Raw genomic sequence first — 109,985 nt, 5'->3', positions numbered from 1 at the left:
CCGCCTATGTCGGCCAGGACCGCCGCCGGCACCCCTGCTTCTGAGGAGCGCAGGCGCGTCCTCTGCGGGGGCCGCTATTTGGTCGTCCGTGAACAAGGCTCTAAGCGATTGAGCAGGAGTCAGTTTTCCGGTTGCGGCGGCATTTGACATTGCAGGGATTGGGGGCTTGAGGCCCCCAAACCTTGCAATTTTCGTTTGTGGATTCCCTTTCGCTGCGGACCATGATTCTGTGGTGCATCGGAGGGGTCGATGCGACCGAAGAAGCACAGGACGACGGGATCGAACGATCTGTTCCGGGCGCGGCTGGACCAGATCACCAACATGAAGCACGAGCTGGCCGGCCGCTCTAGAGCGAGAATGGCCGGCCCGGGATCGAGACCCGGTTCATGATCGGGCTGCTGTTGCTCAAGCACACTTACGGGGCTGTCCGACGAGGGCGCTTGCGAGCGCTGGGTTCACGACCCGTATTTCCAGTTCTTCACCGGGCAAGAGTTCTTTCAGCATGCCTTCCCGCACGAGCGCTCGGACCTGAGCCATTGGCGCAAGCGGCTCGGCGCTGCTGCTGGCGGAGGGCCTGCGGGTGGCGCACGAGGCCGGCGCGTTACGCGGCCAGGACCTCAAGCGCGTCACCGTCGACACCACGGTGCAGCCGAAGGCCATCACCTTTCCGACCGATGCCAAGCTGCTCCATGCGGCTATCAAGGGGCTCAACCGCCTGGCGAGAAGGCACGCCGTCAGGCTGCGGCAATCCTATTCTCGTGTGGCCAAGACCGCCGCGATGATGGCGGGCCGCTACGCCCATGCCAAACAGTTCAGCCGGCATCAGCGGCAGTTGCGCATTCTGCGCAGCCGGCTCGGCCGCATCATCCGCGACATCCGCCGCAAGATCGAGGGCCAGCCGGCATTGGAGGAGGCATTCGCCCTCCCGCTTGGCCGGGCCGTGCAAATCCGCTCGCAGCAGCAGCGCCAACGCGGCTGGAAGCTTTATTCCTTCCATGCCCCGGAGGTGGAATGCATCGGCAAAGGCAAGGCCGCCGCGCCTTACGAGTTCGGCGTGAAGGCCTCCATCGTCACCAACAACCGCCGGGCGCCCGGTGGCCTGTTCGTACTGCACGCCAGGTCGCTGCCCGATAATCCCTACGACGGTCATACCCTGCGGGACGTCATCGACCGCACCGAGGCGCTCACTGGCTGTCCGATCGAGCGGGCCTATGTCGACAAGGGATATCGCGGCCACGACACGCAAAATCCCCGTCGCGTCTTCATTTCGGGCCAGAAGCGCGGCGTGTTCGGCGCCATCAAGCGCGAGCTCCGGCGCCGCTCCGCCATCGAGCCCATCATCGGACATCTGAAGGCCGAAGGTCACCTTGGCCGCTGCTATCTCAAAGGCCGCGCCGGCGACGCCGCCAACGTCGTGCTCTCAGCAGTCGGCCACAACTTCCGCCGTATCCTCGCCTGGCTCAGAGAACTCTTGTGCCTCTTCCTGATCCAGCTATCGCATACGCTTGCCTGTCCGCTCCCGCTCAATTCGGCTTCTTAACGGACGACTATTTGGCGGCGCCCGACAGCAGCAATTGCTTCTCGATCTCGTAGACCGGCAGTTTGACGAGGTCCTTGCCGACCTCGCCCTGGAGAGCCTTGCGCACCACGTCCGAATAATCGGCGCGGATCATCCCAAGCGCACGCGGCGAGGCCACCAGGGTCAAGGCCGAGGTCTCGCCTGAGCTAACGGCGGCATCGAGCCGTCCGGCCAGGCCGCGCAGGAAGGCGCGCTCGGCCTCGTCGTGCCAATCAGTCTGCTCTACCGAGCTGCGCGCGCTGCCGGCCGCGCCATGGAGCCTGCCCGGCGCGTCGGTCCCTTGCGCACCGGTCGAGGGATTGGGCTGTTCGTGCACCTCCCTGGTGTGGAGGTTCGGAAACATCTCGTCGCCGAGGTTTTCCAGAATGAGCGCCTTGCGCCCGTCGCACACGACCAGCCAGTCACCCTTGTCGATTCTCATTTTGTCCATTGCACAGCTCCAAAGCGACCTCGCGAGCCGGCTCTTCGAAATGCTCGAAAGGCTGGCCACGACGCCAAGCTTAGGGGCGAAGCTGCACAGTTGGATTGCGCGGGATCAAGGATGGCGGCGATTTCCCGCGGAGCGCAACGCAAGCGCAGCATTGGTCAAGAGCACGAACCTGGGATAGTCTGGCGGAGCTGTCAGGCCTGCGGCGGGCTGGCTGAAGACCTGTTCATCAGCATTACATTTCGCTCCCGCCACAATTTGATCAGAACAAACTTCGATATCCCTGTATTGCGTAAGCGGAGAAAGACATCATGAAGCTTAGAATTGGCCTCGTCGCCGCGTCCCTGTTGGGTGCCTTGGCCGCATCGCCGGCGGCGTCTGCCATGCCCATCGCGCCAGCTCCTGCGACGCCGCGGGTCTCGGACGTCGAGCAGGTCCGCATGGTCTGTGACGCCTGGGGACGTTGTTTCTGGCGCCCGAACTACTATGGATACTACGGTGCCCCGGCCCCCTATTACGGTCCCCGATATGCGCCGCGCTATTATGGTGGCCCGCGCTACTACGGACCACGTTATCGCCGCTGGTGATTCTAAAGGGGCCCTCCGGGGCCCCTTCGCTTTTGCGAGATCAAGGATGTTGGTCTGGAGTCATTCCAAAACTGATCTAGATCAAAGACGAAATCCGCCACGCCGTCATTCTCCGACGATGGTCGATTTGATCGTTTTTCGATGTCCCCAGACGGGCATGAATGTGCAGACACATCTTGAGAAGCAACAGAGACAGGAGGCACAGAGCTTCGCCTCCTTTGCCTGTCCCGCCTGCACGCGGCTGCATTTCATCGACCTCGCCTCCGGCCAGCCGATGACGCGAGACCGTTGACGACGACATCGATCCGCCGGGCTGCATGCCATGATGTCCGCAATACTACGGCCCGGAATCCGGTTTACTGAAACGCGATGTTTCGCCATTGATGGCGATGTTCTGACGTTCATTTGATTGTCATATGCGGCAGCCGGCCACACGCATGTTGTTCGACGCCCTCGCCCCATCATCCGCGCTTCGATTGATCGGCTTTGCCGACGTCGATGCGTTTCGGCCGATCGAGTCGATGGAGGATGCGAGAAGCATTCCGCTCGACGTCCGGAATTTCGCGGCGGCTCGCGCTGTCGTCTCCCTGCCCGGCTGCCGCATCGTCATGATGCGCTCGTTCGCACGCATCCTCGACGCCACCTATCGGATGCCCGGCGGGATGGTGATCCTGCCCATGACGGACGACCTTCAGGTCAATTCCAAGGGCATGGATCTGGACGCGCGTTTCTTCATCGCGCTCCGCGGCAGCGATGAATGCCATTTCGTCGAGCGTCGGACCAATCATCATGCGATGATCATCTTCTCACCCGGCCTGAGTGACCGGGGCTGGTTCGATCAGGCGGACGATTTGCGGGCCCACGGCGCGAACCGCCCCGCTTTGCTCCACGCACGGCAACTCCTTCTCGACATTCTGCGAACCGCGTCGGTGCAGCCGGCCTTGTTCGAAACGACTGAGGTCGCCGCCCATCTCCAGGAAGGCTTGCTGCTCGCGCTCGACGATCTGTTTCGCATCGATCCACTCTCAGACCGGAGTGCCTCCGTCCAGGGCGAGCGGTCGATCAAACTCGTGCAGCGGATCGACGATTACGTCGCTGCACATCAGACTGCTCCGATCTATACCGCCGATCTCGCCGGCGAGTTTGGCGTCTCGATCCGGACGCTCGGCGGCGCCGTCAGCAAGGTGTGTGGCATGAGCCTGCACCAGTACATTCGCCTCAAAAAATTGTGGGCGACGCGGTCTCGCCTTCTCAAGGGCGGCGGCGCCACCGTCGCCACATGCGCGCGCGCCCAGGGCTTTCACCATTTGGGCGAGTTTTCCGCAGCTTACCGCGCAACCTTCCACGAAACCCCGTCCGACACGCTGGCACGAGGCCGGCAAGCAGGTCCGACGGCAGGCTGACGGGCCAGGCCGCTGCGACGGTCGTTGTTGTCAACGCCTCTTCGGAACATATCCGGAATTGGCGCGCTCGGAGAGATTCGAACTCCCGACCCTCGGAATCGAAATCCGATGCTCTATCCAGCTGAGCTACGAGCGCCCTGGCCCAGATCTTGGGCCGTAACCGAGACGCCCCAGATCGCTGCTGGCGAGCCAGCAGGCCGGACGACGTTCGGATGGGTTCGAATTAGCAGAGAGGCCGGCCAATAAAAAGCCCTTCCCGCCGGATTCGAGAAGGGTCGGACCCGCTCTTACCAAGTGCTGTTGAAGAAGCCGAAATGCGGCTGCTGCGCCATCACCATCATCGGCCCACCTTGCTGCGGCATCGGACGCGTTCTGGCGACCTTGCGCTTGGGCTGCTGCGCCGGGGTCCGAGGGGGCTGGGCCTGAGGAAGCTGGGCCTGCGCCTGAACTTGCGGCTGAATTTGCGTCTTGGCTTCGGTCCTCTTGGCGGCAGCGGTATTGGCCTTCGCGGCCGGCGTGAATTGGGCGAACGTCTCGCGGACCCGTGCCTTGGCTGAAATCTCGGCCAAAGCCGGAGACATGCTCTCCACGGGCGGCTGGGGAGCCGCGACGGCGGCGATCTTCACCGCAGGGGCGGCAAGCGTCGGCTGACTGGTGTCGAGAACGACGCGCTCCGGCAGGTGGCGATCGGACCGGATCCGGATCAAAGGCTGTTCGTTGCTTGCGGTTGCGACAGCCTGCGTCACAGGCGAAGTCGGCAGAACGGAGTTCGCCGCGAACAGCAGTGCGAGCAAGGCTCCACCGACAAAGAAGAAATACCGAAAAATGGGCATTTGGCCACGCTCCGCCCGTCGCATCCCCGCGTGGGCTCTCCGCCTTAACGGGCGATCATTTAATTGGTTCCTGGCCCAGCCGTTCGGTTCAAATGGCGACGCCAAGTTTTTTGCCCAAGCCCCCAGGACAGTAACTTTTCCGCTACCGGAAAATGCCGGCCTTAGGTCCGGCGTGCTGCCACAAGCGAACACTTCGCCTGATCGGCATTCACGTTGACGAAGCCGACAGGAATGCGCGCAAAAGTCTTGCGGCTCTTCATGCCGACCGTATCAGCCAGAACGCGGCTGCGGTCGGTGAGATGACTGCCATCGCGCCGCGCAAAAGCGCAGACGATCTCGACATCCTTTACGGCATAGTCATTGTCGTTGCGGAGCGTGAGCGTCACCAGCGCCTTCGAGCCAAGGCCGCCGCGGCGCCAGGTCTGAGATGAAATCCTGATCCGACCGAGTTCTGCCATTGTCGGAATCTGAGCTTCGGAAGGCGACGACGGGGCGGCCGCATCGCCCAAAGGCGCCGTCTCGACCGCTGCCACGTCAGACCTCACCGGTTCGGCACTGTTGCCTCTGGAAACAGGGAGCAGCATCCAGACGCCGCAACCGACGATGATGGCCGCCAACAGCCATAGCAGGCCTCGCCCAACTGAAACGCTCGCGATCGTCACCGCCCGCGCCAGTCGTTCGCCGGGCCCGGCGAAACGCCCTAACCCGATGCGGTCAAACCCAGCGTTCATGGTTGCCTCACCGATCGCGGCGGAAGCACGTTCGACAACGGATTCCGCCACTGCTTACCTTAATCCGGAAGACGAACTAAGGTTCCCGCGCACTGGCGAGTCGGCAAGAGCGGTGGCGGTCACCGGCCGAGGCCGCTAACATGCGCTGCAACGTCAAGACCCGTCGGGAGAACATGAAATGCCAGTCGTCACTTGGGATCACGTCCATCTGCGCAGCCCCGATCCGGAGGCCACGGCGGCCTGGCTGCGGGACATCCTTGGTGGCGAGATCGTGCAAGCTCCCGGACGGATCGACGTGAATCTTGGAGGCGCAAGGATCTTCATTGCGCCACTCGAGGGCGACAACGCGGTCAACCCGCCGCCGCCCCACCCGCATCAGGGGCTCGACCATTTCGGTCTCACGGTGAAGGACATCGACGCCGTCGCCGCCGAGATCAAGGCCAAGGGCGTCACCTTCACGCGCGAACCGACCACGATCCGCCCCGGCGTGCGGATCTGCTTCATCCGCGGCCCCGAAGGCATCTCCATCGAGCTGCTCGAGCGCGACAAGAAATATACCTGACACGGCGCGCGCCGCATCGGCGCACCGGGCGACGTGGGGCCCCGCGCGCCTAAGTCATGCTGCCGGGCATGAAGCAGCGGATGGCCACGCCCATGTAGCCGTAGATCGGCCAGACCATGGTGCGTCCCACCCGGTTCGGCTCCGAGATCACAGCCTCCTCTGGCACATCGACCCAGACGAGCTCCTGCGGTCGGCCGTCGATCACGTAGCCATAGCGCGGGACGCGGACCCGATAGTGCCCGTCCTTGCTGTCCCAGTCGGTGTCCGAGAGTGCCGAGCCGTCTGCATCGGAGCAGCAAGGCCCCTTGCCGCTTCGCAGTCCGTCGAACCAGGCCTTCAATTCGGCATTGGTGTTGACGAACTGGCCGCGGTCGCGCGCGTGCCCGAAGGGGGCTGCGAGTGCGATCAGGGCCAGGGCGCAAGCGAGGCTCGCCACGGTTCGCCAGCGTACCGCGCCGCCAATCCGCCGTTGTCGTGTTTCGCAAATCGTGGGACGCACACTGTACAGACGCGGCTCCTCGCCGCCGGAATCGATCCAGTTGCTCACGTTTGTCTTGCTCCAGCACCCCGCGGCCAGTGCAACAATGGTTATGCATTTCGCGGGCCAACTTGATTCGCAACGACTGGCCTCGCTTCATGATCAGACCGTCATGGCGGTGTCATAGACAAGCCGGGACAACTACGGCTCACGGACAGGCTCGCAAGGCCGGCAGCCAAACTCCCGCGTTGCGTGGCCGCATGCCCTTTGGCATAAATGCCTACCGGTTACGCCATTGGGCGATGGCGGCCGGCCTCGGGACGTTATGAAGAACGGCCTCTATTCGATTCACGTGAACCTGCTCGATGGTCGGGTCGGCAAGGGCAGCGGCGTGATTCTTTTTCGCGACGGCAAGATTCTTGGCGGCGATGCCTACCTCTATTACACCGGCAGCTACACGGTGAAGGACAACACCTTCAAGGGTGAGGTGCTGGTCCAGCGTCACACCTCGCCGCGGGGCGACGACAATCCGCTGTTCGGCGGGCCTGCCGCGGTCGGCATCGGCGTCAGCGGCACCTTCACGGAGACGCGCGGGGACATGACGGGCACCGCGCTGGTCGGCAAGGCCAGCCAGATTTTCGGCGCAACGCTGCACAAGCTTGCGGAGGCCGACTAGAACTTCGGGTTTTAATTGAATCGACCGAAGCTCTGGATTGTTGTTTCGACGCGTTTTCTTCACGCGGACCGGCATCTACTTCGCTCGAAAACGTTCGAGCTATTCCGCGGCCTGCTCGAGCGGCGCCACGCGCGGCAGGATGATCTGGATACGTGTGCCGCTGCCCGGTTCGGAATCCAGATCGAGCCGTCCGCCGAGCCTGTTCGTGACAATGCTGTAGACGATGTGCAGCCCGAGACCGGTGCCGCCCTGGTCGCGCCGCGTCGTGAAGAACGGATCGAAGGCACGGCGGCGGACGTCGAGCGACATGCCGCAGCCATTGTCGGAGAAGATGATCTCGACATTGTCCTTGCCGGACTCGCGCACCTGGATGTCGATGGTCCCCGGCCGACCGTCCGGGAAGGCGTGCGCCACCGCGTTGAGAAACAGATTGGTCAGCACCTGGCCGTAGGGTCCGGGATAGCTGTTCATGGTCAGATCAGGCTGGCACTCGACGTTGAGCGTCAGATTGTGCTTACGCAGGCCCGGACGCAGACTCATCACCACCTGCTCGGTGAGGTCACCGAGATCGAAGCTGCGCTGGTCCGAATAGTTGCGGTCGGCGGCAACCTGCTTGAACGACTGGATCAGCTCGGCGGCGCGGTTGAGATTGGAGACGAGCTGCGAGGACGCGTCGCGGCTGGTATGGAGAAAGTCGTTGAGCGTGGAGCGGCGCAGCTCGCCACGCTCGACCTCGGCGGTGAACATCGCGGTCTTGCGCTCCAGCGCGGAGGCGACCGTGAGGCTGATGCCGACGGGATTGTTGACTTCGTGCGCGACGCCGGCGACGAGGCGCCCGAGCGCCGCCAGCTTCTCCGCCTCGATCAGCGAGGCCTGGGTCTCGCGCAGATTGCGCAGCGCGGTCTCGGCGGATTCCTTAGCCTTCCGCATCTCCTGCTCGCCGCGCTTGCGCTCGCCGATGTCGAGCGCCACGGTCACGATCCGCTCGATCTCGCCTTCGGCATCGAGCAGCGGCAGCTTGTTGACGAGCCATTGCCGCATGTGGCCGGAAGCATCGATGTACTCCTCTTCGTAGAAGCCGAGACCTTTTCGCAGCGTCAGCACGCGCTTGTCGCTCTCGTCGGACTTGGCAGCGCCATAGCGAGACATCAGGTCGGCCGTGGTGCGGCCGAGCGCATCGCCGGGCTCGATGCCGAAGATGCCGGCCATGTAGCGGTTCATCAGCACGTAGCGCAGGTCGCGGTCCTTGACGTTGATCACCGCGGGCACGGTGTCGATGACCTGCTGGAGCAGGCGCCGTCCTTCGGCGATGGCGTCTTCCGCGCGCTTCTGGTCGGTGATGTCGCGCAGCGTGCCCTCGTAGCGGACGATCTTGCCCGCCTCGTCGCGGACGCCGGTGGCACTGTCGGACAGCCACAGGATGTCGCCGCCGCGCTGGCGCACCTGGTACTCAAACTCGCGCACCATGCCGTCGCGTGCCATCAGCCGCTGATATTCGACGCGCGCCTCGGGATTGACGTAGATTGTGTGGGCGATGTCGTTGATGCTGTCGATCAGCTGCTGCGGGCTGTCGTAGCCCATCATCCGCGCCAGCGCCGGATTGGCATTGAGGAGGTCGCCGGCCGGCGTCGTGACATAGATGCCATCGACCGAGCCCTCGAACAGTTTCCGGTAGCTCTCTTCGGCGAGGCGCTGCTCGGTCAGTGCGCGCACCGCCGCCTCGCGCGCCGTGTCGGCCTCCTCCAGCGCGCGGCGGAACACTTCGGCCGCCCGCGCGATGTCGCCAATCTCATTGTCGAGATCGGCGGACGGGATCGAGGTGTTCTTCTCGCCGGCTGCGAGCGCGCGGATCGACCGCGCGATCTGGGCGAGCGGACGGACTGTCCGCCGCACCACGAAGCCGGCCGCGAGAATACCGATCAGCACACCGATGGTACCGAGCACGATGCTCTGCCAGCGCGCCTCCGTCAGCGTACGGGCAAAGTCGCGCGACAGCACGTGACCGCGCCGGGCGCTGACCTCGCGCAGCAATTCGGTGACGCGGCCGATCAGCCGGCCCTCGGTTCCCAGCACCTCGCGATCGATGTCGGCGATCTGCCGTTCACGGACAGCGACCGCGATGATCGCCTCGGCGTAGTCGTTGACCGCCGATCTGAGCTTGGGATCAGTGACGCCCATCGCTCGCATGCTCTGCGCCGCCTGCTCAGCCGCAGACGGGTTGCGCGCAAGCAACCCGAGCGCGATCCGGCTCTGCGCTTCCGACAAGCGGGACGCCAGCTCTCGGTCCGCAGTGCCAGAGACAGCCGCGTCGAACTGGTCACGGAGCGGCGGCAGGCCGGCAAGCAGCTGGGCGCGGCGGTCGATCAGCGTCGAGATCCGCTCCAGCCCGCTGCGATAGGTCGCAAGCCGCTCGCTGACGCCGTCGATCATGTCCTGCTGCTCGGGCACGAGCTCGATGCGGGTCTTCTTCAGGATGTCGCTGAGCGTCGAGGCCGCCTCGCCCACCTGCTTGAACTGGATGCCGGCGCCGGGATCGGTGACGAAGTCGCGCGCGGCGAGCCGCAGCTCGTTCATGCGGCGGTCGATGTCCTCGGCGAGGTCGCCGACGCTCTGCAGCCGCTGCAGCTCGGCAAAGGTCGTGTCGATGTGCCGGATCGCGATCACGCTCGCGGTCGAGGTGACGATGATCACCGCCAGCACCAGAAGGAAGCTGCCGAACGTGAGCTGGCCGATGGAGAGCGAGAATGTTCGCTTTTTCTCAGGGGTCGGCGTCAATTCGGCGGACATTGGTGATGTGAGGACCCGGCTATTGGAGCTCCAATATACGACGTATTGCGGTCCCGGGGGAACATGCGTCTCGCCGCCGAATATCCTTAATATTGCAGCCCTGCCGGACCCCCGCCGCCTCGGCTTTTATGACGTTTTGACGTCGGCCGGCCGCCGGGCCGGGATGGTCATGGCGGCGACGCCGAGAACAACGCAGGCAAGGCCGATCCAGGCGGTCCGGCTCAGGCTCTCGCCGAGGAAGGCGACGCTGATGGCAACCCCGATCGGCACGCGGAGATAAGCCTGCGCCGTGGTGCCGACCGAGCCCAGGATCTGGATCAGGCGGAAATAGATCACGAAGGCCGCGGCGGTCGAGAATGTCGCCAGCGCGAGCAGCGCCAGCACGGAACTCAGCGAGGGCGACAGTGTCCAGGGCTGCTCGACGATGAGCGAGGCCGGGACCAGCGCCGCCGCCCCCGCCAGCAGCGAGCCGGCCGCGGGCGCCATGGGATCGAGGCCCTTGAAGCTGCGGCCGAAGATCGCGGCGCAGGCGTAGCAGATGGTGGCGGCAACGATAGCGGCCTCCGCGACGAGGCCGCTTCCGACATCATGGACGGCGTCGACGCCGACGATCAGCAGGATGCCGGCCATACCGGCAACCACGCCAACCAGCTTTCGCGGTGTCGTCGCCTCGTGACGCGTCACTAGGGCCGTGAGCAGGAAGGTGAAGATCGGGCCGGCCGAGTTGAGGATGGTCGCGAGCGCGGCATCGACGTGCCGCTCGCCCCAGGCGATCAACGTCCAGGGGATCACGCTGTTGAGCACGGCCTGGAAGGCGAAGCGTTGCCAGGTCGCGGCATCCGTCGGCATCCTGATGCCTCGCGCCCACATGATCGCGAGCAGCAGGAGGCCCGCAATCGTGGTGCGCGCCGCGATCAGCGTGATCGGCGGAATGGTGGCGACGCCGAGCTTGATGAAGGTGTAGGAGCCGCCCCACAGCGTCGCCAGCGCGAGCAGCAACGCCAGCTCGACGGCAATGTTGTTGTCCTGTCGGTTGTCCATGTCGCGCGCTCGATCCCGTTGTCAGGGACGGAACCTAGCGCGTCTGCCCTCGCCGATACTTCGTTGTGTGTCGAAGTGTTCTAGCCGAGCGCCCCGACCTCGAACACCTCACCGTCATAGCCGGCCTCGCGGGGAATGCGGAGCTGACGGCCGGTTTCGGTCTTGGTCATGACAGGCATCACCGTCACGACGGACATGCCGCGGGCGTGCTCCAGCGCCGCGCTCACGCTTCCCTGCTTGGCGAGCCGGATCAGATTGCGCGTGGTCGGGAACGGCAGCTTGAAGCGGCCGCTCTCGCCTCCCTCCACCGCCTCGCGCGGCGAGACCCAGATCGAGTCGGTCGACTCCCGGCCATCATGCGCGCCGAGCTGGTCGGGCGGTGCCGCCGCAAGGAAGAACCAGGTATCGAAACGTTTTGGCATCCCCTCGGGCGTGATCCAGTGCGCGTAAGGCACCAGCGTATCGAGCGCGAGCTGGAGGCCGTTATCGGCCAGAATGCTCAGGAAGCTGATCTTGTGCTCGTTGAGCGCCACGCGATGCGCATCCGCGATTTCGCCGGCGCGCTTGGCGTCAACAGGCGTGCCCGAGTCCTTCGAGCGCGCCAGCAGGATGCCGCTTTCCTCAAAGGTCTCGCGGATCGCGGCGATCCGAAATCCGCGGTCCGCTTCACTCAGTCCCTCGCCGCCCGAATACAGATCGGAGCGGGCGACGATCTCCTGATCGCCGGCATCGACGCTGCCGCCGGGAAACACCAGCGCGCCCGAATTGAACTCGATCTGATGATGGCGGACCATCATGAAGACTTCAATTTCGTCGCGGCTCTTGCCGTCGACCTTCGCGCCGTCGCGCAGCAGGAGGATCGTCGACGCAGGGCGTGATGCTGATGCCTCGGCCATTCGATTAACCTGCCGCGCTGGATTGCGAGCCGAGATTTGCGCGCTTGTCGACGCGGGCGACTCGCGACAGCAGGTACTCGACCTCTGCCTTCGCCGTCGGCGTGATGGTGGCGCCGGGCTTGCGCTGGGCGCTGGAGGCGATGATGCCGCGTTTCTGCAGCACGTATTTGCGCACGGCAAGGCCCGCGCCGGGCTGCTGTTCATAGCGGATCAGCGGCAGATGCGCGTCGAACAGATCATGCGCGGCGTCGCGCTTGCCTTCCTTCGAAAGTCGCACGACGTCGATCAGAAGCTCGGGGAAGGCATAGCCGGTCATGGCGCCGTCGGCGCCGCGCTCCATCTCGAAGTCCAGAAAGAGCCCGCCATTGCCGCAGAGGATCGAGAGCGGCCGCAGCGAGCCGTCCTTCTGGAAATTGCGCAGCGTCGAGATCTTTTCCAGCCCCGGCCAGTCCTCGTGCTTGAGCATGACGCAGTTCGGATTGTCGGTGACGATCTTGCGGATCACGGCGGGGGTGAACACCACCGACAAGGTCAGCGGATAGTCCTGGAGCACCCAGGGCACGTCGGGGCCGATGGCATCGGCCGCCTGCTTGTAATAGCCGATGATCTGGTCGTCGGTCCGCAACGACGGCGGCGGCGCGATCATCACACCGGCTGCACCGGCCTCCATCGAGGCCTTCGCCAGCGAGCGCATGGTGGCAAAACCCGGCGCGGAGACGCCGACGATCACCTGCATCTTCTTGGCTCGCTTGACGAAGCGTACCGCCACCTGCTCGGCCTCGGCGGCATCGAGCTTCGGCGCCTCACCGAGGATCCCCAGCACCGTGACGCCGTCGCAGCCGACCTCCTCGTAGAAATCGGTCAGGCGGTCGATCGAGCGCTCGTCGATCCGGCCGTCATCGTGGAACGGCGTCGGCGCGATTGCGAAGGTGCCCTTGGCGTCGGCGGTGAGCTTCATCGTTGTCCTTGTTTCTCTCTGTCGATGCCTAAAACCGCCGCGCCCCCATCTTGATCTGCTCTTCGGAGAAGAAGATCTCCTTGGCATGATCGGCGATGTCCTGGGCGTTCCAGCCCGTGTGCGGCGGCTTCCAGCCGTCCATTTCCATCATCCGCATTTCGCGCACGCCGCGGGGCCCGGACACGCCCAGCACCTTGCCGGTCTGGTCGCCCGACAAATCGCTGACCATGTATAGCACGGCCGGCGCGATGCCGTCCGGCCCCAGCGCCGCACCGGGGTTCTCCTTATAGCGGGGCAGGTCTGCGGTCATGCGGGTCAGCGCGCCCGGCGCAAGCGTCCAGATCCGGATGTTGTATTTGCGCCCCTCGATCGCCAGCACGTTGGACAGGCCCCAGATGCCCCCTTTGGCCGCGCCGTAATTGCTCTGGCCGAAATTGCCGATCAGGCCCGAGGTCGAGGAGGTGTTGACGATGACACCACCGCCGTTTTCCCGCATCCAGCGAAACACCGGCATGGTGCAACAAAAGGTGCCCTTCAGATGCACCTTAATGACCTTGTCCCAGTCGGACTCAGAGGCCTTGGCGAAGGTCTGGTCGCGCAGAATGCCGGCATTGTTGACGAGGATGTCGGCGCGGCCGAAATGCTTGATGGCGTCGTCGAACACCGACTGGCCGCCTTCCATCGTGGAGATGTCGGCGCGATTGGCAACGGCCTTGCCGCCTTCGGCCTTGATCGCATCCACCACGAGCTGCGCCATCGATGTGTCGGCGCCGGAGCCGTCACGGGGCCCGCCGAGGTCGTTGACGACGACGGAGGCCCCTTCCCGCGCGAACAGCTTCGCGTAGGCCTCACCGAGCCCCCCGCCCGCGCCGGTGATCAGCGCAACCTTCCCGTCGAGTAGTCCCATGGTGGCTCTCCCTGGTTTTGTTTTTCTTACCTCGCCCGGCTTGCGGGGAGAGGTCGGATCGCCCTTGCGATCCGGGTGAGGGGGTACAGGTCTCAATACCGTCTCGGCTCGTGGTGAGAGCCCCTCACCCGCCCTCTCCCCGCAAGTGCGGGGCGAGGGAGACGACGGCCGTCGCGTGTTGCTAACCCAACACCGTCTTGCCGTTCTTGATCACGGTGACGCCGCGCGACTTCACCTTGGCTTCGAACGAGATCACGCTGCCGTCCTTCCAGAGGTCCATGGTCACGGTCTCACCGGGATAGACAGGCGAGGAGAACCGCGCGACGTGCTGGCGGAAGGCGGAGGCATCGTAGTCGGCATAGGTCTGGAGCACGCCGCGGCAGGTGATGCCGTAGGTGCACATGCCGTGCAGGATCGGACGCGGGAAGCCGGCTTTCTTCGCGAACTCAGGGTCGGAGTGCAGCGGGTTGCGGTCGCCGCAGAGACGATAGACCAGCGCCTGGTCGGGACGCGTGACGATGTCGATCGTCGTGTCGGGTGCGCGCGACGGGATCTTGTGCGGATCCGGCTGGGTCAGGTTCGGCCCGCCAAAGCCGCCGTCGCCGCGGGCGAAGCGCGAGGCGACCAGCGTTGCCAGCTTCTCGCCCTTCTCGTTCTTGAGCACGGTCTGGTGGCTGATGACGACGCCCTTGTCCTTGCCTTTATCGTAGACTTCGACAACGGAGGAATCGGCGGTGATGTGCGCGGCGACCGGCAGCGGCTGGTGGAAGGTGATGTCGCGCTCGCCGTCGACCACCATCACGCGGTTGAGGTTCATCTCGCCCGGACCCGCGCCCCACGCCGCAACGGACGCAAAGGTCGGCACCACCTTGAGCGGTCGCGGCGTCAGCGTGCCCTCGTTGACGAAGGCGAGCTCGTTTTCGTCCATCGGATCGGCGCCGAGGCCGATACCGTAGGCATAGAGCATCACTTCGCGGTCGGTGTAGGCATATTTCTGGCCGAGGTTCTTGAGGCCTTTGAGTTCGTCGTATCTGGCGGACATTTTTGTTGTTTCCTCCCGGCAGCTTCAGCTGAGCGGCGCCCATTGTTGCGCCCTCTCCCCTTGTGGGAGAGGGCTACAAGGTGCCCGCAACAAACTCGTTTGGGTGAGGGGTTCGCTCCTCATCGAACAATCTCTCTGTGGAGAGATACCCCTCATCCGGCGCTTCGCGCCACCTTCCCCCACAAGGGGAGAAGGGAAGAACTCGCCGCGCCTACTACGCCGGCGTGAAGAACGGCAGCGGCGCCCCGTCCGTCGGCTTGAACACCACCTTCACCTTCTGGCCGATCTTCAACGTCGTCAGATCGCAATCGACGAAATTGGTCTGGAGCGATGGTCCTTCCTTCAGCGTGACATAGCCGATCGCGTAAGGACCGGTCGGCGACTTCCGCATCAAGCTGTAAGTGTAGATCGTGCCTTCGCCCGAAGACTCCTCCCACACCGTCTTGTCGGAGTAGCAGAACGGGCAGATCGCGCGGGGGAAGTAATGCGCTTCGCCGCAGGCGGTGCAGCGCTTGATCATGAACTTGCCCTCTTTGGCCGCGTCCCAGAACGCCGCTGTCTCAGGGTTCGTCACCGGGGCCGGATATTTCTTGGCTTCGCTCATCACACGCGCTCCAGAATCGCAGTCGAGGCGGCGTGGCGGACACCGAGAAGCCCGCCGGTGCCGTGGGCGATGGCGAGATCGCAATTCTTGACCTGCACCTTCGGATGCGCCTCGCCGCGCAGCTGCCGCACGGCCTCGAGGATCTTGGTCATGCCGCCGCGGTTGACGGGATGGTTGCTGCAGAGGCCACCGCCGTCGGTGTTGAACGGCAGCTTGCCGACGCCCGAGATCAGATTGCCGTCGGCGACGAACTTGCCGCCCTCGCCTTTCTTGCAGAAGCCGAGGTCTTCGAGCTGCATCAAGACGGTGATGGTGAAGCTGTCGTAGATCGAGGCGTATTTGATGTCCTTCGGCGTGATGCCGGCTTCCTCGAAGGCACGCGGGCCGGACCAGATGCCGGCGGAGTAAGTGAGGTCGAGATCCTTGCCGCCGCGCGGGCCCTTCATCGCCTCGCCGTGGCCAATCAGTCTGACCAGCGGCTTCTTCAGACTTTTTGCGATCTCGGGCGTGGTCACGATCAGCGCGCCACCGCCGTCGGAGACGACGCAGCAATCCATGCGATGCAAGGGATCGGAGATCATCGGCGAGTTCAGGACGTCCTCGACGGTGACGACGTCCTTGAGCATCGCATGCGGATTGTATTGCGCGTGGTGCGAGGCCGCGACCTTGATCCAGGCGAGCTGCTCGCTGGTGGTGCCGTAGTCGTGCATGTGACGCATGGCACACATGCCGTAGGCATTGTGCGTGGTCGCGCCGTAAGCCGTCTCGAAATCGGCCTCGGCGCCGGCCGCGCGCGGCGGCATCGCGCCGGTACGCGGCTTGCCGGCCAGCGTGATCAGCGCGACCGAGCACTTGCCCGCGGCGATCGCTTCGGCGGCGTGGCCGAGATGGATGATGTAGGAGCAGCCGCCGGTCTCGGTGGAATCGACATGGCGGAGTTTCTTGGTGTTCAGGCCGAGATAATCGACCATCGGCCAGGCGCCGCCCGGGGCGTCGCCCGCGCAGAAATAGCCGTCGACATCGTCCTTGCTGAGCCCGGCATCCTCGATCGCGCCCTTGGCGACCTCGGCATGGAGCTGGGCGGTGGATTTGTCCGGCGCATGCCGGGTCGGGTGTTCGTAGATCCCGGCAATGTAGGCTTTGCCCTTGATGGTCAAATAAGGTCTCCGCTGGCGTTTCTCACTTCCAGTTTTTTCTGAACCGCTGCTGCCCTGTTGGCAAGCGCGGAAATATTCCGCCGGGCGAGAGAGCAGCGGGTTCGCGCAAATGGCCGAGGTGCGGTGGGAGGGCCTCTGCTTCCGGAATCGTCACGCGAGCGCAGCGAAGCAATCCAGGAATCTTTCCGCGGACGCATTTCTGGATTGCTTCGCTACGCTCGCAATGACGGGAACGACGGGCAGAACCCTAAAGGTGTTTTGCCCGACAGCACAAGCGGTTTCGTTTTATCGGAACACACTTTTCTGCGAAAACAACCCCATGCACAGTAGACCGGTGGTTGATTTAAAACAGGAATTTGGTGGGTGGATTAGCGAGTCCACCCACGAAAATTCTACTCCGCCGCGATCTGCCGCGGAGCCGGCGGCGGGTTCGCGAGGTCGGCGGCGAGCTGGGCGTAGCGGGCCTTGGCATCCGCTACGGCCTTCTCCTTCACCGGGCCGTAGCCGCGGATGCGGTCGGGCAACGACAGCAGCTCCACCGCGGTGTCGATCGTGAGCGGCGACAGCAGGCCGAGCACGGTGGCGACGTCCTTCTCGTAGCCGGTGATCAGATCGCGTTCGAGCTTGCGGTCGGCGCTGCGACCGAAGATGTCGAGCGGCGTACCGCGCAGGAACTTGAATTTTGCCAGCACACGAAACACCGGAAGCATCCACGGGCCGAAGGCGCGCTTTTTCGGGCGGCCGAGCGCATCGACGCCCCTGCTGAGAATAGGTGGTGCCAGGTTGAAGTTGAACTTGAAGTCGCCCTCGAACTGGTCGCGGAGCTGCTTTTCGAACGCGCCATCGGTGTAGAGGCGCGCAACCTCGTATTCGTCCTTGTAGGCCAGCAGTTTCGCGTAGTTGACCGCAACGGCGCGCGTCAGCGCCTCGTCATAGCCGCCCTGCCTGGCGGCGTCGCTGACCTGATCCACCAGCTTGCGGTAGCGCTTGGCCAGCCGGCCGTTCTGATAGGCGGTGAGATGCTTGGCGCGGTGCTCGACGAGTTCGTCGAGCGTCATGGCGTCCAGGGTCCTGGGCGCAACGGCCTCGTCCGTTCCCTTCAGCATATCGGCGAGGCGCTGGGGGTCGGCGACCGCGAGGCGGCCGAGGCGGAAGGCTTCCTTGTTCATCTTGATCGAGACGCCGTTGACCTCGATCGCCTGCTCGATCGACTCCGCCGACAACGGCAAGAGGCCCTTCTGATAGGCGTAGCCCATCATCATCATGTTGGTGGCGATGCTGTCGCCGAGCAGCTGTTCGGCCGGCTTGGTGAAGTCGAAGAATACCGAGTCCTTGTGCAGCGCAGTCTCCAGCAACCCGTTCAGCTTGCGGGTCTGGAAGTTGAAATCGCGGTTGAGAACGAAGTCCGCGGTCGGAATGACGTGGCTGTTGATGATGCCGCGGGTGCGGCTGCTATCGCAGAGCGAGATGGTGTCCTTGGCAACCGCGACCACCTCGTCGGCTGCGAGCACGACATCGGCCGTGCCGGTGACGATGCGCGAGCAGGTCACCTCGGCCGGATGATCAGACAGGCGGACGTGGCTCAGCACCGCCCCACCCTTTTGCGCAAGACCCGACATGTCGAGGATCATCGAGGCCTTGCCCTCGATATGGGCGGCCATGCCGAGCAGCGCGCCGATGGTCAGCACGCCGGTCCCGCCGACGCCGCCGACGGCGATGTTGTAGGGCTTGTCCAGGTTCGGGCGCGATGCCGGCTCGGGCAGCACGCCGATATCGCCGACGCCCGCCGGCGCGCGCTTGCGCATCTTGCCGCCGTCGACGGTGACGAAGGACGGGCAAAAGCCTTTGACGCAGGAATAATCCTTGTTGCAGGTCGACTGGTTGATCGCGCGCTTGCGGCCGAACTCGGTCTCCAGCGGCTCGACCGAAATGCAGTTCGATTGCACCGAGCAATCGCCGCAGCCTTCACACACCGCGGGATTGATGAGCACACGGCGCGCAGGATCCTCCATCGTGCCACGCTTGCGGCGGCGGCGCTTCTCGGCGGCGCAAGTCTGCACGAAGACGATGGCGGACGCGCCCTTGACCTTGCGCAGGGTTTTCTGGACCGCATCGAGCTCGTCACGATGCGCGGTCTTGACGCCGGGCGCGATCTCGTTCGCCGGATAGGCGTCGGGGTTTTCCGAGACCAGATAGATCTCGCGGATGCCTTCGCTGTGAAGCTGGAAGGTGATCTGCTGCGGCGACAATTCGCCGTCGACATGCTGGCCGCCGGTCATCGCGGTCGCGTCGTTATAGAGGATCTTGTAGGTGATGTTGGCGCCGGAGGCGATCGCCTGGCGGATCGCGAGGCTGCCGGAGTGGAAATACGTGCCGTCGCCGAGATTGGCGAACACGTGCTCTTCCTTGGTGAAGGGGGCAACGCCGACCCACGGCACACCCTCGCCGCCCATGTGTGTGAAGGTCTCGGTCGAGCGATCCATCCACAGGGCCATGAAGTGGCAACCGATGCCGGCAAAGGCGCGACTGCCTTCGGGCACCTTGGTCGATGTGTTGTGCGGGCAGCCGGAGCAGAAATACGGGGTGCGGGCGACAGGCGCGGTCGCCTGCATTTGCGACGCCTGGCGGCCGTTGAACCAATCGGCCTTGGCGCGCAGCATCGTTGCAATTTCGGGATTGAGATCAAGTCGAAGCAGACGCTCGGTGAGCGAGCTGGCCAGTGAGGCGACGCTGAGTTCTTCGGCAAAGGGGAGGAAGCGCTTGTCGTGGTCGTCCATCTTTCCGATGATCCGGGGACGGACGTCGTCGCGCCAGTTGAACAGCTCCTGCTTCACTTGATTTTCGACGATCTCGCGGCGCTCTTCGATGATGAAGATTTCCTCGAGGCCCACGGCGAATTGCCTGACGCCTTCCGGCTCCAGAGGCCAGGGCATGCCGATCTTGTACAATCGAAGTCCGATCTTGGCGGCGACCTCGGGCGTGATACCGAGCTCGCGCAGCGCCTGACGGATATCCTCGTAGCTCTTGCCGGACGCCATGATGCCGTAGCGGGCATTCGGCGAATCCATCGTGACACGATTGACCTTGTTGGCGCGCGCAAAGGCGATCGCGGCAAAGCCCTTGTAATCCTGCAGGCGGCGGTCCTGGGCGAAGCGGTCGTCGGGCCAGCGCAGATTGAGGCCGCCTTCGGGCATCTCGAAATCGGTCGGGATCACGAACGGCGTCATCTCGTCGGTGAGGTCGATCTCGGCGGTGGTCTCCACCGTCTCGGTGATCACCTTCATGCCGACCCAGCAGCCCGAATAGCGCGACATCGCGATACCGAGAAGGCCCATCTCGATCATCTCGTGGACGCTCGACGGGTAGAGATAGGGCATCAGCGCCGACATGAAGGCGTGGTCTGATTGATGCGGGACCGTCGAGGATTTTGCACCGTGGTCGTCGCCGGCGAGACACAAGACGCCACCGTTCTTGGCGGAGCCCGCGGCATTGCCGTGGCGGAAGACGTCGCCGCAGCGATCGACGCCGGGGCCCTTGCCGTACCAGATGCCGACCACGCCGTCATACTTGGCGCCGGGCGAGAGGTTGAGCTGCTGCGAGCCCCAGACCGCGGTCGCGGCCAGATCTTCGTTCACGCCGGGCTGGAACTTGATGTTGTACTGCTCGAGATGCTTGCGCGCGGCGAAGAGCTGCTGGTCGTAGCCGCCGAGCGGCGAGCCGCGATAGCCGGAGATGAAGCCCGCGGTGTTCAGCCCCGCGGCACGGTCGCGCCGGATCTGGGCCATCGGCAGGCGGACCAGGGCCTGAATGCCGGTCGTGAAAATATGTCCGGTGTCCTGGGTGTATTTCTGATCGAGACTGATCGGACCCTGGTTGATGCCCATTATGTCCTCTTCCGCCCTTTTGAGCGCTTGGCTGCTTAAGCCGTTGCCTGCCCGTTGTTTTTAGCTAGGGCGCGCCGACCATTTCCGCCACTCTATGTCGGATATTTCACGCTCCGCATCACAATTCTGGACCAAAGGCAGCGCCGGGTAAAAATCGCAATTTCGTGGCTGCATTGGCATCCGCGATTTTCATTTTGTGTCACCATACCCCCGCCGTCGCGCAACGAATTGACGCCCGGTCATCCGGGACGGCGTCGATGGGGCGCAGGAGAGGCTTTCGATGCGGACGATTCTGGCTGGCCTGGCTCTCGTGGGTCTGGCGTTGTGCAGTGCGGTTGCGAGCGCGGCCGTCGCTGCCGAGCCTTCACCGGAGCTGATCGCCACCGGCAAGGCGCTGGTGGAGGCCGGCGACTGTGCCGGCTGCCACACCGCCGATCCCGCCAAACCGTTCGCGGGCGGAAAGCGCATCGACACGCCGTTCGGCGCGATCTACGCGCCGAACCTGACGCCGGACCGCGACACCGGCATCGGCGCCTGGACCGACGCCGACTTTACCCGCGCCGTGCGCACCGGCGTCGCGCCCGATGGCTCCAACTATTACCCGGCGTTCCCCTACCCCTATTTCACGCGGATGACGAAGGACGACACACTAGCAATCCGCGCCTATCTCGGAACGCTCGCGGCTGTCACGAGCCGCAACAAGCCGCCGGAGCTACGCTGGCCGTTTAGCCATCGCGGCCTGATGCGGATCTGGAACATGGTGTATTTCAAGCCCGGGCTGTTCGAGCCGGACCAGAGCCAGAGCGCGGTGTGGAATCGGGGCGGCTATCTCGTCACCGGGCTCGGCCATTGCGGCGCCTGCCACACGCCGAAGAACTATTTTGGCGCGGACAAGCAGGCGCAGGCACTCGCGGGCAACGAGGTCGGCGGCTGGTACGCGCCACGGCTCGATGGCGCCGCCCGCACCGGGCTGAAATCGTGGAGCGTCGAGGACGTCACGGAATATCTTCAGAGCGGGCGCAACGCCAGGAGCCATGCCAGCGGGCTGATGGCAGAGGTGGTCGTCAACTCGACTTCGAAGATGAGCGATGCCGACGTGCGCGCGATCGCGGTTTACCTCAAGGACCTGCCGCCGGCGCGGCGTGAGACGATCGTGACGCCGCCTGACGATCCCGAGATGAAGGCCGGCCAAGCCGTCTACGCCAAGCTCTGCATCGCCTGCCATGAGGCCGACGGATCCGGCGCACCGCGCATCTATCCGCCGCTGCCTGCCAACGCGCTGCTGCAATCGGTCAATCCGTCCTCGACCTTGCGGATCATCCTCGACGGCGCCCACACCGTGACCACGCCGCGCGCGCCCAACACCGGGGAGATGCCGGCCTATTCCAACCAGCTCTCCGACCAAGAGGTCGCGGCGGTGACGAACTACATCCGCAACTCCTGGGGCAACGCCGCTCCGCTGGTGACGCCGGCGCAGGTCGCCAAGGCGCGGAAGCAGGAGCCGTAACGAACGAACCTCGCGCGGCCGCGACGGTACGCTCCCTCGCCCCGTTCTTGCGGGGAGAGGGTTGGGGTGAGGGGCTGCTTCGGCGACAATCGTGACACTTGGACTCGCGGAGAGCCCCCCTCACCCGCCACGCTTCGCGCGTCGACCTCTCCCCGCAAGCGGGGCGAGGTAAGAAAGAAGACCTACCGCTCCTCCTCTTCCGTGAACACGAATTTCGGCATTTCCCATTTGTAGCGCACCGCCAGCAGGCGAAAACTGATGCCGAGGACGAACGTCAAAATGGTCCAGAGCTCGGCGTTCAGCTTGAGGCCAAAGGCGGTCGCATAGAACAGTCCCGTCACCACCGAGACACTGGCATAGAGCTCGGAGCGGAACAGCAACGGCACGTCATTGCAGAGCACGTCCCGCAAGACGCCGCCGGCGCAACCGGTCACCATGCCGGAGACGATGACGATCGGCAGCGTGGCATCCATCTGCCAGGCGATGTCGCAGCCGGTCATGGTGAAGACGACGAGGCCGATAGCATCGAGCACGATGAAGGCCAGTTTCAGCCGGTGCACCAGCCGCGCCATCAGGATGGTGAGGAAGGCTGCGCCGCCGGCCAGCGCGAGGTAGATGGGATTTTGCACCCAGGCCAGCGGATAATGACCGAGAAAGAGATCGCGCAAGGTGCCGCCGCCGAGCGCCGTGATGCAGCCGAGGAAGCAGACGCCGAGCCAATCCATGCTGCGGCGGCCGGCAGCGAGCGCGGCCGTCATGCCTTGCGCCGCGACCGCGACCAGCGACAACAGATGCAGCACGCTATCGCTCGGCGGCAAGCTCCACATCGCTTTGTTCCCTTCCGTCAGCGGAGCTTACGCTTCAGGTTCCCCAGCGAACAGGTTCCCGATTCCCGCCGCGGGCGCAACATGCGACGAAAGCATTAAGGAGGGCGGAACAGAATCTCGCATCCACGGGTTGTCCCGCCGCAATAATCGAGGAGAACCAATCGATGGCTGACGACCGTTTTATCAACGATCCGTACCGCCCGAATCTCGCCGATGATGAGTATCGCAATGCGGCGCGACGGGATGCCCAGCTCCAGGTCGACCCGGAGCTTGGCGAAGGCCCCGCCTCCAGCGGCAAAGTAGCCCTGTTCGCCGTGGCCATCGCCTTGGTGCTGGGTGCCGTGTTCTACGGCCTGAACAACACCGGCACCAGCAACCAGGCGAGCACCACGCCGGCGACGCAGACCGCCCAGCAGGCGCCGGCTACCAATCCGGCTGCACCTCCCGGCATGCGCGACGTGACGCCGCGCACCAACACCGGGCCGGGCGTGACCACGGGCGCCGCGCCGAGCAAGCCGACCCCGGATACGCCCGCACCGGCCGACGGCGCGAAGTAACGATTTGCAACAATATGCGACAGCGGCGGGATTTCAGATCCTGCCGCTTTCGTTTGTCTTTAGCTGAACATCTTGTTGAGCTCGCCGCCGGGATAGCCGCTCGCGAGCTCCGCGAAGGTGCCCTTCTCCGCCATTTCTTTCGCGGCCCGCATGAAGCCGCCCCAGGCGGCGCGAGCGAGCGAACCGCCGACGCTGATCCGGCGCACGCCGAGATCGGCAGCTTCCTGCAGTGACAGCCCGGAGCCGCCGATCAGCAGGTTGAATGGTTTGGGTGCGACAGCCTTCACCACCGCGCGATGTCCTCGCGGCTCTTCAGGCCCGGCGCGTAGAGGCAATCGGCGCCGGCATCGGCGTAAGCGGTGAGCCGGTCGATGACGAGCTTGAGGTCGGTCACGCCCCACAGATAAGCCTCGCAGCGACCAACCAGCAGCGCGCCGCTATCGCCGATCGCCTTGCGCGACGCCTTGATGCGCTCGACTGCGAGCGCGCGCTCGTAGATCGGCTTGTCCTTGTCGCCGGTGGAATCCTCGATCGACAGGCCGGCAACGCCGGTGCGCACACAGCGCTCGACATTGTCCGCGACCTTGTCCGGCTCGACTGCAAAGCCGCCTTCGAAATCCGCGTTCACCGGGATGTCGACGGACGTGCTCAATGCCGCCAGATGCTGACATACGTCCTCGACGGAGACGTGGTTGTCGGCCTTGCCGATGGTCCAGGCAAAGCCCGCACTCGACGACGCGAGTGCCTTGAAACCGAGGTGCTGCAACGCTTTCGCGCTGCCGACGTCGACCGGATTGGGCAGGATGAAGCAGCCGCTCTCGTGCATCTTCCTGAAGGTCGCGCGCTTGTCAGCAGTTGTCACGTGCATGTTTCTCTCCCTTGTTGGCCGCGCAGAGATGGGGACGTGCCGCGGCGCGCGCTAGTGCGCATCGTGCACCGCGCGGCTATCCTTCGGCGCCTGCTCGCGATCATTCATGCTGTAGTCGCGGATGACGCTGGCGATACGCAAATGATAATCGGCGAAGATTTTCGCGCGGCCTTTGGCCTGGGTGCGGCGGTGCTCCATCGTGTTGCGCCAGGCTTGCACGGCCGCCTCGTCCCGCCAGAACGACACCGACAAGATTTTGCCCTTGTCGGTCAGGCTCTCGAAACGCTCGACCGAGATGAAGCCGTCGATGGTTTGCAGGATCGGCTTGAGGTCGGCCGCGAGGTCGAAATAATCCTGGCGGTGTTCCGGCTTCGGCCAGACCTCGAAGATCACGGCGATCATGGGCGTCTCTCCTGTCGTTGATGGCCTACAATATCACTTACAAGACCACTTGGCGCAGAAACGTGCGCTCTTCCGCGAGGATGAATTTGTGCTCCTCGGCGAAGTGGAAGTTCGCCATGCCTTCCGTATCCTGACGCAGCCGGGCGCGGTAGGCCTCATACGCAGCGAGACTCTCGAAGGTGATCAGCGCAAACGCGATGTTGTTGGTGCCCTCGTGCGGCATGAAATAACCGATCAGATCGCCGCCGCATTTCGGGATGATGGTGAGCCAGCGCTTCGAATACTCCTCGAACTGCGCACGCTTGAAGGGATCGAGCTGGTAGCGGATGAAGACGGTGACGGACATGATGGGCTCCTCTGGTTCCAAACCGTCATTGCGAGCGCAGCGAAGCAATCCAGGAATCCCTCTGCGGAGGCAGCCTGGATTGTTTCGTCGCCAGTGCAAAATTGCTTCGCAATTTTGTCACGGGCTCCTCGCAATGACGAGCAACCCCAAGCTACGCGCTTGCCCGACCGCGATGCTTCGGCTACCATCGAAGCATGAAATCAGGTCCAGACATCGCCATGATCGCCTCGCTCGTCGGCGATCCCGCACGCGCCAACATGCTGACGGCGCTGATGAACGGCCGCGCGCTCACCGCGAGCGAGCTGGCGCAGGAGGCCGGCATCACGCCGCAGACCGCGAGTTCGCATCTTTCCAAGCTCGAGGCCGGCGGCCTGATCGAGCCGGAGAAGCAAGGCCGCCACCGCTACTATCGCCTCACCGACGACGACGTCGCCGGCGTGCTGGAGGGCCTTGCGGGCCTTGCCGCGCGGACCGGCCACATGCGCGTGCGCACCGGGCCGAAGGATCCGGCGTTGCGGCGAGCGCGGATCTGCTACGACCATCTCGCCGGCGATCTCGGCGTGCAGATGCTCGACACCCTGCGCGCGAAAAACCTGGTCAAGCAGAGGAAGCAGGAGATCGAGCTGACGGCGGATGGCGAGCGCTTCCTGGCGAAGCATCTGCAGATCTCGCCCGACATGCTCACCCATCCCCGCCGCCCCGTGTGCAAGGCCTGTCTCGACTGGAGCGAGCGGCGCCACCATCTCGCCGGCACGCTGGGCGCCGCCATGATGCAGCGTTTTGCCGAGCTGAAATGGGCCGCGCGCGACGCTACGCCCGGCAGCCGCGTGGTGAATTTCACCCGAACCGGCGAGAAGCAGTTTGCCGCGTTGTTCGGTGACGGGCGGGACTGATCACGCGAAACGCGTGCGATAGCACAATCGCGTGTGAACGGGTGCCGTCGTCGGAGCCAGGCTTGACCCGGCCAACCAGGTCTTTATGCGAACGATCGTTCCGTAACGCTCAGAGACCCCCATGATCCGCTTCGCTTCGGCCGCGCTCGTCGCAGTCCTCATCGCCTCTCCGCTCACCTCCGCGCACGCCGCCGACACCGCGCCGCGCGAGCCTTACGGCGTCGCGCTCGAAGGCTTTGCCTATCCCTACCCCGTACACCTGCTGCCTCTGACCAATGACGGGGAGCAGCTCAGCATGGCCTATATGGACGTGCCGCCTGCGCAGCCGAACGGCCGCACTGTCGTGCTGCTGCACGGGCGCAACTTCCCGTCGAGCTACTGGGCGCCTGTTATCAAGATGCTGAGCGAGGCCGGCTTCCGCGTCGTGGTGCCGGACCAGATCGGCTTCGGCAAATCCTCCAAGCCGACGGGCGAGCTGCATTTCGACAATCTGGCGCGCAACACCATCGCGCTGCTCGATCACCTCAAGATCGACAAGGCCGAGATCGTCGCCCATTCGCTCGGCGGCATGCTGGGCGTCCGCATCGCCCGCGCCTATCCCGACCGCGTCGCTCACCTTGTTCTGACGGCCCCGATCGGGCTGGAAGACTACCGTCTCTATGTACCGCCGACGCCGACTGACAAGATCATCGAGACCGAAGACAAGCTCACGGCCGATGGCTATCGCAAGCAGCTCCAGACTAATTATGCCATCAAGCTGCCGCCGGAGGCGATCACGCCGTTCATCGACGCCCGCTTCAACATCAAGGGCAGCCCGGACTATTCGCGCTGGCTGCGCGCCTTCGTCAGTTCCGGCCAGATGATCTATCGCGAGCCGGTGGCGCACGAGATCGCACTGATCACCGAGCCGACGCTGTTCATCATGGGTGCCGACGACCACAACGCACCGGGCCGGCCGAACGCGCCGGAGTCGCTGCGCGCGAAAATGGGAGAGAACGCCGAGCTCGCGAAGGCACTCGCCGCGAAGATGCCCAATGCGCGAGCCGAGGTGATCCCGGACACCGGCCATCTCGTCTTCCTGGAATCACCGGAGAAGTACAAGGAGCTGGTCCTGGGCTTTCTCGGCCGCTAGCGACATTGCTGTCGTCCGGAGCCGCGTGCGGGGAATGTTCATGCCGCATTCAGGTCATGATTGGCAGATTTGGCTCGCGTCGTGTCGGCATGTTGCGAACTTTAACGTGTCGAATCGTGTCTTTTGATTCATGGTGCGCCGAAAGCGCCAAGCCCTCCTAGAAGCTGCCCCAATCCTGCCCGCAAAACCTCCCCAAGGACGAGAAGGAAGATCAAATGAAATACCTGTTTGCCGCCGTGATGCTCGCCAGCGCGGTCGTTGGTTTCAGCGAGGCGGCCAGCGCCGCCGGCGGTTGCGGCCCCGGCTGGTATCGCGGCGCCTATGGCGGCTGCCGCCCGATGCGTGGTCCGGTCGTTGTCCGTCCGGGTCCGATCGTGGTTGCGCCGGCCCCTGTCGTGGTCGTGCCGCGCGCGCGCGTGTGCCCCTACGGCTTCCGCTGGTACGCCGGCCGCTGCCGCCCGTTCTGATCTCGTTTTTTTCGCATAGCGAAATGGCCGCGCGGCGAAAGCCTGCGCGGCCATTTTCTTTTTGAGCGCCTGAAGTCGCAGCGGACGACTTCGAATCAAAACGGGGACCGCGATCGCGGTCCCCGGCTCAACCTCGCTCGCGCGAAGCTTACCAATGGCGGCGGTGCCAGCGCCGGCGATGCCAGCCCCAGTGACGGCGGCGCCAACCCCAATGACGGTGACGGCCGTGCCAGTGCACCTGCTCCGGCTTCAACTGCGCGGCCTCTTCGCTGCTGGTGACTGCGGGATGAGCGTCGGGATTACCTTGCGGCATCCTGCCATCACCGAGCGGCTGCGGCGCCAGCGGCGCGGCCTGTGCGGCAGTGGTGAACGCGGCAGCTCCGGCCGCGACACCGATTGCAAATTTTAAAAAGTTCCGGCGCTCCATGACTTCTTTCCTCTTGGATGGTCGTGCCAGTGATGCAGAGGAAGTGTCGCGGCGACGACATGAACCGAAGCTGAATCGCGCGTTCAGCTTCGTTGCGCAGGTGACAGAGAGGATTCGCAGCGCCGTAGCCCGGTGCTCTATTTCCCAAACTCCTGCGCCAGCACCAGCAACTCGCGCGTGCGCGTCACGTCGGGCCAATCGCGGTTGAAATCGGCCACCAGCTGCGTCAGCGCATCGCCCTTCAACATGGCGTGCAGCGCAGCCTCGCTCTCGAACTGAAACATCGCCTGATGCAGTGACGGATCGTCGAGGCTCCAGAACCGCCAGGCCTTAGCCACACCGAACACCTTCACCGCGTCGGGCAGATGTTCCGTCTCGTACCATCTATCGAAGGCGGCGCGCCTGCCGGCTTCGGTGACGGTGGCGCGAACGACGAAGAAGGCTGACGGCATCGGGTTTCCTCCTGTTGCTTGGGTGAGACTAGCCGGTCACGTCGGCGACGACAAAAAAGGACGGCACCGGTGTCGGAACGCGCATCTCTCGCCCGTCCTATGCCTGAACAGCAGACGGAGACACCACATGCCCGACCTCACCCTCACCACCTTCGACTGGGTTCCCCCGCCCCCGCGCGGTTTCGTGCGCGACCTACGGGTGCGCTGGGCGCTCGAGGAGGCCGCATTGCCCTATCGCGTCGCGAGCGCGCCGTTCGACGGGCGCGGCGCCGAGCATCTTGCGCACCAGCCGTTCGGGCAGGTGCCATGGCTGACCGACGGCGATCTCTCGATCTTCGAGAGCGGCGCGATCCTGCTACATCTCGGCGGCCTCAGCGCGAAGCTGATGCCATCAGATCCGCGCGGCCGCAACGAGGCCACGGAATGGCTGTTCGCCGCGCTCAATTCGGTGGAGATGGCGAGCCTGCCCTGGGGGATGTCGAAGTTCATGGGACATCCGACCGATACGGCGGCGTGGAAATTCATGGACGACTTCCTCAAACTCCGCCTCAAGCACATGGAGGCGGTGCTGGCCAACCGCGAATGGCTGGCAGGCACGTTCTCCGTCGCCGACATCCTGATGGCCGACGTGCTGCGCGTCGTCGATCAGTTCGGTGGGCTCGCGGACAGTCCCGCCTGCCGCGCCTATGTTGCACGCGCCACCAGCCGCCCAGCGTTCGCAAAAGCCCACGCGGACCAGATGGCGCATTTCGCGGCGGCGGACGCGGCGCGTTCGTAGTTCGTAGGGCGGATTAGCGAAGCGTAATCCGCCACTTCCCTATCCGATGAACCTTGGTGGATTACGCTGTCGCTAATCCACCCTACGCACCGAACGTGATGCTCCGCACATAACTAACCCGACGGCGGCCGTAGGCTCGGCCATCAAATCAACCCTGCGGAAGGTGACACATGGCCCGCATCGCATATCTCAGAGACCAGCTTGCCCGCGCCGAAAGACTGGCAAAAGCGATCCTCGACCGGCAAACCGCGGAGCAGCTTCAGGCGTTCGCAGCCGAATGCCGCGAGGAGCTGCAGGTGCTGTCGCGCAGGGTTGCGGCGTAAGGCTGCTCGGTTACACGAGCTTCATCGGCGCATCCGCGACCACGCGAAGGTCGATGCGGCTGATCAGTTGAGACCGAAGCGCCTCCGCATCACCGATCGCACCCTCCGTCTGCCGCAGCGTGCTGACGTTCGAACCGAGCGAGACGATCCCGCCGAGCACCAGAGCGATCGATCCGAGCGCGGCGGTCTGACCCATCCCGAACAAGCCGAGGATCGTGATCAGCAACAGCGCAGCCCCGCCACCGATCGCGAGCTTGGATACCAGGATGTACTTCCGGCATCGCTCGGCGACCTCGGCCAAAGCCTCGATACGCGCTTCGATGTCGGAAATGGCGTCGGTCGGATCGCTGTCGGTCATTGGATTTGGATCGAGGATGCCAACTCAGAAACAGAATCAGTAGCCCGCATGAGCGAAGCGACATGCGGGACTTGGATAGAAAACCCGGATGTCGCTACGCTCATCCGGGCTACAAGTGCGCTCTACAACGGCAAATTGTCGTGCTTCTTCGCCGGCGTTTCCACCTTCTTGTCCTTCAGCATCGACAGCGCCCTTGCGATCCGTTTCCGCGTCGAGTGCGGCATGATGACGTCGTCGATGTAGCCACGTTCTGCGGCAATGAACGGAGATAGGAAGCGGTCTTCGTATTCCTTGGTGCGCGCGGCGATCTTGTCGGGGTCGCCGATGTCGGCGCGGAAGATGATCTCGACCGCGCCCTTGGCGCCCATCACCGCGATCTGGGCGGTCGGCCAGGCATAGTTCATGTCGGCGCCGATCTCCTTGGAGGCCATGACGTCGAAGGCGCCGCCATAGGCCTTGCGGGTGATGATGGTGACCAGCGGCACGGTGCACTGCGAGTACGCGAACAAGAGCTTGGCGCCGTGCTTGATCAGGCCGCCATATTCCTGCGCGGTGCCCGGCAGGAAGCCCGGCACGTCGACGAAGGTGACGATCGGGATGTTGAAGGCATCGCAGAAGCGCACGAAGCGCGCCGCCTTGCGTGAGGCGTCAGAGTCGAGCACGCCGGCGAGCACCATCGGCTGGTTGGCGACGAAGCCTACCGTCCGGCCCGCGATGCGGCCGAAGCCGGTGACGATGTTCTTGGCAAAAGCGTCCGCGATCTCGAAGAAGTCGCCCTCGTCCACGACCTTCAGGATCAGCTCCTTCATGTCGTAGGGCTTGTTCGGATTGTCGGGGATCAGCGTGTCGAGCGACATGTCGACGCGGCCGATGTCGTCGAAGCTCGGCCATTCCGGCACGCCGTCGGTGTTGTTGGACGGCAGGAAGTCGATCAGGCGCCGCATCTGCAACAGCGTCTCGACGTCGTTCTCGAAGGCGCCGTCGGCTATCGAGGAGCGCGTGGCATGGACCGAGGCGCCGCCGAGCTCTTCCGCCGTGACGACCTCGTTGGTGACGGTCTTCACCACGTCCGGGCCGGTGACGAACATGTAGCTGGTGTTCTTCACCATGAAGATGAAGTCGGTCATCGCAGGCGAATAGACGTCGCCGCCGGCGCAGGGGCCCATGATGACGGAGATCTGCGGGATCACGCCGGAGGCGAGCACGTTGCGGCGGAACACGTAGGAATAGCCGGCGAGCGCTGCGACGCCTTCCTGGATGCGGGCGCCCCCCGCATCATAGAGGCCGATGATGGGCGCACGCGCCTTCATCGCCATGTCCTGGAGTTTCGTGATCTTCAGCGCGTGCGTTTCCGAGAGCGAGCCGCCGAACACCGTAAAGTCCTTGGCGAACACAAAAGTCTTGCGGCCGTTGACGGTGCCCCAGCCGGTGACCACGCCGTCGCCGGGCACCTTGTTCTTCTCCATGCCGAACTCGGTGGAGCGGTGCTCGACGAACATATCGAATTCCTCGAACGATCCCTTGTCGAGCAAGAGCTCGATACGCTCACGCGCGGTCAGCTTGCCGCGGGCGTGCTGCGCCTCGATGCGCTTCTCACCGCCGCCGAGCTTTGCGCCGGCGCGACGGTCTTCAAGGGCGTCCAGGATATTCTTCATTTGCTCCCGCCAGTTCTTAGCCTAAATGCGATTGCCGGGGTTCTAACACGGCATTTTGCGGGCCGGGAAGCGGCTTTCGGTCCCGCAGGGCTGCCTTGCCGCAGCGGGAAAGCGCAAGGAATTATAAAGTTTTGCCTGGGAGACGAGCATGACCGAAGGAACGGCTGAGACCGGCGCGGCGACGGGCGGCGTCAACATCCTGCTGCGGCTGGAGGGCCTGACCCTGTTTGTGGGGATGGTGATGCTCTACTGGGCCTGGGACGGCTCATGGCTGGTGTTCGCACTGCTGTTCTTCGTCCCCGATCTCAGCTTCCTGGCATACCTGTCGGACGCCAAATTCGGCGCGATGGTCTACAACGCCGCCCACAGCTACATGGCGCCGGTCGCGCTGCTGACGTTAGGTTTCGGCCTCGCCTCACCGCTCACCCTGTCCATCGCCTTGATCTGGCTCGCCCATATCGGCCTCGACCGGGCGCTCGGCTATGGCCTGAAATATTCGGCCGGGTTCGGCTTCACTCATCTCGGCCGGATCGGCCGGCAGAAGAACCACTGACGCAGTTGCAAATCTGGCCCCGCCCGGTTGACCGGGCCCGGCGATTCAGGCTTGCTCCAGGCTTACGATCAGGCGCCGAATGTTGCGTGAGCTCAGTCGGTACGGCGGCGGTCATCATTTCCGGCTGCAAGCATCACCCCATGTCCGCGACGGTCGTTCCCCTGCCGCCGAACCCATCGTCCGAAACCACGGACTTCCTGCGGCGCATGGCCAGCATGGTGTCGGGGCGGAACGGCGAGATGCTGCTGCGCGCGGCCGCGCTGATCGAGTCGCTGACGCAACGGGCGATGTCGGCGGAACGCCTCTATCACCGGGAGCACGAAGAGAACACGCGCAACAGCGAGCTGCGCGAGGCCGGTGAGATGGCGTCCGACGCCATGGTCAAGCAAATCGACGGGCTGCGCAGCCAGCTTGCCGAGGTCACCTCGGCCGCGGCGGCCGAGCGCGCGGCATTCGATGCCGAGCGCGGCAAGCTTGTCGGCCTGATGCAGCACGCCGAGAGCCATATCGGCCAGCTCACAAGCGAGCTGGAAACGCTGCACGCCTCGGTCGACAGCTTCAACGAGACCGCAATCTCCGTGCCGATCGAGGTGCTGCGGCTGGCGCGCACCCAGTTCGATTTCCTCTTCGCCGGCTTTGCCCGCAAGGGCGACGTGATCTCGCAGGCGATGAGCGAGATTGGCGGTTTTGCGATCGACCAGGCGCTGACGGTGAAGAAGGTCGATCCCGCCTGAGGCGAACCGCCGGCTTGCGTCAATTTGACAGCGCGCAGGCCTGTTGTTCTACTCACTGAAAATCACGGGGGAGGATCCGATGCCGACGGCATTCCGCGTCGCCATGGCGCTCTGCATTTCAACGCTGTTCGTCGGCATTTGCGCCAACGCGCAATCGCTTCCCAGGGAAGTCGCCACCCGCGCCGAGATCTACCCGATCCCCTCGCTCACCCTCTCCGACCAGCAATTCCTGAGCGGCGACGCCGCGGCCGGCAAGCCGGTGACGGTCGCAGGCGAACTCCGCGTGGCGCAAGGCAGCGGAAAACTCCCCGTCGTGGTGCTGATGCACGGCTCGAGCGGCGTCGGCACCACCACCGAAGCCTGGGTGCACGCGTTCAACGCCATGGGCATCTCGACCTTCGTGATCGACGGCTTTACCGGCCGCGGGCTGACGGTGGTGGGGCCGAACCAGGCTCTGCTCGGCCGGCTCAACCTCGTCATCGACATCTACCGCTCGCTGGAGATCCTCGCAAAACATCCCCGCGTCGATCCTGATCGCATCGTGCTGATGGGCTTTTCACGCGGCGGACAGGCGACGCTCTATGCGAGCCTCGAGCGCTTCCACAAGCTCTGGAACAAGTCCGGCATCCAGTTCGCCGCCTACATTCCGTTCTACCCCGACTGCTCGACGACCTATCAGAACGACACGGACGTCGCCGTGCGCCCGATCCGCATCTTTCACGGCACGCCCGACGACTACAATCCCGTCAAGAGCTGCAAGGCTTTCGTTGAGCGGCTCAAGACGGCCGGCCGCGACGTGGTGCTGACCGAATACCCCGACAGCGCGCATGGTTTTGACAGTGGGCTGCTCGGCGTCAATACGGTTGCCGTGTCCACGGGCGCGCAGACGGTACGCAGCTGCCAGATCAAGGAAGGCGATGGCGGCGTGCTGATGAACGCCGATACGAAAGCGCCATTCACGTACAAGGATTCCTGCGTCGAGCTCAATCCGCATGTCGGCGGCAATCCCGCGACTGCCGCCGAGTCGCGCAAGGCCGTGGTGGAGTTTTTGCAGGCGCTGTTCAAGCTGGGTTAGGCCAGCGCGACATACTCCGTCATTGCGAACGCAGCGAAGCAATCCAGAATCTTTCCGCAGCGGCAGTCTGGATTGCTTCGTCGCTTCGCTCCTCGCAATGACGCGCTCTTACGGCTCGCCCGGCTTGAACGGCTCCTGCTTGTCCGGCGGCACGGTCTCCTCCGCCATTGCCAGCAGCATCGCGACCATCACGTAATTGCCGGCGACCGCGGTAAGGTCGACGATCTGCTGGTCATCGAACACCTTCTTCGCGCGCGCAAAGGTTTCGTCGCCGATCTTCTTCGTCGTGGTGAGCTCAGTGACGAAATCGTAGACCACGGCCTCGTCCTCGGCCATGTTCGCAGGCCGCTTATTGGCCATCAGCTCCGCGATGACGTCGGGCGACAGGCCCGCCTTCGCCGCGAGCGGCGCATGGGCGTACCATTCGACCTGCGAGCGCCATTGCCGCCCGATGATCAGGATCGCGAACTCGTTGAGTTTTGTCGGGACCGAGGTCTCCCAGCGCAGATAGTGGAACAGGTCAAACAGACGCTGGCCGAGCACCGGGCTGCGGATCATCGGATTGTAGGGCCCGCCGATGCCCACGCTCGAGACCTTCATGATCTGCTCGCCGAGCGGCTTCTGCTTGGCGTCGAGCTGGTCCATCGTGAGCTGCGGAAAGCGCGGCTCCCTGCTGGTGGCGGGAGCGGCAAACATCGTAGCGGCGAGCCAGCCGCCCGCGGCAGCAAGCGTCAGCGACGACAGCCAGAGCGGCGTTGAGTTCATGTTGTGTCCTCCCGGTTTTTTCTTGACCCGGAGGATGCTAGTCGAGCGGCGCTCGCGCGGTAGCGCTAGATCGCGCCGATCTCGGCAAGGCAGGCTTGCGTCAGCGGCATGCGCTCACCGACCAGACGCGGCTCCTTGCAGTCCATATTGAGCGCGAACACGGTGTGCGCTTCGCCCTTCTCGGCCCAGCCCACCATCCAGCCAAGCGACGGCTCGCCGCGCTCTGCACCAAGCAGCCCGGACTTGGCGCGAATGACGCTATCGCCGACCTTGGTCACCGGCAGGATGTCAGCGACGAGATCCTGGCTGCGTTTCGAGATCGGCAGCGCGCGACGGCGCAGCCGGTCGACGAAATCGACCTGCTCGACCGGATCGATGCGCAAGGCGCCGGTGAGCCAGAATTGGTCGATGCCGCCGCCGATGTCGCGATTGCCGTAGTCGAACAGATCGACGTATTTCTGCATGCGCTCTTGCCCGATCCGGCGCGCGATCTCCTGATAGACCGGCACCGCGCTCACGAGAATCGCGCTGCGCAGCGTGTGGTCCTTGTTCCAGGCCTCGATCGGACGCTTCACGCCATCCCAGGGAAATACGTCCTTGTCGGGGTCAGTGACGACGCCAGTTTCGAGCGCGATCAGCGAGTTCGGAATCTTGAAGGTCGAAGCCGGCAGCTTCGCCTCGCCCGAACGTTCCTTGTCGCTGGCGACGATCAGATAGTCCTCGACCTTGTAGCCGACGACGTCCCGGCCGTGTTGAGGTCGGTGAAGCGCTTTGCAAGGCTGTCACGGATCTCGTTGCGCGGCGGCGCGACGTGAGCGAGTGCGCGCGATGGCAGGATCGCGGCTGCGGCGAGAAGACCGAGAGTCGAACGGCGGGTGAGCAAGAGCGATGTCCGTTGAACGATAAAATGGACCCGACCATGAAGCCGTTATCGTGGTGAAACGATGACAGCTACCGCCTGCCCGACAGCCGCAGCACGAACACCAGTACTTCGGCGACGGCCTTGTAGAGGTCGGGCGGGATCTCCTCGCCGAGTTCGACCTTGGAGAGCGCGCCGGCCAGGATCTCGTTCTCCTCGATCGGGATGTCGTTGGCCTTGGCGATCTCGACGATTTTTTCGCCGATCGTGCCCTTGCCCTTGGCGACGACGACAGGCGCGTTGCTGCCCTTCTCGTAATGGAGCGCAATCGCAAGCTTCGACGGGTCGCTCATGTGGCGCGATCCAGGAAGTGGCCGGCACGGGCCGGTGTGGGCTGCGGCGGGGTGCCATCGCGGACCAGGATGTCGCCGGGCTTGAGCTCGGCCCTGGTCAGGGCCTGGTTGAGCTCGCCGATTCCGGCGCGGAGCTGCTGTGCGGTCGCCGGCCGCTCCGCCCACATCCGCACGAAGGTCTTGTCACCGTTCAGAGTAATCAAAGCGTGCACGGGGCCGGCCGGCTCGACATTGAGCGTGAAGCGCGCGCGCCAGGCGCGCTTGGCGGGATCGGCGGATTCATTGCCGCCGTCGCGCGAGATCTCGAACTGCGCCATTGCCGTGCCCTGCGGCGTTGCGAATGGAATCTCGAAATTCCACTGCGGCACGGTCGGATCGATCCTGTGACCGCCGGCGTCGGTGCGATCGGGGAGCGAAGCAACCTGCAGCAAGGTCTGGCGCGCGATCGCTGCATCGGTGTCGTCGAGCAGGCGATGCACGGTGGCAGCGAGCGGCGTATCCGGTACGAGTGACGGCGAGGCGATGGATTGCGGCGACGGCAGCGCGCCGCGAACCGGTGGTGGCGTCGCGCGCGCGGCGGCCTCGAAAATATGTCCGTCGGGCACGGCCTTGTTCGAGCCCGGCACGTTCCCCATCATGCGCGGCAGGTTTTGCGTGATCTCTTGCAGGAGACTGGCGGCAAGGCCTGCGGTCATGGTCCGCGGCATCGAGGCCTGCGGCGCACCGCCAGCGATGTCCGCCAACACAGAGGCTACGAGATTGGCGCTGCGCGGCATTTGCGGTGATTGGGCGATCTCAGGTTCGGTTGCGGTCAATGCGGCCTGTGCAGCCTGCGTCTGCGCGACAGCGACCTGCGGTGCCGCCACGGTATCAGCTGGAAGGGCGGCACCTTGCGCCTGTGGCGCCGTCTCGAGCGTTGTCAGAGTCTGCCGCAGCACCAGCAGCGCGGCTTTCAAATCCGGCATCGTTCCGGAGGACGGCGTCACGCCTGCGGCGAGCGAGGCCTCGAGGAGCAGCCCGGACTTCTGGAAGGCGGATTCGATATCGCCGCCATCGAGCCCGGTGTTGAGCGGCGTCTGCTGCGCCAGCACGCCCAGCATCGCCTGCTTCAGCCCCGCCGGAAGGTCGCTGCCGGTGACGACCGCGGCCAGATTGGCGAACAGCGGCGCCTGGCTGCCCTGCTTTGTGACCGCCTCGGCCGAAGCTGCGGTAACGGCGACCTGCTCCGATGGCGTCAGCACGTTGCGTCCCGCGCTCGCCGACGGAGCAAGCGAGGGGCTGTCAACCAGCGAGGCCGCAGCCGGCGTCAGCGTGACCTGATCGGCGGTCGCCTCGCCGGCGCCGCCCATGACGGCGAGCCGGATGGTGCCGCCGTTCTGCGACACCGCAAGCTGGAGATTTTGTCCCGGTGTCAGCGACACCTCGGACATCACATCCATCGAGAGGTTGGCGATCGCGATCCGCACCAGATTATCGGCGAGCACGCTGACCACTCTGGCGTCGACCACGCTGCCGGCCTGCAGCACAAGATCGGGCGTCGCCGCGTCAGCAACAGGGCTGGCGGCACTGACGGGAAGAATCGAGCTTATCGGCGTCGGCATCGCGAGGGGCCCTGGAGCACGGGCCACCCTAACGCCTGCGTCGTAAACCTCTCGTTAAGGACCTTTGGCCGCAGGCGGCTTCACAGCGGCCAAAACCGCCACGGCAGCCTCGAAATCCCGCAGGCGGGCTGCGCGGCGGCCCGCCGCCTCCTCGTCCACGCCCCATTTCTCGGCATTCCAGTCCTCGTCGACATAAGCCGCCGCCCAGACCTGATCGGCGTCGCGTACGCCATGGGCTAGTGCCAGCGCCAGCAGGGCCGAGCCGGTGAGCGTGGTGATCACGTGGAGCGCGGCGACCGACCAGGCATCCCCCGGCAGCGCCGCACGCGCGGCCTGGAGCGCCTCCTCCGGCTGCGTCACATGCATGACGCCTTCGGACAGGATGAAATGCGCGCCGAGCGTCTCCGCGGCCCAGAACAGCACGGGGTCCCAATGCGCGGCCTCCCGGGCGACAAGTCCCTCGGGATGGCCGGCGCGATAAAACAGCAGATCGGACTGGAGGTATTTTGCGAGGTCGTCCGTGACGAGATCGACGCGGTCGACGACGCCCTCGACCACGCTGTTGGCGATCCGCGTCAGCGGCATGGTCATGGGCTTGATCGTCTCGTTCTGATCCGCCCACTCGGCAGCCACTGCGTCGGCCAGCGCGCGCGAGGGGATCACCACCTGGCGCCCGGAGGGCGTTCGGATCGCCTTGCCATCGAGGGTGATGGCGAAGCCGTCCTCGGCCTCGGTTACCCCTGCCTCCTTGTAGAAACGCTTGCGCAACGGCACGCGCGTGGCCTGGCGGACCAACTCCTGCGGATCGAGCGGGGATCGCCCCGCAGCTTCATCGAACAATTCGCGCATCGTGTTTCGGTCCCTGCCCAGTCACCAACCCTTCAACCGCCCCCGTTCAACTACTCTTCAGGCGCGTTCTCGATCGGATCAAACCGGCTTGCGTCGAGTCCGAGCAGGTTCCACGACTGCTGCATGTGCTGCGGCAGCGGCGCGGTGGCATCGATGAAGCCGCCGCGCGGATGCGGGATGACGATGCGGCGTGCCAGCAGGTGCAGCCGGTTTTGCAGGCCGCCCGGCAGCTGCCAGTTCTCGATGTTGAAATATTTGGGATCGCCGACGATGGGGTGGCCGATATGTTCCATGTGGGCGCGCAGCTGGTGGGTGCGCCCCGTCACCGGCTTCAGCGACACCCAGGTCAGCTTGTTGCCGGCGGTCTCGACCACCGCATAGTATGTCACAGCGTGGCTTGCGCCCTCGTCGCCATGCTGGGCGATGCGCATGATGGTGTCGTCCTCGCTCTCTTCCTTGGCAAGGAATGTCGAGATGCGGCCCTGCTTCGGCTTCGGTAGCCCCGGCACCAGCGCCCAATAGGTTTTTCGCGCCGACCGCGAACGGAACGCGCCGGTCAGATGCGAGGCGGCAAAGCGCGTCTTGGCGACCAGGAGACAGCCCGACGTCTCCCTGTCGATGCGATGCACGAGGCGCGGCTTCTGGCCCTTGGAATCGCGCATCACCTCCAGCATCTGGTCGATGTGTCGCGTCATGCCCGAGCCGCCCTGCACGGCGAGACCGGCCGGTTTGTTCAGGACGAGAACGTCGTCGTCCTCATAGATCGTCATCTCCTTCAGCGCGGCAAGCGTCTTTTGCGCCGCCTCCGACTGCGGGTTGGGTGCCTTCGGCGTGTCGAGCTTCAACGGCGGAATGCGGACGCTCTGACCCTCCTCCAGGCGGTCCTTGCTGTCGACGCGCTTGCCGTCGACGCGCAGCTCGCCTTTGCGAACGACGCGCTGGATGTGGGAGAATGAGAGGCCGGGAAAGTGCGCTTCAAGGAAGCGATCGACGCGCATGTTGTTCTCGTCGGCTGTCACCTTGACGGTCTGCACCTTGGTCGGCAGCAATGCCTCGACGGGCTTTGCAGCAACCGGCGTTTCCTGCACAACAGCTTTGGGCGCGCGCCGTTCGTTGCGCTCGGCCGCAAATCGCGGCGGCTTCCCGCCTGGCTTCGCCCCAGGCCGCGGCCCCGCCGCCTTGGCGCTGCGCGCCTTGAACGGACGCGCCTCCTTGCGCTCGTCGCGCTCGCGAGGTTTCGGGTTCATTCTCTTGATGCGGCGGCTCATGCGGTTTTTCCAAGCTTTCGTGTCGACTGCACCGTCGCGCGGCGCGGCAGCGACGCAACCTGCGCCCCCACCTCTTCTTCCGCGAGGCGCAGCTCATATTGCTGCTGCAGGTCCATCCAGAACTGCGGGCTGGTGTCGAACCAGTGACCAAGACGCAACGCCGTATCGGCCGTGATTCCGCGCTGTCCATTGATGATGCCGGTGATCCGGTTCACGGGTACATCGACCTGACGCGCGAGTTCTGCGGCGGAGATGCCGAGTTGTCGCAGTTCTTCGGCAAGGTGTTCACCGGGATGTATGGGCGTGCGGGGCATGGCGATTTCTTGGCCGGACTAGCGTGAATTACGCGTTACGTAAACCGTAAATCGAACCCTGCAGCAAGCCCGAAAGGGTTAGGCCCCACCCCGCTCCTTCCGCAACTTCGCCCAATAATCCAGCCGCTTCCTGATCTCCCGCTCGAACCCGCGGTCGGGCGGGTCGTAAAAGGTCTGGCGGCCCAGCGCATCCGGGAAGTAATCCTGGCCGGAGAAGGCGTCGGGGGCGTCATGGTCGTATTCGTAAGATGCGCCGTAGCCTTCCGACTTCATCAGCTTGGTCGGCGAGTTGAGGATGTGTTTCGGCGGCAGCAGCGAGCCGGCCTGCTTTGCGACCTGCATCGCCTTGCCGAAGGCGGTGTAGACGGCATTCGATTTCGGTGCGGTGGCGAGATAGACCACCGCCTGCGCGATCGCGAGCTCGCCCTCGGGATGACCGAGGAAGTCGAAGGCATCCTTGGCGGCGTTGGCGATGACCAGCGCCTGCGGATCGGCAAGCCCTATATCCTCGACAGCCATGCGCACGACGCGGCGGGCCAGAAACAGCGGATCCTCGCCGGCATCGAGCATGCGCGCGAGATAATACAGCGCGGCATCGGGATCGGAGCCCCGCACCGACTTATGCAGCGCCGAGATCAAATTGTAATGGCCGTCGGCCGACTTGTCGTAGATCGGCGCGCGGCGCTGCAAAATCTCCTGCAACTGCGCGGCGTCGAAAATCTCGTCCTTGCGCGCGGCGCGCCAGACTTCCTCGACGAGCGTCAGCGACGCGCGGCCGTCGCCATCGGCCATGCGCACCAGCACGGCGCGCGCTTCCTCGTCGAGGGGCAGCTTGCGGCCCTCGACCTCCTCGGCATGCGCAAACAGCTTTTCGATCGCGGCCGCGTCGAGCGAGCGAAACACCAGCACGCGCGCCCGGGACAGAAGCGCCGCGTTGAGCTCGAATGACGGATTTTCGGTGGTAGCGCCGACCATCACCACTGTGCCATCTTCCATGACGGGCAGAAACGAATCCTGCTGGGCGCGGTTGAAGCGATGCACCTCGTCGACGAACAGCAGCGTGCCCTTGCCCATCTCGCGGCGTGCACGCGCCGCCTCAAAGGCCTTCTTCAAATCGGCGACGCCGGAGAACACCGCGGAGATCTGCTCGAAATGCAGATCGGTGGCGTCCGCGAGCAGCCGCGCCACCGTGGTCTTGCCGGTGCCGGGCGGGCCCCAGAACACCAGCGAGCCCAGCGTGCGCGTCTCCAGCATGCGCGTCAGCGCGCCGTCGGGACCCAGGATGTGATCCTGGCCGACGACCTCCGAGAGCGCGCGCGGCCGCAGCCGATCCGGCAGCGGATGCGGAGCCTCGTGATCGAGCCCCGCCGCGGCGAAGAGAGTTGGCGTCTCCTGTGGTCGTTTCGGACTCATCCGCCCAGCGTGACGTTGATCTGCTGGCCGCCGCGCACCAGCGTGATGCGCCAGATGCGCTGGCGCTCGGCCGCCGCCTTTTCGAGATCGCTGGTCTTGCTGATCTTTTGGTTGTTGACCGCCAGGATGACGTCGCCCTTCTGGAAGCCGACATTCGCGGCCGCGCTGTCGCCGCCGAGATCGGTGACCACGACGCCTTCGGTGTCGGCATCCAAATGCAGCTCGTCGGCGAGCGCCGGGGTGATGGTCGAGACCTTCGCGCCTTGGAGAGGCGAGCGCGCGGTAATGACGAGCTCGTTGCGGCCGGCATCGGGCGCGGCGTCCAGCGCCACCGTCAGCTTAATCGGCTTGCCGCCGCGCTGCACGTCGATCTGCGCCGTGCCGCCGAGCGGCCGTGTGGCGAAACGATAGTCGAAGGCGTTGGGATCATCCACGGTCTGGCCGTCGATCGAGACGATCAGGTCGGAGGATTTCAGCCCGGCCTTCGCCGCCGGTCCGTTCGGAACGACGCTTGCGACCAGCGCACCGGTCGGCGAACGCAGCCCGAGGCTCTCGGCGATCTCCGGCGTCACCGCCTGCAATTTCGCCCCTAACCAGGGCCGCTTCACCGCCTTGCCCCCGCCCTTGGCGGAGGCGACGACGACGCGCACCATGTTGGCGGGGATGGCGAAGCCGATGCCCTGCGAGCCGCCGGAGCGCGAATAGATCGCGGTGTTGATGCCCGCGAGCCTGCCGTTCATGTCGACCAACGCGCCGCCGGAATTGCCGGGATTGATCGCCGCGTCGGTCTGGATGAAGAACTGGTAGTCGGTGATACCGACCTGCGTGCGCGCCAAGGCCGAGATGATGCCGTGAGTCACGGTCTGGCCGACGCCGAAGGGATTGCCGATCGCCATCACGACGTCGCCGACCAGCAGCTCGTCCGAATTGGTGAATTCGAGAGCCGGAAACTTCTCCTTGGTGTCCTTCAGACGCAGCACCGCGAGATCGCTGCGAGAGTCCTTCAGCACGATCTCGGCCTCGAACTCACGCTTGTCCGACAGCGACACCTTGACCTGGTCGGCGCCTTCGATGACATGGACGTTGGTGACGACGAGCCCGGACGCATCGACGATCACGCCCGAACCGAGCGAGCGCTGCACCTGCTCCTGCTGCTGGCCAGGCACGCCGAAGAAGCGGCGGAAGATCGGGTCGTCGAGCAGCGGGTTGCGGTTCTGCACCACCTTGGCGGCATAGACGTTGACGACCGCCGGCTGCACCCGCTGCACGATCGGCGCATAGGACAGCCGCAGTTCGGCGGGCGAGGACGGCACTCGGCGGTCCTGCGCGGCGGCCGGATTGAAGTTGGCCGAAAAGGCTATGCACAGTGCCGTGACGACGGCGGTCCAGGTCGATCGAAACATTCCTACCTCTTGGAAAAGACGCCGGAATATAGGCGCGTTCGCCCCCCAATAGAAGGGCGCCCGGCGCCATATTCGCCCCCCTTTTTGGTGTGTCCGGCCTGCAAGCTGTGCGTGCGAAATGGCAATTTGCCGGGGCTGTGGATTGGCATGATGTGCGTCATCTTGCATGGTGGTGCAAGGCGGATTCGGTTGCGGCGAATTTACACCAGTGGGAACCGCGCAACCGGGCGCAGCGTCGCGGGGCAGTCATCGATCACACCTAGGCTCTCCGCCAGCGACTTGGGGAAGTTCGTCAAACGATGGAGTCATGACGTGAGCAGGACAAGAATTGCAGCCACGGCGATTGGTCTCGCCGCCGCACTGGCAGCTTCGCAGGCCCAGGCCCAATCGGCGAGCAGCAGCGACCAGGAGATCGCGCTCCTGAAGCAGCAGTTGAAGATGCTGGAGCAGAAGCTCGACAAGCTCCAGAGCCAGACCGCCGCGAATACCGCGGCGACGGCGAAGGCCAGGCTTGAGGCGAAGGCGGAGGCGAAAGCCGAAGCGCGGTCCGAAGCGAAGGCCGTCGTCGCCAACGCCAACGCGGCGATCCCGCTCAAGGGACCAGCGCCCGCATCCGGCGTCGTCGTGACGATGCCGAACAACCGGCCCACTATCTGCACTGCCGATGGAGCAAACTGCGTCGGAATCACAGGCCGCGTGCATTGGGATGTCGGCGGCTATGACTATCGGCCCAACACGGGGGCGACCGTGCCGCAAAAGCTCGACAGCGGCGAGAACGTCCGCCGCGCGCGCATCGGTCTCGCCGGCAAGTTCTTCAATGACTGGAATTTCGCGCTGATCTACGACTTCGGCGGCTCCTCCGACGGATTTGGCGGCGCAGCTCCGGGTTCGCTGCCCGGCGGCGGCGTCTCCGGCGTCGAGAACGCCTATCTCAGCTACACCGGCTTGAAGCCATTCGGCGGCAAGATGGCCATCGAAGGCGGCATCATGGACCTGCCCTACACGCTCGATGAGGCCACGAGCTCCAACGACATCATGTTCATGGAGCGCGCCTCGGCGGGCATCGTTGCCACCAGCATCGCCGCAGGCGACTTCCGCTCGGCTGTCGGCACGCGCTGGTACAACGACGTGTTCTGGGCGGGCGGCTATGTTACCGGTCCCGCTACCGGTGCGATCCACTCAGCCTCGAGCGTTGCGCCGAACGGCACCACGGAACAATACGGCGCGGTCGCCCGTGTCGCCGGCCAGGTCGTCAGCGGCAAAGACTACTCAGTCCATCTCGGCGGCAATGCCGAATGGCTGATCCAGCCGACGCGCAATCTGGTGACGGGTGCACAGACGGTGACGCTGAGCGATCGTCCGGAACTGCGCATCGATCCCACGGCACTGGCTACGACCAGCGCAATCGCCAATGCCTCCGGCGCGCAGGTCTACAGCGTCGAAGCGGCCGCCACCTATGGACCGCTGATCCTGCAAGGCGAGTATTTCTGGTACAACATCGATCGCAGCGCCAATACCGGCCTGCCGCCGCTGGGTGCGCCGAGCCTCAAATTCCAGGGCGGCTACGCGCAGGCCGGCTACGTGCTGACGGGCGAGAGCCGCAGTTACAATGCGGCGAATGCGGCCTATGGCGGCGTTAAGCCAGCGCACCCGTTCTCGCTCGAGGGCGGTGGCTGGGGCGCGTGGGAAATCGCGGGACGGTTCTCCACGGTCGACCTCAACGATCAGCTCGGAACCGCCACCGGCGTCGCAGGCGGCCGGCAGACCGTCTACACGGCGGCGCTGAACTGGTACGTCAACGGCAACGTCCGTTTCATGCTGGACTATCTGCATGGCACGGTGTCGAGGCAGGCCTCGCCGGTCTCGACCGCCGATGTCGGCTCGAAATTCGATGCGGTCGCGATGCGGACGCAGTTCGCGTTCTAGGTCTCGCCTGTCGTCCCGGGGCGCCAAAATGCGAACCCGGGACCCAGCATCTGCAACGCTATCTGAAGGAGACACGCCATGAAGGCCGTCGGCTACAGGAAGTCGCTTCCGATCGAGGATCAGGACGCGCTGATCGATTTCGAGACCGCAAAGCCCGAACCGAAGGGCCGTGATATCCGCGTGGCCGTGAAGGCGATCTCGGCCAATCCGGTCGATTACAAGTGCGCAAGCGCGCAGCCCCGCCAGAGGGCGAGACGAAGATTCTGGGCTATGACGCGGCCGGCGTGGTCGACGCCGTCGGTCCGGACGTCACGCTGTTCAAGCCGGGCGATGAGGTGTTTTACGCCGGCTCGATCCTGCGCCAGGGTACCAATTCCGAATTCCATCTCGTCGACGAGCGCATCGTCGGCAACAAGCCGAAGAGCCTGTCGTTTGCGCAGGCCGCCGCCCTACCCCTCACCTCCATCACCGCCTGGGAGCTGTTATTCGATCGGCTCGGTGCGGTGCCCGGCAAGAGTGTTGATCCGCGCACGCTCTTGATCACGGGCGGCGCCGGCGGTGTCGGCTCCATCCTGATCCAGCTTGCACGCCGCCTCACCGGCCTTACGGTTGTCGCGACCGCGACGCGAACGGAGTCGCAAAAATGGTGCCTCGATCTCGGCGCGCATGCGGTGATCGACCACGGCAAGCCGATGAAGGAGCAGATCGAGAAGCTCAAGCTGCCGCCGGTCGCGCTGGTGGCGAGCCTCACCTTCACCGACCAGCACTACAAGAGCATCGCCGAATTCATGGCACCGCAGGGCAAGTTCGGCCTGATCGACGATCCCCCGGAATTCACCGTGAGCGCGTTCAAGGGCAAGGCGATCTCGGTGCACTGGGAATCGATGTTCACGCGCTCCTCGTTCCAGACCGCCGACATGATCGCGCAGCATCATCTGCTCAACGATGTCGCCGACCTCATCGACAAGGGCGTGCTGCGCACGACGCTCGACCAGACCTTTGGCACGATCAACGCGATCAATCTCAAGCGCGCGCATGCACTGCTCGAGAGTGGCAAGTCGCGCGGCAAGATCGTGCTGGAGGGGTGGTAGGTCCTAGCTCGAACCGGGCGCCGCATTCGTCTCCGGCGGACGCGTCGCCCGCTCGATAAAGCCCTTGGCGAGCGCGTGGTAGATCCCTTCCTCGCAGATCATCCGCGATGTGGCATGTGCAATCAGGGCGGCGGCCATCAACGGCACCACCATGGCGTGGTTGTCGGTCATCTCGGTCACGATGACAAAAGCGGTGATCGGCGCCTGCACTACACCTGCAAAATACGACACCATGCCAAGCAGCATGATCGCGCCGACCGGAGCGTCGTGGAAGAAGGACGCGATATTGCTGCCGAGGCCGGCTCCAACGGCGAGTGACGGCGAAAAAATTCCGCCGGGTATGCCACTGATTGCCGCGAAGGTGGTGGCGAGAAGCTTGAGGATGCCGAAGTCCTGCGGCAGCGGTCCGCCCTGCTCCAGGGCCGTCTTTACCTGCTGGTAGCCTGTGCCATAGATCGTATCGCCGGAGACAAGGCCGCAGATCGCGACCGCCAATCCGCACGCAAGCGCGAACCACAGAGGGTGGCCCTTCACCGCGCGTCCGAACGGATGGGCCAAGCCGCGCGCCATAATGATGACGATACGGCTGAAGATGCCGCCAGCCAAACCGCCGACCACGCCGCACACCGGAACCGCCAGCCAGTCGACGCCGGGGGCCAGCGACATCGCACTGCTGCCGAAATAGGCGTAGTTGCCCATCAGCGCGAGCGAGGTCAGGCCGGCCGCGATCACCGCCGCAATGATGAGGCTGCTGGTACGTGTCTCGAAAGCACGGCTCATCTCCTCGATGCCGAAGACGATTCCCGCCAGCGGTGTGTTGAAGGCGGCCGCGACGCCGGCGGCCGCGCCGGCTAGGATCAATCCGGGCTGGCGGCGTGGCGAGACGCGGCCGAGGGCGAACATGATGGAAGCGCCGACTTGAACGCTCGGTCCTTCCCGGCCGACGGAGCCGCCGCATAGCAGGCCGAACAAGGTGAGGATCACTTTTCCGATCGCGATTCGGATCGAGACCAGGCTCTCGCGCGCCGCCTGGTCGGTCAGATGCCGCGCGGCGATCGCCTGGGGAATGCCGCTGCCCTGTGCGTTCGGGAACAGCCGGGTGGTCAGATAGGCCGAGAGCATGAAGCCGAGAGGTGTCACCGCGAGTACGACGTAGCGCGACTGAGCCAACAGCAGCGCAAAGGCGTGCTGGGCGAGATCGGCGAGCTGGGCCAGCACCACCGCCGCGGCGCCAACCCCGATCCCACCGAGCACGAAGATCGCCCGCCGCTGCCATCGCGCGGATGTCAGCCTGAACAGGCGTTTATGGCGGGTCGACAGGGGCCAGAGCATGAGCCGTTTTAGCCGGTCACGTCGCGAATTGAAGGGGCAAGCGAGCAGACCAGCTAGACTGGAACCACGCCTTCGACGAACATCAACCGTCGCTCCAGCGCCGTTTGCCGCAGCTTTAGCGCTTCGGCATATTCCACTGACGCGTACCATTCCTGCGCCCGCGCCATCGATGGGAACTCCACGATGATGATGGTCTTGGGCGGCGGGCCGCCCTCCACCACCTCAGTGGCGCCGCCACGCACGAGATAGCGGCCGCCATATTGCGCGATGGTTGCCGCGGCCAACGTGCGATAGGCTTCCATCGCGGCTCTGTCGCGCACCTCGACCTCGGAGATCACGTAGGCCGGCATGCGCAGGCCTCAGGCAATCGTGTTGACGATGCCGCCCTCGGCACGCAGCGCCGCACCGTTGGTCGCGGACGCTTCCTTCGAGGCGACATAGACCACCATGTTGGCGATCTCGTCGACGCTGGCGAAGCGCTGGATCAGCGAGCTCGGGCGATGCTGCTTGACGAAATTGGCCGCGGCCTCATCGACCGACTGGCCGTTCTGCTTGGCAAGATCCTTCACGAACGTCTCGACGCCCTCCGACATTGTCGGGCCCGGCAGCACGGAATTGACGGTGACGCCGGTGCCGCGGGTGAGCTGCGCCAGGCCCCGCGCGACCGAGAGCTGCGCCGTCTTGCTCATTCCATAGTGGATCATCTCGACGGGAATGTTGAGCCCGGACTCCGAGGAGATGAAGACGATGCGGCCCCAGTTGCGCTTGAGCATGCCCTTCATATACGCGCGCGAGAGACGCACGCCGCTCATGACGTTGACCTCGAAGAAGCGGCTCCAGTCCTCGTCCGGAATGTCGAAAAAGTCCTTCGGCTCGAAGATGCCGGCATTGTTGATGAGGATATCGACGTCTGGCAGCGCCGCGGCCAGCGCCTTGCAGCCGGCAGCGGTCGAGACATCGGCAGCGATGCCGCGGACCTTCCCGCCCACACCTTCCAGCTTGCGCACGGCGGCATCGACCTTGTCCTGGCCGCGTCCGTTGATCACGACGCTCGCACCCGAGCCGGCAAGGCCCTTGGCGATGGCGTGGCCGATACCAGCGGTCGAGCCGGTCACGAGGGCGGTCTTTCCGGAAAGGTCGATGTTCATGCGTGATCTCCGTTGATGCTGGCGGAGATATTGGGCGCTGCCGGCACGATAGCAATCGGCACTCACCGACGCGTGAGAGCAGGACGCAACCAACGAGGACGGCCAATAAAAAAGCGGCGCCCGAAGGCGCCGCTTTCTGAAAACTCTCTGCCGGTCGGCTTACGCCGCCTCGGCTTCCTTCTCCTGCACCGGACCGGAGTCCTGGCCCTTGGCATCGACGTCGCGGTCGACGAACTCGATCACGGCCATCGGGGCGTTGTCGCCGTAGCGGAAGCCGGCCTTGATGATGCGGGTGTAGCCACCCTGGCGATCCTTGTAGCGGGGCGCGAGGGTGTCAAACAGCTTCCTGACCTGATCCTTGTCGCGCATTTCGGAGATGGCCTGGCGGCGCATGGCCAGCCCGCCCTTCTTGCCGAGGGTAATCAGCTTCTCGACGATCGGACGCAATTCCTTCGCCTTCGGCAGCGTGGTGACGATCTGCTCGTGCTTGATCAGCGCGGCGCACATGTTGGCGAACATCGCGCGGCGATGCTCGGCGGTGCGGTTGAGCTTACGATGAACCTTGCCGTGACGCATTTATCTATTCCTTGAATTTCATTCGTCGCGACGGTTCGTCGGACCAGTTGCTCAGGTGGGCTGCCTGCGTTCGCCCGCTAAGGCGCGATGAATTCGCGCCTCAGCCTGTCGTCGTTCGGATCAGTAGTGATCCTCGAAGCGCTTGGCGAGCTCGTCGATGTTCTCCGGCGGCCAGCCCGGCACTTCCATGCCGAGGTGCAGACCCATCTGGGCCAACACTTCCTTGATCTCGTTCAGCGACTTGCGGCCGAAGTTCGGAGTGCGGAGCATTTCGGCTTCGGACTTCTGCACGAGGTCGCCGATGTAGACGATGTTGTCGTTCTTCAAGCAGTTGGCCGAACGCACCGACAGCTCGAGCTCGTCCACCTTCTTGAGGAAGGCCGGGTTGAAGGCGAGGTCCGGGATGATCTCTTGGGCGACTTCCTTGCGCGGCTCTTCGAAGTTGACGAACACGTTGAGCTGATCTTGCAGGATGCGCGCAGCGTAGGCGACGGAATCATCAGGCGTCAGCGCGCCGTTGGTCTCGATCGTCATGGTCAGCTTGTCGTAGTCGAGGATCTGGCCCTCGCGGGTGTTCTCGACCTTGTAGGAGACCTTGCGGACCGGCGAGTACAGGCTATCGACCGGGATCAGGCCGATCGGTGCGTCCTCGGGGCGGTTGCGCTCGGCGGGAACGTAGCCCTTGCCGGTTGCGACCGTGAACTCCATGCGGATCTCGGCGCCCTCGTCGAGCGTGCAGATCTGCAGGTCGGGATTGAGCACGACGACGTCGCCCACGGTCTGGATGTCGCCGGCGGTGACGACGCCCGGGCCGGACTTCTTGACGACCATGCGCTTGGGGCCTTCGCCCTGCATCTTGATCGAGATGTCCTTGATGTTGAGCACGATGTCGGTGACGTCCTCACGGACGCCCGCGATCGAGGAGAACTCGTGCAGCACGCCGTCGATGTGCACCGACTGCACTGCCGCGCCCTGGAGCGAGGACAGCAGGATGCGGCGCAGCGCGTTGCCGAGCGTCTGGCCGAAGCCGCGCTCGAGCGGTTCGGCGACGATGGTCGCGAAACGGGTCGGATCGCTGCCGGGCTGTACCTGCAGCTTGTTCGGCCGAATCAGTTCTTGCCAATTTTTCTGGATCGTCACTGTTTCACCCATACAGGCCAGTCAGACTGCTGTTGCAGGCACTGGCGTTGGAGAAAGGCCGCAGATCATTTCCACGGCTTTGCAAAAAGTCATCGCGGGCGCCGATGCGCCCGCAATCTGGTATCAAACGCGCCGACGCTTACGGGGACGGCAACCGTTGTGCGGGATCGTGGTCACGTCGCGGATCGAGGTGACGGTGAAGCCCGCGGCCTGCAGCGCCCGGAGCGCCGATTCGCGGCCCGAACCGGGACCGGCGACTTCGACTTCCAGCGTGCGCATGCCGTGCTCTTGCGCCTTCTTCGACACGTCCTCGGCGGCAACCTGTGCGGCATACGGGGTCGACTTGCGCGAGCCCTTGAAGCCCATCGTGCCGGCGGAGGACCAGGCAATCGTGTTGCCCTGCGCGTCGGTGATGGTGATGGTCGTGTTGTTGAACGACGAGTTCACGTGCGCGACGCCGGAGGCGATGTTCTTGCGCTCACGACGACGAACGCGGGTGGCTTCCTTGCCCATAGACTACCTTTCCTGAAGATCTCAAACGCCGCCGTAATGCCAGCGGCTACACCTGTGGAACGAAAGGCGCGTGGCGAACGGGTCATCCCCGGGTCGCCACACGCCGTGATTGGATGCGAAAACTTACTTCTTCTTGCCGGCGATGGCCTTGGCCGGACCCTTGCGCGTACGCGCATTGGTGTGGGTACGCTGGCCACGCACCGGCAGACCGCGACGATGGCGCAGGCCGCGGTAGCAGCCGAGATCCATCAGACGCTTGATGTTGATGCCGACCTCACGACGCAAATCGCCCTCGACGAGATAGTCGCGGTCGATCACTTCGCGGATCTGAAGCACTTCGGCGTCGCTGAGCTGATTGACCCGACGATCGTCTGGGATCTTCACCTTCTCCATGATCTCACCGGCGATCTTCTGACCGATGCCATGGATGTACTGGAGCGCGATCAGCACGCGCTTGTTGGTCGGGATGTTCACGCCGGCAATACGGGCCACGGCCTTCTCTCCTGTCGCCAATCCCTCGTCAGGAATCGGGCTTTAAGTGCTTGGTTTCTCGGGCAGGTGTTCACAAACGCGAACACGACGCCCACCCCTGGTCTTCCTGGGGCCCGGCATCGTTTGAAACTATCCGACTTGGATGCGGGGCTTATTAGGGGATTCAGGGGGCTTTCGTCAACCGCTGCTAGCGCTTAGCTCGCCTTTTCGTGACCTTTTTTGCGGCCTTTTTGGCACCTTTCTTGACAGCCTTCCTGGCGGTCTTTTTGGCTGCCTTCTTCTTTCCTACCTTCTTGGCGGCTTTCTTGACGATTCTCTTGCCTGCCTTCGTCGCCTTCTTGGCCGCCTTCTTGGATTTCGCAGCCTTTTTGGCCGCTTTCACGGGCGTTTTGGCCGATTTCTTAGCAGTCTTGGCCTTTCTGGCCGGGGCCGCCTTGGCCGCGCTCCGGGCGCGGGTCTTGCCATGTGTCTTGGGCTCGACCGCCCCGAGCGCCAGGAGCTGGCGATGGATGGCGCGGGTGACCTCGTCGATGGCCATCATGCCGTCGATGGTCGAGAGCTTCCGCCGCTCGGAATAGTAGTGAATCAGCGGCTCCGTCTGGTTGCGGTAGCTGGCGAGTCGCTTGGTGAGGACTTCCGGAGTGTCGTCGAGCCGGACCTCCTCCCCGCGCTCGCGCATCTGGGCGACGCGAGTCTCGACACGGTTCAGGAGCGCGCTCTCGTTGACGCGGAGCTCGATCACGGCATCGAGCTTGAGGTGCTTGTGCTTGAGCAGCTCATCCAGCGCCTCGGCCTGCGGCACGGTCCGCGGGAAACCGTCGAGGATAAAACCGTTCTTGGCATCCGGCTGATCGATCCGATCGGAGATGATTCCGACCACGACATCGTCTGGCACGAGGCCGCCGCTGGCCATGATCTCCTTGGCCTTGAGACCGACCGGCGTTCCGGCCGCCACCGCTGCACGCAACATCTCGCCGGTCGAGAGCTGGACGATGCCATAGCGCTGCACCAGCAGCTGCGCCTGGGTGCCCTTGCCCGATCCCGGCGGCCCCAGAAGTATGATTCTCATCGGCGTACGCCCCCCGATTGGTGCGCGATACGTCGTGCACCTGTGTTTTGAAGTCCAGTTACAGTGCAAATCATAATCAGCGCCGCACCGCTACCCATATCATAGGGGAGCAGATGGCCGGACGCCAAGAAGCCTTTGAGACCAGTGCTTGGAGATAAGTGCTTGCACGACAGTAAGAGCGGCTTTGCCGAGGCGACCGAATGGCCGGCTCGCCGTCCGCGCGCGTTGCACGCGCGGCGAATCGGCGGCGGCAATTGCGCCGCCCGAGAGGACGCCGCGCTTAACGGCGGCGGCCGCGCAGCTTCGACTTCCGGATCAGGCCTTCGTACTGATGCGCCAGGAGATAGCCCTGCACCTGTGCCACCGTGTCCATGGTGACGCTGACGACGATCAGCAGCGAAGTGCCGCCAAAGTAGAACGGCACCGACGCGTAGGAGATCAGGATTTCTGGAATCAAGCAGACGATCGCGAGATAGACCGCGCCGAGCACGGTGATGCGCGACAGCACGTAGTCGATATATTCCGCGGTACGCTCGCCCGGGCGGATACCCGGAATGAAGCCGCCGTGCTTCTTCAGATTGTCCGCAGTCTCGGTCGGATTGAACACGATCGCGGTGTAAAAGAAGGCGAAGAACACGATCAGCGCCAGATACATGATCAGGAACAGCGGACGGCCGTGGCCGAGCTGGGTGGTGATCCACTGGAACCATTCCGGCCCGCTGCCCGCATTGAAGTTCGCAACCGTGGTCGGCAGCAGCAGCAGTGAGGACGCGAAGATCGGCGGGATCACGCCCGAGGTGTTGAGCTTGAGCGGCAGATGCGAGGACTGCCCCTCGAACATCTTGTTGCCGACTTGGCGCTTCGGATACTGGATCAAGAGCCGGCGCTGGGCGCGCTCCACGAACACGATGAAGGCGATCACGGCCACCGCCATGACGATGACGACCAGAATCAGGCCGGTCGACATCGCACCCTGACGGCCGAGTTCGAGCATGTTGGCGAGCGCCGCGGGCAGCTCGGCGACGATGCCGGAGAGAATGATCAGAGAAATGCCGTTGCCGATGCCGCGCGAGGTGATCTGCTCGCCCAGCCACATCAGGAACATGGTGCCGCCGGTCAGCGTGATCGCCGTCGACAGGCGGAAGAACATGCCGGGGTCGCTGACGACGTTGCCGGCGCCTTCGAGGCCCACTGCGATGCCGTAGGACTGGAACGCGGCCAGGATCACCGTGAGATAACGGGTGTACTGGTTCAGCAGCTTGCGGCCGGACTCGCCTTCCTTCTTCAGCGCCTCGAGCTGCGGCGAGACGGTGGTCAGGAGCTGGATGATGATGGAGGCCGAGATGTACGGCATGATGTTCAGCGCAAAGATCGCCATGCGGTGAATGCCGCCGCCGGCGAACATGTTGAACATGCCGAGGATGCCGCCCGCCTGGGAGCGGAACACCTGCTCCCAGATGTTGGGATCGATGCCGGGGAGCGGGATGTAGGTCCCGAGCCGATAAACGAGCAGCGCACCCAGGGTAAACCAGATGCGCTTCTTCAGTTCGTCGGCCTTGGCAAACGCACCGAAATTGAGATTGGCTGCCAGTTGTTCCGCTGCAGAGGCCATCTTGGACTTTCTCCCGCCGCTTATTGCGCCGTTATGCCCGCGGCCGGGCTACATTATACCGGACACCGGACATTATCTGGGGCTACGGCTTCGATAAGTCCATCGTCCCGCATGCGTAAAGGCCCGCGAGCCGCGGGCCGATGACGCAGTTGTTACGCCGCCTCGCCTTCTTCCTTGGCAGGCGCGAGGATCTTCACCGAACCGCCGGCCTTCTCGACTGCCGCAATCGCGGTCTTCGAGGCGCCGTGCACTTCGATGTTGAGCTTGGCCTTGAACTCGCCACGGCCGAGCAGCCGCAGGCCACCCTTGGCGCGGCGCAGCACGCCGGCCTTGACCAGGGATTCGACGTTCACGACGCTGCCGGTGTCGATCTTCTTGGCATCGACCGCGTCCTGGAGCCGGTCGAGATTGATCTCGGCGAACTCCACACGGAAGATGTTGTTGAAGCCGCGCTTAGGCAGACGACGATGCAAGGGCATCTGGCCGCCTTCGAAACCCTTGATGCGCACGCCCGAACGCGCGGTCTGGCCCTTGCCACCGCGGCCGGCCTGCTTGCCCTTGCCCGAACCAATGCCGCGGCCGACGCGCATACGCTTCTTGCGCGAGCCGGCATTGTCGGCGATATCGCTGAGCTTCATCGCCCTGCTCCTTGTTTCTTGCGCATGACCTTCACCGAAAACGGGTCCCGCTCCGGGATCGTGCGCCTTTGCTTACTTCTCGTCGACGATGCGAACGAGATGGTGAACTTTCAAGATCATGCCACGGACCGCCGGGGTGTCCGGCAGTTCGCTGGTGCGGCCGATCTTGTTGAGCTTGAGCCCGATCAGCGTCGAGCGCTGCGAGTGATGGCGGCGGATCGCGCTGCCGGTCTGCTCGATCTTGATCGTCTTTGCGGTCGTAACGGCACTCTTGGCCATGGGCGTCTACTCCGAAAAGCTTGCGTTATTCGGCAACCGCCTCGGCGTCACCACCGATACGGCGGGACTGGAGGGTGGACACCTTGATATTGCGGCGGGCAGCGACCGAGCGCGGCGAATCCTGATGCTTCAGCGCATCGAAGGTCGCGCGAACCATGTTGTACGGGTTCGACGAGCCGATCGACTTCGCAACCACGTCCTGGACGCCGAGCGTCTCGAACACGGCGCGCATCGGGCCGCCGGCGATGATGCCGGTACCGGCCGGAGCTGCGCGCAGGTAAACACGGCCCGCGCCATGACGGCCGGCGATGTCGTGATGCAGCGTGCGGCCCTCGCGCAACGACACGCGGGTCAGGTTGCGCTTGGCGGATTCGGTTGCCTTGCGGATCGCCTCGGGCACTTCGCGCGCCTTGCCGTGACCGAAGCCGGCGCGGCCCTTCTGGTCGCCGATCACGACCAGCGCTGCGAAACCGAAGCGCTTGCCGCCCTTGACGACCTTGGCGACGCGATTGATGTGGACGAGCTTGTCGACGAACTCGCTGTCGCGCTCTTCCCTGCGTTCACGTCCGCCGCCGCGTTGATCGCGTCCACCACGTTGTTCGCGTTCTGCCATGGTTTTTCCAGTCCTTCAGAGGCTTACGCCTCAATCCTCAAATTCTGTTAGAAGCTCAGCCCGCTCTCACGCGCCGCGTCGGCAAGAGCCTTGACGCGCCCGTGATAGAGATAGCTGCCGCGATCGAACACGACTTCCTTGACACCCTTCTCGGCGGCGCGCTCGGCCAGGAGCTTGCCGACCGCCTTCGCCGCATCGATATCGGCGCCGGTCTTGCCGCCATCGCGCATCGACTTCTCGAGCGACGAGGCAGAGGCCAGCGTCTCGCCCTTCAGGTCGTCGATGACCTGGGCGTAGATGTGCTTGGACGAGCGGAACACCGACAGGCGCGGACGGCCGCCACCCGAGCGGCGCAGCTTCAGACGTACACTGCGCTTGCGCCGGGCATTCGTAACCTTGGCTTTCGACATGACCGGCTCCGTTACTTCTTCTTGCCTTCCTTGCGGAAGATGAATTCGCCAACATACTTCACGCCCTTGCCCTTGTAGGGCTCCGGCGGACGATAGGAGCGAATCTCGGCGGCGACCTGGCCGACGCGCTGAATGTCGCTGCCGGTCACCGTGATCTCGGTCGGCTTCGGCACGGTGATCGTGATCCCTTCCGGGATCGCGTAGACCACATCGTGGCTGTAGCCGAGCGCGAGCTGCAGGTTCTTGCCCTGCAGCGCGGCGCGGTAACCGACGCCGGTGATTTCGAGCTTCTTCTCGAAACCCTTGGTGACGCCTTCGACCAGATTCGCGACCTGGGCGCGAGCGGTCCCGTACAGGGCCCGCGCGCGGTTGGTCTCGACCCGGGGGTTCACCTTGACCTGCCCGTTGTCGAGCTTCACCTCGACGTCGTTATGGACGACGAACTGAAGCTGGCCCTTCGGCCCCTTCATCTTGACGGTCTGCCCGTCGACGGTCGCGGTCACACCCGACGGCACCGCTACCGGCCTTTTGCCAACACGTGACATGGATCAAAAATCCTTCTCAGAACACCGTGAAGAGAACTTCACCGCCCACGTTCGCTTCACGCGCACTGTGGTCAGCCATGATTCCCTTCGGCGTCGACAACACCGAAATGCCGAGTCCGTTATTGACCCGCGGCAGGTTCTTCACCGAGGCGTAAACGCGACGCCCGGGCTTGGAGACACGCTCGATCTCGCGGATAACGGGCTCGCCATCGAAATACTTCAGCTCGATCTCGATCTCGCTGCGGCCCGAGGAGTGCTCGAGCGTGGCGTAACCGCGGATGTAGCCCTCGCTCTTGAGCACCTCGAGGACGTTCTCACGCATCTTCGAGCCAGGCGTGGAGACCTTGTTCTTGGAACGCATCTGCGCGTTACGGATGCGGGTGATCAGATCGCTGATTGGATCGTGCGTAGACATCTAAACGACCCTCCTTACCAGCTGGACTTTACGAGGCCCGGGACCATGCCCCTGGAGCCAAGATCCCGCATTGCGATGCGGGACAGTTTGGTCAAGCGATAGTTCGAGCGCGAACGGCCCGACAGCTCGCAACGCAGACGGATGCGGGTCGTCGACGAGTTGCGCGGCATTTCCGCCAGCTTCAGGGTCGCGGCGAACCGCTCCTCCATCGGCAGCGACTTGTCGGCGATGATCGCCTTCAACCGCTCGCGCTTCGGAGCGGCGTTCTTCGCCATCCGCTTGCGCCGGTTGTTCTTCTCGACTGAACTCTTCTTTGCCATGCTTGGCTCCTGGGTATCCGCGTTTGAGAGGCTTTAGGTCAGCGTCTCACTGCCGGAACGGGAAATTGAAAGCGGTCAACAAGGCCCTCGCCTCGTCGTCGGTCTTGGCCGTGGTGCAGACGGTGATGTCCATACCACGGGATTCCGTGACCTTGTCGAAGTCGATCTCGGGGAAAATGATGTGTTCCTTGAGGCCGAGCGAGTAGTTGCCGCGACCGTCGAAGCTCTTCGGGTTCAAGCCGCGGAAGTCGCGGACGCGCGGCAGCGCGACCGTCACCAGGCGATCGATGAACTCGTACATGCGGGCCTTGCGCAGCGTGACCTTGCAGCCGATCGGCTGGTTCTCACGCAACTTGAAGGTCGCGATTGCGATGCGCGAATAGGTCACGATCGCCTTCTGGCCGGCGATCTGGGTCAATTCCGCAGCGGCGTTCTCGGCCTTCTTGCGGTCGTTGACGGAATCGCCAACGCCCATGTTCAGCACGACCTTGTCCAGCCGCGGAACCTGCATGACGTTCTCATAACCGAACTTCTCGGTCATTTCCGTCCGGATCTTCGCGTCGTATTCCGCGCGCAGGCGCGGCGTGTAAGCGGCCTCAGCCATCGATCTCAGCTCCCGAGCTCTTGGCGATGCGGACCTTCTTGCCGTCCGCCAGAATCTTGAATCCGACGCGGGTCGGCTTCCCGTCCTTGCCGACATACGCGATGTTGGACAGTTGGATCGGCGACTCTTTCGAGATGATGCCGCCCTCCTGGGCCTGCGTCTGCTTCTGGTGACGCTTGACCATGTTGATGCCGCGCACCAGCGCCGTACCGGCGTCGGGACGCACTTCGAACACCTCGCCGGTGCGGCCCTTGTCGCGGCCGGTCAGCACGACGACCTTGTCGCCCTTGCGGATCTTCGCAGCCATCACAGCACCTCCGGCGCGAGCGAGATGATCTTCATGTGGTTCTTGGCGCGCAGCTCGCGCGGCACGGGCCCGAAGATACGGGTACCGACCGGCTCGGACTGATTGTTGATCAGAACGGCGGCGTTGCGGTCGAAGCGGATGACCGAACCGTCGGCGCGGCGGATGTCCTTGCGGACGCGCACCACGACGGCCTTCATCACGTCGCCCTTCTTCACCTTGCCACGCGGAATCGCTTCCTTGATCGAGACAACGATGATGTCGCCGATCGTGGCGTAGCGGCGCTTGGAGCCCCCGAGCACCTTGATACACATGACACGGCGTGCGCCAGAATTATCGGCCACGTCGAGGTTGGTCTGCATCTGAATCATTGATGCACCTCGTCCTCTTCTCTTTGCGCCAGCCCAGCCGGCGCTCAACATTTACCTGAAGTCAGTCGGCTAAAGCCAACAGATCAGGCGCTTTTCTTGTGTTCGCCCCGGATCACGACCCAGCGCTTCAACTTCGAAATCGGCTTCGATTCCTCGATCCACACCATGTCGCCCGGCTTGAACTCGTTGCTCTCGTCGTGCGCGTGGTAGTTCTTCGAACGGCGGATCGTCTTCTTGTAGATCGGGTGCGTAAAGCGGCGATCGACGCGCACCACGATGGTCTTGGCTTGCTTGTCGCTGACGACCACGCCCTGCAAAGTACGTTTCGGCATCTTCGTAAGCCTCTTACTTCTTCTTCGCGCGCGTCTGCGCGGCGACGGTCTTGATCCGGGCGATGTCACGGCGGGCCTCGCGCAGGCGCGAGGTGTTCTCGAGCTGCCCGGTGGCGCGCTGGAAGCGCAGGTTGAAGCGCTCCTTCTTCAGGTTCAGGATGGCGTCATCCTGCTGATCGGGGCTCAACGCGCGGATGTCTTCGATTTTCATCTGGGCCATGGCCATTACTCCGCAATGCGCTCGACGAAGCGCGTCTTGATCGGCAGCTTGGCTGCCGCCAGGGTCAGCGCTTCACGCGCTGTCTGGGTGTTGACGCCGTCGATCTCGAACAGTACCCGGCCCGGCTTGACGCGCGCGACCCACAATTCCGGCGCGCCCTTGCCGGAACCCATGCGGACTTCGGCAGGCTTCTTCGACACGGGAACGTCGGGGAATATGCGGATCCAGACGCGGCCGGCGCGCTTCATGTGGCGGGTCAGCGCGCGGCGAGCGGCTTCGATCTGGCGCGCGGTGACGCGCTCAGGCTCGGTCGCCTTCAGACCGAACTGGCCGAACGCCAACGTCGCGCCCGAAGACGCAACGCCGTGGATACGGCCCTTATGCGCCTTCCGGAACTTCGTTTTCTTAGGTTGCATCATGGCTTCAAGCCCTCAAATTCTCTGTGCTGGCGTCAGGCTGCAGCGTTGTCACGGCGCTGCCGGCCGCCGCGATCGCCGCCGCCACCAGTCTCACCTTCGGCCATTCTCTTGTCCTGGGCCATCGGATCGTGCTCGAGGATCTCGCCTTTGAAGATCCAGACCTTGACACCGCAGGTGCCGAAGGTCGTGAACGCGGTCGCAACGCCGTAGTCGATGTCTGCGCGCAGCGTGTGCAGCGGCACGCGACCTTCGCGGTACCACTCCATGCGCGCGATTTCCGCACCGCCCAGACGTCCCGAGCAGTTGATGCGGATGCCTTCCGCGCCGAGACGCATCGCCGACTGGACGGCGCGCTTCATGGCGCGGCGGAACGCCACGCGGCGCTCCAGCTGCTGCGCGATCGACTCGGCCACCAGCGTCGCATCGAGCTCCGGCTTGCGGATTTCGACGATGTTGATGACGACGTCGGACGCGGTGATGTCCGCGACCTTCTTGCGCAGCTTGTCGATGTCGGCGCCCTTCTTGCCGATCACCACGCCCGGACGAGCCGAGTGGATGGTGACGCGGCACTTCTTGTGCGGACGCTCGATCACGATGCGGGCGACGGCCGCCTGCTTGAGCTCCTTGTGCAGGATCTCGCGGATCTTGACGTCCTCGTGCAGCAGCTTGCCGTATTCCTGCTTGCCGGCGTACCAGCGGGAATCCCAGGTCCGGTTGATGCCGAGACGCAGACCGATCGGATTGATCTTTTGACCCATCGTGTTCTCCTGCGTCCCTTAAGCCGCTGCTGCGGCTTCGACCTGACGAACGATGATCGTCAGCTGTGAAAATGGTTTGTAGACACGGCCCGAGCGGCCACGGCCGCGGGCGGCAAAGCGCTTCATCACGAGGCCATTGCCGACGAAGGCCTGCGCCACGACGAGATCGTCGACGTCGAGGTCGTGGTTGTTCTCGGCGTTGGCAATAGCCGATTCCAGGCACTTCTTCACGTCAACCGCGATCCGCTTGCGCGAAAACTGCAGGTCGGCGAGCGCAGCAGCCGCCTTCCGGCCGCGAATGAGCTGGGCGACCAGGTTGAGCTTCTGCGGGCTCACCCGCAGCATCCGGGCGACCGCCTTGGCCTCGTTCTCGGCGAGGCTCCGTTCGCGCTTAGGTTTGCTCATCGTTTAATCCTCAAGCCTTCTTGGCTTTCTTGTCCCCGGAGTGGCCATGGAAGGTACGGGTCGGCGAGAACTCGCCGAACTTGTGACCGACCATTTCCTCGTTGACGGCCACCGGCACGTGCTTCTGACCGTTGTAGACGCCGAAGGTCAGGCCGACGAATTGCGGCAGGATCGTCGAGCGACGGCTCCAGATCTTGATGACGTCGTGACGGCCGGACGAGCGCGCGGCATCTGCCTTCTTGAGCAGAGAACCCTCGACGAACGGGCCTTTCCAGACTGAACGAACCATGTCCGGCGTTCCTTACTTCTTCCGCTTGTGGCGGCTTAGGAGAATGAATTTGTTGGTCGACTTGTTCGAGCGGGTCTTCTTGCCCTTGGTCGGCTTGCCCCACGGAGTAACCGGGTGGCGACCGCCCGAGGTACGACCTTCACCACCGCCGTGCGGATGGTCGATCGGGTTCATGGAAACGCCGCGGTTGTGCGGCTTGCGGCCCAGCCAACGGTTGCGGCCGGCCTTGCCGATCGACGTGTTCATGTGATCCGGGTTCGACACCGCGCCAATCGTGGCGCGGCAACGGCCGTGCACCAGGCGCTGTTCGCCCGAGTTCAGGCGGACGATCACGTAGTCCTGGTCGCGACCGACGAGCTGGGCGTAGGTGCCCGCGGAACGGGCGAGCTGGCCGCCCTTCCCGATCTTGACCTCGATGTTGTGGATGATCGTGCCGACCGGCATGTTGCCGAGCGGCATGACATTGCCCGGCTTCACGTCGACGTAGTTGCCGGCGACGACGGAATCACCGACGGCCAAACGCTGCGGCGCCAGGATATAGGCCTGGGTGCCGTCTTCGTACTTGACCAGCGCGATGAAGGCGGTGCGGTTCGGATCGTATTCCAGCCGCTCGACCGTCGCGGGCGCATCGACCTTGTCACGCTTGAAATCGACCGTACGCAACGTCCGCTTATGACCGCCGCCGCGGAAGCGCACGGTGATGCGACCGGTGTTGTTGCGGCCGCCAGAGGAGTGCTTACCTTCGGTGAGCGCCTTGACCGGCTTGCCCTTGTAGAGGGCCGAACGATCGACCATGACCAGCTGGCGCTGGCCCGGCGTCGTGGGATTGAATGTCTTCAGTGCCATCGTCGTACGACCTTACAGACCGGTGGTCACGTCGATCCGGTGACCCTCTTCGAGAGTCACGATCGCGCGCTTGGAGTTCGACTGCGAGCCGAGATTGCCGCGGAAGATCTTGGTCTTGCCCTTGCGGACCAGCGTGTTGACACTCTTGACCTTGACGTCGAACAGCTTCTCGATCGCTTCCTTGATCTGCGGCTTGGTCGCCTTTGCGGCCACCTTGAACAGCACCTTGTTGTGCTCCGAGGCGATCGTGGCCTTTTCGGTCACGACCGGCGACAGGATCACGTCGTAGTGGCGAGGCTCGATGTTCTTCGTCATTTGAAGCGCGCCTCCAGCGCATCGATGGCGGCCTTGGTCAGAACAAGCTTCCGACGGCGCAGGATATCATAGACGTTGATGCCCTGGATCGGCAGCACGTCCATGTTCGGGATGTTGCGGGCTGCAGCGGCGAAGCCGTTGTTGAGCTCGGCGCCGTCGATGATCAGCGCGTTGGTCAAACCCAGACCGGAGAAATGACCGAGCAGCGCCTTGGTCTTGGCAGCTTCCAGCGCTGCCTTGTCGATCACGATGAGATCGCCGTCCTTGGCCTTGGCCGAGAGCGCATGCTTGAGGGCGAGCGCACGGACCTTCTTCGGCAGGTCGGTGGCGTGCGAACGCACCACCGGACCGAAGGCACGGCCACCGCCGCGGAACTGCGGCACGCGAGCCGAGCCGTGACGAGCACCACCGGTGCCCTTCTGCTTGTACATCTTCTTGCCGGTGCGCCAGATCTCGGCGCGGCCCTTGGCCTTGTGCGTACCGGCCTGGCGCTTGTTGAGCTGCCACTGCACGCAACGTGCAATGATGTCCTGGCGCGGCTCGAGGCCGAAAATGGTGTCGGAAAGCTGGACCGAGCCGGCTTCCTTACCTTCGAGGGTCGTGACCTTCAATTCCATCTCACGCCTCCTGCGCAGCCGGAGCAGCGTCCGCTTCGCCAGCAACCTTGAACTTGCCGGGCTTCGGAGCTTCCTTCGGCAGCGGCTTCTTGACGGCGTCGCGCACGCGGATCCAGCCGCCCTTGGAACCGGGAACGGCGCCTTCGACGAGGATCAGACCGCGCTCGACATCGAGCTGAACGACCCGAAGGTTGAGCGTGGTGATGCGGTCGACGCCCATGTGACCGGGCATCTTCTTGTTCTTCCAGGTCTTGCCCGGATCCTGACGGCCACCGGTCGAACCGATCGAACGGTGCGAGACCGAGACGCCGTGAGTGGCGCGCAGACCGCCGAAGTTCCAGCGCTTCATACCGCCGGCAAAACCCTTACCGACCGAAGTACCGGTGACGTCGACGAACTGACCGACGACAAAGTGGTCGGCCAGGATCTCGGCACCGACGGGGATCATCTGATCCGCGGAGACGCGGAATTCCTCGACCTGCCGCTTCGGCTCGACCTTGGCGACCGCGAACTGGCCGCGCTCCGCCTTGGGCATGTACACGGTCTTGCGGCTGCCAGAACCAAGCTGGAGCGCGACATAACCGTTTTTCTCTTCGGTGCGGTGGCCTACGACCTGGCAATTGCCGAGCTTCAGCACGGTCACGGGGATATGTTCGCCGGCCTCTGTAAAGACCCGCGTCATCCCGACCTTTTGTGCGATCACTCCGGAGCGCATCGGCGTGCTTCCTGTTCTTTCTGTCCGCTAGTGGCGAACGTGATCCAAAAATCTTAGAGCTTGATCTCGACGTCGACACCGGCGGCCAGGTCGAGCTTCATCAAAGCATCGACGGTCTGCGGGGTCGGGTCGACGATGTCGAGCAGGCGCTTGTGAGTGCGCATCTCGAACTGCTCGCGGCTCTTCTTGTCGACGTGCGGCGAACGGTTGACGGTGAACTTCTCGATGCGGGTGGGCAGCGGAATGGGTCCGCGGACCTGCGCGCCGGTGCGCTTCGCCGTGTTCACGATCTCGCGGGTCGACGTATCGAGGATACGATGGTCGAACGCCTTGAGACGGATGCGAATATTTTGGCCGTTCATTGCCGTGGTCTTTCTTCAGTGGGGTGGCGAATAGCGAATAGCGAATGTCACATTCGCTATTCGCCGATCCCTATTCTCGTAATTACTCGATGATCGAGGCCACGACGCCGGCGCCGACGGTGCGGCCGCCTTCGCGGATCGCGAAGCGGAGCTTCTCTTCCATCGCGATCGGCACGATCAGGTGCACTTCCATCGCGATGTTGTCGCCCGGCATCACCATCTCGGTACCCTCCGGCAGATGCACGACACCGGTCACGTCGGTGGTGCGGAAGTAGAACTGCGGACGGTAGTTGGTGAAGAACGGGGTGTGGCGGCCGCCCTCTTCCTTGGTGAGGATGTAGGCCTCAGCCTTGAACTTGGTGTGCGGCTTGACCGAACCCGGCTTGCACAGCACCTGGCCGCGCTCGACGTCCTCGCGCTTGGTACCACGAAGCAGCGCACCGATGTTGTCGCCGGCCTGGCCCTGATCGAGCAGCTTGCGGAACATTTCGACGCCGGTAACCGTGGTCTTCTGCGTGGCGCGCAGACCGACGATCTCGATTTCCTCGCCGACCTTGACGATACCGCGCTCGACACGGCCGGTCACGACGGTGCCGCGGCCCGAGATCGAGAACACGTCTTCAACCGGCATCAGGAACGGAAGGTCGACCGGACGCTCCGGCTGCGGAATGTAAGCGTCGACCTGCTTCATCAGCTCGAGGATGGCCTCATGGCCGAGCGTCTTGTCGGAATCTTCGAGGGCGGCGAGCGCCGAGCCCTTGATGATCGGGATGGTGTCGCCCGGGAATTCGTACTTCGAGAGCAGCTCGCGAACCTCGAGCTCGACCAGCTCGAGCAGTTCCGGATCGTCGACCATGTCGCACTTGTTGAGGAACACGACCAGCGCGGGAACGCCGACCTGGCGGGCGAGCAGGATGTGCTCGCGGGTCTGCGGCATCGGACCGTCAGCGGCCGACACGACCAGGATCGCACCGTCCATCTGGGCAGCGCCGGTGATCATGTTCTTCACGTAGTCGGCGTGGCCGGGGCAGTCGACGTGCGCGTAGTGGCGGTTCTTGGTCTCGTATTCGACGTGCGCCGTCGAGATCGTGATGCCGCGCGCCTTCTCTTCCGGCGCCTTGTCGATCTGGTCGTACGCCGTGAACGTCGCACCGCCGGCTTCGGCGAGGACCTTGGTGATCGCCGCGGTCAGCGACGTCTTGCCATGGTCGACGTGACCGATGGTGCCGATATTGCAGTGCGGCTTGTTACGTTCAAACTTTGCTTTGGCCATTTGACTCTCCGTTCAATCGTCAGTTCGAGACCGACGACAATCAGGCAAACTTCTTCTGGACTTCTGCCGACACGTTGGCCGGCGCTTCTGCGTAGTGGTCGAACTGCATGGTGAAGGTTGCGCGACCCTGGCTCATCGAGCGCAGGTTATTCACGTAACCGAACATGTTCATGAGCGGCACCATCGCGTTGATGACGTTGGCGTTGCCGCGCATGTCCTGACCCTGGATCTGACCGCGCCGGGAATTCAGGTCGCCGATGACGGAGCCGGTGTAATCTTCCGGGGTCACCACTTCGACCTTCATGATCGGCTCGAGCAGGACGGACTTGCCCTTCTGCAAGGCTTCGCGGAATGCAGCACGCGATGCGATTTCGAAGGCGAGCGCCGACGAGTCGACGTCGTGATACTTGCCGTCGACGAGCTGAACCTTGACGTCGACCACGGGGAAGCCCGCGACGACACCAGAGCCCATCACGCTGTTGAGGCCCTTTTCGACGCCGGGGATGTATTCCTTCGGAACCGCACCGCCGACGATCTTGGACTCGAACTCGTAACCCTTGCCGGGCTCGTTCGGCTCGACCACGATCGACACTTCCGCGAACTGACCGGTACCGCCGGTCTGCTTCTTGTGGGTGTACTTGACCTCGGCCCTCTTGGTGACGCGCTCACGGAACGCCACTTGCGGCGCGCCGATGTTGGCATCGACCTTGTAGGTGCGGCGGAGAATGTCGACCTTGATGTCGAGATGGAGCTCGCCCATTCCCTTGAGGATGGTCTGGCCGGACTCCTGGTCGGTCGACACGCGGAACGACGGATCCTCCGCAGCGAGCTTCGCCAGCGCCACACCGAGCTTTTCCTGGTCGGCCTTGGACTTGGGCTCGATCGCGATCTCGATGACCGGCTCGGGGAATTCCATCTTTTCGAGGATCACCGCCTTGTCGGGATCGCACAGCGTGTCACCGGTGCGCGCTTCCTTCAGGCCAGCCAGCGCAACGATGTCGCCGGCATAGGCTTCCTTGATGTCTTCGCGGTTGTTCGCATGCATCAGCAACATGCGACCAATGCGCTCCTTGCGGTCGCGCGTCGAATTGATGACGCCGGTACCCGACAGCAGCGTGCCGGAATAGATGCGGCAGAAGGTGATGGTGCCGACGAACGGGTCGTCCATGATCTTGAAGGCCAACAGAGCCAGCGGCTCCTTGTCGTCCGGCAGGCGAACGACCTCGTTGCCGTCTTCATCGACGCCCTTGATGGCGGGCACGTCAACCGGCGACGGCAGATAATCCACGACCGCGTCGAGCAAAGGCTGCACGCCCTTGTTCTTGAACGCCGAGCCGCACAACACCGGGAAGAACGCGCCAGTCAGCACGGCCTTGCGGATCAAGCGCTTCAACGTCGCCTCATCGGGCTCCTTGCCGTCGAGGTAAGCGGCGAGAACTTCGTCGTCGAGCTCGACGGCGGCTTCCAGCAGCTTCTCGCGATATTCCTTGGCCTTCTCGACCATGTCCTCGGGAATATCGATGTCCACGAACTTGGCGTCGAGCTTCTCTTCTTCCCAGATCACGCCCTTCATGCGAACGAGATCGACCAGACCCTTGAAGTTGTTCTCGGAACCGATCGGAAGTTGGATCGCGATCGGCTTTGCGCCGAGACGATCGATAATGTCCTGCATGCACTTGTAGAAGTCGGCGCCGGTCTTATCCATCTTGTTGGCGAAGACGATGCGCGGAACTTTGTACTTGTCGCCCTGGCGCCAGACCGTCTCGGTCTGGGGCTCGACGCCCTGGTTCGAGTCGAGCACGCACACGGCGCCGTCGAGCACGCGCAGGCTGCGCTCGACTTCGATGGTGAAGTCGACGTGGCCGGGAGTGTCGATGATGTTGAGACGCTTGCCTTCCCAGAACGCGGTGGTCGCGGCCGACGTAATCGTAATGCCGCGCTCCTGCTCCTGCTCCATCCAGTCCATCGTCGCGGCACCTTCGTGCACTTCGCCGATTTTGTGGCTCTTGCCGGTATAATAGAGGATGCGCTCGGTGGTCGTGGTCTTGCCGGCATCGATATGCGCCATGATACCGAAGTTACGGTAGTTCTCTATGGCATGAACGCGGGGCATGGAGTGTTCCTTAGATTCCGTGTGTCGCCGTTACCAGCGATAGTGCGAGAAGGCGCGGTTGGCTTCCGCCATCCGGTGCACGTCTTCGCGCTTCTTGACGGCGTTACCCCGGTTGTTCGACGCGTCCAGGAGCTCCGCAGAGAGCCGCTCGGTCATCGTCTTCTCGTTGCGGTCACGCGCAGCCGAGATCAACCAGCGAATGCCCAGCGCCTGACGGCGCACCGAGCGAACTTCGACCGGAACCTGATAGGTCGCGCCGCCGACGCGGCGGGAGCGCACTTCGATCGTCGGCATGACGTTCTCGAGTGCCTGCTCGAACACGCCGAGCGGGTTCTGCTTGGTCTTGCTTTCGATGAGGCCGAACGCGCCGTAGACGATGCCTTCGGCGACCGACTTCTTTCCGGCGTACATCACCGAATTCATGAACTTCGTAACGATGATATTCCCGAACTTCGGATCGGGAAGGACTTCGCGCTTTTCGGCAGAATGGCGACGAGACATGGACCTGGTTCCCGCTTACTTCGGACGCTTGGCGCCGTACTTCGAACGACGCTGCTTACGGTTCTTGACGCCCTGGGTATCCAGAACGCCGCGGAGGATGTGGTAGCGCACGCCGGGCAAGTCCTTGACGCGACCGCCGCGGATCATGACCACCGAGTGCTCCTGGAGGTTATGGCCCTCACCGGGGATGTAGCCGATCACCTCGAAGCCGTTGGTCAGGCGCACCTTGGCAACCTTACGAAGCGCCGAGTTCGGCTTCTTCGGGGTCGTGGTGTAAACGCGCGTGCAAACACCGCGCTTCTGCGGCGACTGCTGCAGCGCCGGCACCTTCTTGCGCGACTTCTGCACTTCCCGCGGTTGAGCGATCAGCTGGTTGATCGTCGGCATCCTGGCATTACCCTTTGTGTTCTGCCGCGGCCCGTCACCGGGTCCGCAAATTCTTTCGAGCTACCCGCCCGACGAGGCCACCTTGCGCGGAACAATCCGCACAAAGCGAAATCGCGCCAACCACCCATTAACGGGCGGAAAGCGCTTCGACGCCACAGAGGACCGCAGTAGTTGAACCGGTCAGCTTGAAGCTGCGGTCCGCGCACCGAGGTCATGCATCCGAATTCGATCTCGAGAGAACATGCTCACGAGACCTAAAATCGCACTGGCATTGCCTAGCTATGATCGACAGCGTTTGAGCGGCATTCGTCGAGGTTGGTGCCTGTCTTGGTGATCCCAGGGGATCAAACAGGTGGCCCGTTCCGACGTTGGCGATGCTCACCGCCTGTCGTTAAGTGAGGGGGTTCTATAAGTGGGAGTCGGTCAAGTCAAGGCGAAACGTCAGTCAGAAGCGCTTCCCGCGCCTGCCGAAATCGCTTCCTGGGCCGCTCGCTGCGCCTTCGCGACATGGAAATGAAGAGCGCGTTCCGCCACCTCGAATCCAATTTATACCCGGGTTAAATATACTTTTATGACCTTTGGCTAAGGCTTTCTTTCCTGTTGGGGCGCCAATGTACCGCCTTGGGCAGGGATTGGCACCATGCGGTACACCGACATTGCCATTATCGGCGGGGGATTGTCCGGCTCGACCGCCGCCGCGATGCTCGGCCGTAGCGGCATTTCGACCATCCTGATCGATCCGCATGAGAGCTATTCTGCGGACTTTCGAGTCGAAAAACTCAGCGGCCACGTGCAGGTCGGGCGATTCTTGCAGACGGGAATCGCCGAATCGGTGCTGCGCCGCGCGACCTTTGTGGGTGAGAACTGGATCGCGCGCTTTGGCCGCCTTCTCGACAAGGCGCCAAGCCGGCAGTTCAACATCCTCTACGATTCCCTCGTCAACGCTGTCCGCGACGAAATTCCTGCCGGTGTCGAGCGCGTCTGCGCCAAGGCCGTCTCGGTCGAGACAAGTACGGAGCGGCAGAAGGTCACTCTGTCCAACGACGAGATGGTCTCCGCCCGACTGGTCGTGCTCGCCAACGGACTCAATGTCGGCCTGCGCCACCAGCTGGGAATCGCCCGAAAAGTCGTCAGTGCCTGCCATTCGATTTCGATCGGGTTCGACGTGGTGCCCGCGGGACGGGACTCGTTCGACTTCCCGGCGCTGACCTATTTCTCGGAACGGCCGAGCGACCGCATCCCCTATCTCACGCTTTTTCCGATCGGGACGCGGATGCGCGCCAATCTGTTCGTCTACCGCAGCTTCGACGATCCCTGGCTGGTTGAGCTGCGCCGCGCGCCCGCCGAGACGTTGAACGCCGCGCTGCCACGGCTCAAGCGCATCACCGGACGATTCGACATTCCCGGTGAGCTGAAAATCCGCCCGGTCGATCTCTATGTGAACGATGCCAGCGGCCAACCCGGCCTCGTGCTGGTGGGCGATGCCTTCTCGACCTCCTGCCCTGCCGCCGGCACCGGCTGCGACAAGGTCTTCACCGACGTCGAGCGGCTCTGCAACCTCTACATCCCGCAGTGGCTGGCCTCCGACGGGATGGATACAAGCAAGATCGCCACCTTCTACGCAGATCCGGTCAAGCGGGCGTGCGACGATTGGTCGGCGGCGAAGGCGTTCGACTTCCGCTCGGTCTCGATTGCGACGAGCCCCTATTGGACGGCGCAGCGCTGGGGACGCTTCATTGCCTGGTCGGTTCAGGGGCTATTGCGGCCGCTTGGAGGAGCCTTCGATCTGGAGCCGAACGTCCTCGGTCACTCCTCCTCATCGTCCTCGTCGAGGTCGTCTTCATCCTCGTCGTCATCGTCGCTGTCCTCGTCGACGTGAGCCGGCGCGCCATGCGGTTGATGGATCTGGTCGTTCCACAGCTTGCGATAGGTGCCGTTTTTGGCGAGCAGCTCGGCATGCGAGCCGCGCTCGATCGCCCTGCCCCCTGAAATCACGATGATCTCGTCCATCTCGACCACCGAGGTCAGGCGGTGGGTCGACCAGATCATGGTGCGGCCCTTGGCAACCTTCAGCAGCGTGCGGTTGATTGCGGCTTCCGTGGTCTGGTCGAGCGCCGAAGTGGCTTCGTCCAGCAGCAGCACGGAGGGATTACGGATGACCGCGCGCGCGATCGCAATGCGCTGGCGCTGGCCGCCCGACAAGGTATCGCCGCGCTCGCCCACCGGCGTGTCGTATCGCTGCGGCAGGCTCATGATGTAGCGGTGGATCTCGGCCTTCTTGGCCGCCTCCTCCACCTCCTCGTCGGTCGCGCCCTCCTTGCCGAGCCGTATGTTCTCCCGGATCGACATGTTGAACAGCATGTTCTCCTGGAACACCACCGCCATGCTCCGGCGCAGCGAATCCAGCGTCACCTTGCGGACGTCGACGCCGTCGATGGTGACCCGCCCCTCGTCCGGCACATAGAGCCGCAGGATCAGATTCAGCAGCGTGCTTTTGCCGGAGCCCGAGGGACCGACGACGGCAATGCGCTTGCCGACATTGAGCTTGAGGCTGAGATTGTCCAGCACCGGCGTCTGGCTGCCTTCGTACTGGAACGTCACGTGGTCGAAGGTGATGTCGTTGGTGATGCGGGGCAGATCGGGCGCGCCGGCACGATCGGCGCTGCGCGTGGGCTCGTCGAGCAGCTCCTGCATGTGACGAATCGCGGCTGCCGAGGAGATCGACACGGGGATGAAGTGCATCACATGGGCGATGTTGTAGGACACCTCCCAGAACGCGCTCTCGAAGGTGACGAAGGTGCCGATGGTGATCTGACCCTTTGTCGCCAGATATGCGCCGATCGCGAGCACGACGAGATGCAAGAGCAGCACCGAGATGGTGACCGTCCGCTCTACCATGGTCGACAGGAACGCCGCCGAGGCCATCCTGTTTCGCGTCTCGTCGTTGCGAAAGGTGAAGAAGCCGAGCATCCGGCGTTGCAGGCTGAACGCCTTGATCACGGCCTGCGCCGCCACGTTCTCCTGCACCATGCCAAGCAGCGCGGACTCATTGAGCTTCTGCTCGTAATTCGCCTGAACGGCCTTCGGCGTCAGCATGCGGGGACCGATCAGCGTGATCGGGAACACCAGCAGCGCAACCGCCGCGAGCTGCCAGTTCAGGAACACCATGAGGATGATTCCCGCGATCAACTCCAGGAACGGCAATGCCGCGCTGTTGGCGAAGGTCTTGACCGAGCCCTCGAAGGCCGCGAGGTCAACGGAGAAGCGCGACAGGATCTCGCCGCGCTTGGTGCGGCCGAAATAGGCCGCCGGCAGGTCCTGGACGTGCTCGAACAGCCGTTTGCGGACGTCGGAGATGATGCACGCCGCGAGCCGCGCATCCCAGCGCTCGTACCAGACCGCGACGATCGAGGTGAAGATGCCCGCGACCGCGAGCACGCCGAGGATCTTGTACAGCGCCTGGAAATCCTCCTCGCCGAGCGCGTCGTCGATCAGGTACTTCAGGCTGAGCGGCATGATGACGTTGAATAGCGTCTCGACGAAGACGCCAAACGCCACGAAGGACAGCATCTGCTTGTAATTGACCAGGAAGGGTTTGACGAAGCCCAGGATAGTCGCGAGCGCGCCGGCGGCCTCGCGCGCGGTAAAGACGACGAGGTCCTCGTCCTCATCGTCGTCATCGAGCTCCAGCCCGCCATCCTCCTCGTCTTCATCGTCCTCGTCGTCTTCGAGGTCCGGCTTGGCGATAGGGACGAGCTTATCGTCGAGCTCGGCCGCCTCTTCCGCGGCGAGCTTCTGTTTGTCGGGCGGGAGGGGCTTGGACGCCATGAAACCAACCGATGCTGACGGCCGGCATGACCGCAGAGAAAGAAGGAAATAGCGGAAACCGCTATTGCATCGATTCTATGCGATCAGGATGAATTCGGCAAAACAATTGGCGAAGGCGTCCGCTTCAGGCGGCTAGTCGTCTTCCTCGTCCTCGACCTTGTCGAAAAAGGAATAGCGCAACGAATCGGCGTCGGCGTACCACTGGCCCGGGCCCTTGTTGGCGGCGAGCGTCGTCTCCCAGAGCGCGTCGGTGCAGTCCTTGCGGTGCATCGACAGCTCGAAGCCGTTGCCGAAGAACAGTTCGGACCATTCCCACCAGGTGCCGAGCTTCTTGACGCCGCGCAGAAGGTCGTAGCGGTCGATCAGTGCCGGCGCCATGTCCGAGGTGATCGAGCCGAACACGAGCCCGGTCTTGACCACACGGTTCAGCTCCCTGATCGCACGGACCACCTGCTTCGGGGAAACATGGCAGAGGCTGGTCTCGAACACGAAGTCGAACGCACCGTCTTTGAACGGCATGGCGGTGATCGAACCGAGCTTGTTGTACTTCTTCAGCGCCTTCGGCGTTCTGGCGTGAATGGTGCGGTTGTTCTCGATGCCGAAGGCATCGATACCGCGGTCGCGCAGCGCGCCGACAAGCTCGCCGCTGGCCGAGCCCGCGATCAAGAGCTTCGTGCCTTTGGTTTTGCCCCAGACGATGCCGATCAGTTTTGTGAGATAGTCGGGATCGGTGAAGTGTTGCCACACTTCGCTGTAAGGACCCTGGCCGCGATAATTGTCAAAATAATCGCGATCGATCTTGTCCGAGAGCGGCTTGTCGTCCTGCGAACGCTCGCGGCGCAGGCGCATCATCTCGGTCAAGATGATGTCGGTCGCCGCGTCCGAGGAATCGAGCAGGCCGTTCAGCGTCGAGTCGAACAGATAGTCGCCGACCACCACGATTCCGGGATGTTCCTTCGGCTCGGGGCGGTGATTGGTCATGACGTCGCGCACGGGCAAGCCGCCCGGAATCGCGTTCACTGACGACAACCAGCGGTGGATCTTGCCTTCCATGAAATGCGCGCGTGCATCGCCGAGCGATGCCGGCAGCGATTTCAGCGCGGCATCGATCAGCTCCTGGTCGGAGAGATTCGCGAACGCCAGCGCGTCGGAGCCCGGAATCAGCCAGTTCAGCACGCCGTGCTTGCCCACATCATGGCGCGCGCCCTCGTTATAGACGCAGCAACCGCCAAAGGCCTCCGACATGAACCAGGCGCCGGCGATCTTGTCGCCCCAGAACGGCGTGTCGAACAGAATCGAGACCCGCAAATAGTGCGCAGGACGGTCGAAGTACGAGACGTGCTTGACCATCGACTTGCGGAGCTGTTCGCCCTCCCAGCCGACGGTTCCGAGCCAGGAATGCGGCAGACAGACCAGCACAAGGTCGAAGTCGCGCGTCTCTGGCCCCTTGCCGTTCATCATCTTGAGTTGATAGCGACCGGTCGGCGCCTTGCCGACCGTGAGGATTCGGTGATTGAGCTGGATGTCGGCATTGACCTCCGACTGGAGGCACTCGATGAGCTGCTCGTTACCGTTCTGGATGGAATAGAGGCCGATATAGCCGTCGACATCCATCAGGTAGTTCTTGAGCGCGTTGAGACCGTTGGTGTTGTGGCTCTCGGTCGCGAGGTCCGAACGCGCCATCACCTTGAAGAATCGTTTTGCGGTCTCGTCCTCGACCTCCTCGTCGAGCACCTGTTCGGCGGTCTTGTAGGCCCAGGGATTCTCGTTGTCGTGCGCGCCGACGCCCTCGTAATACTCGATCGGCGTCATCGCCTCGGCGCAGCGCTTACGGAACGCCTCAATCGCAGCCGCGGTCTTGGCACCATATTTGCGACGCATGCCCGCGACGTCGTTGAGGAGCTCGCCGCCGAACTGCACCTGCTCGGCATCCATCGGAATGGTCTGCAAGCCGAAATGCTGGATCAACTCGCGCAACGGATCCGGCCCGGTCATCGAGTAGTCGTAGATCTCGGCAACGCCGGCCTCGTACATCGCGGGCGCGGAATCGAATTTGCGCGTGACGATCTTGCCGCCGAGCCGGTCGGATGCCTCGTAGATGGTGACGCGGCAGAGGTCGCCGAGCTTGCGCTTCAAATACCAAGCGCTCATCAGCCCACCGGGGCCGCCGCCTACGATTGCGAGATCAAGCATGAGAATTCCGTGGTCTCCGGCCCGCCCCTTCACGGGACCACCGGTCTAAGCTCTCCTAGCAGAAGCGCTTTTGCGCCTGAAGGAAAGATGAACAAAGGTTGATCCTGCACCGCAACAGGGAAACAAAGCAGCAAAAAGGCCGGCTTGCGCCGGCCTTTTCAGTGTCCTCGGTATTCCTACGGATGAATGATCATTCCGCAGGTGGCAGCGCCATCGGCTCCACTTCCGGCGCCGGCGGCACGACGGCCGCCTGCTTCTCGCGCTCGTCGAGGATCATCTTGTCGCGCTTCACCGCGACTTCGCGGATCTTCGCCATGGAGGCGCCGGTGCCTGCCGGAATCAGCCGACCGACGATGACGTTCTCCTTGAGGCCTTCGAGCGGATCGACCTTGCCGTTGACCGCCGCTTCCGTGAGGACGCGGGTGGTCTCCTGGAACGAGGCCGCCGAGAAGAAGGAGCGGGTCTGAAGGCTGGCCTTGGTGATGCCGAGCAGAACCGGCGTCCCCGTGGCGATCTTCTTGCCCTCTTCCTTGGCCTTCGCGTTGATCTGGTCGAACTCGATCTTGTCGATCTGCTCACCCGAGATCATGTCCGTGTCGCCCTGGTCGGTGACTTCCACCTTCTGGAGCATCTGCCGGACGATCACCTCGATGTGCTTGTCGTTGATGAGCACGCCCTGGAGCCGGTAGACCTCCTGGATCTCGTTGACCAGATAGGCCGCGAGTTCCTCGATGCCCTTGACCGCCAGAATGTCGTGCGGCGCCGGGTTGCCTTCCACGATGAAGTCGCCCTTTTCGACGACGTCGCCGTCCTGAAGGTGGATGTGCTTGCCCTTCGGGATCAGGTACTCGCGCGCCTCGTCGGTCTTGTCCATCGGCTCGATCGAGATGCGACGCTTGTTCTTGTAGTCGCGCCCAAACCGGATGGTGCCCGCGATTTCGGCGATGATCGCCGCATCCTTCGGACGCCGAGCCTCGAACAGTTCCGCCACCCGCGGCAGACCGCCGGTGATGTCGCGCGTCTTGGCGCTTTCGGTCGAGACACGGGCGAGAATGTCGCCCGCCTGGACCTTGGCTCCGACATCGACCGACAGAATGCCGTCGACCGACAGCATGTAGCGAGCATCGCCGCCACGGGCGAGCTTGAGCACCTTGCCGTCCTTGCCCTTGATCACGATGGCGGGACGCAGGTCCCCGCCGCCGCGCATCGAGCGCCAGTCGATGACCACGCGCTTGGCAATGCCGGTGGCCTCGTCGAGCGTTTCCGAGATCGACTGTCCCTCGACCAGATCCTCGAAGCCGATGGTGCCTTCGACCTCGGTGAGGAGCGGACGGGTGTAGGGATCCCATTCGACGATACGCTGGCCGCGCTTGACCATGTCGCCCTCGTCGACGTGCAGGCGCGAACCGTACTGAATACGGTGCGTCGCACGCTCGGTGCCGTCGGCATCGACGATCGCGATCACCATGTTGCGAACCATCGCAACCAGGTGGCCGTCGCTGTTGCGGGCGATGGCCTTATTCCTGATCACGATCTTGCCGTCGAAGTTGGATTCGACGAAAGATTGCTCGTTCAGCTGCGCCGCACCGCCGATGTGGAAGGTACGCATGGTGAGCTGGGTGCCCGGCTCGCCGATCGACTGGGCCGCGATGACCCCGACCGCTTCGCCGTGGTTGACCGGCGTGCCGCGAGCGAGATCGCGGCCGTAGCACTTGCCGCAGATGCCGTTGACGAGCTCGCAGGTCAGCGCCGAGCGGATCTTCACCTCCTGGACGCCGCCCTGATGAATGGCATCCAGATGGCTCTCTTCCATCAGCGTACCGCGCTTGAAGATCACCTTGCCCGTGCTGTCACGCACGTCTTCGCAGGCCGTGCGTCCGAGGATGCGCGAGCCGAGCGAAGCGACCACGGTGCCGGCATCGACGATGGCGCGCATCTTGATGCCGAGCTTGGTGCCGCAATCGTCCTGCGTGATGATGCAATCCTGCGCGACGTCGACGAGACGACGGGTCAGGTAGCCGGAGTTCGCAGTCTTCAACGCGGTGTCCGCGAGGCCCTTGCGGGCGCCGTGGGTCGAGTTGAAGTACTCGAGCACCGAGAGGCCTTCCTTGAAGTTCGAGATGATCGGCGTCTCGATGATCTCGCCAGACGGCTTGGCCATCAGGCCGCGCATGCCGGCGAGCTGGCGCATCTGGGCCGGCGAACCGCGGGCACCGGAGTGAGCCATCATGTAGATCGAGTTGATGTCGGCATCCGCCCCGCTCGCCGTCTTCTTGGTCGAGGAAATCTCCTTCATCATCGCCTTGGCGATTTCTTCCGTGGCCTTCGACCAGGCGTCGACGACCTTGTTGTACTTCTCGCCATGGGTGATCAGACCGTCGTTGTACTGCTGCTCGAAATCCTTCGCCAGCGTACGTGTGGTGTCGACGATCTTCCACTTGGAGTGCGGCACGACCATGTCGTCCTTGCCGAACGAGATGCCGGCCTTGAACGCGTTGTAGAAGCCGAGCGCCATGATGCGGTCGCAGAAGATCACCGTCTCCTTCTGACCGCAGTGGCGGTAGACCTGGTCGATGACGCCGGAGATCTCGCGCTTGGTCATCAGCTTGTTGATGATCTCGTACGGAACGCGCGGGTTCTTCGGCAGCAAATTGCCCAGCATGACGCGGCCAGCGGTGGTCTCGATCCAGCGCTTGGAGATCTTGCCGGTCTCGTCGATGCCTTCCCACCGGTACTTGATCTTGGTGTGGAGGTGGATGACCTTCGCGTGCAGCGCGTGCTCGAGCTCCGCCATCTCGCCGAAGATCTTGCCCTCGCCGGGCAGGCCTTCGCGCATGATGGAGACGTAGTAGAGACCGAGCACGATGTCCTGCGACGGCACGATGATCGGCTGGCCGTTCGCCGGATGCAGGATGTTGTTGGTCGACATCATCAGGACGCGCGCTTCCAGCTGCGCTTCGAGCGACAGCGGGACGTGCACGGCCATCTGGTCGCCGTCGAAGTCGGCGTTGAACGCGGCGCAGACCAGCGGGTGGAGCTGGATCGCCTTGCCCTCGATCAGCACGGGCTCGAACGCCTGGATGCCGAGGCGATGCAGCGTCGGTGCGCGGTTGAGCAGCACGGGATGCTCGCGGATGACCTCGTCCAGGATGTCCCAGACCTCGGGCCGCTCCTTCTCGACCAGCTTCTTGGCCTGCTTCACGGTGGTGGACAGGCCCTTGGCGTCAAGCCGCGAGTAGATGAACGGCTTGAACAGCTCGAGCGCCATCTTCTTCGGCAGGCCGCACTGATGCAGGCGCAGCTCGGGACCGACCACGATCACCGAACGGCCCGAATAGTCGACGCGCTTGCCGAGCAGGTTCTGACGGAACCGGCCCTGCTTGCCCTTGAGCATGTCGGCGAGCGACTTCAGCGGACGCTTGTTGGCGCCGGTGATGACGCGGCCGCGGCGGCCGTTGTCGAACAGCGCGTCGACGGCCTCCTGAAGCATGCGCTTCTCGTTGCGGATGATGATGTCCGGCGCGCGCAGCTCCATCAGCCGCTTCAAGCGGTTGTTGCGGTTGATGACGCGGCGGTACAGGTCGTTGAGGTCCGAGGTCGCGAAGCGGCCGCCATCCAGCGGCACCAGCGGACGCAGGTCCGGCGGAATCACCGGGACCACGGTCATGATCATCCATTCCGGCTTGTTGCCGGAGTGGCGGAACGCTTCCACGATCTTCAGGCGCTTGGCGAGCTTCTTGTGCTTGATGTCGGAGTCGGTCTCCTGCATCTCTGCGCGCAAGGTCAGCTCGAGCTTCTCGAGATCCATGCCCTTGAGCAGCTCGCGGATCGCTTCCGCGCCGATCATGGCGGTGAAGGAATCCTGGCCGTATTCGTCCTGCGCCTTCAGATACTCGTCTTCGGACAAGAGCTGACGGTCCTTCAGCGCGGTGAGGCCCGGCTCGAGCACCACGTAATATTCGAAATAGAGGATCCGCTCGAGATCCTTCAACGTCATGTCGAGCAGGAGGCCGATGCGCGAGGGCAGCGACTTCAGGAACCAGATGTGGGCGACGGGGGCTGCGAGCTCGATATGGCCCATGCGCTCGCGCCGGACGCGCGACAGCGTGACTTCGACCGAGCACTTCTCGCAGATGATGCCCTTGTACTTCATGCGCTTGTACTTGCCGCACAAGCACTCGTAGTCCTTGATGGGCCCAAAGATGCGGGCGCAGAACAGGCCATCGCGCTCGGGCTTGAAGGTACGGTAGTTGATGGTTTCCGGCTTCTTGATCTCGCCGTACGACCAGGACAGAATCTTCTCGGGGCTCGCGATCGAGATCCGGATCTGGTCGAAGACCTGAGCCGGCGTCGTCGGATTAAAGAGATTCATAATTTCTTGGTTCATCGTCTTCTCCTCGCGTGCCGGTCGCCTCCGGCAGCAAATTCGAAAATCACTATGCGGGGCGCCCTGCCCTCGCGATTCGAGGACTGGGCGCCGATGCCCGGCCATTCAGGCCGGGCATGAGGGTCGTATTACTCGGCCGCTTCCGCCGTCCCCGGTCCGACCTTGGAATTGTGCAAGTCGACGTTGAGGCCGAGCGAGCGCATTTCCTTGACCAGCACGTTGAACGATTCCGGAATACCGGCCTCGAAGGTGTCGTCGCCACGCACGATCGCCTCGTACACCTTGGTACGGCCAGCGACGTCGTCCGACTTCACGGTCAGCATCTCCTGGAGCGTGTACGCCGCGCCGTAAGCCTCGAGCGCCCACACTTCCATTTCGCCGAAGCGCTGGCCGCCGAACTGCGCCTTGCCGCCCAGCGGCTGCTGGGTAACGAGCGAGTACGGACCGATCGAACGCGCGTGGATCTTGTCGTCGACGAGATGGTGCAGCTTGAGCATGTAGATGTAGCCCACCGTCACCTTGCGGTCGAAGGCATCGCCGGTGCGGCCGTCATAGACGGTCGACTGGCCCGAAGCGTCGAGACCGGCAAGCTTCAGCATCTCCTCGATGTCGGCTTCCTTGGCGCCGTCGAACACCGGCGTCGCGATCGGAACGCCGCGGCTCAGATTGTGGCCGAGCTCGATCAACTCGTTGTCGTTGAGCGACTTGATCGTCTCGTCCTCGCCGTAGACCTTCTTCAAGGTTTCCTTCAGCGGCCTGATGTCCTGCTTCGACAAATAGGCATCGACCGTCTGGCCGATACGCTTGCCGAGGCCGGCACATGCCCAGCCGAGATGGGTCTCGAGGATCTGTCCGACGTTCATGCGCGAGGGCACGCCGAGCGGATTGAGCACGATGTCGGCATGCGTACCGTCTTCGAGGAACGGCATGTCCTCGATCGGCACGATCTTCGACACCACGCCCTTGTTGCCGTGGCGGCCGGCCATCTTGTCGCCGGGCTGGATCTTGCGCTTCACCGCGACGAAGACCTTGACCATCTTCATCACACCGGGCGGCAATTCGTCACCGCGCTGAAGCTTTTCGACCTTGTCGAGGAAGCGCTGTTCAAGCCCCTTCTTCGACTCGTCGTACTGCTTCCGCATGGCCTCGATCTCGGCCATCAGCTTGTCGTTCGGCGAAGCGAACAGCCACCACTGCGACTTCGGGTACTCCTCGAGCACCGCACGGGTGATCTTGGTGTCCTTCTTGAAGCCTTTCGGACCGGCGATGCCCTGCCGTCCTTCGAGCAGCTCGGCAAGGCGGTTGTAGACGTTGCGGTCCAGGATCGCCTGCTCGTCGTCGCGGTCCTTGGCCAGACGCTCGATCTCTTCCCGCTCGATCGCCAGCGCACGCTCGTCCTTGTCGACGCCGTGCCGGTTGAACACGCGCACTTCGACGATGGTGCCCTGCACGCCCGGAGGAACGCGCAGCGAGGTGTCGCGGACGTCGGAAGCCTTCTCGCCGAAGATGGCGCGCAGGAGCTTTTCTTCCGGCGTCATCGGGCTTTCGCCCTTCGGCGTGATCTTGCCGACCAGGATGTCGCCGGCGCGCACTTCCGCGCCGATGTACACGATGCCGGCTTCGTCGAGGTTCTTCAGCGCTTCTTCCGAGACGTTCGGAATGTCGCGGGTGATTTCCTCGGGTCCGAGCTTGGTGTCGCGGGCCATCACCTCGAATTCTTCGATATGAATCGAGGTAAACACGTCTTCCTTCACGATCCGCTCGGAGAGCAGGATCGAGTCTTCGAAGTTGTAGCCGTTCCACGGCATGAACGCGACGAGCACGTTCCGGCCGAGCGCGAGCTCGCCGAGATCGGTCGACGGACCGTCGGCGATGATGTCGCCCTTCTTGACGATGTCGCCGACCTTCACCAGCGGACGCTGGTTGATGCAGGTCGACTGGTTGGAGCGCTGGTACTTCATCAGCCGGTAGATATCGACGCCCGACTTGGTCGGATCGAGATCTTCGGTGGCGCGGATGACGACGCGGGTCGCGTCGATCTGGTCGATCACGCCCGAACGGCGCGCCGCGATCGCAGCACCCGAGTCACGCGCAACCACGCCTTCCATGCCGGTGCCGACGAACGGCGCTTCGGCGCGAACCAGCGGCACCGCCTGGCGCTGCATGTTCGAGCCCATCAGCGCACGGTTGGCGTCGTCGTTCTCGAGGAACGGGATCAGCGCGGCTGCGACCGAAACGAGCTGCTTCGGCGACACGTCCATGTAGTCGACCTTGTCCGGGGTCACCGGCAAGACTTCGCCGGCGTGACGGCAGACCACGAGGTCTTCGGTGAAGCGGCCCTTCGGATCGAGCGGCACGTTGGCCTGCGCGACCGTGTAGCGGCCCTCTTCCATTGCCGAGAGGTACACGACCTCGTCGGTGACGCGGCCGTCCTTGACCTTGCGATACGGGGTCTCAACGAAGCCGTACTTGTTCACGCGCGCGAAGGTCGCGAGCGAGTTGATCAGGCCGATGTTCGGACCTTCCGGCGTCTCGATCGGGCAGATGCGGCCGTAATGCGTCGGATGCACGTCGCGCACCTCGAAGCCGGCGCGCTCGCGGGTCAGACCGCCCGGTCCAAGCGCCGACAGGCGGCGCTTGTGGGTGATCTCCGACAGAGGGTTGGTCTGGTCCATGAACTGCGAGAGCTGCGAGGAGCCGAAGAACTCGCGCACGGCAGCGGCCGCCGGCTTCGCGTTGATCAGGTCCTGCGGCATGACCGTGTCGATGTCGACCGAAGACATGCGCTCCTTGATCGCACGCTCCATGCGGAGCAAGCCGATGCGGTACTGGTTCTCCATGAGCTCGCCGACCGAGCGCACACGGCGGTTGCCGAGATGGTCGATGTCGTCGATCTCGCCCTTGCCGTCGCGCAAGTCCACCAGCGTCTTGATGACGGAGAGGATGTCTTCCTTGCGCAGCGTGCGCTGGGTGTCGGGCGCATCGAGGTCGAGGCGCATGTTCATCTTGACGCGGCCGACGGCCGAGAGGTCGTAGCGCTCGGCGTCGAAGAACAGCGACTGGAACATCGCCTGCGCCGAATCCAGCGTCGGCGGCTCGCCGGGACGCATGACGCGGTAGATGTCGAACAGCGCGTCCTCACGCGTCATGTTCTTGTCGGCCGAGAGCGTGTTGCGGATGTAGGCGCCGACATTGACGTGGTCGATGTCGAGCAGCGGCAGTTCCTTGTAACCCTGCTCGTTGAGAGCCTTCATCGACTTGTCGGTGATCTCTTCACCGGCTTCCGCGTGGATCTCGCCGGTCTTGGGATTGACGAGGTCCTCGGCGATGTAGTTGCCGACGAGCTCCGCATCCGACAGGCGCAGCGCCTTCAGACCCTTCTCCTGCATCTGACGCGCACCGCGCACGGTGAGCTTCTTGCCGGCTTCGAGCACGACCTTGCCGGTATCGGCGTCGATCAGGTCGTTGATGGTCGAGTAGCCGCGGAAACGATTGGCGTCGAACGGAACGCGCCAGCCTTCCTTGATCCGCTTGTACTGGATCTTCTTGTAGAAGGTGCTGAGGATCGCCTCGCCGTCGAGACCGAGCGCGAACATCAGCGACGTCACCGGAAGCTTGCGGCGACGGTCGATACGCGCATAGACGATGTCCTTGGCGTCGAACTCGATGTCGAGCCAGGAGCCGCGATACGGGATCACGCGGGCGGCGAACAGCAGCTTGCCCGACGAATGGGTCTTGCCCTTGTCGTGGTCGAAGAACACGCCCGGCGAACGGTGCATCTGCGAGACGATGACGCGCTCGGTGCCGTTGACGATGAAGGTGCCGTTCATCGTCATGAGCGGGATATCGCCCATGTAGACGTCCTGCTCCTTGATGTCCTTGACCGACTTCGCGCCGGTTTCCTCGTCGATATCGAACACGATGAGGCGCAGCGTCACCTTGAGGGGAGCCGCGAAGGTCATGCCGCGCTGGCGGCACTCGTCGACGTCGTATTTCGGCGGCTCGAACTCGTAGCGGACGAATTCCAGCATCGAGGTGCCCGAGAAGTCGGAGATCGGGAACACCGAGCGGAACACCGCCTGCAAGCCCTCGTCCGACCGTCCGCCCTGGGGCTCGTCGACCATCAGGAACTGGTCATAGGACGCCTTCTGAACCTCGATGAGGTTCGGCATCTCGGCCACTTCCTTGATGTGTCCGAAGAACTTGCGAACGCGTTTGCGACCGGTGAATGTCTGCTGCGCCATCGTGGCCTCTCATTTTCGTCGCCCGATTTGGGCGCGCCCTCCGGAACGCGGCGACCGCCGCTCCCCGGGTTGAATTTTTCGAACCCGTCTTGGGGGCCGGAGACTCAGTTTCAGGCAGGAATGTCCTGAATCTGTTCTTCAGACCTTCAAAACGCAAAACGACGCGCGGGGCGCAGGAGCGCGCCCGCCCGTCACAACCATCCTCTTCACGGACTGCAAAAGCCCGAAATAGCTTGCTCTCCCAACGGCTTACAGGGAATGCGGCATCCCTGCCCACCGCGCTTTCGTGCTGCCGACCCGATATGGGGCGACATTAGTGCAGATTCGAGGGACAAACCCTCAAATCCCCACACTTTTTCGTGTTCGGCCTGCGTCGGGTCGTTCCGTCGCACGCCTTTTGCATCCAGCCCACCCTTTCGGGGAGTGGACCGAGACCCCGGTTGCGATGATGCGCACCGGGATCTCGTGCCAGTAAGCGTTGCTTACTTGAGCTCGACCTTCGCGCCAGCCTTCTCGAGCTGGGCCTTGAGCTTCTCGGCTTCGTCCTTGTTCACGCCTTCCTTGACAGGCTTGGGCGCGCCCTCGACGAGGTCCTTTGCTTCCTTCAGGCCCAGGCCGGTGATGGCGCGGACTTCCTTGATGACCTCGATCTTCTTGTCGCCGGCGGCGGCAAGAACGACCGTGAACTCGGTCTTCTCTTCGGCCGGAGCGGCGGCAGCGCCACCACCAGCCGGGCCGGCCACGGCGACAGCCGCGGCAGCCGAAACGCCCCACTTCTCTTCGAGGAGCTTCGCGAGTTCGGCAGCTTCGAGCACGGTGAGGCTCGAGAGGTCGTCAACGATCTTCTGCAGGTCAGCCATTGTTCAGTTTCCTTGAATGTAAGTCTGGTTCGGGTTTGAGTTTTGCGAAGGGCGTCAGGCCGCTTCGCCCTTTGAGGCATAAGCCTGGATGACGCGCGCGAGCTTGCCCGCGGGCGCGTTGGCGAGCTGAGCGATCTTGGTCGCCGGGGCCACAAGCAGGCCGACGATCTTGGCGCGCAGTTCGTCAAGCGACGGCAGCGAGGCAAGTGCCTTCACGCCGTCGACATTCAGGACGGTCTTTCCCATCGAGCCGCCAATGATGACGAACTTTTCGTTCGCCTTGGCGAATTCGACGGCGACCTTTGGCGCCGCTACCGGATCGTCCGAGGTGGCGATCACGGTCGGTCCCTTCAGCATGGGGCCGATGGCAACGACGTCAGTGCCTTCAAGAGCAATTTTGGCGAGACGGTTCTTCGAGACCTTCACCGAGGCGCCAGCCTGCTTCATCTGCATGCGCAGCTTCTGCATCTGGGCAACGGTCAGGCCGGAATATTGGGCAACGACCGCGACGCTCGTGGTCTTGAAGACCCCATTGAGCTGTTCGACCGCTTCCTTTTTTGCCGCTCGTTCCACAGCAAGCTCTTTCCGGTTGGCGGTCATCGCGAAAGCGGGACCGCCGGGTTGCACCCATCGTCCCGCCCAAACCTGAACCTCAGGGCCAAACCCATCGGACACGCCGGGCAAGACGACAATTCAAAGCCTGCCCTCCGGGAGCCCGTTAGGGCCCACGGCGTGTCGAGGTCCGAACCAAACCCATTCCGCAACCGACCCTAAGGTGGCCACGAAGTGAAATCCGGTCTTCACCCGTCTATGCAGGCCATGCGATTAAGCCGTTGAGAAATCGAAATTCCCCGCGGGCGCCTGCAGTCTTGGACAGGACAAGGTCAGCCGGCGAACCGCCCGACCTCTGCCCGCATCCCACACCCGACGAATTTCCCTCCTTTTCCAGCCAATCCTCACGGACGTCCTGAAAAGGAATGATCTCCATCGCTTGTTTTCGGAATGCGTGCACGAACGCGCCAGCCGAGGCCGGCACGTCCGGAAGAGGTTCTTTAACCGCCCGGGGCCTGCTTGCCAAGAGCAAAATTCACACCAGTTCCAATCCGTTGCCGCTCGCGCTTAACCATGGCCGACAAGGGCCGGTTTCCGCTCATTTGACCTCATAAGGCAGCGGCCTGCCTTCGAAAAACGCGGTCAGGTTCGCCAGCACGCAGTTCTGCATGGCTACGTGCGATTCGAGGGTGTGGCCGCCGATATGGGGGGCGAACACGACATTTGGGAGCGCCGTCAGCGCGTCCGGGGCGTGCGGTTCCTGGTCGTAGACGTCGAGACCGGCGCCGGCGATGGTCTTTTCGGTGAGCGCCACCACCAGGGCTTTCTCGTCGATCACCGAGCCGCGGGAGATGTTGACGATATAGCCGTCCGCCCCGAGGCGCTTGAGGATATCGGCGCCAACGGCATGCTGGGTCTCGGCCCCTGCCCGGACCGCGATCATCAGCACGCTACACCAGTCGGCGAGCGCCTCCAGCGTCGGAAAATATTGATAGGGCAGATCGTATTTGCTGCGGCTGAAATAGCCGATTTCGCTCTCGAAGGATGCGCAGCGCGCTGCGATCTTGCGGCCGATCTCGCCCATGCCGTAGACGCCGATGCGGCGGCCCGGCATCCCGGCCTGCGGGCGCATCATCGGCGAGGGCTTTGACGCGGCCCAATCGCCGCTTCGGACGTACTGGTCGGCCACCAGGATTCGCCGCGTCGCCGCGAGCATCAGGGTCATCGCGATGTCGGCGACCGAGGCCGCATTGGCGCCCGGGCTGTGTCCGACTGCGACGTTGCGGGCAGCAGCGGCCTTCAGGTCAACACCGTCATAGCCAGTGCCGTAGCAGACGATGGCGCCGAGCTTCGGAAACAGGTCCATCGCCTCCGCACCCATTGGCGTGCCACCCGCGGTGAGCACCGCGCGGATGCCGCCGAGCGCGTCGGCCGAAAACACCTCCCGCGCCGGCCTGCCGCCGGTGTCGAGCAGCTCGAACCGCTCGGCGAAGCGCGCCATCATCGTCTTGGGAAAGCGCGAGTAGATCAGGACCTTGTCAGTCATTGTTCTTGTTTCCGGTGAACGCCGTCACAAACGACGAGGGGCGGAATCGGTTGCCCAATTCCGCCCCTCGCCTCATGTCATTTCCAAACCTCAGCCGAGAATAGTACCCGGCTCGACCTTCACGCCGGGGCCCATCGACGAGGACACCGCAACGCGCTGGATGTAGGTGCCCTTGGAACCGGCCGGCTTGGCCTTGGAGACTGCGTCCGCCAGAGCCTTGATGTTCTCGACCAGTTTTTCCTCGGTGAACGAGGCCTTGCCGACGCCAGCCTGCAGGATGCCAGCCTTCTCGACGCGGAACTCGACCGAGCCGCCCTTGGCGCCCTTCACCGCACCGGTGACATCCATGGTCACGGTGCCGATCTTCGGGTTCGGCATCAGGCCGCGCGGGCCGAGCACCTTACCGAGGCGGCCGACCAGCGGCATCATGTCGGGGGTCGCAATACAACGATCGAAATCGATCGTGCCGTTCTGCACCTTCTCGACCAGGTCCTCGGCGCCGACGACGTCGGCTCCCGCAGCCTTGGCCTCGTCGGCCTTGGCGCCGCGGGCGAACACGCCGACGCGAAGCGTACGGCCGGTGCCGTTCGGCAGGGTCACGACACCGCGGACCATCTGGTCAGCGTGACGCGGATCGACGCCGAGATTGATCGCGACCTCGATGGTCTCGTCGAACTTCGCTTTCGCGCGTTCCTTGACCATCTTGATGGCGTCCGCGAGCGGGTAAAGCTTTTCGCGATCAATACCTTCGCGGGCTTTGTTCAAACGTTTTCCGATTGCCATGAGCCCTTACCCCGCCACTTCCAGACCCATCGAGCGGGCAGAGCCCTCGACCATCTTCATGGCCGATTCGATGGAATCGCAATTGAGATCCTTCATCTTCTTCTCGGCGATCTCGCGCACCTGCGCCTTGGTCACCGCGCCGGCCTTGTCACGGCCCGGCGCCTTGGAGCCGGACTGGATCTTGGCAGCCTGTTTGAGGAAGAAGGACATCGGCGGCGTCTTCATCTCGAACGTGAAGGAACGGTCCGCATAGATGGTGATGACCACTGGGATCGGGGTGTTCTTCTCTTCCTTCTGGGTCTGGGCGTTGAACGCCTTGCAGAACTCCATGATGTTGAGACCGCGCTGACCGAGCGCGGGACCGATCGGGGGCGAAGGATTCGCCGCACCGGCCGGGACCTGAAGCTTCAGGTATCCGGTCACTTTCTTTGCCATGTATCACTCCTGTTGGGCCGGCCTGGGCCGGCGGTTTCAGGTTCGTGGTCTGGGTCGGATGCGGCTGGCAACCGCCCTCTCCCTCCCACGGCCTCTTGTTGCGCGAGACCGAAGTCTCGCGCCTACCCGATCAGACCTTCTCGACCTGACCGAATTCCAGTTCGACCGGCGTGGCGCGGCCGAAGATCGACACCGCGACCTTCACGCGCGAGCGCGCCTCGTCGATTTCCTCGACCACACCCGAGAACGAGGCAAACGGGCCATCGGCCACGCGGACGTTCTCGCCGATCTCGAACGACACCGACGCCTTCGGCCGCTCCACGCCCTCCTGCACCTGGTGCAGGATGCGCATGGCCTCGGCTTCCGAGATCGGCATCGGCTTGTTTTCCGCGCCGAGGAAGCCGGTCACCTTCGGCGTGTTCTTGATTAGATGGAACGCCTCATCGGTCAGCTTCATCTTCACCAGCACGTAGCCCGGGAAAAACTTGCGCTCGGCATCGATCTTGCGGCCGCGGCGCACTTCCGTGACCTTCTCGGTCGGGACCAGCACCAGCTCGAACAGCTCCTCGAGCCCGCGCTGCTTGGCCTGCTCGCGGATCGATTCGGCGACCTTCTTCTCGAAGTTCGAATAGGCGTGGACGATGTACCAGCGCTTGTCAGACAATTGAGCCGTTGCTGTTGCCATCAGTGAATGCCCAGAAGGAAGGTGATGAGGACGCGGATGATCTGGTCGGCGGCGAAGAAGAAGATCGAGGCCACGGCGACCATCACGAACACCATGATGGTGGTGATCGTGGTCTCGCGGCGGGTCGGCCAGGTGACCTTGGCGGTCTCCGAGCGCACTTCCTGCAAGAACTTGAACGGGCTGACTGCCATCGTTTGATGTCCAACGTCCGTCGACAGACGCGAATGAATTTCAGGGATCCGAACAGCCGCCGTTGGCCCAGCCCTCTGTCTCGAAGGATGAGCCGGAATCCGGGCTCGATTGTTCGGGGATTTCAAAGCCGCGCCGGAGATCCGCGTCTAACGGGCCGGCTGCGAGTGCGCGGTATCTACTGCGGATGGGGCCAAAGGTCAAGACAGGGAGGGCTGGCGCGAGCAAAACGACCTCCACAGGCGACCGACCAGAGATCAGGCCAATCAAGGGCTTATCTGCCGCCTGCAATCCGCCGTCCCAAGGGGCGCAGCCGGTTCCTGGCAGGACGAGACCACCGGGCCCGTCATCTGCCGCCCCATTAGCGCCTCCTCAAGGTCAGTCGGCCCGGTCGATCGTCGAAATGCCCGGCAACGGCACAACGAACTTTCCGCCCTCGGCGAAATAGCCGGCATGCTTGGCCCGGATCGGGTCCACGTAGCGCCAGGCGAAGACGACGACGAACGCTGGCTTGCGCTCGTAAAGGGCGGCGGGCGGCAGGATGGGGATGTCGTATCCCGGGCCGGCCATCACGTTCGCCTTCTTGGGATCGTCGTCCACCAGGAAGTCGATCTTGTTCTCCAGGCCGAACTGCGGCAGCAGGGTCGTGGTCCCGACCGAGACGCCGTAGCCGGCCACGAGTTGACCGCGCGCATGGGCGGCATCGGCCATCGCGACCAACTCGTCGCGGATGGCGGCGATCCTCTTCGCATAGGGCACATAGTAGCCCGGCTGGTCGACGCCGAGCCGATCTTCCTCGGCGATGAAGCGCGCGACCTCAGCGGACGGCTTCTTCGCGCCGCCGGCACGCTGCACCGTCACCCGGATCGAGCCGCCCTTGGTCTCGATGTGCTGGACGTCGATCACTTCCATGCCGAGCCGCGCGAAGAAGCGCGTCAGCGGCTTGATGTTAAAATACGACAGATGCTCGTGATAGACGGTGTCGAGAAGGTTCTTCTCGGTGACGTCGAGGCCATACTGCGTTTCGAAAACGAACAGCCCGTCCGGCGCAAGCACGTCGCGAACCCCGATCACCAGCGGGTCGAGATTGTCGACATTTGCGATCATGTTGTTGGCGATCACGACGCTGGCCGCGCCGTGGCTTTGCAGGATGCGGCGACCGATGGCATCGGTGAAGAAATCGCCGATGGTCTCGATTCCTGCTTCCGTCGCACGCCGCGCGATGTCGACGGCGGGATCGACACCCAGCACCCGCATGCCGCGCTCCCTGAAGAAACCGAGCAGCGATCCGTCGTTGCTGCCGAGCTCGACGACCAGCGAGCCCGGCGCGACGGCGAACCGGCTGACGACGTCGTTGGCATAGCCTGCGAAGTGCTCCCGCAGGCCAAGCGAGAGCGAGGTGGTATAGACGTAGTTGCGGTACTGGATCTCCGGATTGCCGACGTGGAGAATCTGCAGGTGGCCGCAGTCTGCGCACAGGTGCAGCGCCATCGGCACCGCGGCCCGAAAGACAGAATCGTCGGCGCTTGCATCCGGCACCTGGAAGTTCGGGGTGCCGATGGGCATGCCCGCCATCGGGACGACAAGCTCTTGCTTGTCCGAATGACAGAGGCGGCAGGTATGGCGGACGTAAAACAGGTTTTTCATCGTAGGACCGTAAAACGGAGACATGCGAGCGGGTGAGGCAATCTCACCCCGTGGTGATCAGATCGACGGCACCGCCTCAGGACGCCGGATATTCCGCGCCACCGATGATGAGGTCGATCGCGGCCATCATCCAGAACTGATGCGTGGTCTCGACGATGTTGTAGCTGCGGCTGTCGACGTAATAATTGACGTCGCCGAGATTGCGCAGCGGATTCTCGGCGTTCATGCCCGACAGCGTGATCACATCGAGCTTCATCGCCCGCGCCTGCGCGACCGCATTGAGAATATTCTTCGAGCGTCCCGACGAGCTGATCGCGACGAGGCAATCGCAGGCGCGGGCGCTCAGCCGCACAGCATGCGCAAGCCAGTGCTCGAAACCGTAATCATTGGCAAGACACGACATCATGCTGGCATCGCTGAAGCAGAGTGCGGGCACCGATGCGTTCTTCGCCAGATCGATCGCGAGATGGGAGGCGATGCCGGCCGAGCCTCCATTGCCGATGAAGATGACTCGGCCGCCCTGCTCGCGCGCGCGCAACCAAGCCGTGCGGGTGGCGGAAATCCTGGCGAAAACCCCGTCGTCAACCGCCGTCGCGCGATGGAGGCGCCCCACATAATCGTCGAGGAAGGCCTTGTGATCGGGATTGATGGGCTCCACAGGCATGGGTTGGCAGCTCGACGGCAACATGGCGCCCCTGATACCGGCTATCACCAGCGATTGCAAAGCTATATTACCATCGAAGTCGACCAACAGCCGATTCGGTTTCCACCTTCACTCAACATTGGCGGGCCTGTTTCGCTGGGCATTCGCATCACGGATGTTCCTATGAAATGCATCGTTACCGGTGGCGCGGGCTTCATCGGCAGTCACCTCGTCGACCGCCTCCTCGACGACGACCATGAGGTCGTCGCGCTCGACAATTTCGTGATCGGACGCCCCGAAAATCTGGCCTCGCGTGTCGATTCTGGTCGACTGAAGATCGTGCGGGCCGACGTCACCGAACTCGAATCGATCAAGCCGCATTTCGACGGCATCGACTGGGTGTTTCATCTCGCCGCGCTGGCCGACATCGTCCCCTCGATCGAGTCCCCGATCCCGTATCACCGCGCCAATGTCGACGGCACGATCAACGTTCTCGAGGCTGCCCGGCAGGCCGGCGTCAGCCGCTTCGTTTATGCTGCGTCGTCCTCCTGCTACGGAATTCCCGATGTCTATCCGACGCCGGAGAGCGCTGAGATCCGACCGATGTATCCTTATGCCCTCACCAAGAATCTCGGCGAGCAGTGCGTCATGCACTGGTGCCAGGTCTACAAGCTGCCCGCGGTCGCGCTGCGCCTGTTCAACGTGTACGGGCCGCGCCATCGCACCACGGGCACCTACGGCGCCGTGTTCGGCGTGTTCATGGCGCAGAAGCTCGCCGGCAAGCCCTTCACGGTGGTCGGCGATGGCGAACAGACCCGCGACTTCACCTTCGTCAGCGATGTCGCCGATGCTTTCGTGACCGCCGCGCGCTCCGAGGTCTCGAACGAGATTTTCAACGTCGGCTCCGACAACACCTACAGTGTCAACCGGCTGGTTGAGCTTCTCGGCGGCGACAAGGTCCACATTCCCAAGCGTCCCGGCGAGCCCGATTGCACCTATGCCGACATCACCAAGATCAAGCGGATCCTGAAATGGACGCCGAAGGTAAGATTTGAGGACGGGGTCGCGACGATGCTGAATTCGATGGATCAGTACAAGGACGCTCCCCTGTGGACAGTGGACAAGATCGCGGACGCCACGAAGGACTGGTTCAAATATCTCGCAGACAACAACGACGCGCCATCCGGCGCGCCGCAGAAGGCAAGCCAGTGAACAGGTTCGCCGGGTATCGTTGCCGCGAATCGATCAATTCCGGGCCGCCCGGCTGAGGCCGGCCGGCGCTTTAGGTAATTCACATGGGCTATATTCCGACCGACAATCCCGCGTTGAACGACCAACTGGCGGAGCACGAAAAGATCAGGACAATCGAGGAACTGGGCGAGATCGCGCGCTCCGCGCAAGCGCGGGGCCGGAAGGTTGCACTCTGCCATGGCGTCTTCGACCTCGTGCATCTCGGCCATATCAGACACATCCAGGCGGCGCGCAACGACGGCGACGTCGTCATGGTCACGATCACCGCCGACCGTTACGTCAACAAGGGACCCGGTCGGCCGATCTTCCCCGAAAACATGCGGGCCGAGATGCTGGCCTCGCTCGCGACCGTCGATTGGGTCGGCATCAATCACACTTCCAGCGCCGAGCCGATCCTGGATACGGTGCGGCCGGACATCTATGTGAAGGGGTCTGACTATGAAAACCCCGAAGACGACGTCACCGGCAAGATCCGGACCGAGCGCGACGCCGTCGAGCGTCACGGCGGGCGCATCGTGTTCACGCGCGACGTGACATTCAGCTCCTCGTCGCTGGTGAACCGGTATTTCGACATCTACGATCCTCCCCTCCGCGACTACCTGCAAAAAGTCCGTGAAGGTGGCGGCGCCGATCGCCTGCTGAAGCTGATCGACAAGGTGCAGGACATGCACGTCGTGCTGGTCGGCGACACCATCATCGACGAATACCAGTACGTCACGGCGCTCGGAAAGGCCTCGAAGGAAAACATCGTCGCCACGCTGTTCAAGAGCGGCGAGCAATTTGCGGGCGGCGTCATTGCCGCGGCGAACCATGTCGCGAGCTTCTGCAAGTCGGTGGAGGTCGTCACGACGCTTGGTGGCAACGACTACCCTGAGGAGTTCATTCGGGCGCATGTCCGCCCGAACGTCACGTTGACGCCGATCCGCCTTCAGGGCCGTCCGACGACCCGCAAATCGCGGTACGTCGAGCTCGGATATCTGCACAAGCTCTTCGAAGTCTACACCATGGACGACACGCCGCTCGACGAGGCCGATCGGAAGGAGATCGACCGTATCACGACGGAGCGCGTCCGTGGCGCGGACGTGGTGATCGCCACCGATTTCGGTCACGGCATGATCGCGTCGAGCACGATCGACACCCTGATCGCCAACTCCAGATTCCTGGCGGTCAATGCCCAGAGCAACAGCGGCAATCACGGCTACAACCTGATCACGAGGTATCCGCGGGCCGACTACATCTGCATCGACGCGCCGGAGGCGCGTCTGGCTGCAAGCGACAAGTTCAGCGACATCGCGTCCGTGATCGAGGCCGGCTTGCACGGCAAGATCGACTGCGACAACATGATCATCACGCACGGCTCCTTCGGCTGCTACCCCTTCTCGTCGAAAACCGGCGTCACGCGCGTCCCCGCCTTCACCAAGACCGTCGTCGATACCGTCGGCGCGGGCGACGCCTTCCTAACGATCACCGCGCCGCTGGTTGCCGCCGGCGGCAATATCGAGGACGTCGCCTTCATCGGGAACGCAGCCGGCGCGATCAAGGTCGGGATCGTCGGCCACCGCAGCTCGGTCGAAAAGGTGCCGCTGGTCAAGTTCGTCACCGCGCTGTTGAAGTAGCGCGACGGCAGATACTGGAGAACGACAGTGATTGGTCGAAAATGGAATGTGATGGTCACCGGTGGTGCCGGCTATGTCGGTAGCGTGCTGGTTCCCCAGTTGCTCGCTGCGGGCCACAAGGTCACCGTGCTCGACCTGTTCATGTATGGCGAGGACGTGTTCGATGCCGTCCGCGACAATCCCAATTTGCGCCTGATCAAGGGTGACATCCGTGACGAAGCCGCGATCAACGAGGCCCTGCGCGGCAACAACGCCGTAATCCACCTCGCCTGCATCTCCAACGACCCGTCGTTCGAGCTGGACCCGGGGCTCGGCAAGTCCATCAACTACGACTGCTTCCGGCCGATGGTGCGCGCCGCCAAGAAGGCTGGCATCAAGCGCTTCATCTATGCCTCCTCGTCCAGCGTCTACGGAATCAAGGACGAAGCCGAGGTGACCGAGGACCTGTCCTGCGAGCCGCTCACGGACTACTCGAAGTTCAAGGCGATGTGCGAGACCGACCTAGCCGACGAGGCCGCGTCCGGGTTCGTCGCCTGCACGGTTCGCCCCGCCACCGTCTGCGGCTACGCACCGCGACAGCGGCTCGACGTCGTCGTCAACATCCTGACTAATCTCGCGGTTAACACCGGCCGCATCCGCGTGTTCGGCGGAACGCAGCGCCGGCCCAATTTGCACATCCAGGACATGTCAGCCGCTTATCTGTTCCTGCTCCAGCTGGATGACGCAAAGATCGACGGCAAGACGTACAATATCGGCTACGAGAACCACTCGCTGATGAAGATCGCCGACATCGTCAAGTCGGTGGTCGGCAGCAATGTCGATGTCGTCGTCGAGCCGACCGACGATCTCCGCTCCTACCACGTTTCTTCGGAGAAGATCCGGCGCGAGCTCGGCTTTGCGCCGTCCCATACGATCGAGCAGGCCGTGTCCGGCCTCGTTGACGCTTTCAAGGCGGGCCACCTGCCGAACTCGCTTAACGACCCCCGGTACTTCAACATCAAGATGATGCAGAACATCAGCCTGAAGTGAGCGGCGTGCGGATCGGCATCGATTTCGACAACACGATCATCTGCTACGACAAGGTCTTTGCCGCCGTCGCACTTCAGCGTGGGCTGGTGCCGGAAGGGTGGGAGGGGCTGAAGACCGACCTACGGGATCATCTCCGGTCCAGCGCGGGCGGCGAGCTCGCCTGGCAAGGACTGCAAGGCTTCGTCTACGGCAAGGGAATTGGCGGCGCCGAAATCTATCCGGGCGTGCGGGAATTCCTGGTGGCGTGCAAGCGGGCCGGCTCGAAGGTCTGCATCGTCAGCCACAAGACCCGATTCGGTCATCAGGACCCCGACCGCACCGACCTGCGCGACGCGGCGCGCGGCTGGCTGCGGGGAGCCGGCCTGATCGACGCTGCGGATGCGGCGCTGGCCGTCGACGACGTCTATTTCGAGCACACACTGGCCGCCAAGGTCGAGAGGCTCGCGAGCCTGAAGCTGGACGTCTTCATCGACGATCTGGTCGACGTCTTCGAGCAACCGCATTTTCCGAAAACCACGCGATCGATCCTGTTCACGCGGTCGGAGCCTCCTCACCCCGAACACTGCAAGCCGATCGCGACATGGGCCGATATCCGCCGCGAGGTGTTTGCAGCATGAGCGAGACCGACATCACCGCGCCGGATGCGATGGCAATCGGCAGCCGCCTGGCCGGTGCGCGTGTCGCAGACGCCCAGCCGGCACGGTCCGGCGGCAACAACAGGGTTTTTCGGCTGGAGATGGCGGAGGGACCGCCCCTCGCCCTCAAGCATTATCGGTCCGACGGACGCGATCGCCTGGGACAGGAGTATGATGCACTCTCGTTCCTGGCGCGCCACGGCATCACGTCGACACCACGGCCGGTCGCGAAGGACGCGGATGCGTTCTGCGCGCTATACCAATGGTTCGACGGCGAACCTGCGGTGCTGCGCCCCCAGGGCGACGATGCCGATCAACTCGCCGATTTCCTCATCGGGCTGCAGAAGCTGCGCGACGCCGAAGGCGCGCAGCATTTGCGCAACGCCTCAGCCAGCATCTTTTCGCCAGAAGCGGCCATCGCCCAGTACGAGCAGCGCCTGGACGCATTGAGGCGGGCATTGGATGATCATCCGGACCTGCGCACGTTTATCGAAGGCAGCCTCGTTCCCAGCACTGCCGTCGCGATTCGGCAGCTCCGCCGGCGCTACGCGGAACTGGGCCGGGGTCCCTCGGTGGACCTTGCGCCCACCCATCGCGCGCTGAGTCCGTCCGACTTCGGACTGCACAACGCGCTGCGCGCCGAAGACGGGCGCTTGCGATTCATCGACCTCGAATATTTTGGCTGGGACGATCCGGTCAAGCTCGTGTCCGACACCGCCATTCACCCCGGCAGCGACCTGCCGGAAGCGAGCGCGAATCGCTTGATCGAACGGCTGTCGCGCGCCTTCGAGGCGAGCGATGACGCGTTTGCGATCCGCCTTGACGTACTATATCCTGTGTTCAAGGGAATCTGGTGCCTGATTGTCCTGAACGCGTATTTGCCGGACAGCCGCTCCCGGCGCGCAATGCCTGCGCAAGGTGGCGATGTTAGGATCCGCCTCGCCGGTCAGCTCGACAAAGCCCGCCGACTTCACCAGACGATTCGCCCAACCGATTTACCGAAGTGACCCGGATCTCACCCCACGCTGAAACCGCCCTCGCCTGCACGCTGGATGAGCGCAGCCTCTATCTGCGCCGCCTGGTGCTCGGTTCTGTCCGCTCTGCGGGACGCGGACATGTCGGTCCGGCATTGTCGCTGATCGAGATGGTCCGCGTGCTCTACGACGACGTGCTGCGGATCGATCCGAGCAATCCGCGCGATCCGACCCGCGACCGCGCGATCCTCAGCAAGGGACACGGGTGTCTGGCACTCTATGCGCTCTTGGCCGATCGCGGATTCTTTCCGCTGTCGGAGCTGGACGGTTTCTGCGGCCCCGACAGCATTTTGGGCGGACATCCCGAATACGGAATGGTGCCGGGGGTCGAGGCCTCGACCGGCGCGCTCGGACACGGACTGTCGATCGGTGTCGGCCTGGCGCTCGCCGCGCGCATGCGCGAGCGGACCTACCGTACCTTCGTCCTTCTCGGCGACGGCGAGATCAACGAGGGATCGGTGTGGGAAGCTGCCATGGGCGCGGCCAAGCACGGGCTCGACAATCTTGTCGCGCTGATCGACTACAACAAGCTGCAGAGCTACGGGCCCACCGATTACGTCCTGCCGCTGGAGCCGCTCGCGGACAAATGGCGCAGCTTCGGCTTTGCCGTGCAGGAGCTCAACGGCCACGACGTCGGCGCCCTGCGCACTGTCCTGAAGCAGGTCCCGGCCGTTCCGGGAAAACCCACAGCGATCATCTGCCATACCGTCAAGGGCAAGGGTCTGCCGGCCGCGGAATCCAACGCGGATTGGCATCACAAGAACAAGCTCACCGACAGCGAGCTCGACGCCATCCGCGTCGCCGTCGGGGATTTTTGATCGGCTTCTCATGCGCAACACCGCGATGAACATGGTCCACAAGCTCGCCGCGCGCGACGAGCGTGTGCTCTACATCGGCTCCGATCCCGGCGCAGGTACCTTGCGCGCGATGAGCAAGGAGTTTCCCAAGCGCCACCTGATCGAAGGCATTTCGGAAGCGCACATCATCGGCATGTCGGCAGGTCTCGCGATGGAAGGCTTCGTGCCCTACGTCAACACCATCGCCACGTTTCTGACCCGCCGCTGCTACGAGCAGGTCGCGGTCGATCTGTGCCTGCACAATCTGCCGGTGCGGTTGATCGCCAATGGCGGCGGGCTCGTCTACGCCCCGCTCGGCCCCACCCACCAGGCGATCGAGGATATCGCCATCATGCGGGCGCTGCCGAACATGACGGTGGTCTGCCCGTGCGACGCCGACGAAGCGGCGCGGCTGATGGGGCAAACGCTCGACTGGACCGGGCCGATCTACATCCGGCTCGGCAAAGGTGGCGACGCCGTAGTCTCAAAGGCCGAGCACGGCTTCGAGATCGGCAAGGCCATCCTGATGCGGCCGCCAGGCGACGTCGTCATGATCACGACAGGCATCATGCTCCAGCGGGCACTCGCTGCGGCCGACCTGCTGGCCGCGCAAGGCATTCGCGCCGGCATCCTGCACATGCACACGGTCAAGCCGCTCGACACCAAGGCGCTGCTGCAAGCGATCCGGGGTATCAGGCTAGTGGCGACGCTGGAGGAGCACGTGCCCTCGGGCGGCCTGGGCAGCGCGGTCGCGGAGACGCTGATCGACAAGCTCGGCTCTGGCCTGCCCGCGATGCTGCGGTTGTCGTTGCCGGACCGGTTCATGCACAATTACGGATCGCAGGACTCGCTGCTGAAGAAGCACGGACTTTCCGCCGACGCCATTGCGACCTCGATCGCGCGCGCGCTTCCCGCCTCATACACCTCCTCTCCGCAACTTCATTCCACCTGACGGGTCCCATGCACGACGTTCGATATTCCTATCTGCTCGAGCAATTCTCCGACCCAGCACCGATCCTGGCCGAGATCGGCCGACTGGTGGCGACGGGTGACTTCACTCTGGGCAAGCCGGTCGCGGAATTCGAACGGCGCTTTGCCGAGCTGATCGGCGTGCGTCACGCCATCGGCGTCGGATCGGGCACCGATGCGCTCAAGCTGCCGCTCAAGGCGCTCGGCATCGGCCATGGGGACGAGGTCATCACGGCCGCCAACACCTTCATCGCCACCGTCGGCGCCATCGCCGAGACCGGCGCGACCCCGGTGCTGGTCGACTGCGACGACTCCTTCTGCATGAACGTCGACTACGTCGAAGCCGCGATCACGGAGAAAACCAAGGCGATCATGCCGGTTCAATTGACCGGCGAGGTCACCGACATGGGCAGGCTGATGGCGATCGCCCAGCGTCACAACATCCCCGTGGTCGAGGATTCCTGCCAGGGCATCCTGTCGGAATTCGCGGGAAAGCGGTCCGGCACCCACGGTATCGCGGCCGGCTTCTCCCTGCATCCGCTGAAGAACCTCAACGTCTGGGGCGATGCCGGCGTCGTCGTCACCAACGACGACGGGATGAACGAGCGGCTTCGCCTGATCCGCAACCACGGCATGAAGAATCGCGACGAAATCGCGATTCTCGGCTGCAATTCGCGGCTCGATTCCCTCCAGGCGGTCGTCGGCAACTGGCTGATCGGCCAGACCAGCGAGATCACGCGCCGTCGAATCGAGAACGCGGCCTATTACGATGCAGGCCTCGCGTGCCTGCCCGGCCTGCGCATTCCGCCGCGCCGGCCTAACGTGAAGCACGTCTACCATCTCTACATGGTGTTCGCCGAGCGCCGCGACGAGCTCTACAAACACTGCCTGGACAACGGCATCGAAGCGAAGATCCACTATCCCATCCCGCTGTATCAGCAGGAAGGCCTCAAACACCTCGGCTACGCGCCAGGCACCTTCCCGGTCTCCGACCGCCATGCCCGGGAAGTCATCAGCTTCCCCGTCGACCAGCATCTGACACGGGCGCAGCAGGACCGCGTCATCGAGATCGTTCGGGCGTTCTGCCATGGACGCTGACACCGGCCGCCGGCGCATCGGTTACGTCAATCTTCCCGCCCAATTCGAGGAAGAGCGCGTTGAGATCATGCAGGCGGTCGAGGGCGTATTCCGGCGCGGCGATTTCATCGGCGGCGCGGCCATTGCCAAGTTCGAAGAGGAGCTCACCACTTATGTCGGCTCGCCGCATGTGGTGACGCTGAATTCCGGCACCGATGCGCTGATCCTGTCCTTGAGGGCGCTCAACATTGGTCCCGGGGACGAGGTGATTACCCCACCCAATTCGTTCGTGGCATCGACCGCGGCCATCATTGCCGTCGGCGCCAAGCCCGTGTTTGCGGACGTGCTGCCGGACCAGAATATCGATCCCGCCGCAGTTGAGGCCGCCGTCACCTCGCGCACCAAAGCGATCATGCCGGTGCACCTGACCGGACGCATGGCGGACATGAACCCGCTGATGGCGATCGCGGCCAAGCACGCTCTCGCCGTGATCGAGGACAGCGCGCAGGCCGTCGGCTCGACCTATGACGGGCGGATGAGCGGGACCATCGGAACGTTCGGCTGCTTCTCCGCCCACCCGCTGAAGAACCTCAATGCCGCGGGCGACGCCGGCTTCGTCGTCACCGCCGACGCCGAGCTTGCCGCGAGAATTCGCCGCCTGCGCAATCATGGCCTGATCAATCGCAGTGACGTCCAGGAATGGGGCATCGTGTCACGCCTCGACACGGTCCAGGCCGAGGTGCTCCGGATTCGCTTGCGTCACCTGCCCTCTGTCATCGAACGCCGGCGCCGCAACGCCGCGCAATACCGCGCCGAGCTCGCCGGCCTTCCCCTGTTCATCCCGCTTTGTCGCAACATCGAGTTCAACACCTTCCACACCTTCGTCGTGCAGACGGACCGTCGCGATAGCTTCCAAAAATATCTTGCCGACAAAGGTATCGAGACCGCGATCCACTATCCGGTACCGATCCACCTCCAGGAGGCGGCTGCGCATCTTGGCCACGGTCGCGGCGCGTTCCCGGCGACCGAGCGGCAGGCAGATCAGATCCTCACGCTCCCCATCAACCAGTTCCTCTCGACCTCGGACATCAACTATATTTGCGCGACCGCCCGGGAGTACTTTGCATGACGGACACGGCTTTCCTCGAGGCCGATGAGCAGGCATTGGCGCAACGTTTCATCGATGACGGCTTCGTCACCACGCCGGCCGACGATCGCGCCGGGCTCGACCGGATCCAGCGGCGCGCCGCCGAGCTCGCGGCGGACTTTTTGAAGCTGCCACACGGCAACGACCCCTACGCGATGCTCGACACCATCCACACGCGGGTGAGCGTCGATGATCTCAACGGCCTGCGGCTGCACGTCTTCAACGGCCTCAATGCAGAACCCTGGTTCCGGCCGACCTATTTCCGTCTGGCGCGCTCGACGATCGAGACCATCGTCGGCAACGAACTCTGCATGCAGCGCCGCGTCAATCTCAGCATCCAGCTGCCCGGAGACGATTCGTCGCTCCTCGCCACCCATTCCGACGTCTGGTCGGGCGACTCGCCGTTCGAGGTCGTGGTGTGGGTACCGCTGGTCGACGTCCACCGCACCAAATCGATGTATCTGCTGCCGCCATCCCTGAACGGCGACATGCAGGACCGGATGGCCAGCCTGCGCAGCGCCGAGGAACTCTACCAGACCATCAAGCCGCACGCGACCTTCATCGAGATTCCCTACGGTCACGTGATGCTGTTCAACCAGACCCTGATGCACGGCAATCGCGTCAACGAGGAAGCCGGCTCGCGTTGGAGCATGAACTGCCGCTTCAAGAGCATCATGTCGCCCTATGCGGACAAGCGATTCGGCGAATTCTTCGAACCGATCCTGCTACGTCCGGCGACCCGCGTCGGCATGCAATACAAGCTCCCGGGAGGCTTCCATGGCTGAGCGAGCCGGCCATCGCGGCTATATCGGCGCCCGGCCGCTGAACGGCAGCCGCACCCCGCAGCACGTCCAGAACATCGTGATCCGCGACTACGCGCGGCGGAAGAACCTGCATTATCTGCTCAGCGCCGCCGAGCACACTATGCCCGGCAGCTACATGGTGCTCGAGGACATCCTGGACGAGTTGCCTCGATTGCGCGGCTTGATTCTCTACAGCATCTTCATGCTGCCGCCCGACGAGGCAAGGCGGCGGAAGATCTATGACCGCGTGCTGAGCGAGGGCTGCGACCTGCACGCGGCCGTCGAGGAGATCACGCTGTCCTCGCGCGACAACATTCAGGCGGTCGAGGACATCCTGCTCGTCAACAAATTCGCGACCATCCTGTGACGATGCCGCGGACCGGTTGAAAACAATGACCGAGATCAACCTGCTCCAGCCAATGCACGCATCGACCAAGCGGCACTACGTTCAGCGGGTCGTCGAGCACGACAAGGCGGAATCTGCCACTGTCGCGCGGCAATGGGGACGCGACTACTGGGACGGCGACCGCCGCTATGGCTATGGCGGTTATAGCTACGACGGACGGTGGCGGCCGCTCGCCCAGACCCTGATCGACCGCTACGGCATCAAGCCCGGGATGAGCGTGCTCGATGTCGGCTGCGGCAAGGGCTATTTGCTCTACGAATTCACCCAACTCGTCCCTGGCCTCACCATCGCCGGCATCGACATCTCCGACTATGGCATCGCCAATGCCAAGGAAGAGGTGCGACCGCAATTGAAGGTCGGCAGCGCCGTCGAGCTCCCCTACCCCGACCACAGCTTCGATCTCGTGGTGTCGCTCGGCGTGCTCCACAATCTTCCGCTCGAGGACGTCTTCCGCGCCGTGTCGGAGATCGAGCGCGTTGGACGCGGCACCTCGAAATATCTGATGGTGGAATCGTTCCGCGACGAGCGCGAGAAGGCGAACCTGCTCTACTGGCAGCTCACCTGCCTGAGTTTCCATGGTCCGAAAACCTGGGCCTGGATCTACGACAAATGCGGCTACCGGGGCGACCATGGGTTCATCTTCTTCGAATGAAGCAACGGGCCTGCGCCGGCCGGCCTCGCTGCGAGCGCAAAATCTTGAAGTGTATTATTCGGACGACGCCATCGTCACGGCGGACGACGCCACGATCGCGGAACTGAAGCGCATCGCCGCAGGCAATCCGCGTCTGCGCAGCCGGCTGTGCATGCATCCCGATCCCTCGTCCGGCCTACACGAGATGCTGATCGTGCATCATCGCGAGGCCTATGTGCGGCCTCACAAGCATTTTGGCAAACCTGAGTCGTTTCATTTGATCGAGGGTACCGCGCAGGTCGTGATCTTCGAGGACGACGGCCACATTCGCGACGTGCTAGAGATGGCGCCGTACGGTCGGGGCGCGCTCTGCTACTACCGGATGCCCGAGCAGGTGCTTCACTCGATCCTGATCACCTCGGAGTGGCTGGTGTTTCACGAAACCACCGCCGGTCCGTTCGATCCCTCCCGCACGGCGTTTCCCGACTGGGCTCCGGATGGCGGCGATGCCGCGGAAGTGCAGGACTATGTCACTAGGACCGGTGCGCTCGCCGCGAAGCATCTGGCCCATCGCCATACTTCACGAGCCATTCCAGCAGAGGTTGCTACCGATGACTAATCATTGCCGCCTCTGCCATTCGACCAATTTGCGCCCGGTCATCGACCTCGGACAGATGCCGATTGCGCATCGGCTTCGGCACAGCCGCGACGAACAGGACGAACGGTATCCGTTCGAGGTGTTCGCCTGCGGCGAGTGCGGCCTGCCCCAGATCGTGAAGCCGATCGATCCCGACATTCTGTATCGGCAGTTCAACTACAATTTCAGCAGCTGGAAGCCGGAGCCGCACCAGGTCGACGAACTCGACACCATCGCCAAATTCTCGAGCCACCAATCCGTGTTCGAGATCGGATGCAACGACGGCCTGTTCATGGACAGGCTTCGCGAACGCGGCGCGAAGGTTTTGGTGGGCGTCGAGCCCAACCCGGTGTCCGGCAAGATCGCCCGCGAGCGTGGCGTCAAGGTCTATGCCGACATGATCAGCCCGGCGCTGTCTCACGACGCGGTTGCCGAGGCCGGCAAGTTCGACCTCGTCGTGTCGCGCCAGGTGCTGGAGCACATCGTCGATTTCGAGAACTTTTTCGACTGCGTGAAAATCGCGCTACGCGACGACGGGCTGCTGTTCATCGATGTGCCTGATTTCGCGCCCGGCTCGACGGCGGGCGACCTCTCCGTCCTGTGGGAGGAGCACGTCAGCTATTTCACCGAGCCGACGCTGCTGTCGCTGCTGGCGCGCCACGGCTTCGAGGCGGTGTCGGTGAAGAAGTACAATTTCAGCGGCGGCAGCCTCGCGATTGCAGCGCGACGCGCGACGCGCGACGTGACGACGCCGGCCGCGCCGTCCGGCGTCGGCGAGAAATTCGGTCGGCGCGCCAGGGAGTACGGCGCGCGTCTTCGCCCGATCCTCGCCAAGGCCCGCGCCGACGGCACCGAGATTGCCATCTACGGCGCCGGCTGCCGCGCCTGCACCTTCACCAATGCCCATGAATTTGCGGATCTTGTCGACCTCTCGGTCGACGACCAGAAGGAGCGCCAGGGCTTGTTCCTGCCCGGCACCGGCATTCCGATCCGCCCGCCGGAGGACCTCGCCGGCAAGTCGGAGCCGCTCGTCTGTCTTCTGGCCGTGAACCAGGAGAACGAAGACAAGGTCGGCAGCCGGCTGCGTGAAAACGTGAAGCGTCCGCTCCACATCGTTTCGATCTTCGCGCCCTCCGACATCTGGAGCGAGCTCGATCGTCTCGAGGCGGCCGCAGGGTCGCGGCATGGCTGAGGACAAGCTCTTCAACTATTACGAACGTCAGGACGTCCTACCGACGTTCGGGAATTTCAAATCCGCCGCCGAACTCGAAGCCTATGCCGGCCTGCGGCGCGAGTTGTTTTCGGACAAGCTGGTGCTGCCGCCGCGGTTGTTCCGCGACGCCGACATGCTCGAATTCGGCCCTGATTCCGGCGAGAACGCGCTCGTGTTTGCGAGCTGGGGCGCGAACATGACGCTCGCCGAGCCGAACCGGCATGCGCACGCAAAAATCCAGGCTTACTTCGCGCATTTCAGCCAAGCCCAACGTCTCCGCGAACTCGTGTCGTTCGACGTCGAAGGATTTCGTAGCGATCGTCGTTTCGACATTATCGATGCCGAAGGATTCATCTACACGGTGCAGCCGACTGAAAATTGGCTCGGCATCTTTCACCGGCTGCTCAATCCGGACGGTTACGCCGTCGTTTCCTACTACGAGCGCTACGGCGGCTTCTTCGAGCTCGCGCTCAAGGCGATTCATGCGGCCGGCAAGGCACTGACGGGCCGTCCCGGGCTCGAGACGGCGAAGCTGCTGTTCGACGCGAAATGGAACAGCATTCCGCACACGCGCAGCTTCGAATCCTGGCTGATGGACGTGCTCGAGAACCCTTTCGTCCGGCACCGCTACTTCCTCGACGCGGGGGCCTTGTGCACGGCGGCGCACGAGCAGGGGTTCGATATCTGTTCGGGGTGGCCCGTCTATCGCGACAGCCTGGACGTCTACTGGCACAAGAAGGTCCTCTCCGACGACGAGAAGCTGCGCCGCGCGACGCGCCACCTCGGTCGCAGCCGTCTGAGCTTTCTCGGCGGACGGAAGCTCTATCTGGCCGGCAAGACCGAAGCGGTCGAGGCGATCTCGGCTTCGATCGAGACACTGGTTCTCGATGTCGATGCGATGATCGACGATCCCTTCGGCGCCAGCCTGCCCCGTGTGATCGCGAACCTCGCGTCACTGCGCGAGACGATACCGGCGACGGACATTCTTGCCGACGATGCGTCCGACATCGACGCCATCATCGCGACCCTCGACAGCTTCCATCGCATCTTTGACGCGATCGGGCGACGGGATGCGTCCACAGTCACCGCCCTCACCCAGTCAGACCGGGCGTTCATCAACACCTGGGGACAGCCGGCGCATTTCCTCGTTCTCCGGAAACGCTTCGAGGGTCCTAGCAAGTGAGGCCGGGCATTGGCATCATCGGAACGGGCATGGTCGGCCAGATGTGCCACCTCGCCAATTTCGCCGCGAACCCCGCCTGCCGCGTTGTCGCGATCGCGGATCTCCGGCCTGATCTCGCCGCCGCAGCGGCGCAGAAATTCGACATCGCGCGGGTCTACGGCACGCACCGGGAATTGCTGGCGGATAGCGAGGTGTCGGCCGTCGTCGTCGTTACGAAGCGTCGCGCCACCGGCCCGATCGTGCTGGATGCGTTGAACAGCGGCCGCCATGTGCTGTCGGAAAAGCCGATGGCCTACACCGCGGCTCAGGCCGTTGCGCTGGCCGAGGCGGCGCGGCGGCACAACCTCGTCTACAGCATCGGCTACATGAAGCGTCACGACGCCGGCGTGGCGCGCGCGCTGGCCGAGTTGGCGCGCCTGCGAACGGATCAGTCGCTTGGACGCATTGTCGGCGCGCGAGGCTGGTGCTTCGGCGGCAGCACTGGCCGGTCGCAGGACAATTTCGTCATGACCGGCGAAGTGCGGCCGGACGGGCTCGAGCTCTGGCAGGACAGCCCAGACTGGATGCCGGGCGTGATGCTACCCGGCTACGACAATTTTTTGAATGTGTTCAGCCATATCATCAACCTCGCGCGTTACATGCTCGGATCGTCACCGACAGTCGCGGAAAGCACCATCGAGAGCTCGGGCGCGGCGACCGTGACGCTCGACTTCGACGGCGTCGCCTGCGCGCTGCAACTCGCGAACGGATCCGAAGGCGTCTGGCGCGAGGGGCTGAGCATCGCGTTCGAGCGGGGCGCGCTGACCATCGAATTGCCCCCGCCTTTTGCCGAGCAGGAGGCGGAGGTCATCCTCGATCAGCAAGGACAACGCACGCAATTGCGGCGCGACACGAGCTGGGCGTTTCGGCGTCAAGCCGATGCATTCGTCGCCGATATCGTGGAACGGAGGACGCCGCTGGCTTCCGGCGCAGAGTCTGTGGCCGATATCGCCCTTGCGGAGGCGATCTGGAAACGGCAGGTCATCGCCTAGGGCTCACGCCATCTAGCAATATCCAGCCGATCGCTGATCGCCACATCCTAGCTAAGCGTTTGATTTCGCTGGCAGGAGTGGCAGGGCAACCACGGCCCAATGATTTCAATGGGTGCGACAGCGCCAGCGCCAAAATCGGACCCTCGCAAACCCGGGGAAACCCGAGGCATTGTCGCACTTTTCGGCAAAGCCCTTGCAGCCTGGTATGCAACCGGTCGTCAGGCAAACCTCCGCGACAGGCGCCGCCGTCTGCCGGACTGCTGTTCATCCGCACGATGCCCCTGAGCAGGTGCGCACTCGGCAACGCTCGAGCAACTCGCGCAAAGCCGGCAGACGATCGATACTCGCCTCGCCGAAGCCCTCCACCTGCCGCAGGCTGAGGAAGCACTCCTCCATCCTCAAAGCAGCTGGGCTCGCCTGGGTGCTGCCGCTCTTACACACAAGCTAGAGACACTTGGACGATCCAACCCAATCTTGCTGGCAGGCAGATCTGCCACGGCGAGCGAGTGCACCGACGTCATGGCAAGGCGCTGCCGTCATAGTCGGGGGTTTAAAGACCTATCGAGTCAGCTTACCAATTGATGAAACAGTACTTGGAACAATGAGACGGCAACCGCGGTGGGCTGGCTAGGAGCTGTTCTGGGTCTGGCCCGCCCTGAAGAACGGCAAAGCATGTCAAAGATGTATCGCTTGCTTGGCGCAGACAGGCAGGTGCACCTAAGCAGCATCCAGGGCTCCTTCGGCGGGAACGGCCGGATGAAGATCTACGGGCGCTTAGACTGCGCTTCTGCCATGAGAGCAGTTGCGGCCGGCAGCACCTACCAAAAACACCGAGTTTTCTTTGCCGATGAAGCCACAGCGATCGCTGCTGGCTACAGACCGTGCGGTAAGTGCATGAAGGAGAAATACGATCTTTGGCGAGGCAAACATCCCAAAGGAGATCCTTCTCGGAGCGGAGCTGAGTAACTGCAGAAAGACCCGACAACGAGCAGAAGCGACCCTAATGGTCCGCTTATGGAGCTCGTGGGAACCAGCCGAGTCAGCTCACTAATTAGTGAGACAGCAAGTGGGACGGTGAACAGACATAGCGGCGAGGCCGCCGCTCTTGCTTCTTCAACCACTTAGCCAAGTGAGCGGGCCCATCGCGTTGTAAACGGCAGCCCCCAGCAGTCACCACGAAAGTGTGGAACACGCATTGGGACCGAACCGCCTTCCGTTCCTTCGTTTGAGCGGGCCGTTTATCCTTCCGGCGGGGGAGAGAGCCAGTTACCCCTCTGAACGGGCCTTTTGAATAATTGGAGTCGCAACATGTCTGACGTCGAACGCACCTCCGCCGGACTCCAGATGATTATTCCTGGATGCGAGCGGCGGACCTTGCCGAAGTCTACAAGCCGCGTTGACGAGATCGGTCAGGGCCTGCTTCACTTTTACAAGCCGCCGAGCTTGCGCGAGAAGCTTGAGAGCCGCGCAGACGCACCCCTGCGGCCGAGCAGAGGACAAAAGTCACTCCCGAAAAATGGTTTGTTCAGCTCCTACATTGCTCTCACCTAGACGGGGCTGGCCCCGATCGCGCCTTCTCGATCTCCTAGAGTGCGAGGCAACCGGTTTCCTTCGCTGCCGCTGATGCCGAACGGGTATAAACGGTTTTGCAGTTCTCGAACTTTCATAACAGCTAGTACCTTGCCACCTCAGGCAATTACTAATTCGGCGCGAATGTTGGGGAGGAGGTATCTGTTCGTCCCTGCCCGTTTTCGTTCGTGCTACCTAGTTGGGTAGCAATTTAGGTAGCAAGATTGAACGGGTCGCTTCCAGCACCCTCAACCGCCTATGAGAGTAAACAAAGCGGTGGGCGCCGGAATGGGGGTTGGAGATTAAGTTCTTCTTCCAGGTAACGAGTCAAAAGGGAGCAAAATGTCTGAAGTCGAGCGCACAGCGGCCGGAGTACAGATGGTTATACCTGGATGCGAACGGCGGACGTTGCCGCGGTCAACAACCCGCACTGATGACCGCGGTCAGGGTCTGCTTTCCTTCTACAAGCCTACAAGCCTGCGGGAGCGACTCGCGAGCCGCGCGGTTGCACCTTTGCGACCGAGGAAAGCACAAAAAACGCCACCGAAGAGTGGCCTGTTCGGCTCCTAGACTCCTACCGGTCTCCACCCAAGAAACTGCGCACTATCTGGTGCCGGCAATCCAGCACCAGGGGTGTCTTGTCAACCTTGCTGAAATCGCTCGTTTTTTTCGTTCCCGTCGCGGGCAATCTACGGTCCTAGCCACGATCAGTTTCGCAGCCTCTCGACCGTAGTTTTCCGCCATCTCGCGCAATGCGCCGGCCTCTCTGGGCACCCTGCTCTCCTCCGCCAAATCCAGGCAGATGCGCTCCATGCGCGCGAGATCATCGATGTCGTGCTGATGTCGCCCCATGCCGGTGATCAGACTCCGGCCTGCACCAAGCCGTCAAGGGTTGCCACCCGGAAATTTCCCAGTATCGATTTCGTCGAGCCAGCCGGATGATCTCGAAATGAAATCATCCAAGCCAAAGCAGTGGACCGAGAGCGAGCGAAAGAGGCTTGCCGCGATGGCACGTCGGCGCGCCGCGTCGGAAATTGCGGCAGTCCTCGGGCGGCATACCGGATCGGTGAAGCGGATGGCGCGAGAGATGGGATTGCTCCTAAAAAATAGAAGCGGCTCCTTTCCTCTACACGCTCAAGAGAAGCGGCACAGAGTTCGGTGCCGGCATCAAGTATGCCGTCGAGCGCGGCTGGCTCGACCTGCACGAGAGCGGTACCTACGTGCGGCTGCTGACACCTGGCGATGGTTTGCTCGGTCAATAGAGCAGCGTGAAGGACAACCACGCCGCGAGTGACGCGCAAAGACAAATCCCGAGATAAGGCAATGCAAGGCGCATCGGGCTTTCCCTCCGAAACGCGAATATGGATCACCATGTCATGTTTGGACGGAGAGTGCTAGGAATCTTCGGTTGCAAGCCGCGCGTCTTAGAAACTGGACGCCCTCGCTCCGACAGGGCATCGCACGATCGTCAAGTTGGTTGCGAAGGGATGGCTTGAACTCGGAAACGAGAGCGGGACCTATCGGATCACGACCGCTGGCCAGGACGCCCTGCGACTCGCCATCCCTTGACAAACGCTTGCGCGCGACTTGCAGTTGCCCGAGCATCTGCGGCGTCGTCGAGATCAAGGCGAGGAGAGATGTCGTGGCGAAGACCATTCATTTAGACATTATCCGAAAGCTGATTGCCGTCTCAGTGTGAGCAAGGGGGATCCCGCCATTAGGGAGTACGTGCAGGCGTGCGTGCACCGTCGATAACTGCGAGCACGACCTTCACGACCTTACAGAAGCCCCCATCCTCTTTTGGGGGCGGCTCGGCGTCTGCCCTGTGAATAAGCCGGACAAGCGAGCAATACCCCCCCGGCGCTCGCTTGACGTGTCATCCTCAGTAACGCGGTCGAATCAGACCTTCCGGGACACGAGCATGAGCACAGGGCCAACAGCGTTCGAGATGATCAGGGATTTTCTGTCCAAGCCGTTTGTCGGGCCGATCCTCAGCCTAATCGTCTTAACGGTGTCTCTGACTTCGCTCTTGTTTGCCGTCCTTGCATATAGACGCCAAGGCGTCCGCTGGGAGAACGAAGACGCCAAAGCGCTAAACGTGACGCTTCAGATGTTTGACAGTCTCAATCCACAGAAAATGAGGCTCGGCAGATTGGAATTTACATCACAGCTCCCCTACCGGGTTAGAATTTCATCAGTTCAGATCGGCAAGCCCGTGGACGCTCTCATATCCTACGTTGAGATTGGAAACTCCTATCTCCCCGTCGTGCCGCCCGCAAAGTCCTTCGGGGTGGATGATGGACAAGGCTACGAAGACAATAATGGAATGGGCAATCTGGTACTGCTGATCCAGACTCAGGAGGCTTCAGACCAGCGGCGTAGCTTGGTCGAAGTGACTGTTACGTTCGTCGAGGTGAACGGAAGTCGAAAGCTTGTGAGGACGGCGAGCAGTGTGCTGCCTCCTCTTGCTGCGACGAACTGACCACACGTCAGTGATTATCAACTCGAACCGCTCAATTGTTCGCCACAATGCGCCAGCAGTTTCCGAGGCTCCAGGCCACGAGAATTTTCAGGAACCATCATGCCGCACAAACTCTCTGCCGCCGTGGCCTGGACCTCTCTTGCATTCATCAGTTACGCGACTCTGTCTCCCATCGGCGATAGGCCTCAACTGAGCAATTCGGCCGACATCGAACACGTCGCCGCCTTTGCGTTTTTAGGCTTCGCATTTTGTACCGCCTATCGGAAGCGATTGAAATTTGTATGCAGCGTCGTGCCGAGTAGCGCAGTCGCGCTCGAATTTTTGCAAACCCTGACGCCAGATCGTCATGGCAAATTGCTGGATGCCTCCGAAAAGATCATTGGCGGCTTGCTAGGGATATTTCTCGCCATCGTTGCTTTGCGCCTGTTGGAGCGCTGGACGACTCCATCTGATGCTTAGCTGTTTGGGCGCTACTGGAGCCGCACCGCGGTGATCGTGCAGAGGGTCGTGACGGTGTATGTCATGTTGCAGAGACCTATCGTGTCTGCGGCGCTCTTGGCGAATTGAAAGTTCCAGAATTAACCTCCGGCATGGACATCAAGCTTAACGCGCGACCTTTGTTGCGTCGTTGTCGTTTCGCGGAAATACTTTGATAAACGCGAGCATTTTTTCTGATTTTATTTCTCGTGACTGCCTAAACCAAAGGCGTCATTATGATCAGGTATTCATCGTACAGCAGCACCAACTATCGCGATAAACCTCG

113 protein-coding genes, 1 tRNA gene and 4 pseudogenes (1 of these 118 only partly in view) are annotated in these 109,985 nt (G+C 63.4%); 39 read left to right on the top strand and 79 right to left on the bottom strand.

Annotated features, from left to right (window positions below):
• Both BRA1253DRAFT_RS38060 and BRA1253DRAFT_RS38055 read left to right on the top strand, forming a co-directional pair.
• On the top strand, positions 1-44 hold the 3' portion of the coding sequence (locus BRA1253DRAFT_RS38060; RefSeq protein WP_007603106.1) for a hypothetical protein. The gene continues 220 nt to the left of window position 1, outside the view; 44 of the gene's 264 nt are visible here — the last part of the coding sequence; its start codon lies off the left edge, out of view; the stop codon is at positions 42-44.
• 205 nt (positions 45-249) lie between these two features.
• Positions 250-1,540, top strand: a pseudogene (locus tag BRA1253DRAFT_RS38055) (IS5 family transposase).
• Between the two features lie 7 nt (positions 1,541-1,547).
• On the opposite strand, the gene BRA1253DRAFT_RS38050 reads toward BRA1253DRAFT_RS38055, so the two are convergent.
• On the bottom strand, positions 1,548-2,009 hold the full coding sequence (locus BRA1253DRAFT_RS38050) for a host attachment protein (RefSeq protein WP_007603102.1): 462 nt from the start codon (positions 2,007-2,009) through the stop codon (positions 1,548-1,550).
• A 308-nt stretch (positions 2,010-2,317) separates the two neighbouring features.
• Between BRA1253DRAFT_RS38050 and BRA1253DRAFT_RS42500 the strand changes: the two genes are divergently transcribed.
• Both BRA1253DRAFT_RS42500 and BRA1253DRAFT_RS38045 read left to right on the top strand, forming a co-directional pair.
• Positions 2,318-2,593, top strand: a complete 276-nt coding sequence (locus BRA1253DRAFT_RS42500; protein ID WP_007603100.1) for a hypothetical protein — start codon at positions 2,318-2,320, stop codon at positions 2,591-2,593.
• A 437-nt stretch (positions 2,594-3,030) separates the two neighbouring features.
• On the top strand, positions 3,031-3,996 hold the full coding sequence (locus tag BRA1253DRAFT_RS38045) for an AraC family transcriptional regulator (protein WP_007603098.1): 966 nt from the start codon (positions 3,031-3,033) through the stop codon (positions 3,994-3,996).
• A gap of 59 nt (positions 3,997-4,055) precedes the next feature.
• On the opposite strand, the gene BRA1253DRAFT_RS38040 is transcribed toward BRA1253DRAFT_RS38045, so the two are convergent.
• The 3 genes from BRA1253DRAFT_RS38040 to BRA1253DRAFT_RS38030 all read right to left on the bottom strand — a co-directional run bounded on the left by BRA1253DRAFT_RS38040 (position 4,056) and on the right by BRA1253DRAFT_RS38030 (position 5,560).
• Positions 4,056-4,132: transfer RNA gene (locus BRA1253DRAFT_RS38040), tRNA-Arg, on the bottom strand.
• A 151-nt stretch (positions 4,133-4,283) separates the two neighbouring features.
• On the bottom strand, positions 4,284-4,829 hold the full coding sequence (locus BRA1253DRAFT_RS38035; RefSeq protein WP_007603097.1) for a hypothetical protein: 546 nt from the start codon (positions 4,827-4,829) through the stop codon (positions 4,284-4,286).
• Positions 4,830-4,990: 161 nt separating this feature from the next.
• The gene (locus BRA1253DRAFT_RS38030; protein WP_007603096.1) at positions 4,991-5,560 is read right to left on the bottom strand and encodes a hypothetical protein; all 570 of its coding nucleotides are present in this window, start codon (positions 5,558-5,560) and stop codon (positions 4,991-4,993) included.
• Positions 5,561-5,738: 178 nt separating this feature from the next.
• Between BRA1253DRAFT_RS38030 and BRA1253DRAFT_RS38025 the strand changes: the two genes are divergently transcribed.
• Entirely contained in the window at positions 5,739-6,122 is a 384-nt protein-coding gene (locus BRA1253DRAFT_RS38025) for a VOC family protein (protein ID WP_007603095.1), read from the top strand.
• A gap of 49 nt (positions 6,123-6,171) precedes the next feature.
• Here BRA1253DRAFT_RS38025 and BRA1253DRAFT_RS38020 read toward each other — a convergent pair whose 3' ends face one another.
• Positions 6,172-6,669, bottom strand: a complete 498-nt coding sequence (locus BRA1253DRAFT_RS38020) for a hypothetical protein (RefSeq protein ID WP_007603094.1) — start codon at positions 6,667-6,669, stop codon at positions 6,172-6,174.
• 256 nt (positions 6,670-6,925) lie between these two features.
• On the opposite strand from BRA1253DRAFT_RS38020, the gene BRA1253DRAFT_RS38015 reads away from it, so the two are divergent.
• Positions 6,926-7,276 (top strand): GrlR family regulatory protein, encoded by a 351-nt coding sequence (locus BRA1253DRAFT_RS38015; RefSeq protein ID WP_007603093.1) that lies wholly within the window; start codon positions 6,926-6,928, stop codon positions 7,274-7,276.
• Between the two features lie 99 nt (positions 7,277-7,375).
• On the opposite strand, the gene BRA1253DRAFT_RS38010 is transcribed toward BRA1253DRAFT_RS38015, so the two are convergent.
• The 9 genes from BRA1253DRAFT_RS38010 to BRA1253DRAFT_RS37970 form a co-directional block, all read right to left on the bottom strand.
• Positions 7,376-10,063: a PAS domain S-box protein gene (locus BRA1253DRAFT_RS38010; protein WP_007603090.1), complete on the bottom strand. Its 2,688-nt coding sequence runs from the start codon at positions 10,061-10,063 to the stop codon at positions 7,376-7,378.
• 126 nt (positions 10,064-10,189) lie between these two features.
• Positions 10,190-11,104, bottom strand: coding sequence for a DMT family transporter (locus tag BRA1253DRAFT_RS38005; RefSeq protein ID WP_007603089.1), 915 nt, complete (start codon positions 11,102-11,104; stop codon positions 10,190-10,192).
• A gap of 80 nt (positions 11,105-11,184) precedes the next feature.
• Positions 11,185-12,000, bottom strand: a complete 816-nt coding sequence (locus BRA1253DRAFT_RS38000; protein WP_007603088.1) for a hypothetical protein — start codon at positions 11,998-12,000, stop codon at positions 11,185-11,187.
• A gap of 4 nt (positions 12,001-12,004) precedes the next feature.
• Positions 12,005-12,958, bottom strand: a complete 954-nt coding sequence (locus BRA1253DRAFT_RS37995) for a dihydrodipicolinate synthase family protein (protein ID WP_007603087.1) — start codon at positions 12,956-12,958, stop codon at positions 12,005-12,007.
• Positions 12,959-12,986: 28 nt separating this feature from the next.
• Positions 12,987-13,865, bottom strand: a complete 879-nt coding sequence (locus BRA1253DRAFT_RS37990) for an SDR family oxidoreductase (RefSeq protein ID WP_007603086.1) — start codon at positions 13,863-13,865, stop codon at positions 12,987-12,989.
• Positions 13,866-14,046: 181 nt separating this feature from the next.
• Positions 14,047-14,907, bottom strand: a complete 861-nt coding sequence (locus BRA1253DRAFT_RS37985) for a MaoC family dehydratase (RefSeq protein WP_007603085.1) — start codon at positions 14,905-14,907, stop codon at positions 14,047-14,049.
• A 214-nt stretch (positions 14,908-15,121) separates the two neighbouring features.
• Positions 15,122-15,511: a Zn-ribbon domain-containing OB-fold protein gene (locus BRA1253DRAFT_RS37980; RefSeq protein WP_007603084.1), complete on the bottom strand. Its 390-nt coding sequence runs from the start codon at positions 15,509-15,511 to the stop codon at positions 15,122-15,124.
• Positions 15,511-16,668 carry a thiolase domain-containing protein gene (locus BRA1253DRAFT_RS37975; protein WP_007603083.1) on the bottom strand — a complete coding sequence of 386 codons (1,158 nt, stop codon included), beginning with the start codon at positions 16,666-16,668 and terminating at the stop codon, positions 15,511-15,513. Before BRA1253DRAFT_RS37975 ends, BRA1253DRAFT_RS37980 begins: the two co-directional genes overlap by 1 nt.
• 392 nt (positions 16,669-17,060) lie before the next feature.
• Entirely contained in the window at positions 17,061-20,552 is a 3,492-nt protein-coding gene (locus tag BRA1253DRAFT_RS37970; protein ID WP_007603082.1) for an indolepyruvate ferredoxin oxidoreductase family protein, read from the bottom strand.
• A 280-nt stretch (positions 20,553-20,832) separates the two neighbouring features.
• On the opposite strand from BRA1253DRAFT_RS37970, the gene BRA1253DRAFT_RS37965 reads away from it, so the two are divergent.
• Complete coding sequence (locus BRA1253DRAFT_RS37965; RefSeq protein WP_007603081.1) at positions 20,833-22,059, top strand: cytochrome c; 1,227 nt, start codon at positions 20,833-20,835, stop codon at positions 22,057-22,059.
• A gap of 182 nt (positions 22,060-22,241) precedes the next feature.
• On the opposite strand, the gene BRA1253DRAFT_RS37960 is transcribed toward BRA1253DRAFT_RS37965, so the two are convergent.
• Complete coding sequence (locus tag BRA1253DRAFT_RS37960; protein ID WP_007603079.1) at positions 22,242-22,886, bottom strand: trimeric intracellular cation channel family protein; 645 nt, start codon at positions 22,884-22,886, stop codon at positions 22,242-22,244.
• A gap of 164 nt (positions 22,887-23,050) precedes the next feature.
• Here BRA1253DRAFT_RS37960 and BRA1253DRAFT_RS37955 point away from each other — a divergent pair, with 164 nt between their 5' ends.
• Positions 23,051-23,443: a hypothetical protein gene (locus tag BRA1253DRAFT_RS37955; RefSeq protein ID WP_007603078.1), complete on the top strand. Its 393-nt coding sequence runs from the start codon at positions 23,051-23,053 to the stop codon at positions 23,441-23,443.
• A 59-nt stretch (positions 23,444-23,502) separates the two neighbouring features.
• Here BRA1253DRAFT_RS37955 and BRA1253DRAFT_RS37950 read toward each other — a convergent pair.
• From BRA1253DRAFT_RS37950 to BRA1253DRAFT_RS37940, 3 genes and pseudogenes are all read right to left on the bottom strand, one after another.
• Positions 23,503-24,311: pseudogene (locus tag BRA1253DRAFT_RS37950) on the bottom strand (oxaloacetate decarboxylase).
• Positions 24,312-24,362: 51 nt separating this feature from the next.
• Positions 24,363-24,713 (bottom strand): antibiotic biosynthesis monooxygenase, encoded by a 351-nt coding sequence (locus tag BRA1253DRAFT_RS37945; protein WP_007603077.1) that lies wholly within the window; start codon positions 24,711-24,713, stop codon positions 24,363-24,365.
• A 37-nt stretch (positions 24,714-24,750) separates the two neighbouring features.
• Positions 24,751-25,059, bottom strand: coding sequence for an NIPSNAP family protein (locus BRA1253DRAFT_RS37940; protein ID WP_007603076.1), 309 nt, complete (start codon positions 25,057-25,059; stop codon positions 24,751-24,753).
• A 194-nt stretch (positions 25,060-25,253) separates the two neighbouring features.
• On the opposite strand from BRA1253DRAFT_RS37940, the gene BRA1253DRAFT_RS37935 reads away from it, so the two are divergent.
• The 3 genes from BRA1253DRAFT_RS37935 to BRA1253DRAFT_RS37925 all read left to right on the top strand — a co-directional run bounded on the left by BRA1253DRAFT_RS37935 (position 25,254) and on the right by BRA1253DRAFT_RS37925 (position 27,551).
• Positions 25,254-25,952: a winged helix-turn-helix domain-containing protein gene (locus tag BRA1253DRAFT_RS37935; RefSeq protein WP_035994716.1), complete on the top strand. Its 699-nt coding sequence runs from the start codon at positions 25,254-25,256 to the stop codon at positions 25,950-25,952.
• Positions 25,953-26,073: 121 nt separating this feature from the next.
• Positions 26,074-27,084 carry an alpha/beta fold hydrolase gene (locus tag BRA1253DRAFT_RS37930; protein WP_007603075.1) on the top strand — a complete coding sequence of 337 codons (1,011 nt, stop codon included), beginning with the start codon at positions 26,074-26,076 and terminating at the stop codon, positions 27,082-27,084.
• 215 nt (positions 27,085-27,299) lie between these two features.
• Positions 27,300-27,551 carry a GCG_CRPN prefix-to-repeats domain-containing protein gene (locus tag BRA1253DRAFT_RS37925; protein ID WP_007603074.1) on the top strand — a complete coding sequence of 84 codons (252 nt, stop codon included), beginning with the start codon at positions 27,300-27,302 and terminating at the stop codon, positions 27,549-27,551.
• Between the two features lie 148 nt (positions 27,552-27,699).
• Here BRA1253DRAFT_RS37925 and BRA1253DRAFT_RS37920 read toward each other — a convergent pair whose 3' ends face one another.
• The gene (locus BRA1253DRAFT_RS37920) at positions 27,700-27,978 is read right to left on the bottom strand and encodes a twin-arginine translocation signal domain-containing protein (RefSeq protein WP_007603073.1); all 279 of its coding nucleotides are present in this window, start codon (positions 27,976-27,978) and stop codon (positions 27,700-27,702) included.
• A gap of 137 nt (positions 27,979-28,115) precedes the next feature.
• Positions 28,116-28,430, bottom strand: coding sequence for a hypothetical protein (locus tag BRA1253DRAFT_RS37915; protein ID WP_007603072.1), 315 nt, complete (start codon positions 28,428-28,430; stop codon positions 28,116-28,118).
• 127 nt (positions 28,431-28,557) lie between these two features.
• Between BRA1253DRAFT_RS37915 and BRA1253DRAFT_RS37910 the strand changes: the two genes are divergently transcribed.
• Positions 28,558-29,208 carry a glutathione S-transferase family protein gene (locus BRA1253DRAFT_RS37910; RefSeq protein ID WP_007603070.1) on the top strand — a complete coding sequence of 217 codons (651 nt, stop codon included), beginning with the start codon at positions 28,558-28,560 and terminating at the stop codon, positions 29,206-29,208.
• 170 nt (positions 29,209-29,378) lie between these two features.
• On the top strand, positions 29,379-29,531 hold the full coding sequence (locus BRA1253DRAFT_RS44825) for a hypothetical protein (RefSeq protein WP_007603069.1): 153 nt from the start codon (positions 29,379-29,381) through the stop codon (positions 29,529-29,531).
• Positions 29,532-29,541: 10 nt separating this feature from the next.
• On the opposite strand, the gene BRA1253DRAFT_RS37905 is transcribed toward BRA1253DRAFT_RS44825, so the two are convergent.
• The gene (locus BRA1253DRAFT_RS37905) at positions 29,542-29,889 is read right to left on the bottom strand and encodes a hypothetical protein (protein ID WP_007603068.1); all 348 of its coding nucleotides are present in this window, start codon (positions 29,887-29,889) and stop codon (positions 29,542-29,544) included.
• A gap of 122 nt (positions 29,890-30,011) precedes the next feature.
• Entirely contained in the window at positions 30,012-31,544 is a 1,533-nt protein-coding gene (locus tag BRA1253DRAFT_RS37900; RefSeq protein ID WP_007603066.1) for an acyl-CoA carboxylase subunit beta, read from the bottom strand.
• A 148-nt stretch (positions 31,545-31,692) separates the two neighbouring features.
• Here BRA1253DRAFT_RS37900 and BRA1253DRAFT_RS37895 point away from each other — a divergent pair, with 148 nt between their 5' ends.
• From BRA1253DRAFT_RS37895 to BRA1253DRAFT_RS37885, 3 genes are all read left to right on the top strand, one after another.
• Entirely contained in the window at positions 31,693-32,097 is a 405-nt protein-coding gene (locus BRA1253DRAFT_RS37895; protein WP_007603064.1) for a DUF4260 domain-containing protein, read from the top strand.
• 140 nt (positions 32,098-32,237) lie between these two features.
• Complete coding sequence (locus tag BRA1253DRAFT_RS37890; RefSeq protein ID WP_035994713.1) at positions 32,238-32,831, top strand: hypothetical protein; 594 nt, start codon at positions 32,238-32,240, stop codon at positions 32,829-32,831.
• Positions 32,832-32,910: 79 nt separating this feature from the next.
• Complete coding sequence (locus BRA1253DRAFT_RS37885) at positions 32,911-33,906, top strand: dienelactone hydrolase family protein (protein ID WP_007603061.1); 996 nt, start codon at positions 32,911-32,913, stop codon at positions 33,904-33,906.
• Positions 33,907-34,014: 108 nt separating this feature from the next.
• Here BRA1253DRAFT_RS37885 and BRA1253DRAFT_RS37880 read toward each other — a convergent pair whose 3' ends face one another.
• The 9 genes and pseudogenes from BRA1253DRAFT_RS37880 to BRA1253DRAFT_RS37840 form a co-directional block, all read right to left on the bottom strand.
• A complete protein-coding gene (locus BRA1253DRAFT_RS37880; protein WP_007603060.1) occupies positions 34,015-34,671 on the bottom strand; it encodes a carboxymuconolactone decarboxylase family protein in 657 nt (218 codons plus the stop codon).
• 65 nt (positions 34,672-34,736) lie between these two features.
• Positions 34,737-35,554, bottom strand: a pseudogene (locus tag BRA1253DRAFT_RS37875) (penicillin-binding transpeptidase domain-containing protein).
• 68 nt (positions 35,555-35,622) lie between these two features.
• On the bottom strand, positions 35,623-35,883 hold the full coding sequence (locus tag BRA1253DRAFT_RS37870) for an EscU/YscU/HrcU family type III secretion system export apparatus switch protein (protein WP_007603059.1): 261 nt from the start codon (positions 35,881-35,883) through the stop codon (positions 35,623-35,625).
• Positions 35,880-37,484 (bottom strand): flagellar hook-length control protein FliK, encoded by a 1,605-nt coding sequence (locus BRA1253DRAFT_RS37865; RefSeq protein ID WP_007603058.1) that lies wholly within the window; start codon positions 37,482-37,484, stop codon positions 35,880-35,882. The genes BRA1253DRAFT_RS37870 and BRA1253DRAFT_RS37865 overlap by 4 nt, the downstream gene beginning before the upstream one ends.
• Positions 37,485-37,538: 54 nt before the next feature.
• Positions 37,539-38,333 (bottom strand): ATP12 family chaperone protein, encoded by a 795-nt coding sequence (locus tag BRA1253DRAFT_RS37860; RefSeq protein ID WP_007603057.1) that lies wholly within the window; start codon positions 38,331-38,333, stop codon positions 37,539-37,541.
• Positions 38,334-38,383: 50 nt separating this feature from the next.
• Entirely contained in the window at positions 38,384-39,601 is a 1,218-nt protein-coding gene (locus BRA1253DRAFT_RS37855; protein ID WP_007603056.1) for an RluA family pseudouridine synthase, read from the bottom strand.
• Positions 39,598-39,915, bottom strand: coding sequence for a HigA family addiction module antitoxin (locus tag BRA1253DRAFT_RS37850; RefSeq protein WP_007603055.1), 318 nt, complete (start codon positions 39,913-39,915; stop codon positions 39,598-39,600). The genes BRA1253DRAFT_RS37855 and BRA1253DRAFT_RS37850 overlap by 4 nt, the downstream gene beginning before the upstream one ends.
• A gap of 78 nt (positions 39,916-39,993) precedes the next feature.
• Complete coding sequence (locus BRA1253DRAFT_RS37845) at positions 39,994-41,328, bottom strand: replication-associated recombination protein A (protein WP_007603054.1); 1,335 nt, start codon at positions 41,326-41,328, stop codon at positions 39,994-39,996.
• Complete coding sequence (locus tag BRA1253DRAFT_RS37840; RefSeq protein WP_007603053.1) at positions 41,325-42,731, bottom strand: DegQ family serine endoprotease; 1,407 nt, start codon at positions 42,729-42,731, stop codon at positions 41,325-41,327. The genes BRA1253DRAFT_RS37845 and BRA1253DRAFT_RS37840 overlap by 4 nt, the downstream gene beginning before the upstream one ends.
• Positions 42,732-43,043: 312 nt before the next feature.
• Here BRA1253DRAFT_RS37840 and BRA1253DRAFT_RS37835 point away from each other — a divergent pair, with 312 nt between their 5' ends.
• Positions 43,044-44,657: an OprO/OprP family phosphate-selective porin gene (locus BRA1253DRAFT_RS37835; protein ID WP_007603052.1), complete on the top strand. Its 1,614-nt coding sequence runs from the start codon at positions 43,044-43,046 to the stop codon at positions 44,655-44,657.
• A 78-nt stretch (positions 44,658-44,735) separates the two neighbouring features.
• Positions 44,736-45,748: pseudogene (locus BRA1253DRAFT_RS37830) on the top strand (zinc-binding alcohol dehydrogenase family protein).
• 3 nt (positions 45,749-45,751) lie between these two features.
• On the opposite strand, the gene BRA1253DRAFT_RS37825 reads toward BRA1253DRAFT_RS37830, so the two are convergent.
• The 34 genes from BRA1253DRAFT_RS37825 to rpsL all read right to left on the bottom strand — a co-directional run bounded on the left by BRA1253DRAFT_RS37825 (position 45,752) and on the right by rpsL (position 67,681).
• Positions 45,752-47,080 carry a chloride channel protein gene (locus tag BRA1253DRAFT_RS37825; protein WP_007603050.1) on the bottom strand — a complete coding sequence of 443 codons (1,329 nt, stop codon included), beginning with the start codon at positions 47,078-47,080 and terminating at the stop codon, positions 45,752-45,754.
• 53 nt (positions 47,081-47,133) lie between these two features.
• Positions 47,134-47,430 (bottom strand): DUF1330 domain-containing protein, encoded by a 297-nt coding sequence (locus BRA1253DRAFT_RS37820; RefSeq protein WP_007603049.1) that lies wholly within the window; start codon positions 47,428-47,430, stop codon positions 47,134-47,136.
• A 9-nt stretch (positions 47,431-47,439) separates the two neighbouring features.
• Positions 47,440-48,228 (bottom strand): SDR family NAD(P)-dependent oxidoreductase, encoded by a 789-nt coding sequence (locus tag BRA1253DRAFT_RS37815; RefSeq protein ID WP_007603048.1) that lies wholly within the window; start codon positions 48,226-48,228, stop codon positions 47,440-47,442.
• 159 nt (positions 48,229-48,387) lie between these two features.
• Positions 48,388-48,804 carry a 50S ribosomal protein L17 gene (gene rplQ / locus BRA1253DRAFT_RS37810; RefSeq protein WP_007603047.1) on the bottom strand — a complete coding sequence of 139 codons (417 nt, stop codon included), beginning with the start codon at positions 48,802-48,804 and terminating at the stop codon, positions 48,388-48,390.
• 120 nt (positions 48,805-48,924) lie between these two features.
• Positions 48,925-49,956 (bottom strand): DNA-directed RNA polymerase subunit alpha, encoded by a 1,032-nt coding sequence (locus tag BRA1253DRAFT_RS37805; protein WP_007603046.1) that lies wholly within the window; start codon positions 49,954-49,956, stop codon positions 48,925-48,927.
• 111 nt (positions 49,957-50,067) lie between these two features.
• On the bottom strand, positions 50,068-50,457 hold the full coding sequence (gene rpsK, locus BRA1253DRAFT_RS37800; protein ID WP_007603045.1) for a 30S ribosomal protein S11: 390 nt from the start codon (positions 50,455-50,457) through the stop codon (positions 50,068-50,070).
• 123 nt (positions 50,458-50,580) lie between these two features.
• A complete protein-coding gene (rpsM, locus tag BRA1253DRAFT_RS37795) occupies positions 50,581-50,949 on the bottom strand; it encodes a 30S ribosomal protein S13 (RefSeq protein ID WP_007611599.1) in 369 nt (122 codons plus the stop codon).
• Positions 50,950-51,136: 187 nt separating this feature from the next.
• The gene (locus tag BRA1253DRAFT_RS37790) at positions 51,137-52,018 is read right to left on the bottom strand and encodes an adenylate kinase (protein WP_007603041.1); all 882 of its coding nucleotides are present in this window, start codon (positions 52,016-52,018) and stop codon (positions 51,137-51,139) included.
• Between the two features lie 280 nt (positions 52,019-52,298).
• On the bottom strand, positions 52,299-53,630 hold the full coding sequence (gene secY / locus BRA1253DRAFT_RS37785) for a preprotein translocase subunit SecY (RefSeq protein ID WP_007603040.1): 1,332 nt from the start codon (positions 53,628-53,630) through the stop codon (positions 52,299-52,301).
• A 152-nt stretch (positions 53,631-53,782) separates the two neighbouring features.
• Positions 53,783-54,268 (bottom strand): 50S ribosomal protein L15, encoded by a 486-nt coding sequence (gene rplO, locus BRA1253DRAFT_RS37780; RefSeq protein WP_007603039.1) that lies wholly within the window; start codon positions 54,266-54,268, stop codon positions 53,783-53,785.
• 72 nt (positions 54,269-54,340) lie between these two features.
• Positions 54,341-54,547, bottom strand: coding sequence for a 50S ribosomal protein L30 (gene rpmD, locus BRA1253DRAFT_RS37775; protein WP_007603038.1), 207 nt, complete (start codon positions 54,545-54,547; stop codon positions 54,341-54,343).
• A 25-nt stretch (positions 54,548-54,572) separates the two neighbouring features.
• Positions 54,573-55,160: a 30S ribosomal protein S5 gene (gene rpsE, locus BRA1253DRAFT_RS37770; RefSeq protein ID WP_007603037.1), complete on the bottom strand. Its 588-nt coding sequence runs from the start codon at positions 55,158-55,160 to the stop codon at positions 54,573-54,575.
• A gap of 47 nt (positions 55,161-55,207) precedes the next feature.
• A complete protein-coding gene (gene rplR / locus BRA1253DRAFT_RS37765; protein WP_007603036.1) occupies positions 55,208-55,570 on the bottom strand; it encodes a 50S ribosomal protein L18 in 363 nt (120 codons plus the stop codon).
• Between the two features lie 11 nt (positions 55,571-55,581).
• On the bottom strand, positions 55,582-56,115 hold the full coding sequence (rplF, locus tag BRA1253DRAFT_RS37760) for a 50S ribosomal protein L6 (protein ID WP_007603035.1): 534 nt from the start codon (positions 56,113-56,115) through the stop codon (positions 55,582-55,584).
• A 16-nt stretch (positions 56,116-56,131) separates the two neighbouring features.
• Entirely contained in the window at positions 56,132-56,530 is a 399-nt protein-coding gene (gene rpsH, locus BRA1253DRAFT_RS37755) for a 30S ribosomal protein S8 (protein WP_007603034.1), read from the bottom strand.
• A 14-nt stretch (positions 56,531-56,544) separates the two neighbouring features.
• Positions 56,545-56,850 carry a 30S ribosomal protein S14 gene (gene rpsN, locus BRA1253DRAFT_RS37750; RefSeq protein ID WP_007603033.1) on the bottom strand — a complete coding sequence of 102 codons (306 nt, stop codon included), beginning with the start codon at positions 56,848-56,850 and terminating at the stop codon, positions 56,545-56,547.
• Between the two features lie 46 nt (positions 56,851-56,896).
• Positions 56,897-57,454, bottom strand: coding sequence for a 50S ribosomal protein L5 (rplE, locus tag BRA1253DRAFT_RS37745; protein ID WP_007603032.1), 558 nt, complete (start codon positions 57,452-57,454; stop codon positions 56,897-56,899).
• Positions 57,447-57,761 carry a 50S ribosomal protein L24 gene (gene rplX / locus BRA1253DRAFT_RS37740; RefSeq protein WP_007603031.1) on the bottom strand — a complete coding sequence of 105 codons (315 nt, stop codon included), beginning with the start codon at positions 57,759-57,761 and terminating at the stop codon, positions 57,447-57,449. Before rplX ends, rplE begins: the two co-directional genes overlap by 8 nt.
• Positions 57,761-58,129, bottom strand: a complete 369-nt coding sequence (rplN, locus tag BRA1253DRAFT_RS37735; protein ID WP_007603030.1) for a 50S ribosomal protein L14 — start codon at positions 58,127-58,129, stop codon at positions 57,761-57,763. The genes rplX and rplN overlap by 1 nt, the downstream gene beginning before the upstream one ends.
• 83 nt (positions 58,130-58,212) lie before the next feature.
• The gene (gene rpsQ / locus BRA1253DRAFT_RS37730) at positions 58,213-58,461 is read right to left on the bottom strand and encodes a 30S ribosomal protein S17 (protein ID WP_007603028.1); all 249 of its coding nucleotides are present in this window, start codon (positions 58,459-58,461) and stop codon (positions 58,213-58,215) included.
• A gap of 13 nt (positions 58,462-58,474) precedes the next feature.
• Entirely contained in the window at positions 58,475-58,681 is a 207-nt protein-coding gene (rpmC, locus tag BRA1253DRAFT_RS37725; RefSeq protein ID WP_007603026.1) for a 50S ribosomal protein L29, read from the bottom strand.
• Positions 58,682-58,686: 5 nt separating this feature from the next.
• A complete protein-coding gene (gene rplP / locus BRA1253DRAFT_RS37720) occupies positions 58,687-59,100 on the bottom strand; it encodes a 50S ribosomal protein L16 (protein WP_007603024.1) in 414 nt (137 codons plus the stop codon).
• 32 nt (positions 59,101-59,132) lie between these two features.
• A complete protein-coding gene (rpsC, locus tag BRA1253DRAFT_RS37715) occupies positions 59,133-59,858 on the bottom strand; it encodes a 30S ribosomal protein S3 (RefSeq protein ID WP_007603023.1) in 726 nt (241 codons plus the stop codon).
• A gap of 18 nt (positions 59,859-59,876) precedes the next feature.
• Positions 59,877-60,263, bottom strand: a complete 387-nt coding sequence (rplV, locus tag BRA1253DRAFT_RS37710) for a 50S ribosomal protein L22 (protein ID WP_007603022.1) — start codon at positions 60,261-60,263, stop codon at positions 59,877-59,879.
• Between the two features lie 10 nt (positions 60,264-60,273).
• Positions 60,274-60,552, bottom strand: a complete 279-nt coding sequence (gene rpsS, locus BRA1253DRAFT_RS37705; RefSeq protein WP_007603021.1) for a 30S ribosomal protein S19 — start codon at positions 60,550-60,552, stop codon at positions 60,274-60,276.
• 12 nt (positions 60,553-60,564) lie between these two features.
• Entirely contained in the window at positions 60,565-61,398 is an 834-nt protein-coding gene (rplB, locus tag BRA1253DRAFT_RS37700; RefSeq protein WP_007603020.1) for a 50S ribosomal protein L2, read from the bottom strand.
• A 12-nt stretch (positions 61,399-61,410) separates the two neighbouring features.
• The gene (locus BRA1253DRAFT_RS37695) at positions 61,411-61,713 is read right to left on the bottom strand and encodes a 50S ribosomal protein L23 (RefSeq protein ID WP_007603019.1); all 303 of its coding nucleotides are present in this window, start codon (positions 61,711-61,713) and stop codon (positions 61,411-61,413) included.
• The gene (gene rplD, locus BRA1253DRAFT_RS37690) at positions 61,710-62,330 is read right to left on the bottom strand and encodes a 50S ribosomal protein L4 (protein ID WP_007603018.1); all 621 of its coding nucleotides are present in this window, start codon (positions 62,328-62,330) and stop codon (positions 61,710-61,712) included. The genes BRA1253DRAFT_RS37695 and rplD overlap by 4 nt, the downstream gene beginning before the upstream one ends.
• 1 nt (position 62,331) lies before the next feature.
• Positions 62,332-63,045 (bottom strand): 50S ribosomal protein L3, encoded by a 714-nt coding sequence (gene rplC, locus BRA1253DRAFT_RS37685; protein WP_007603016.1) that lies wholly within the window; start codon positions 63,043-63,045, stop codon positions 62,332-62,334.
• A gap of 53 nt (positions 63,046-63,098) precedes the next feature.
• Complete coding sequence (rpsJ, locus tag BRA1253DRAFT_RS37680; protein ID WP_002712302.1) at positions 63,099-63,407, bottom strand: 30S ribosomal protein S10; 309 nt, start codon at positions 63,405-63,407, stop codon at positions 63,099-63,101.
• An 82-nt stretch (positions 63,408-63,489) separates the two neighbouring features.
• The gene (gene tuf, locus BRA1253DRAFT_RS37675; RefSeq protein ID WP_007603012.1) at positions 63,490-64,680 is read right to left on the bottom strand and encodes an elongation factor Tu; all 1,191 of its coding nucleotides are present in this window, start codon (positions 64,678-64,680) and stop codon (positions 63,490-63,492) included.
• Positions 64,681-64,720: 40 nt separating this feature from the next.
• The gene (gene fusA / locus BRA1253DRAFT_RS37670; protein WP_007603010.1) at positions 64,721-66,793 is read right to left on the bottom strand and encodes an elongation factor G; all 2,073 of its coding nucleotides are present in this window, start codon (positions 66,791-66,793) and stop codon (positions 64,721-64,723) included.
• 30 nt (positions 66,794-66,823) lie between these two features.
• Positions 66,824-67,294 (bottom strand): 30S ribosomal protein S7, encoded by a 471-nt coding sequence (gene rpsG / locus BRA1253DRAFT_RS37665; RefSeq protein ID WP_007603009.1) that lies wholly within the window; start codon positions 67,292-67,294, stop codon positions 66,824-66,826.
• Between the two features lie 15 nt (positions 67,295-67,309).
• The gene (gene rpsL / locus BRA1253DRAFT_RS37660; protein WP_007603006.1) at positions 67,310-67,681 is read right to left on the bottom strand and encodes a 30S ribosomal protein S12; all 372 of its coding nucleotides are present in this window, start codon (positions 67,679-67,681) and stop codon (positions 67,310-67,312) included.
• Positions 67,682-68,321: 640 nt separating this feature from the next.
• Between rpsL and BRA1253DRAFT_RS37655 the strand changes: the two genes are divergently transcribed.
• A complete protein-coding gene (locus BRA1253DRAFT_RS37655; protein ID WP_007603001.1) occupies positions 68,322-69,560 on the top strand; it encodes an NAD(P)/FAD-dependent oxidoreductase in 1,239 nt (412 codons plus the stop codon).
• On the opposite strand, the gene BRA1253DRAFT_RS37650 is transcribed toward BRA1253DRAFT_RS37655, so the two are convergent.
• The 13 genes from BRA1253DRAFT_RS37650 to BRA1253DRAFT_RS37590 form a co-directional block, all read right to left on the bottom strand.
• Positions 69,488-71,509 carry an ABC transporter ATP-binding protein gene (locus tag BRA1253DRAFT_RS37650; RefSeq protein WP_007602999.1) on the bottom strand — a complete coding sequence of 674 codons (2,022 nt, stop codon included), beginning with the start codon at positions 71,507-71,509 and terminating at the stop codon, positions 69,488-69,490. The genes BRA1253DRAFT_RS37655 and BRA1253DRAFT_RS37650 overlap by 73 nt on opposite strands.
• A 132-nt stretch (positions 71,510-71,641) precedes the next feature.
• Positions 71,642-73,702, bottom strand: a complete 2,061-nt coding sequence (locus BRA1253DRAFT_RS37645) for an FAD-dependent oxidoreductase (RefSeq protein WP_007602998.1) — start codon at positions 73,700-73,702, stop codon at positions 71,642-71,644.
• A 190-nt stretch (positions 73,703-73,892) separates the two neighbouring features.
• Positions 73,893-78,089, bottom strand: coding sequence for a DNA-directed RNA polymerase subunit beta' (gene rpoC, locus BRA1253DRAFT_RS37640; protein WP_007602997.1), 4,197 nt, complete (start codon positions 78,087-78,089; stop codon positions 73,893-73,895).
• 128 nt (positions 78,090-78,217) lie between these two features.
• Positions 78,218-82,333: a DNA-directed RNA polymerase subunit beta gene (rpoB, locus tag BRA1253DRAFT_RS37635; protein WP_007602996.1), complete on the bottom strand. Its 4,116-nt coding sequence runs from the start codon at positions 82,331-82,333 to the stop codon at positions 78,218-78,220.
• A 482-nt stretch (positions 82,334-82,815) separates the two neighbouring features.
• Complete coding sequence (gene rplL, locus BRA1253DRAFT_RS37630) at positions 82,816-83,193, bottom strand: 50S ribosomal protein L7/L12 (protein WP_007602994.1); 378 nt, start codon at positions 83,191-83,193, stop codon at positions 82,816-82,818.
• Between the two features lie 54 nt (positions 83,194-83,247).
• A complete protein-coding gene (rplJ, locus tag BRA1253DRAFT_RS37625) occupies positions 83,248-83,766 on the bottom strand; it encodes a 50S ribosomal protein L10 (RefSeq protein WP_035995742.1) in 519 nt (172 codons plus the stop codon).
• Between the two features lie 577 nt (positions 83,767-84,343).
• Entirely contained in the window at positions 84,344-85,291 is a 948-nt protein-coding gene (locus BRA1253DRAFT_RS37620; RefSeq protein WP_007602991.1) for a 2-hydroxyacid dehydrogenase, read from the bottom strand.
• A 90-nt stretch (positions 85,292-85,381) separates the two neighbouring features.
• A complete protein-coding gene (gene rplA / locus BRA1253DRAFT_RS37615) occupies positions 85,382-86,074 on the bottom strand; it encodes a 50S ribosomal protein L1 (protein WP_007602988.1) in 693 nt (230 codons plus the stop codon).
• Positions 86,075-86,080: 6 nt separating this feature from the next.
• Positions 86,081-86,509 (bottom strand): 50S ribosomal protein L11, encoded by a 429-nt coding sequence (rplK, locus tag BRA1253DRAFT_RS37610; protein ID WP_007602986.1) that lies wholly within the window; start codon positions 86,507-86,509, stop codon positions 86,081-86,083.
• A 130-nt stretch (positions 86,510-86,639) separates the two neighbouring features.
• Complete coding sequence (gene nusG, locus BRA1253DRAFT_RS37605; RefSeq protein WP_007602985.1) at positions 86,640-87,194, bottom strand: transcription termination/antitermination protein NusG; 555 nt, start codon at positions 87,192-87,194, stop codon at positions 86,640-86,642.
• Positions 87,194-87,385, bottom strand: a complete 192-nt coding sequence (gene secE, locus BRA1253DRAFT_RS37600) for a preprotein translocase subunit SecE (RefSeq protein ID WP_007602984.1) — start codon at positions 87,383-87,385, stop codon at positions 87,194-87,196. Before secE ends, nusG begins: the two co-directional genes overlap by 1 nt.
• A gap of 376 nt (positions 87,386-87,761) precedes the next feature.
• A complete protein-coding gene (locus BRA1253DRAFT_RS37595) occupies positions 87,762-89,030 on the bottom strand; it encodes a class I SAM-dependent methyltransferase (protein WP_007602982.1) in 1,269 nt (422 codons plus the stop codon).
• A gap of 76 nt (positions 89,031-89,106) precedes the next feature.
• Positions 89,107-89,694, bottom strand: coding sequence for an SIS domain-containing protein (locus BRA1253DRAFT_RS37590; RefSeq protein WP_007602979.1), 588 nt, complete (start codon positions 89,692-89,694; stop codon positions 89,107-89,109).
• Positions 89,695-89,856: 162 nt separating this feature from the next.
• Between BRA1253DRAFT_RS37590 and BRA1253DRAFT_RS37585 the strand changes: the two genes are divergently transcribed.
• From BRA1253DRAFT_RS37585 to BRA1253DRAFT_RS37500, 18 genes are all read left to right on the top strand, one after another.
• Positions 89,857-90,885 carry an SDR family oxidoreductase gene (locus tag BRA1253DRAFT_RS37585; RefSeq protein ID WP_007602976.1) on the top strand — a complete coding sequence of 343 codons (1,029 nt, stop codon included), beginning with the start codon at positions 89,857-89,859 and terminating at the stop codon, positions 90,883-90,885.
• Positions 90,886-90,968: 83 nt separating this feature from the next.
• Positions 90,969-92,540, top strand: a complete 1,572-nt coding sequence (locus BRA1253DRAFT_RS37580) for a PfkB family carbohydrate kinase (RefSeq protein WP_007602965.1) — start codon at positions 90,969-90,971, stop codon at positions 92,538-92,540.
• 27 nt (positions 92,541-92,567) lie between these two features.
• The gene (locus BRA1253DRAFT_RS37575) at positions 92,568-93,569 is read left to right on the top strand and encodes an NAD(P)-dependent oxidoreductase (protein ID WP_007602964.1); all 1,002 of its coding nucleotides are present in this window, start codon (positions 92,568-92,570) and stop codon (positions 93,567-93,569) included.
• A gap of 5 nt (positions 93,570-93,574) precedes the next feature.
• Positions 93,575-94,186, top strand: coding sequence for a hypothetical protein (locus tag BRA1253DRAFT_RS37570; RefSeq protein WP_245286052.1), 612 nt, complete (start codon positions 93,575-93,577; stop codon positions 94,184-94,186).
• Positions 94,183-95,211: an aminoglycoside phosphotransferase family protein gene (locus BRA1253DRAFT_RS37565; RefSeq protein ID WP_007602960.1), complete on the top strand. Its 1,029-nt coding sequence runs from the start codon at positions 94,183-94,185 to the stop codon at positions 95,209-95,211. Before BRA1253DRAFT_RS37570 ends, BRA1253DRAFT_RS37565 begins: the two co-directional genes overlap by 4 nt.
• Positions 95,208-96,056, top strand: coding sequence for a transketolase (locus BRA1253DRAFT_RS37560; protein WP_007602953.1), 849 nt, complete (start codon positions 95,208-95,210; stop codon positions 96,054-96,056). Before BRA1253DRAFT_RS37565 ends, BRA1253DRAFT_RS37560 begins: the two co-directional genes overlap by 4 nt.
• 10 nt (positions 96,057-96,066) lie before the next feature.
• Entirely contained in the window at positions 96,067-97,026 is a 960-nt protein-coding gene (locus BRA1253DRAFT_RS37555) for a transketolase family protein (protein ID WP_007602952.1), read from the top strand.
• An 8-nt stretch (positions 97,027-97,034) separates the two neighbouring features.
• Positions 97,035-98,141: a DegT/DnrJ/EryC1/StrS aminotransferase family protein gene (locus tag BRA1253DRAFT_RS37550; protein WP_007602951.1), complete on the top strand. Its 1,107-nt coding sequence runs from the start codon at positions 97,035-97,037 to the stop codon at positions 98,139-98,141.
• A complete protein-coding gene (locus BRA1253DRAFT_RS37545) occupies positions 98,131-99,249 on the top strand; it encodes a DegT/DnrJ/EryC1/StrS aminotransferase family protein (protein ID WP_007602950.1) in 1,119 nt (372 codons plus the stop codon). Before BRA1253DRAFT_RS37550 ends, BRA1253DRAFT_RS37545 begins: the two co-directional genes overlap by 11 nt.
• Complete coding sequence (locus tag BRA1253DRAFT_RS37540; protein WP_007602949.1) at positions 99,246-100,052, top strand: sporadic carbohydrate cluster 2OG-Fe(II) oxygenase; 807 nt, start codon at positions 99,246-99,248, stop codon at positions 100,050-100,052. The genes BRA1253DRAFT_RS37545 and BRA1253DRAFT_RS37540 overlap by 4 nt, the downstream gene beginning before the upstream one ends.
• On the top strand, positions 100,045-100,437 hold the full coding sequence (locus tag BRA1253DRAFT_RS37535; RefSeq protein ID WP_007602948.1) for an LIC12192 family sporadic carbohydrate cluster protein: 393 nt from the start codon (positions 100,045-100,047) through the stop codon (positions 100,435-100,437). Before BRA1253DRAFT_RS37540 ends, BRA1253DRAFT_RS37535 begins: the two co-directional genes overlap by 8 nt.
• Before the next feature lie 25 nt (positions 100,438-100,462).
• Positions 100,463-101,128 (top strand): class I SAM-dependent methyltransferase, encoded by a 666-nt coding sequence (locus BRA1253DRAFT_RS37530; protein ID WP_007602947.1) that lies wholly within the window; start codon positions 100,463-100,465, stop codon positions 101,126-101,128.
• Positions 101,106-101,726, top strand: a complete 621-nt coding sequence (locus BRA1253DRAFT_RS37525) for a WbuC family cupin fold metalloprotein (RefSeq protein ID WP_007602946.1) — start codon at positions 101,106-101,108, stop codon at positions 101,724-101,726. The genes BRA1253DRAFT_RS37530 and BRA1253DRAFT_RS37525 overlap by 23 nt, the downstream gene beginning before the upstream one ends.
• Positions 101,719-102,936 (top strand): class I SAM-dependent methyltransferase, encoded by a 1,218-nt coding sequence (locus BRA1253DRAFT_RS37520; RefSeq protein WP_007602945.1) that lies wholly within the window; start codon positions 101,719-101,721, stop codon positions 102,934-102,936. Before BRA1253DRAFT_RS37525 ends, BRA1253DRAFT_RS37520 begins: the two co-directional genes overlap by 8 nt.
• Positions 102,929-104,140 carry a class I SAM-dependent methyltransferase gene (locus tag BRA1253DRAFT_RS37515; protein ID WP_007602944.1) on the top strand — a complete coding sequence of 404 codons (1,212 nt, stop codon included), beginning with the start codon at positions 102,929-102,931 and terminating at the stop codon, positions 104,138-104,140. The genes BRA1253DRAFT_RS37520 and BRA1253DRAFT_RS37515 overlap by 8 nt, the downstream gene beginning before the upstream one ends.
• Positions 104,137-105,171, top strand: coding sequence for a Gfo/Idh/MocA family protein (locus tag BRA1253DRAFT_RS37510; protein ID WP_007602943.1), 1,035 nt, complete (start codon positions 104,137-104,139; stop codon positions 105,169-105,171). Before BRA1253DRAFT_RS37515 ends, BRA1253DRAFT_RS37510 begins: the two co-directional genes overlap by 4 nt.
• A 672-nt stretch (positions 105,172-105,843) precedes the next feature.
• Positions 105,844-106,137: an Ada metal-binding domain-containing protein gene (locus BRA1253DRAFT_RS45745; protein ID WP_035994702.1), complete on the top strand. Its 294-nt coding sequence runs from the start codon at positions 105,844-105,846 to the stop codon at positions 106,135-106,137.
• A gap of 342 nt (positions 106,138-106,479) precedes the next feature.
• A complete protein-coding gene (locus BRA1253DRAFT_RS37500) occupies positions 106,480-106,722 on the top strand; it encodes a hypothetical protein (protein ID WP_007602941.1) in 243 nt (80 codons plus the stop codon).
• Between the two features lie 878 nt (positions 106,723-107,600).
• Here BRA1253DRAFT_RS37500 and BRA1253DRAFT_RS44100 read toward each other — a convergent pair.
• Positions 107,601-108,113, bottom strand: coding sequence for a hypothetical protein (locus tag BRA1253DRAFT_RS44100; protein WP_157158684.1), 513 nt, complete (start codon positions 108,111-108,113; stop codon positions 107,601-107,603).
• A 548-nt stretch (positions 108,114-108,661) separates the two neighbouring features.
• On the opposite strand from BRA1253DRAFT_RS44100, the gene BRA1253DRAFT_RS37490 reads away from it, so the two are divergent.
• Positions 108,662-109,222, top strand: coding sequence for a hypothetical protein (locus BRA1253DRAFT_RS37490; protein ID WP_007602940.1), 561 nt, complete (start codon positions 108,662-108,664; stop codon positions 109,220-109,222).
• A 99-nt stretch (positions 109,223-109,321) separates the two neighbouring features.
• A complete protein-coding gene (locus BRA1253DRAFT_RS37485; RefSeq protein ID WP_007602939.1) occupies positions 109,322-109,681 on the top strand; it encodes a VanZ family protein in 360 nt (119 codons plus the stop codon).
• The last annotated feature ends 304 nt before the right edge of the window (positions 109,682-109,985 follow it).

The organism is Bradyrhizobium sp. WSM1253 (assembly GCF_000244935.1).
GTDB classification, from domain to species: domain Bacteria; phylum Pseudomonadota; class Alphaproteobacteria; order Rhizobiales; family Xanthobacteraceae; genus Bradyrhizobium; species Bradyrhizobium canariense.
Note: the sequence above shows the minus strand (reverse complement) of the source record. Positions and strands in the feature narration are given on the sequence as shown.

Excerpts from the sequence above, each read along its gene's own strand:
- BRA1253DRAFT_RS38050 (WP_007603102.1), bottom strand. The coding sequence starts at position 2,009 with ATGGACAAAATGAGAATCGACAAGGGTGACTGGCTGGTCGTGTGCGAC.
- BRA1253DRAFT_RS42500 (WP_007603100.1), top strand. The coding sequence starts at position 2,318 with ATGAAGCTTAGAATTGGCCTCGTCGCCGCGTCCCTGTTGGGTGCCTTG.
- BRA1253DRAFT_RS38045 (WP_007603098.1), top strand. The coding sequence starts at position 3,031 with ATGTTGTTCGACGCCCTCGCCCCATCATCCGCGCTTCGATTGATCGGC.
- BRA1253DRAFT_RS38035 (WP_007603097.1), bottom strand. The coding sequence starts at position 4,829 with ATGCCCATTTTTCGGTATTTCTTCTTTGTCGGTGGAGCCTTGCTCGCA.
- BRA1253DRAFT_RS38030 (WP_007603096.1), bottom strand. The coding sequence starts at position 5,560 with ATGAACGCTGGGTTTGACCGCATCGGGTTAGGGCGTTTCGCCGGGCCC.
- BRA1253DRAFT_RS38025 (WP_007603095.1), top strand. The coding sequence starts at position 5,739 with ATGCCAGTCGTCACTTGGGATCACGTCCATCTGCGCAGCCCCGATCCG.
- BRA1253DRAFT_RS38015 (WP_007603093.1), top strand. The coding sequence starts at position 6,926 with ATGAAGAACGGCCTCTATTCGATTCACGTGAACCTGCTCGATGGTCGG.
- BRA1253DRAFT_RS38010 (WP_007603090.1), bottom strand. The coding sequence starts at position 10,063 with ATGTCCGCCGAATTGACGCCGACCCCTGAGAAAAAGCGAACATTCTCG.
- BRA1253DRAFT_RS38005 (WP_007603089.1), bottom strand. The coding sequence starts at position 11,104 with ATGGACAACCGACAGGACAACAACATTGCCGTCGAGCTGGCGTTGCTG.
- BRA1253DRAFT_RS38000 (WP_007603088.1), bottom strand. The coding sequence starts at position 12,000 with ATGGCCGAGGCATCAGCATCACGCCCTGCGTCGACGATCCTCCTGCTG.
- BRA1253DRAFT_RS37995 (WP_007603087.1), bottom strand. The coding sequence starts at position 12,958 with ATGAAGCTCACCGCCGACGCCAAGGGCACCTTCGCAATCGCGCCGACG.
- BRA1253DRAFT_RS37990 (WP_007603086.1), bottom strand. The coding sequence starts at position 13,865 with ATGGGACTACTCGACGGGAAGGTTGCGCTGATCACCGGCGCGGGCGGG.
- BRA1253DRAFT_RS37985 (WP_007603085.1), bottom strand. The coding sequence starts at position 14,907 with ATGTCCGCCAGATACGACGAACTCAAAGGCCTCAAGAACCTCGGCCAG.
- BRA1253DRAFT_RS37980 (WP_007603084.1), bottom strand. The coding sequence starts at position 15,511 with ATGAGCGAAGCCAAGAAATATCCGGCCCCGGTGACGAACCCTGAGACA.
- BRA1253DRAFT_RS37970 (WP_007603082.1), bottom strand. The coding sequence starts at position 20,552 with ATGGGCATCAACCAGGGTCCGATCAGTCTCGATCAGAAATACACCCAG.
- BRA1253DRAFT_RS37965 (WP_007603081.1), top strand. The coding sequence starts at position 20,833 with ATGCGGACGATTCTGGCTGGCCTGGCTCTCGTGGGTCTGGCGTTGTGC.
- BRA1253DRAFT_RS37960 (WP_007603079.1), bottom strand. The coding sequence starts at position 22,886 with ATGTGGAGCTTGCCGCCGAGCGATAGCGTGCTGCATCTGTTGTCGCTG.
- BRA1253DRAFT_RS37955 (WP_007603078.1), top strand. The coding sequence starts at position 23,051 with ATGGCTGACGACCGTTTTATCAACGATCCGTACCGCCCGAATCTCGCC.
- BRA1253DRAFT_RS37945 (WP_007603077.1), bottom strand. The coding sequence starts at position 24,713 with ATGATCGCCGTGATCTTCGAGGTCTGGCCGAAGCCGGAACACCGCCAG.
- BRA1253DRAFT_RS37940 (WP_007603076.1), bottom strand. The coding sequence starts at position 25,059 with ATGTCCGTCACCGTCTTCATCCGCTACCAGCTCGATCCCTTCAAGCGT.
- BRA1253DRAFT_RS37935 (WP_035994716.1), top strand. The coding sequence starts at position 25,254 with ATGAAATCAGGTCCAGACATCGCCATGATCGCCTCGCTCGTCGGCGAT.
- BRA1253DRAFT_RS37930 (WP_007603075.1), top strand. The coding sequence starts at position 26,074 with ATGATCCGCTTCGCTTCGGCCGCGCTCGTCGCAGTCCTCATCGCCTCT.
- BRA1253DRAFT_RS37925 (WP_007603074.1), top strand. The coding sequence starts at position 27,300 with ATGAAATACCTGTTTGCCGCCGTGATGCTCGCCAGCGCGGTCGTTGGT.
- BRA1253DRAFT_RS37920 (WP_007603073.1), bottom strand. The coding sequence starts at position 27,978 with ATGGAGCGCCGGAACTTTTTAAAATTTGCAATCGGTGTCGCGGCCGGA.
- BRA1253DRAFT_RS37915 (WP_007603072.1), bottom strand. The coding sequence starts at position 28,430 with ATGCCGTCAGCCTTCTTCGTCGTTCGCGCCACCGTCACCGAAGCCGGC.
- BRA1253DRAFT_RS37910 (WP_007603070.1), top strand. The coding sequence starts at position 28,558 with ATGCCCGACCTCACCCTCACCACCTTCGACTGGGTTCCCCCGCCCCCG.
- BRA1253DRAFT_RS44825 (WP_007603069.1), top strand. The coding sequence starts at position 29,379 with ATGGCCCGCATCGCATATCTCAGAGACCAGCTTGCCCGCGCCGAAAGA.
- BRA1253DRAFT_RS37905 (WP_007603068.1), bottom strand. The coding sequence starts at position 29,889 with ATGACCGACAGCGATCCGACCGACGCCATTTCCGACATCGAAGCGCGT.
- BRA1253DRAFT_RS37900 (WP_007603066.1), bottom strand. The coding sequence starts at position 31,544 with ATGAAGAATATCCTGGACGCCCTTGAAGACCGTCGCGCCGGCGCAAAG.
- BRA1253DRAFT_RS37895 (WP_007603064.1), top strand. The coding sequence starts at position 31,693 with ATGACCGAAGGAACGGCTGAGACCGGCGCGGCGACGGGCGGCGTCAAC.
- BRA1253DRAFT_RS37890 (WP_035994713.1), top strand. The coding sequence starts at position 32,238 with ATGTCCGCGACGGTCGTTCCCCTGCCGCCGAACCCATCGTCCGAAACC.
- BRA1253DRAFT_RS37885 (WP_007603061.1), top strand. The coding sequence starts at position 32,911 with ATGCCGACGGCATTCCGCGTCGCCATGGCGCTCTGCATTTCAACGCTG.
- BRA1253DRAFT_RS37880 (WP_007603060.1), bottom strand. The coding sequence starts at position 34,671 with ATGAACTCAACGCCGCTCTGGCTGTCGTCGCTGACGCTTGCTGCCGCG.
- BRA1253DRAFT_RS37870 (WP_007603059.1), bottom strand. The coding sequence starts at position 35,883 with ATGAGCGACCCGTCGAAGCTTGCGATTGCGCTCCATTACGAGAAGGGC.
- BRA1253DRAFT_RS37865 (WP_007603058.1), bottom strand. The coding sequence starts at position 37,484 with ATGCCGACGCCGATAAGCTCGATTCTTCCCGTCAGTGCCGCCAGCCCT.
- BRA1253DRAFT_RS37860 (WP_007603057.1), bottom strand. The coding sequence starts at position 38,333 with ATGCGCGAATTGTTCGATGAAGCTGCGGGGCGATCCCCGCTCGATCCG.
- BRA1253DRAFT_RS37855 (WP_007603056.1), bottom strand. The coding sequence starts at position 39,601 with ATGAGCCGCCGCATCAAGAGAATGAACCCGAAACCTCGCGAGCGCGAC.
- BRA1253DRAFT_RS37850 (WP_007603055.1), bottom strand. The coding sequence starts at position 39,915 with ATGCCCCGCACGCCCATACATCCCGGTGAACACCTTGCCGAAGAACTG.
- BRA1253DRAFT_RS37845 (WP_007603054.1), bottom strand. The coding sequence starts at position 41,328 with ATGAGTCCGAAACGACCACAGGAGACGCCAACTCTCTTCGCCGCGGCG.
- BRA1253DRAFT_RS37840 (WP_007603053.1), bottom strand. The coding sequence starts at position 42,731 with ATGTTTCGATCGACCTGGACCGCCGTCGTCACGGCACTGTGCATAGCC.
- BRA1253DRAFT_RS37825 (WP_007603050.1), bottom strand. The coding sequence starts at position 47,080 with ATGCTCTGGCCCCTGTCGACCCGCCATAAACGCCTGTTCAGGCTGACA.
- BRA1253DRAFT_RS37820 (WP_007603049.1), bottom strand. The coding sequence starts at position 47,430 with ATGCCGGCCTACGTGATCTCCGAGGTCGAGGTGCGCGACAGAGCCGCG.
- BRA1253DRAFT_RS37815 (WP_007603048.1), bottom strand. The coding sequence starts at position 48,228 with ATGAACATCGACCTTTCCGGAAAGACCGCCCTCGTGACCGGCTCGACC.
- rplQ (WP_007603047.1), bottom strand. The coding sequence starts at position 48,804 with ATGCGTCACGGCAAGGTTCATCGTAAGCTCAACCGCACCGCCGAGCAT.
- BRA1253DRAFT_RS37805 (WP_007603046.1), bottom strand. The coding sequence starts at position 49,956 with ATGGGTGAAACAGTGACGATCCAGAAAAATTGGCAAGAACTGATTCGG.
- rpsK (WP_007603045.1), bottom strand. The coding sequence starts at position 50,457 with ATGGGCAAGGAAGCCACCCGCGTTCGTCGTCGTGAGCGCAAGAACATC.
- BRA1253DRAFT_RS37790 (WP_007603041.1), bottom strand. The coding sequence starts at position 52,018 with ATGAGAATCATACTTCTGGGGCCGCCGGGATCGGGCAAGGGCACCCAG.
- secY (WP_007603040.1), bottom strand. The coding sequence starts at position 53,630 with ATGGCCTCTGCAGCGGAACAACTGGCAGCCAATCTCAATTTCGGTGCG.
- rplO (WP_007603039.1), bottom strand. The coding sequence starts at position 54,268 with ATGAAGCTCAGCGATATCGCCGACAATGCCGGCTCGCGCAAGAAGCGT.
- rpmD (WP_007603038.1), bottom strand. The coding sequence starts at position 54,547 with ATGGCCAAGAGTGCCGTTACGACCGCAAAGACGATCAAGATCGAGCAG.
- rpsE (WP_007603037.1), bottom strand. The coding sequence starts at position 55,160 with ATGGCAGAACGCGAACAACGTGGTGGACGCGATCAACGCGGCGGCGGA.
- rplR (WP_007603036.1), bottom strand. The coding sequence starts at position 55,570 with ATGTCGAAAGCCAAGGTTACGAATGCCCGGCGCAAGCGCAGTGTACGT.
- rplF (WP_007603035.1), bottom strand. The coding sequence starts at position 56,115 with ATGTCACGTGTTGGCAAAAGGCCGGTAGCGGTGCCGTCGGGTGTGACC.
- rpsH (WP_007603034.1), bottom strand. The coding sequence starts at position 56,530 with ATGTCTACGCACGATCCAATCAGCGATCTGATCACCCGCATCCGTAAC.
- rpsN (WP_007603033.1), bottom strand. The coding sequence starts at position 56,850 with ATGGCAAAGAAGAGTTCAGTCGAGAAGAACAACCGGCGCAAGCGGATG.
- rplE (WP_007603032.1), bottom strand. The coding sequence starts at position 57,454 with ATGGCTGAGGCCGCTTACACGCCGCGCCTGCGCGCGGAATACGACGCG.
- rplX (WP_007603031.1), bottom strand. The coding sequence starts at position 57,761 with ATGGCTGCGAAGATCCGCAAGGGCGACAAGGTCGTCGTGCTGACCGGC.
- rplN (WP_007603030.1), bottom strand. The coding sequence starts at position 58,129 with ATGATTCAGATGCAGACCAACCTCGACGTGGCCGATAATTCTGGCGCA.
- rpsQ (WP_007603028.1), bottom strand. The coding sequence starts at position 58,461 with ATGCCGAAACGTACTTTGCAGGGCGTGGTCGTCAGCGACAAGCAAGCC.
- rpmC (WP_007603026.1), bottom strand. The coding sequence starts at position 58,681 with ATGGCCCAGATGAAAATCGAAGACATCCGCGCGTTGAGCCCCGATCAG.
- rplP (WP_007603024.1), bottom strand. The coding sequence starts at position 59,100 with ATGATGCAACCTAAGAAAACGAAGTTCCGGAAGGCGCATAAGGGCCGT.
- rpsC (WP_007603023.1), bottom strand. The coding sequence starts at position 59,858 with ATGGGTCAAAAGATCAATCCGATCGGTCTGCGTCTCGGCATCAACCGG.
- rplV (WP_007603022.1), bottom strand. The coding sequence starts at position 60,263 with ATGAGCAAACCTAAGCGCGAACGGAGCCTCGCCGAGAACGAGGCCAAG.
- rpsS (WP_007603021.1), bottom strand. The coding sequence starts at position 60,552 with ATGGTTCGTTCAGTCTGGAAAGGCCCGTTCGTCGAGGGTTCTCTGCTC.
- rplB (WP_007603020.1), bottom strand. The coding sequence starts at position 61,398 with ATGGCACTGAAGACATTCAATCCCACGACGCCGGGCCAGCGCCAGCTG.
- BRA1253DRAFT_RS37695 (WP_007603019.1), bottom strand. The coding sequence starts at position 61,713 with ATGACGAAGAACATCGAGCCTCGCCACTACGACGTGATCCTGTCGCCG.
- rplD (WP_007603018.1), bottom strand. The coding sequence starts at position 62,330 with ATGGAATTGAAGGTCACGACCCTCGAAGGTAAGGAAGCCGGCTCGGTC.
- rplC (WP_007603016.1), bottom strand. The coding sequence starts at position 63,045 with ATGCGCTCCGGAGTGATCGCACAAAAGGTCGGGATGACGCGGGTCTTT.
- rpsJ (WP_002712302.1), bottom strand. The coding sequence starts at position 63,407 with ATGAACGGCCAAAATATTCGCATCCGTCTCAAGGCGTTCGACCATCGT.
- tuf (WP_007603012.1), bottom strand. The coding sequence starts at position 64,680 with ATGGCCAAAGCAAAGTTTGAACGTAACAAGCCGCACTGCAATATCGGC.
- fusA (WP_007603010.1), bottom strand. The coding sequence starts at position 66,793 with ATGCCCCGCGTTCATGCCATAGAGAACTACCGTAACTTCGGTATCATG.
- rpsG (WP_007603009.1), bottom strand. The coding sequence starts at position 67,294 with ATGTCTCGTCGCCATTCTGCCGAAAAGCGCGAAGTCCTTCCCGATCCG.
- rpsL (WP_007603006.1), bottom strand. The coding sequence starts at position 67,681 with ATGCCGACGATCAACCAGCTGATCGCTCAACCGCGGGAAGTGCAGAAG.
- BRA1253DRAFT_RS37655 (WP_007603001.1), top strand. The coding sequence starts at position 68,322 with ATGCGGTACACCGACATTGCCATTATCGGCGGGGGATTGTCCGGCTCG.
- BRA1253DRAFT_RS37650 (WP_007602999.1), bottom strand. The coding sequence starts at position 71,509 with ATGGCGTCCAAGCCCCTCCCGCCCGACAAACAGAAGCTCGCCGCGGAA.
- BRA1253DRAFT_RS37645 (WP_007602998.1), bottom strand. The coding sequence starts at position 73,702 with ATGCTTGATCTCGCAATCGTAGGCGGCGGCCCCGGTGGGCTGATGAGC.
- rpoC (WP_007602997.1), bottom strand. The coding sequence starts at position 78,089 with ATGAACCAAGAAATTATGAATCTCTTTAATCCGACGACGCCGGCTCAG.
- rpoB (WP_007602996.1), bottom strand. The coding sequence starts at position 82,333 with ATGGCGCAGCAGACATTCACCGGTCGCAAACGCGTTCGCAAGTTCTTC.
- rplL (WP_007602994.1), bottom strand. The coding sequence starts at position 83,193 with ATGGCTGACCTGCAGAAGATCGTTGACGACCTCTCGAGCCTCACCGTG.
- BRA1253DRAFT_RS37620 (WP_007602991.1), bottom strand. The coding sequence starts at position 85,291 with ATGACTGACAAGGTCCTGATCTACTCGCGCTTTCCCAAGACGATGATG.
- rplA (WP_007602988.1), bottom strand. The coding sequence starts at position 86,074 with ATGGCAATCGGAAAACGTTTGAACAAAGCCCGCGAAGGTATTGATCGC.
- rplK (WP_007602986.1), bottom strand. The coding sequence starts at position 86,509 with ATGGCAAAGAAAGTGACCGGATACCTGAAGCTTCAGGTCCCGGCCGGT.
- nusG (WP_007602985.1), bottom strand. The coding sequence starts at position 87,194 with ATGGCAACAGCAACGGCTCAATTGTCTGACAAGCGCTGGTACATCGTC.
- secE (WP_007602984.1), bottom strand. The coding sequence starts at position 87,385 with ATGGCAGTCAGCCCGTTCAAGTTCTTGCAGGAAGTGCGCTCGGAGACC.
- BRA1253DRAFT_RS37595 (WP_007602982.1), bottom strand. The coding sequence starts at position 89,030 with ATGAAAAACCTGTTTTACGTCCGCCATACCTGCCGCCTCTGTCATTCG.
- BRA1253DRAFT_RS37590 (WP_007602979.1), bottom strand. The coding sequence starts at position 89,694 with ATGCCTGTGGAGCCCATCAATCCCGATCACAAGGCCTTCCTCGACGAT.
- BRA1253DRAFT_RS37585 (WP_007602976.1), top strand. The coding sequence starts at position 89,857 with ATGAAATGCATCGTTACCGGTGGCGCGGGCTTCATCGGCAGTCACCTC.
- BRA1253DRAFT_RS37580 (WP_007602965.1), top strand. The coding sequence starts at position 90,969 with ATGGGCTATATTCCGACCGACAATCCCGCGTTGAACGACCAACTGGCG.
- BRA1253DRAFT_RS37565 (WP_007602960.1), top strand. The coding sequence starts at position 94,183 with ATGAGCGAGACCGACATCACCGCGCCGGATGCGATGGCAATCGGCAGC.
- BRA1253DRAFT_RS37555 (WP_007602952.1), top strand. The coding sequence starts at position 96,067 with ATGCGCAACACCGCGATGAACATGGTCCACAAGCTCGCCGCGCGCGAC.
- BRA1253DRAFT_RS37550 (WP_007602951.1), top strand. The coding sequence starts at position 97,035 with ATGCACGACGTTCGATATTCCTATCTGCTCGAGCAATTCTCCGACCCA.
- BRA1253DRAFT_RS37545 (WP_007602950.1), top strand. The coding sequence starts at position 98,131 with ATGGACGCTGACACCGGCCGCCGGCGCATCGGTTACGTCAATCTTCCC.
- BRA1253DRAFT_RS37540 (WP_007602949.1), top strand. The coding sequence starts at position 99,246 with ATGACGGACACGGCTTTCCTCGAGGCCGATGAGCAGGCATTGGCGCAA.
- BRA1253DRAFT_RS37535 (WP_007602948.1), top strand. The coding sequence starts at position 100,045 with ATGGCTGAGCGAGCCGGCCATCGCGGCTATATCGGCGCCCGGCCGCTG.
- BRA1253DRAFT_RS37530 (WP_007602947.1), top strand. The coding sequence starts at position 100,463 with ATGACCGAGATCAACCTGCTCCAGCCAATGCACGCATCGACCAAGCGG.
- BRA1253DRAFT_RS37525 (WP_007602946.1), top strand. The coding sequence starts at position 101,106 with ATGGGTTCATCTTCTTCGAATGAAGCAACGGGCCTGCGCCGGCCGGCC.
- BRA1253DRAFT_RS37520 (WP_007602945.1), top strand. The coding sequence starts at position 101,719 with ATGACTAATCATTGCCGCCTCTGCCATTCGACCAATTTGCGCCCGGTC.
- BRA1253DRAFT_RS37515 (WP_007602944.1), top strand. The coding sequence starts at position 102,929 with ATGGCTGAGGACAAGCTCTTCAACTATTACGAACGTCAGGACGTCCTA.
- BRA1253DRAFT_RS45745 (WP_035994702.1), top strand. The coding sequence starts at position 105,844 with ATGTCAAAGATGTATCGCTTGCTTGGCGCAGACAGGCAGGTGCACCTA.
- BRA1253DRAFT_RS37500 (WP_007602941.1), top strand. The coding sequence starts at position 106,480 with ATGTCTGACGTCGAACGCACCTCCGCCGGACTCCAGATGATTATTCCT.
- BRA1253DRAFT_RS44100 (WP_157158684.1), bottom strand. The coding sequence starts at position 108,113 with ATGGTGATCCATATTCGCGTTTCGGAGGGAAAGCCCGATGCGCCTTGC.
- BRA1253DRAFT_RS37490 (WP_007602940.1), top strand. The coding sequence starts at position 108,662 with ATGAGCACAGGGCCAACAGCGTTCGAGATGATCAGGGATTTTCTGTCC.
- BRA1253DRAFT_RS37485 (WP_007602939.1), top strand. The coding sequence starts at position 109,322 with ATGCCGCACAAACTCTCTGCCGCCGTGGCCTGGACCTCTCTTGCATTC.